At 71.3% G+C, this 111,379-nt stretch carries 112 protein-coding genes and 1 pseudogene (1 of these 113 cut by a window edge); 63 read left to right on the top strand and 50 right to left on the bottom strand.

The window, feature by feature from the left end:
• Nucleotides 1–312 precede the first annotated feature (312 nt).
• From FBZ33_RS12550 to FBZ33_RS12570, 5 genes are all read right to left on the bottom strand, one after another.
• Nucleotides 313–732 (bottom strand): YchJ family protein, encoded by a 420-nt coding sequence (locus FBZ33_RS12550; protein ID WP_141909173.1) that lies wholly within the window; start codon nt 730–732, stop codon nt 313–315.
• Between the two features lie 116 nt (nt 733–848).
• Nucleotides 849–2,018: a magnesium and cobalt transport protein CorA gene (locus tag FBZ33_RS12555; RefSeq protein ID WP_370453005.1), complete on the bottom strand. Its 1,170-nt coding sequence runs from the start codon at nt 2,016–2,018 to the stop codon at nt 849–851.
• A 42-nt stretch (nt 2,019–2,060) separates the two neighbouring features.
• Entirely contained in the window at nt 2,061–2,645 is a 585-nt protein-coding gene (locus tag FBZ33_RS12560) for a class F sortase (RefSeq protein WP_255508835.1), read from the bottom strand.
• Nucleotides 2,646–2,759: 114 nt separating this feature from the next.
• The gene (locus FBZ33_RS12565) at nt 2,760–3,245 is read right to left on the bottom strand and encodes a hypothetical protein (RefSeq protein WP_099852881.1); all 486 of its coding nucleotides are present in this window, start codon (nt 3,243–3,245) and stop codon (nt 2,760–2,762) included.
• Between the two features lie 308 nt (nt 3,246–3,553).
• Entirely contained in the window at nt 3,554–4,366 is an 813-nt protein-coding gene (locus FBZ33_RS12570) for a metalloregulator ArsR/SmtB family transcription factor (protein ID WP_141909176.1), read from the bottom strand.
• 137 nt (nt 4,367–4,503) lie between these two features.
• On the opposite strand from FBZ33_RS12570, the gene FBZ33_RS12575 reads away from it, so the two are divergent.
• The 3 genes from FBZ33_RS12575 to rnhA all read left to right on the top strand — a co-directional run bounded on the left by FBZ33_RS12575 (nt 4,504) and on the right by rnhA (nt 7,770).
• Nucleotides 4,504–5,778, top strand: coding sequence for an MFS transporter (locus FBZ33_RS12575; protein ID WP_255508836.1), 1,275 nt, complete (start codon nt 4,504–4,506; stop codon nt 5,776–5,778).
• Nucleotides 5,779–5,816: 38 nt separating this feature from the next.
• Nucleotides 5,817–7,103, top strand: coding sequence for a lycopene cyclase family protein (locus FBZ33_RS12580; protein WP_370453085.1), 1,287 nt, complete (start codon nt 5,817–5,819; stop codon nt 7,101–7,103).
• Nucleotides 7,104–7,296: 193 nt separating this feature from the next.
• Nucleotides 7,297–7,770, top strand: coding sequence for a ribonuclease HI (gene rnhA / locus FBZ33_RS12585; protein ID WP_088947908.1), 474 nt, complete (start codon nt 7,297–7,299; stop codon nt 7,768–7,770).
• Between the two features lie 7 nt (nt 7,771–7,777).
• On the opposite strand, the gene FBZ33_RS12590 is transcribed toward rnhA, so the two are convergent.
• A complete protein-coding gene (locus tag FBZ33_RS12590) occupies nt 7,778–8,014 on the bottom strand; it encodes a preprotein translocase YidC (RefSeq protein ID WP_141909179.1) in 237 nt (78 codons plus the stop codon).
• Between the two features lie 39 nt (nt 8,015–8,053).
• On the bottom strand, nt 8,054–9,274 hold the full coding sequence (locus tag FBZ33_RS12595; RefSeq protein ID WP_141909180.1) for an MFS transporter: 1,221 nt from the start codon (nt 9,272–9,274) through the stop codon (nt 8,054–8,056).
• Nucleotides 9,275–9,279: 5 nt separating this feature from the next.
• On the opposite strand from FBZ33_RS12595, the gene FBZ33_RS12600 reads away from it, so the two are divergent.
• Nucleotides 9,280–9,801 carry a MarR family winged helix-turn-helix transcriptional regulator gene (locus FBZ33_RS12600; protein ID WP_141909181.1) on the top strand — a complete coding sequence of 174 codons (522 nt, stop codon included), beginning with the start codon at nt 9,280–9,282 and terminating at the stop codon, nt 9,799–9,801.
• Between the two features lie 14 nt (nt 9,802–9,815).
• Here the strand turns inward: FBZ33_RS12600 and FBZ33_RS12605 are convergent, their stop codons facing one another.
• The 3 genes from FBZ33_RS12605 to FBZ33_RS12615 all read right to left on the bottom strand — a co-directional run bounded on the left by FBZ33_RS12605 (nt 9,816) and on the right by FBZ33_RS12615 (nt 12,847).
• Complete coding sequence (locus FBZ33_RS12605) at nt 9,816–10,697, bottom strand: pentapeptide repeat-containing protein (protein WP_141909182.1); 882 nt, start codon at nt 10,695–10,697, stop codon at nt 9,816–9,818.
• A gap of 73 nt (nt 10,698–10,770) precedes the next feature.
• On the bottom strand, nt 10,771–11,865 hold the full coding sequence (locus FBZ33_RS12610) for a DUF5919 domain-containing protein (RefSeq protein WP_141909183.1): 1,095 nt from the start codon (nt 11,863–11,865) through the stop codon (nt 10,771–10,773).
• A gap of 175 nt (nt 11,866–12,040) precedes the next feature.
• Nucleotides 12,041–12,847, bottom strand: coding sequence for an SDR family oxidoreductase (locus FBZ33_RS12615; RefSeq protein WP_141909184.1), 807 nt, complete (start codon nt 12,845–12,847; stop codon nt 12,041–12,043).
• A 72-nt stretch (nt 12,848–12,919) separates the two neighbouring features.
• On the opposite strand from FBZ33_RS12615, the gene FBZ33_RS12620 reads away from it, so the two are divergent.
• Nucleotides 12,920–13,522, top strand: a complete 603-nt coding sequence (locus FBZ33_RS12620; protein WP_141909185.1) for an MBL fold metallo-hydrolase — start codon at nt 12,920–12,922, stop codon at nt 13,520–13,522.
• A 60-nt stretch (nt 13,523–13,582) separates the two neighbouring features.
• Here the strand turns inward: FBZ33_RS12620 and FBZ33_RS12625 are convergent, their stop codons facing one another.
• The 7 genes from FBZ33_RS12625 to FBZ33_RS12655 all read right to left on the bottom strand — a co-directional run bounded on the left by FBZ33_RS12625 (nt 13,583) and on the right by FBZ33_RS12655 (nt 22,786).
• Nucleotides 13,583–15,004: a DUF6297 family protein gene (locus FBZ33_RS12625; protein ID WP_141909186.1), complete on the bottom strand. Its 1,422-nt coding sequence runs from the start codon at nt 15,002–15,004 to the stop codon at nt 13,583–13,585.
• Nucleotides 15,001–15,624: an ABC transporter ATP-binding protein gene (locus tag FBZ33_RS12630; RefSeq protein ID WP_099852915.1), complete on the bottom strand. Its 624-nt coding sequence runs from the start codon at nt 15,622–15,624 to the stop codon at nt 15,001–15,003. The genes FBZ33_RS12625 and FBZ33_RS12630 overlap by 4 nt, the downstream gene beginning before the upstream one ends.
• A 40-nt stretch (nt 15,625–15,664) precedes the next feature.
• A complete protein-coding gene (locus FBZ33_RS12635; protein WP_141909187.1) occupies nt 15,665–17,986 on the bottom strand; it encodes a tetratricopeptide repeat protein in 2,322 nt (773 codons plus the stop codon).
• A 59-nt stretch (nt 17,987–18,045) separates the two neighbouring features.
• Entirely contained in the window at nt 18,046–19,812 is a 1,767-nt protein-coding gene (locus FBZ33_RS12640) for an ABC transporter permease subunit (RefSeq protein WP_141909188.1), read from the bottom strand.
• Nucleotides 19,809–21,086: an extracellular solute-binding protein gene (locus FBZ33_RS12645; protein WP_141909189.1), complete on the bottom strand. Its 1,278-nt coding sequence runs from the start codon at nt 21,084–21,086 to the stop codon at nt 19,809–19,811. The genes FBZ33_RS12640 and FBZ33_RS12645 overlap by 4 nt, the downstream gene beginning before the upstream one ends.
• Nucleotides 21,083–21,715 carry an ATP-binding cassette domain-containing protein gene (locus FBZ33_RS12650; protein WP_185755283.1) on the bottom strand — a complete coding sequence of 211 codons (633 nt, stop codon included), beginning with the start codon at nt 21,713–21,715 and terminating at the stop codon, nt 21,083–21,085. Before FBZ33_RS12650 ends, FBZ33_RS12645 begins: the two co-directional genes overlap by 4 nt.
• A gap of 93 nt (nt 21,716–21,808) precedes the next feature.
• A complete protein-coding gene (locus tag FBZ33_RS12655; RefSeq protein ID WP_141909191.1) occupies nt 21,809–22,786 on the bottom strand; it encodes a YafY family protein in 978 nt (325 codons plus the stop codon).
• A gap of 44 nt (nt 22,787–22,830) precedes the next feature.
• On the opposite strand from FBZ33_RS12655, the gene FBZ33_RS12660 reads away from it, so the two are divergent.
• From FBZ33_RS12660 to FBZ33_RS12675, 4 genes are all read left to right on the top strand, one after another.
• Complete coding sequence (locus FBZ33_RS12660; protein WP_141909192.1) at nt 22,831–23,310, top strand: hypothetical protein; 480 nt, start codon at nt 22,831–22,833, stop codon at nt 23,308–23,310.
• Nucleotides 23,310–23,768: a hypothetical protein gene (locus FBZ33_RS12665; protein ID WP_141909193.1), complete on the top strand. Its 459-nt coding sequence runs from the start codon at nt 23,310–23,312 to the stop codon at nt 23,766–23,768. The genes FBZ33_RS12660 and FBZ33_RS12665 overlap by 1 nt, the downstream gene beginning before the upstream one ends.
• 90 nt (nt 23,769–23,858) lie before the next feature.
• A complete protein-coding gene (locus FBZ33_RS12670; RefSeq protein ID WP_141909194.1) occupies nt 23,859–25,376 on the top strand; it encodes an NAD(P)/FAD-dependent oxidoreductase in 1,518 nt (505 codons plus the stop codon).
• Between the two features lie 23 nt (nt 25,377–25,399).
• Nucleotides 25,400–26,311, top strand: coding sequence for an SDR family oxidoreductase (locus tag FBZ33_RS12675; protein ID WP_141909195.1), 912 nt, complete (start codon nt 25,400–25,402; stop codon nt 26,309–26,311).
• 12 nt (nt 26,312–26,323) lie between these two features.
• Here the strand turns inward: FBZ33_RS12675 and FBZ33_RS12680 are convergent, their stop codons facing one another.
• The 3 genes from FBZ33_RS12680 to FBZ33_RS12690 all read right to left on the bottom strand — a co-directional run bounded on the left by FBZ33_RS12680 (nt 26,324) and on the right by FBZ33_RS12690 (nt 29,490).
• Nucleotides 26,324–27,784: a cryptochrome/photolyase family protein gene (locus tag FBZ33_RS12680; RefSeq protein WP_141909196.1), complete on the bottom strand. Its 1,461-nt coding sequence runs from the start codon at nt 27,782–27,784 to the stop codon at nt 26,324–26,326.
• Between the two features lie 81 nt (nt 27,785–27,865).
• Nucleotides 27,866–29,047 carry a low temperature requirement protein A gene (locus tag FBZ33_RS12685; RefSeq protein ID WP_221629460.1) on the bottom strand — a complete coding sequence of 394 codons (1,182 nt, stop codon included), beginning with the start codon at nt 29,045–29,047 and terminating at the stop codon, nt 27,866–27,868.
• A gap of 20 nt (nt 29,048–29,067) precedes the next feature.
• A complete protein-coding gene (locus tag FBZ33_RS12690; RefSeq protein ID WP_141909197.1) occupies nt 29,068–29,490 on the bottom strand; it encodes a hypothetical protein in 423 nt (140 codons plus the stop codon).
• A 183-nt stretch (nt 29,491–29,673) separates the two neighbouring features.
• Here FBZ33_RS12690 and FBZ33_RS12695 point away from each other — a divergent pair, with 183 nt between their 5' ends.
• Nucleotides 29,674–30,762, top strand: coding sequence for an S-(hydroxymethyl)mycothiol dehydrogenase (locus tag FBZ33_RS12695; RefSeq protein WP_141909198.1), 1,089 nt, complete (start codon nt 29,674–29,676; stop codon nt 30,760–30,762).
• Nucleotides 30,759–31,388: an MBL fold metallo-hydrolase gene (locus tag FBZ33_RS12700; RefSeq protein ID WP_088947929.1), complete on the top strand. Its 630-nt coding sequence runs from the start codon at nt 30,759–30,761 to the stop codon at nt 31,386–31,388. The genes FBZ33_RS12695 and FBZ33_RS12700 overlap by 4 nt, the downstream gene beginning before the upstream one ends.
• Before the next feature lie 37 nt (nt 31,389–31,425).
• Here the strand turns inward: FBZ33_RS12700 and tsaA are convergent, their stop codons facing one another.
• The gene (gene tsaA / locus FBZ33_RS12705) at nt 31,426–31,854 is read right to left on the bottom strand and encodes a tRNA (N6-threonylcarbamoyladenosine(37)-N6)-methyltransferase TrmO (protein WP_141909199.1); all 429 of its coding nucleotides are present in this window, start codon (nt 31,852–31,854) and stop codon (nt 31,426–31,428) included.
• A gap of 58 nt (nt 31,855–31,912) precedes the next feature.
• Between tsaA and FBZ33_RS12710 the strand changes: the two genes are divergently transcribed.
• From FBZ33_RS12710 to FBZ33_RS12720, 3 genes are all read left to right on the top strand, one after another.
• Nucleotides 31,913–32,368, top strand: a complete 456-nt coding sequence (locus tag FBZ33_RS12710; protein WP_088947931.1) for a VOC family protein — start codon at nt 31,913–31,915, stop codon at nt 32,366–32,368.
• Nucleotides 32,352–33,521, top strand: a complete 1,170-nt coding sequence (locus FBZ33_RS12715) for a DUF3626 domain-containing protein (RefSeq protein WP_141909200.1) — start codon at nt 32,352–32,354, stop codon at nt 33,519–33,521. The genes FBZ33_RS12710 and FBZ33_RS12715 overlap by 17 nt, the downstream gene beginning before the upstream one ends.
• A 245-nt stretch (nt 33,522–33,766) precedes the next feature.
• Complete coding sequence (locus tag FBZ33_RS12720; protein ID WP_088947933.1) at nt 33,767–34,480, top strand: hypothetical protein; 714 nt, start codon at nt 33,767–33,769, stop codon at nt 34,478–34,480.
• Nucleotides 34,481–34,587: 107 nt separating this feature from the next.
• On the opposite strand, the gene FBZ33_RS12725 is transcribed toward FBZ33_RS12720, so the two are convergent.
• Entirely contained in the window at nt 34,588–35,958 is a 1,371-nt protein-coding gene (locus tag FBZ33_RS12725; RefSeq protein WP_141909201.1) for a hypothetical protein, read from the bottom strand.
• A 356-nt stretch (nt 35,959–36,314) separates the two neighbouring features.
• Between FBZ33_RS12725 and FBZ33_RS12730 the strand changes: the two genes are divergently transcribed.
• Together FBZ33_RS12730 and FBZ33_RS12735 are read left to right on the top strand one after the other, a co-directional pair.
• Nucleotides 36,315–36,626 (top strand): MazG-like family protein, encoded by a 312-nt coding sequence (locus FBZ33_RS12730; RefSeq protein WP_141909202.1) that lies wholly within the window; start codon nt 36,315–36,317, stop codon nt 36,624–36,626.
• A 771-nt stretch (nt 36,627–37,397) separates the two neighbouring features.
• Nucleotides 37,398–37,964 (top strand): hypothetical protein, encoded by a 567-nt coding sequence (locus FBZ33_RS12735; RefSeq protein ID WP_141909203.1) that lies wholly within the window; start codon nt 37,398–37,400, stop codon nt 37,962–37,964.
• Between the two features lie 138 nt (nt 37,965–38,102).
• Here the strand turns inward: FBZ33_RS12735 and FBZ33_RS12740 are convergent, their stop codons facing one another.
• Entirely contained in the window at nt 38,103–39,146 is a 1,044-nt protein-coding gene (locus FBZ33_RS12740) for an IS30 family transposase (RefSeq protein WP_141909204.1), read from the bottom strand.
• A gap of 161 nt (nt 39,147–39,307) precedes the next feature.
• Here FBZ33_RS12740 and FBZ33_RS12745 point away from each other — a divergent pair, with 161 nt between their 5' ends.
• The 3 genes from FBZ33_RS12745 (at nt 39,308) to FBZ33_RS12755 (ending at nt 42,253) form a co-directional block, all read left to right on the top strand.
• Nucleotides 39,308–40,336: a hypothetical protein gene (locus tag FBZ33_RS12745; RefSeq protein ID WP_141909205.1), complete on the top strand. Its 1,029-nt coding sequence runs from the start codon at nt 39,308–39,310 to the stop codon at nt 40,334–40,336.
• A gap of 166 nt (nt 40,337–40,502) precedes the next feature.
• The gene (locus FBZ33_RS12750; protein WP_141909206.1) at nt 40,503–41,477 is read left to right on the top strand and encodes a pirin family protein; all 975 of its coding nucleotides are present in this window, start codon (nt 40,503–40,505) and stop codon (nt 41,475–41,477) included.
• A 107-nt stretch (nt 41,478–41,584) separates the two neighbouring features.
• Entirely contained in the window at nt 41,585–42,253 is a 669-nt protein-coding gene (locus FBZ33_RS12755) for a hypothetical protein (protein ID WP_141909207.1), read from the top strand.
• A gap of 290 nt (nt 42,254–42,543) precedes the next feature.
• Here FBZ33_RS12755 and FBZ33_RS12760 read toward each other — a convergent pair whose 3' ends face one another.
• Nucleotides 42,544–43,212: a DUF1345 domain-containing protein gene (locus FBZ33_RS12760; RefSeq protein ID WP_088947939.1), complete on the bottom strand. Its 669-nt coding sequence runs from the start codon at nt 43,210–43,212 to the stop codon at nt 42,544–42,546.
• A gap of 42 nt (nt 43,213–43,254) precedes the next feature.
• Nucleotides 43,255–43,527, bottom strand: a complete 273-nt coding sequence (locus FBZ33_RS12765) for a DUF2795 domain-containing protein (protein WP_088947940.1) — start codon at nt 43,525–43,527, stop codon at nt 43,255–43,257.
• Nucleotides 43,528–43,681: 154 nt separating this feature from the next.
• Between FBZ33_RS12765 and FBZ33_RS12770 the strand changes: the two genes are divergently transcribed.
• The 5 genes from FBZ33_RS12770 to FBZ33_RS12790 all read left to right on the top strand — a co-directional run bounded on the left by FBZ33_RS12770 (nt 43,682) and on the right by FBZ33_RS12790 (nt 47,119).
• Nucleotides 43,682–44,092 (top strand): DUF2267 domain-containing protein, encoded by a 411-nt coding sequence (locus FBZ33_RS12770; protein ID WP_099852971.1) that lies wholly within the window; start codon nt 43,682–43,684, stop codon nt 44,090–44,092.
• A 231-nt stretch (nt 44,093–44,323) separates the two neighbouring features.
• On the top strand, nt 44,324–45,349 hold the full coding sequence (locus tag FBZ33_RS12775; RefSeq protein ID WP_141909208.1) for a TerC/Alx family metal homeostasis membrane protein: 1,026 nt from the start codon (nt 44,324–44,326) through the stop codon (nt 45,347–45,349).
• A gap of 76 nt (nt 45,350–45,425) precedes the next feature.
• Complete coding sequence (locus FBZ33_RS12780; RefSeq protein WP_099852975.1) at nt 45,426–46,025, top strand: sulfite oxidase-like oxidoreductase; 600 nt, start codon at nt 45,426–45,428, stop codon at nt 46,023–46,025.
• Between the two features lie 7 nt (nt 46,026–46,032).
• Entirely contained in the window at nt 46,033–46,794 is a 762-nt protein-coding gene (locus tag FBZ33_RS12785) for a ferredoxin reductase (protein ID WP_088951712.1), read from the top strand.
• A 31-nt stretch (nt 46,795–46,825) separates the two neighbouring features.
• Nucleotides 46,826–47,119 carry a DUF6510 family protein gene (locus FBZ33_RS12790; protein ID WP_088947944.1) on the top strand — a complete coding sequence of 98 codons (294 nt, stop codon included), beginning with the start codon at nt 46,826–46,828 and terminating at the stop codon, nt 47,117–47,119.
• Between the two features lie 251 nt (nt 47,120–47,370).
• Here FBZ33_RS12790 and FBZ33_RS12795 read toward each other — a convergent pair whose 3' ends face one another.
• Nucleotides 47,371–47,778, bottom strand: a complete 408-nt coding sequence (locus tag FBZ33_RS12795; RefSeq protein WP_141909209.1) for a pyridoxamine 5'-phosphate oxidase family protein — start codon at nt 47,776–47,778, stop codon at nt 47,371–47,373.
• A gap of 113 nt (nt 47,779–47,891) precedes the next feature.
• Here FBZ33_RS12795 and FBZ33_RS12800 point away from each other — a divergent pair, with 113 nt between their 5' ends.
• Nucleotides 47,892–48,623 carry a VOC family protein gene (locus FBZ33_RS12800; RefSeq protein WP_370453006.1) on the top strand — a complete coding sequence of 244 codons (732 nt, stop codon included), beginning with the start codon at nt 47,892–47,894 and terminating at the stop codon, nt 48,621–48,623.
• A 10-nt stretch (nt 48,624–48,633) separates the two neighbouring features.
• On the opposite strand, the pseudogene FBZ33_RS12805 reads toward FBZ33_RS12800, so the two are convergent.
• Nucleotides 48,634–49,201: pseudogene (locus FBZ33_RS12805) on the bottom strand (helix-turn-helix domain-containing protein).
• 68 nt (nt 49,202–49,269) lie between these two features.
• Here FBZ33_RS12805 and FBZ33_RS12810 point away from each other — a divergent pair.
• On the top strand, nt 49,270–49,659 hold the full coding sequence (locus FBZ33_RS12810; protein WP_141909210.1) for a nuclear transport factor 2 family protein: 390 nt from the start codon (nt 49,270–49,272) through the stop codon (nt 49,657–49,659).
• Here FBZ33_RS12810 and FBZ33_RS12815 read toward each other — a convergent pair.
• Nucleotides 49,656–50,219 (bottom strand): ABATE domain-containing protein, encoded by a 564-nt coding sequence (locus FBZ33_RS12815; protein ID WP_141909211.1) that lies wholly within the window; start codon nt 50,217–50,219, stop codon nt 49,656–49,658. The genes FBZ33_RS12810 and FBZ33_RS12815 overlap by 4 nt on opposite strands.
• Before the next feature lie 122 nt (nt 50,220–50,341).
• Here FBZ33_RS12815 and FBZ33_RS12820 point away from each other — a divergent pair, with 122 nt between their 5' ends.
• From FBZ33_RS12820 to FBZ33_RS12835, 4 genes are all read left to right on the top strand, one after another.
• A complete protein-coding gene (locus tag FBZ33_RS12820) occupies nt 50,342–51,343 on the top strand; it encodes a LacI family DNA-binding transcriptional regulator (RefSeq protein ID WP_141909212.1) in 1,002 nt (333 codons plus the stop codon).
• A 62-nt stretch (nt 51,344–51,405) separates the two neighbouring features.
• Nucleotides 51,406–51,933, top strand: coding sequence for a GNAT family N-acetyltransferase (locus tag FBZ33_RS12825; protein ID WP_255508837.1), 528 nt, complete (start codon nt 51,406–51,408; stop codon nt 51,931–51,933).
• Nucleotides 51,934–52,050: 117 nt separating this feature from the next.
• Nucleotides 52,051–54,204 carry a glycogen debranching N-terminal domain-containing protein gene (locus tag FBZ33_RS12830; protein ID WP_141909213.1) on the top strand — a complete coding sequence of 718 codons (2,154 nt, stop codon included), beginning with the start codon at nt 52,051–52,053 and terminating at the stop codon, nt 54,202–54,204.
• Nucleotides 54,205–54,258: 54 nt separating this feature from the next.
• A complete protein-coding gene (locus FBZ33_RS12835; RefSeq protein ID WP_141909214.1) occupies nt 54,259–55,560 on the top strand; it encodes an NAD(P)/FAD-dependent oxidoreductase in 1,302 nt (433 codons plus the stop codon).
• A gap of 20 nt (nt 55,561–55,580) precedes the next feature.
• Here FBZ33_RS12835 and FBZ33_RS12840 read toward each other — a convergent pair whose 3' ends face one another.
• The 3 genes from FBZ33_RS12840 to FBZ33_RS12850 all read right to left on the bottom strand — a co-directional run bounded on the left by FBZ33_RS12840 (nt 55,581) and on the right by FBZ33_RS12850 (nt 58,652).
• Nucleotides 55,581–56,681, bottom strand: a complete 1,101-nt coding sequence (locus tag FBZ33_RS12840; RefSeq protein ID WP_141909215.1) for an AI-2E family transporter — start codon at nt 56,679–56,681, stop codon at nt 55,581–55,583.
• A gap of 95 nt (nt 56,682–56,776) precedes the next feature.
• A complete protein-coding gene (locus FBZ33_RS12845; RefSeq protein WP_141909216.1) occupies nt 56,777–57,559 on the bottom strand; it encodes a spermidine synthase in 783 nt (260 codons plus the stop codon).
• 115 nt (nt 57,560–57,674) lie between these two features.
• A complete protein-coding gene (locus FBZ33_RS12850) occupies nt 57,675–58,652 on the bottom strand; it encodes a DUF2267 domain-containing protein (protein ID WP_141909217.1) in 978 nt (325 codons plus the stop codon).
• Between the two features lie 200 nt (nt 58,653–58,852).
• Between FBZ33_RS12850 and FBZ33_RS12855 the strand changes: the two genes are divergently transcribed.
• The gene (locus FBZ33_RS12855; protein WP_099852997.1) at nt 58,853–59,167 is read left to right on the top strand and encodes a hypothetical protein; all 315 of its coding nucleotides are present in this window, start codon (nt 58,853–58,855) and stop codon (nt 59,165–59,167) included.
• A 67-nt stretch (nt 59,168–59,234) separates the two neighbouring features.
• Here FBZ33_RS12855 and FBZ33_RS12860 read toward each other — a convergent pair whose 3' ends face one another.
• Nucleotides 59,235–59,564 (bottom strand): STAS domain-containing protein, encoded by a 330-nt coding sequence (locus FBZ33_RS12860; RefSeq protein WP_141909218.1) that lies wholly within the window; start codon nt 59,562–59,564, stop codon nt 59,235–59,237.
• Between the two features lie 221 nt (nt 59,565–59,785).
• On the opposite strand from FBZ33_RS12860, the gene FBZ33_RS12865 reads away from it, so the two are divergent.
• From FBZ33_RS12865 to FBZ33_RS12885, 5 genes are all read left to right on the top strand, one after another.
• The gene (locus FBZ33_RS12865) at nt 59,786–61,552 is read left to right on the top strand and encodes a PP2C family protein-serine/threonine phosphatase (protein WP_141909219.1); all 1,767 of its coding nucleotides are present in this window, start codon (nt 59,786–59,788) and stop codon (nt 61,550–61,552) included.
• Nucleotides 61,549–62,586, top strand: a complete 1,038-nt coding sequence (locus FBZ33_RS12870) for a B12-binding domain-containing protein (RefSeq protein ID WP_141909220.1) — start codon at nt 61,549–61,551, stop codon at nt 62,584–62,586. The genes FBZ33_RS12865 and FBZ33_RS12870 overlap by 4 nt, the downstream gene beginning before the upstream one ends.
• 105 nt (nt 62,587–62,691) lie before the next feature.
• Entirely contained in the window at nt 62,692–63,039 is a 348-nt protein-coding gene (locus tag FBZ33_RS12875) for an STAS domain-containing protein (RefSeq protein WP_141909221.1), read from the top strand.
• A gap of 67 nt (nt 63,040–63,106) precedes the next feature.
• Complete coding sequence (locus FBZ33_RS12880) at nt 63,107–63,553, top strand: response regulator (RefSeq protein ID WP_141909222.1); 447 nt, start codon at nt 63,107–63,109, stop codon at nt 63,551–63,553.
• A 115-nt stretch (nt 63,554–63,668) separates the two neighbouring features.
• Nucleotides 63,669–64,190 (top strand): ATPase, encoded by a 522-nt coding sequence (locus tag FBZ33_RS12885; RefSeq protein ID WP_141909223.1) that lies wholly within the window; start codon nt 63,669–63,671, stop codon nt 64,188–64,190.
• A 30-nt stretch (nt 64,191–64,220) separates the two neighbouring features.
• On the opposite strand, the gene FBZ33_RS12890 is transcribed toward FBZ33_RS12885, so the two are convergent.
• The 3 genes from FBZ33_RS12890 to FBZ33_RS12900 form a co-directional block, all read right to left on the bottom strand.
• Entirely contained in the window at nt 64,221–65,072 is an 852-nt protein-coding gene (locus FBZ33_RS12890; RefSeq protein ID WP_185755284.1) for a hypothetical protein, read from the bottom strand.
• Nucleotides 65,073–65,367: 295 nt separating this feature from the next.
• Entirely contained in the window at nt 65,368–65,793 is a 426-nt protein-coding gene (locus tag FBZ33_RS12895) for an OsmC family protein (protein ID WP_141909224.1), read from the bottom strand.
• Nucleotides 65,794–65,866: 73 nt separating this feature from the next.
• The gene (locus FBZ33_RS12900; RefSeq protein ID WP_141909225.1) at nt 65,867–66,814 is read right to left on the bottom strand and encodes a serine/threonine-protein kinase; all 948 of its coding nucleotides are present in this window, start codon (nt 66,812–66,814) and stop codon (nt 65,867–65,869) included.
• A 198-nt stretch (nt 66,815–67,012) separates the two neighbouring features.
• Between FBZ33_RS12900 and FBZ33_RS12905 the strand changes: the two genes are divergently transcribed.
• The 5 genes from FBZ33_RS12905 to FBZ33_RS12925 all read left to right on the top strand — a co-directional run bounded on the left by FBZ33_RS12905 (nt 67,013) and on the right by FBZ33_RS12925 (nt 73,109).
• Nucleotides 67,013–67,243: a hypothetical protein gene (locus tag FBZ33_RS12905; protein ID WP_141909226.1), complete on the top strand. Its 231-nt coding sequence runs from the start codon at nt 67,013–67,015 to the stop codon at nt 67,241–67,243.
• A 119-nt stretch (nt 67,244–67,362) separates the two neighbouring features.
• Nucleotides 67,363–68,103 (top strand): response regulator transcription factor, encoded by a 741-nt coding sequence (locus FBZ33_RS12910; RefSeq protein ID WP_370453086.1) that lies wholly within the window; start codon nt 67,363–67,365, stop codon nt 68,101–68,103.
• Complete coding sequence (locus tag FBZ33_RS12915) at nt 68,081–69,586, top strand: cell wall metabolism sensor histidine kinase WalK (RefSeq protein WP_141909227.1); 1,506 nt, start codon at nt 68,081–68,083, stop codon at nt 69,584–69,586. The genes FBZ33_RS12910 and FBZ33_RS12915 overlap by 23 nt, the downstream gene beginning before the upstream one ends.
• Nucleotides 69,587–69,630: 44 nt before the next feature.
• Nucleotides 69,631–71,850 carry a glycosyltransferase family 39 protein gene (locus FBZ33_RS12920; protein WP_141909228.1) on the top strand — a complete coding sequence of 740 codons (2,220 nt, stop codon included), beginning with the start codon at nt 69,631–69,633 and terminating at the stop codon, nt 71,848–71,850.
• Nucleotides 71,847–73,109: a dolichyl-phosphate beta-glucosyltransferase gene (locus FBZ33_RS12925; RefSeq protein WP_141909229.1), complete on the top strand. Its 1,263-nt coding sequence runs from the start codon at nt 71,847–71,849 to the stop codon at nt 73,107–73,109. The genes FBZ33_RS12920 and FBZ33_RS12925 overlap by 4 nt, the downstream gene beginning before the upstream one ends.
• A gap of 49 nt (nt 73,110–73,158) precedes the next feature.
• Here FBZ33_RS12925 and FBZ33_RS12930 read toward each other — a convergent pair whose 3' ends face one another.
• Complete coding sequence (locus tag FBZ33_RS12930; protein ID WP_141909230.1) at nt 73,159–74,295, bottom strand: aromatic acid exporter family protein; 1,137 nt, start codon at nt 74,293–74,295, stop codon at nt 73,159–73,161.
• Between the two features lie 87 nt (nt 74,296–74,382).
• A complete protein-coding gene (locus tag FBZ33_RS12935; RefSeq protein WP_185755285.1) occupies nt 74,383–75,249 on the bottom strand; it encodes an arginase family protein in 867 nt (288 codons plus the stop codon).
• 191 nt (nt 75,250–75,440) lie between these two features.
• On the opposite strand from FBZ33_RS12935, the gene FBZ33_RS32745 reads away from it, so the two are divergent.
• The 4 genes from FBZ33_RS32745 to FBZ33_RS12950 all read left to right on the top strand — a co-directional run bounded on the left by FBZ33_RS32745 (nt 75,441) and on the right by FBZ33_RS12950 (nt 80,566).
• On the top strand, nt 75,441–75,590 hold the full coding sequence (locus FBZ33_RS32745) for a hypothetical protein (protein WP_179778832.1): 150 nt from the start codon (nt 75,441–75,443) through the stop codon (nt 75,588–75,590).
• A gap of 17 nt (nt 75,591–75,607) precedes the next feature.
• Nucleotides 75,608–77,038: a bifunctional 2-polyprenyl-6-hydroxyphenol methylase/3-demethylubiquinol 3-O-methyltransferase UbiG gene (locus FBZ33_RS12940; protein ID WP_141912627.1), complete on the top strand. Its 1,431-nt coding sequence runs from the start codon at nt 75,608–75,610 to the stop codon at nt 77,036–77,038.
• Nucleotides 77,031–79,064 (top strand): sulfatase-like hydrolase/transferase, encoded by a 2,034-nt coding sequence (locus FBZ33_RS12945; protein WP_141909232.1) that lies wholly within the window; start codon nt 77,031–77,033, stop codon nt 79,062–79,064. The genes FBZ33_RS12940 and FBZ33_RS12945 overlap by 8 nt, the downstream gene beginning before the upstream one ends.
• Before the next feature lie 218 nt (nt 79,065–79,282).
• Nucleotides 79,283–80,566 (top strand): citrate synthase, encoded by a 1,284-nt coding sequence (locus FBZ33_RS12950; protein WP_088947970.1) that lies wholly within the window; start codon nt 79,283–79,285, stop codon nt 80,564–80,566.
• Between the two features lie 90 nt (nt 80,567–80,656).
• On the opposite strand, the gene FBZ33_RS12955 is transcribed toward FBZ33_RS12950, so the two are convergent.
• Nucleotides 80,657–82,102: a glycosyltransferase family 4 protein gene (locus tag FBZ33_RS12955; RefSeq protein WP_141909233.1), complete on the bottom strand. Its 1,446-nt coding sequence runs from the start codon at nt 82,100–82,102 to the stop codon at nt 80,657–80,659.
• Nucleotides 82,103–82,418: 316 nt separating this feature from the next.
• On the opposite strand from FBZ33_RS12955, the gene glgX reads away from it, so the two are divergent.
• Genes glgX through treZ form a run of 3 tightly spaced genes read left to right on the top strand, consistent with a single transcriptional unit; the run spans nt 82,419 to nt 88,565 of the window.
• Entirely contained in the window at nt 82,419–84,536 is a 2,118-nt protein-coding gene (gene glgX / locus FBZ33_RS12960; protein WP_088947972.1) for a glycogen debranching protein GlgX, read from the top strand.
• 1 nt (nt 84,537) lies between these two features.
• A complete protein-coding gene (gene treY / locus FBZ33_RS12965) occupies nt 84,538–86,844 on the top strand; it encodes a malto-oligosyltrehalose synthase (RefSeq protein ID WP_141909234.1) in 2,307 nt (768 codons plus the stop codon).
• Entirely contained in the window at nt 86,841–88,565 is a 1,725-nt protein-coding gene (gene treZ / locus FBZ33_RS12970) for a malto-oligosyltrehalose trehalohydrolase (RefSeq protein ID WP_141909235.1), read from the top strand. Before treY ends, treZ begins: the two co-directional genes overlap by 4 nt.
• 384 nt (nt 88,566–88,949) lie before the next feature.
• Here the strand turns inward: treZ and FBZ33_RS12975 are convergent, their stop codons facing one another.
• Nucleotides 88,950–91,943 (bottom strand): NACHT domain-containing NTPase, encoded by a 2,994-nt coding sequence (locus tag FBZ33_RS12975; RefSeq protein WP_141909236.1) that lies wholly within the window; start codon nt 91,941–91,943, stop codon nt 88,950–88,952.
• A 416-nt stretch (nt 91,944–92,359) separates the two neighbouring features.
• Between FBZ33_RS12975 and FBZ33_RS12980 the strand changes: the two genes are divergently transcribed.
• From FBZ33_RS12980 to FBZ33_RS12985, 3 genes are all read left to right on the top strand, one after another.
• Nucleotides 92,360–93,502 carry a helix-turn-helix transcriptional regulator gene (locus tag FBZ33_RS12980; RefSeq protein WP_141909237.1) on the top strand — a complete coding sequence of 381 codons (1,143 nt, stop codon included), beginning with the start codon at nt 92,360–92,362 and terminating at the stop codon, nt 93,500–93,502.
• 114 nt (nt 93,503–93,616) lie between these two features.
• Nucleotides 93,617–93,778 (top strand): hypothetical protein, encoded by a 162-nt coding sequence (locus FBZ33_RS32750; RefSeq protein WP_185755286.1) that lies wholly within the window; start codon nt 93,617–93,619, stop codon nt 93,776–93,778.
• A complete protein-coding gene (locus FBZ33_RS12985; protein WP_141909238.1) occupies nt 93,765–95,018 on the top strand; it encodes a helix-turn-helix domain-containing protein in 1,254 nt (417 codons plus the stop codon). The genes FBZ33_RS32750 and FBZ33_RS12985 overlap by 14 nt, the downstream gene beginning before the upstream one ends.
• A 377-nt stretch (nt 95,019–95,395) precedes the next feature.
• Here the strand turns inward: FBZ33_RS12985 and FBZ33_RS12990 are convergent, their stop codons facing one another.
• From FBZ33_RS12990 to FBZ33_RS13000, 3 genes are read right to left on the bottom strand one after another with little or no spacing between them, the layout of a single operon-like run.
• Nucleotides 95,396–95,818 (bottom strand): hypothetical protein, encoded by a 423-nt coding sequence (locus FBZ33_RS12990; RefSeq protein ID WP_141909239.1) that lies wholly within the window; start codon nt 95,816–95,818, stop codon nt 95,396–95,398.
• Nucleotides 95,819–95,829: 11 nt separating this feature from the next.
• The gene (locus FBZ33_RS12995; protein ID WP_099853055.1) at nt 95,830–96,087 is read right to left on the bottom strand and encodes a hypothetical protein; all 258 of its coding nucleotides are present in this window, start codon (nt 96,085–96,087) and stop codon (nt 95,830–95,832) included.
• A complete protein-coding gene (locus FBZ33_RS13000) occupies nt 96,087–96,464 on the bottom strand; it encodes a DUF2089 domain-containing protein (protein WP_197699635.1) in 378 nt (125 codons plus the stop codon). The genes FBZ33_RS12995 and FBZ33_RS13000 overlap by 1 nt, the downstream gene beginning before the upstream one ends.
• 118 nt (nt 96,465–96,582) lie before the next feature.
• Here FBZ33_RS13000 and FBZ33_RS13005 point away from each other — a divergent pair, with 118 nt between their 5' ends.
• The 5 genes from FBZ33_RS13005 (at nt 96,583) to FBZ33_RS13030 (ending at nt 101,657) form a co-directional block, all read left to right on the top strand.
• Complete coding sequence (locus tag FBZ33_RS13005) at nt 96,583–97,062, top strand: hypothetical protein (RefSeq protein ID WP_255508838.1); 480 nt, start codon at nt 96,583–96,585, stop codon at nt 97,060–97,062.
• A gap of 65 nt (nt 97,063–97,127) precedes the next feature.
• Nucleotides 97,128–97,907, top strand: a complete 780-nt coding sequence (locus tag FBZ33_RS13010) for a DUF6518 family protein (protein ID WP_221629462.1) — start codon at nt 97,128–97,130, stop codon at nt 97,905–97,907.
• Between the two features lie 652 nt (nt 97,908–98,559).
• Entirely contained in the window at nt 98,560–99,561 is a 1,002-nt protein-coding gene (locus FBZ33_RS13020) for a hypothetical protein (RefSeq protein WP_141909241.1), read from the top strand.
• Nucleotides 99,562–99,815: 254 nt separating this feature from the next.
• A complete protein-coding gene (locus tag FBZ33_RS13025; RefSeq protein ID WP_141909242.1) occupies nt 99,816–100,400 on the top strand; it encodes a winged helix-turn-helix domain-containing protein in 585 nt (194 codons plus the stop codon).
• Nucleotides 100,401–101,657 (top strand): MFS transporter, encoded by a 1,257-nt coding sequence (locus FBZ33_RS13030; RefSeq protein WP_141909243.1) that lies wholly within the window; start codon nt 100,401–100,403, stop codon nt 101,655–101,657.
• 90 nt (nt 101,658–101,747) lie between these two features.
• On the opposite strand, the gene FBZ33_RS13035 is transcribed toward FBZ33_RS13030, so the two are convergent.
• Complete coding sequence (locus FBZ33_RS13035) at nt 101,748–102,821, bottom strand: glycoside hydrolase family 43 protein (RefSeq protein WP_221629463.1); 1,074 nt, start codon at nt 102,819–102,821, stop codon at nt 101,748–101,750.
• 204 nt (nt 102,822–103,025) lie between these two features.
• On the opposite strand from FBZ33_RS13035, the gene FBZ33_RS13040 reads away from it, so the two are divergent.
• Complete coding sequence (locus tag FBZ33_RS13040) at nt 103,026–103,358, top strand: hypothetical protein (RefSeq protein ID WP_141909245.1); 333 nt, start codon at nt 103,026–103,028, stop codon at nt 103,356–103,358.
• 28 nt (nt 103,359–103,386) lie between these two features.
• Here FBZ33_RS13040 and FBZ33_RS13045 read toward each other — a convergent pair whose 3' ends face one another.
• Entirely contained in the window at nt 103,387–103,575 is a 189-nt protein-coding gene (locus FBZ33_RS13045; protein ID WP_141909246.1) for a hypothetical protein, read from the bottom strand.
• A gap of 79 nt (nt 103,576–103,654) precedes the next feature.
• Nucleotides 103,655–104,374 carry a DsbA family protein gene (locus tag FBZ33_RS13050; RefSeq protein WP_141909247.1) on the bottom strand — a complete coding sequence of 240 codons (720 nt, stop codon included), beginning with the start codon at nt 104,372–104,374 and terminating at the stop codon, nt 103,655–103,657.
• A gap of 116 nt (nt 104,375–104,490) precedes the next feature.
• Here FBZ33_RS13050 and FBZ33_RS13055 point away from each other — a divergent pair, with 116 nt between their 5' ends.
• Complete coding sequence (locus FBZ33_RS13055) at nt 104,491–104,922, top strand: helix-turn-helix domain-containing protein (RefSeq protein ID WP_141909248.1); 432 nt, start codon at nt 104,491–104,493, stop codon at nt 104,920–104,922.
• Between the two features lie 93 nt (nt 104,923–105,015).
• Here FBZ33_RS13055 and FBZ33_RS13060 read toward each other — a convergent pair whose 3' ends face one another.
• Both FBZ33_RS13060 and FBZ33_RS13065 read right to left on the bottom strand, forming a co-directional pair.
• Nucleotides 105,016–105,396: a hypothetical protein gene (locus FBZ33_RS13060; protein ID WP_141909249.1), complete on the bottom strand. Its 381-nt coding sequence runs from the start codon at nt 105,394–105,396 to the stop codon at nt 105,016–105,018.
• Nucleotides 105,397–105,524: 128 nt separating this feature from the next.
• The gene (locus FBZ33_RS13065) at nt 105,525–106,154 is read right to left on the bottom strand and encodes a TetR/AcrR family transcriptional regulator (protein WP_141909250.1); all 630 of its coding nucleotides are present in this window, start codon (nt 106,152–106,154) and stop codon (nt 105,525–105,527) included.
• A gap of 60 nt (nt 106,155–106,214) precedes the next feature.
• On the opposite strand from FBZ33_RS13065, the gene FBZ33_RS13070 reads away from it, so the two are divergent.
• From FBZ33_RS13070 to FBZ33_RS13085, 4 genes are all read left to right on the top strand, one after another.
• Entirely contained in the window at nt 106,215–106,517 is a 303-nt protein-coding gene (locus FBZ33_RS13070; RefSeq protein WP_141909251.1) for an antibiotic biosynthesis monooxygenase, read from the top strand.
• Entirely contained in the window at nt 106,514–107,509 is a 996-nt protein-coding gene (locus FBZ33_RS13075) for an ATP-binding cassette domain-containing protein (RefSeq protein ID WP_141909252.1), read from the top strand. The genes FBZ33_RS13070 and FBZ33_RS13075 overlap by 4 nt, the downstream gene beginning before the upstream one ends.
• Nucleotides 107,506–108,333, top strand: a complete 828-nt coding sequence (locus tag FBZ33_RS13080) for an ABC transporter permease (RefSeq protein WP_141909253.1) — start codon at nt 107,506–107,508, stop codon at nt 108,331–108,333. The genes FBZ33_RS13075 and FBZ33_RS13080 overlap by 4 nt, the downstream gene beginning before the upstream one ends.
• Nucleotides 108,334–108,397: 64 nt before the next feature.
• Nucleotides 108,398–109,081 (top strand): bifunctional 2-polyprenyl-6-hydroxyphenol methylase/3-demethylubiquinol 3-O-methyltransferase UbiG, encoded by a 684-nt coding sequence (locus FBZ33_RS13085; protein ID WP_141909254.1) that lies wholly within the window; start codon nt 108,398–108,400, stop codon nt 109,079–109,081.
• On the opposite strand, the gene FBZ33_RS13090 is transcribed toward FBZ33_RS13085, so the two are convergent.
• A complete protein-coding gene (locus FBZ33_RS13090) occupies nt 109,071–109,673 on the bottom strand; it encodes a TetR/AcrR family transcriptional regulator (protein WP_141909255.1) in 603 nt (200 codons plus the stop codon). The two genes, FBZ33_RS13085 and FBZ33_RS13090, sit on opposite strands and share 11 nt — an antisense overlap.
• Before the next feature lie 134 nt (nt 109,674–109,807).
• Here FBZ33_RS13090 and FBZ33_RS13095 point away from each other — a divergent pair, with 134 nt between their 5' ends.
• A complete protein-coding gene (locus tag FBZ33_RS13095; protein WP_255508840.1) occupies nt 109,808–110,164 on the top strand; it encodes a DUF4267 domain-containing protein in 357 nt (118 codons plus the stop codon).
• A 19-nt stretch (nt 110,165–110,183) separates the two neighbouring features.
• Here FBZ33_RS13095 and bla read toward each other — a convergent pair whose 3' ends face one another.
• Both bla and rph read right to left on the bottom strand, forming a co-directional pair.
• On the bottom strand, nt 110,184–111,116 hold the full coding sequence (gene bla, locus FBZ33_RS13100) for a class A beta-lactamase (RefSeq protein WP_141909257.1): 933 nt from the start codon (nt 111,114–111,116) through the stop codon (nt 110,184–110,186).
• A protein-coding gene (rph, locus tag FBZ33_RS13105; RefSeq protein WP_141909258.1) for a rifamycin-inactivating phosphotransferase crosses the window boundary here: on the bottom strand, nt 111,113–111,379 show its 3' portion. 2,379 nt of this gene lie beyond the right edge of the window; the window shows 267 of its 2,646 coding nt (coding positions 2,380–2,646); its start codon lies off the right edge, out of view; its stop codon occupies nt 111,113–111,115. The genes bla and rph overlap by 4 nt, the downstream gene beginning before the upstream one ends.

The following is a 111,379-nucleotide window of genomic DNA, read 5'->3' on the forward strand; positions in this document are numbered from 1 at the left end:
GGCCGCGGCGTCGAGCAGGGCGAACCACTCGGCCCAGCCACGGCCGGTCCGGGCGCGGATCAGGTCGTCGGCGATCCGCTCGGTCTGCGCCGCGGCGGGCGCGGGAGACGAGGCCGGAGGCGCCTCGGACGCCGGTTCGGTGGCCTTGTTGATCAGGTGTCGGCGGGCGGTGGTGTAGCTCCCAGTGGGGCATGTGGCACCACGTCCCGAGGGCTCAGGGCCCCCTTTGCCTCCGCGTTGCCGGCGGCGTGAGCGCCGGGAGGGAGGTGCGGCGCAGGACTACGCCAAGGAGATCCTACGCCAACTCGACCGTCAGGGCTGGTCACCGTCGAGGTAGACCCACCGGCCGTCCTCGCGGACGAACCGGCTGTGTTCGGTCAGGGTGCCGGGCCGTCCCGCGTCCCGGTAGTGGGCGTGGAACGTCACAGTGCCGGCGGCGTCGAGCAGGCCGCCCCGCTCGGTCTCGACGATCTCCAGTCGGGTCCACCGTTGCCCCGGGTCCAACTCCAGGGAGGCGGGCCGGGTCGAGGAGTGCCAGCTGCGCAGCAGGTAGCCGGTGTCGCCGAGGGCGAAGGCGCTGAACCGGGAGCGCATCAGCGCCTCGGCCGTCCCTGCCGGGCTGTCGCCGCTGTGCGCCGGGGCGCAGCAGTCCGCGTACGCCTGGCCGGAGCCGCACGGGCAGGCCCGTCCCGTCGTCGTGTTCGCCCGTCGGCGTCCCGCACCCTTAGCCACGTCGTCATCCTGCCCCACGGAAATCGGGGTGTCCGGCAGGGTCCAACACCCCGACTTCAAGGAACCCGAGTCGATCAAGCCGGTCGGGCGGGGGTGGTAGGGGCCGGCCGGGGCGATCAGAGCCAGCCGGAGCGGCGGAACAGCCGGTACAGGAAGAGGGCGGCAGCCGCCATCAGGGCGAGGGCACCGGCGTAGCCGTAGCGCCAGGCCAGCTCCGGCATGTGGTCGAAGTTCATGCCGTAGATGCCGGCGATGCCGGTCTGGGTGGCCGCGATGGCCGCCCATGCCGCGATCTTGCGCATGTCGTTGTTCTGCTCCACGGCGAGCTGCGCCAGTCGCGACTGGACGATCGAGGTGAGCAGGTCGTCGTACGCGGCCACCCGGTCCACCGCCCTGCTCAACCGGCCGTCCACGTCCACGAACCAGCGGTGCAGGGCGCGCGGCGGGCCGTCGGGGTCGAGCAGCGTACGCATCGGCGCCTGCAACGGCAGGACCGCCCGCTTGAACTCCACCACCTCCCGTTTGAGCTGGTAGATGTGCTGAATGTCGGCCCTGCGGTCGCGGGCGAACACCGCCTCCTCGACCCGTTCCAGGTCCCGTTCGACGTGCCCGGCCACCTCCAGGTAGGAGTCGACCATCCGGGCGCAGACCGCGTACGCCACCGCCCACGGGCCGGCGGCCAGCAGCGCGGGGCGGCCCTCGATGTCGGCGCGGACGGTGCGCAGCGCCCCGGCGGCGCCGTGCCGCACGGTGATGGCGAACCGGTCCCCGAGCAGCACCATCACGTCCCCGGTGTCGATCACCTCGGAGGTGTCGGTCAGCTCGGCGTGCTCCACGTACCCGGCGGTGCGCAGCACCAGCAGCGTGACCGACCCGTGGCGTTGCACGGTCGGGCGGTGCCCGTCGGCGAGCGCCTGTTCGACGGTCAGCTCGTCCAGGCCGAAGGTGCGGCCCACCGCGGCGAGCACGGCCGGGCCCGGGTCGTGCAGTCCCAGCCACACGAAGGCGTCGCGACCGTGCCGCGCTCGGGCGTACGCGTCGTCGTAGTGCGGTCGACCGGGCTCCCGCCGACCGTTGACGTAGACGGCGCAGTCGACCACGGCGTCCGGGTTGGACCGGCGAGGGCTGGGGGCGACGCCCTCGGGTCGGCCGAGCAGTCGACGGGCCAGCGCGCGTACGCCCTGACCGGCCCGGTCCCGTACCGGTCGCTGATCCACCACGTGCCTCCCCGTCGCCCGCGCACCGCCCCGGTCGCGGTGTGCTCGCAGGGGATGGTGCCACCGCATTCTGCCGAGCAGGGTCCGGCTCCCGACAGCGGGGCGGGTGGCTCAGGCGGTGCGGGTGGCGAAGACGACGATGTTGTCGACGTAGTTGCCGGTCGAGGCGTCGAACCGGCCGCCGCAGGTGATGAGGCGCAGCCCGGCCGCGTCCGCCGGGCCGTAGACCAGCGTGCTGGGAAAGCGGTCCTTGGGGTACGCCTGGACGTCGTCCACTGTGAACGTGGCGACCTGCGCGTCGGCGCGGGTGACCTGGATCTGCTCACCGGCGCGCAGCCGACCGAGGTCGAAGAAGACCGCCGGGCCGGCCGGTGAGTCGACGTGACCCACCAGGACGGCGTTGCCGGTCTCGCCGGGGCTCACCCCGTACCGGTACCAGCCGGCGAGGGTGGGCTTGTCCAGTGGCGGCACCCCCAGCACCCCGGCGGCGTCCGCTCCGATCGGGACGACCTCGGCGCGTACACCGATGGCGGTGATCTGCACCCGGACCGGCGCGGCGCGTGACAGCGGCGCCAGGTCCGGTGCGGGATGGGTGCGTCGCGGCGCGTCGGCCGGCGGTCGTGGTGGCCGCGCCGGGTCGGCGGTGAGGCCGACGGTGATCAGCCCCAGCCCGGTCACGCCGAGCAGGGCCACCACGGCCGGTAGGGTCCGCCGCCACCACACGTGGTTACCTCCGCGCTGGATCGTCCGGGTGCCCGCGCCGGTGTCACCGGTGCGGGCACCCGTCCTCAGGGATGGAGCAGTCGCCGATCAGGCGACAGTGGACACCGGACGTCGCCGGCGGATCAGGATCACCGCGCCGGCCAGGGCGGTGCCGAGCAGCGTGCCGCCGGCGGCCAGGGTGCCGGTGTCGCGGCTGTCGCCGCCGGAACCGGCGGGTGCGCCGCCGATCGGGGTGACGGTGAACGTGGCCGTGCCGGCCGAGCTGCCGTCGCCGCAGGTCGCCGCCACCGTGTACGTGCCCAGGGTGAACCCGGCGGTGAAGAGTTCGGCGCTGAGCCCGCCGCCGGCCGCGGCCGTGGTGGATCGGACGTTCTGATCGCGGTTGGGGCCGGTGACCCGGAAGAGGGCGTCACCCGACTTCGGGTTGCAGGTCGTCGCGGTGAGCACGACGGTCCCACCGACCGGGGTGGTGGCCGGTGACACCGTGGTGTCGGCCAGTGCGGCGCCTGGCAGCAGGAGCGTGCCGAGGCCCACGCCGAGCGCCGCCGAGCAGAGTGCTGTTGAGACCTTCATACGCGTCTTCCCTCACTTTTCGTCCGCTGACTGCGTGGGACGTCGTTCGGGTGGCCAACTCCGTGACTAGCACCGGTGTGCCCAACACTAGGTGGGTTGGACCCACGATCAGGTGAAAATGAGAATTCCTCGTTGCCGTCACGTGTCCACCCGAAGGCGGGGAGAGCTGCGGAAAGGCCCGGACGGCCCGACCGGCACCGGTGCTCCGATCGATGTCCGCTCCGCCCGCGCTGTCGCCGCTGGGTCGATGGCGAGGTATGGCGTCGGCTGTCCAGGACCGGGTGGGCTGAACCCGGTCGGCCGGTGGGTTACGCGGGGATCGGCTCGCCGGTCTCCAGCAGGGTCTTGAGGCTGGCCAGCAGCTCCGGCCAACCGCCGCTGCCATCGAGCTGGCCGCTGATCGCCCGGTGCATCTCGCTCTCGGGGGAGAAGTCGTCGTGGACGACGGTCAGCCGGACGGCCGCGTCACCGTGTGGCTCGATCTCGAAGGTCACCTTCGACCGGCGCTCACCGAGCCGGGCGGCCAGTTGCTCGGGTGACCAGCCGAAGTGCTCGGCGTGCTCCGGCTGGAAGCCGTGCCAGCTGTACGACAGGCGACGGTACGGCTCGGCGACGAGCACCCGCTGACCGAGATCGCGTGGCTCGCCGTCCGGCGTGTCCTGCCACAGCACCGGGGACCCGACCTGCCAGTCGGACGCCAGGGCGACCCCGCCCCAGTAGCGGCGGGTGAAGGCCGGTTCGGTGAGCGCGGCCCAGAGCCGCTGCGGGGTGGTCCTGACGTAGGTGGTGTAGACGAACGCGTGACTCTCCATGGACTGTCGCTCCAATGCGGTGCTCAGGTCGGCGAGCGCGGCGGCTCGCTCGCGGTCGTATCGGCTGAGCCATCTGTCGGCGATGGCGTTGATCGGCGCGGCGTTGAGGTAGTGCACCTTCTCCCGGCCGCGCCGAATGCTCGTGACGAGGTGGGCCGCCTCCAGCACCGCGAGGTGCTTGCTGACCGCCTGCCGACTCGTCGCCAGCCCGTCACAGAGCTCCCGCAGGGTCTGGCCATTGCGGTCGTTGAGCCGGTCGAGCAGCCGACGCCGACTGGGATCGGCCAGCGCCCGGAACGCGTCGTCCATCGGCCCTCCGTAAAAAGCAACCAAGCGGTTGCCTGTCAAAATAGGCAACCATACGGTTGCCTGTCAACACGGTCAGGCGTCTGCCCCTGGGATAAATCCGGGTGGAGGCGGGGGAGGCGCTGATAGGTTCGCTCGCCGTGACACAGGACAACACGACGGCCGGCCTGGGAAAGGTGTTCGCCCGCCTCTGGGCGGCCAGCACCCTCTCGGCCCTGGGCAGTGGGCTGGCCACCGTCGCCGCACCGCTGTTCGTCGCCTCGCGTACCGACGATCCGCTCGTGGTGGCCGCGGCGTCCGCCGTGGCCTGGCTGCCGTGGTTGCTCTTCGCCCTGCCGGGCGGCGTGCTGGTGGACCGGATGGACCGACGCCGCTTGATGATCATCATCGACCTGGTCCGGGTGGTCGCGCTCGCCGTCCTGGCCACGGCGATCATGAGCGATCGGGCCGGGGTGGTGCTGCTGTACGTGGTGCTGTTCGTGGTCAACACCGGTGAGATCGTGTTCCGCTCGGCCAGCCAGGCGATGTTGCCGACCGTGGTGCCCCGGCACCGCCTGGAGCGCGCCAACGGCTGGCTCGGCGGTGGCACCACCCTCATGAACGGGATGCTCGCCGGACCGCTCGGCGGCTTCCTGTTCGCGCTCTCGGCGGGCAGCCCGTTCCTCGTCAACGCCGTCACGTACGCCCTCAGCACGGTGCTGGTGGCGCTGATCGGCGGTGACTTCCGGGCCGCCGCTACCGACTCCCGCGTACGGTCGACCCGATCGATGCGCGCCGAGATCGTCGAAGGGCTGCGCTGGCTGGCCCACCAGCGGTTGTTGCGCACGATGGCCGTGCTGATCGGCCTGCTCAACGTGACCCTCACCGCAGCGCTCGCCGTGCTCGTGCTGCTCGCCGCCGAGCGGCTGCGACTCGGGTCCGTCGGTTACGGGCTGCTGTTCACCTGCATGGCCGTCGGCGGGGTGCTCGGCGCGCTCCTCGGCGACCGGCTCATCGCCTGGATCAGCCCCACCTGGACGATCCGGGTCGGTCTGCTGATCGAGGCGGGGTTGCACCTGGCGCTGGCCGCCTCGCGCAGCACCATCGTGGTCGGGATCGCGCTCTTCGCCTTCGGCGTGCACAGCGCACTGTGGAACATCGTGGCGAACTCCCTGCGCCAACGACTCACCCCACCGACACTGCAGGGACGGGTGGCCAGCACGACCCTCTTCGTGGCGGCGGGGGGCAACTGCGTCGGCGCACTGCTCGGCGGGCTGCTCGCCGCCCGGTTCGGCATCACCGCGCCGTACTGGGTCGGGTTGGTGGTGGCCATCGGCGTCTCCTTGGCCACCTGGCGGGTCTTCGACCGCGCGACGGTGGCACGCGCCTACGCCGATCCGCCCTCGGCCGAGCAGCGGCCCACGCCGGTGCCCTGAGCGCTGTGCCGGGTGGCGGCGCGCGGCCGGCCCCGGCGGTGTGGCAGCGTGGTGCGGTGACCGATTCCGCGCCGCTCGATGTCGACCTCGCGCTGCTCGGCGGTGGCGGCGCGGCGTCGTTGCTGCTCGCCGCACTGGACCGGCACGAGGTGCGGGACCTGCGCATCGCCGTCGTCGATCCGGTCCGCCGGCGCGGTCAGGACCGCACCTGGGCGTTCTGGGGCCACCCGGGCACCGATCTGGACCCGCTGCTCAGCGCGAGCTGGCAGCAGGTCGAGGTGGCGACGACGGCCCGGCGCCGCGTCCTGGACCTGACCCCACTGAGGTACGCCATGCTCCGCTCCGGCCCGGTCTACGACCGGGCTGCCGCGGCCGAACGCCGGCTGGACGCCACCCGGATCGTCGCACCCGCCGAGACCGTGACCGACGACGGCACACGGGTGCAGGTGCGCACCGGCGACGGGCGGACCCTACGTGCCGGCTGGGTGCTCGACTCCCGCCCCCGCCCGCCGGCGCGAGCGGGGCGGACCACCTGGTTGCAGCACTTCCGCGGCTGGTGGTTGGAGGCCGACCGGCCCGTCTTCGACCCGGCGCGCGCGGTGCTGATGGACTTCCGCACCCCGCAGCCGCCCCGGGGCGTCTCCTTCGGCTACGTGCTGCCGGTGAGCGACAGGTACGCCCTGGTCGAGTACACCGAGTTCTCGCCCGACCTGCTCACCGACGCCGGGTACGACGCGGCGCTGGCCGGCTACCGGGACCTGCTCGGCCTGGACCCGGCCGGGCTGCGCGTGCGCGAGGTGGAGAACGGGGTGATCCCGATGACGGACGCGCCGTTCCCGGCCCGGCCCTCACCCCGGGTGGTCCGGCTCGGTACGGCCGGTGGTGCGACCCGCCCCTCCACCGGCTTCACCTTCTCCGCCATGTACCGACAGGCCCACCAGGTGGCCCGTGCCCTCGCGGCGGGACGACCCCCGGTGCCGCAGGCGGCGTACCCGCGCCGGCACCGTTGGATGGACGCGGTGGCCCTGCGGGCGCTGGACCGGGGCGGGGTCGGCGGTCCGGACTTCTTCGACCGGCTCTTCGACCGCAACCCGGCCGAGCGGGTGCTGCGCTTCCTCGACGGCGTCACCACCCCGGCCGAGGAGGTCGCGATCATGAATTCGACCCGGCTGCTGCCGATGATCGCCGCCACCGCTGGCGACGCGGCGCACCGCGTCCGCGACCGGCTGCGCCCGACCCGCCCGGCGCCGGCCGTTCCGCCCGCCGTGGTGGGCGACCCGCTGGGCTCGGAGCCCGGTGCGGGTGGAGCACCCCGTGTGACCTGAGCGGCGTCGTCTCCCAGGCCGCCTGTCGAGCTGCCCCGGGAGTGGGGCACCGTGAGCGGTGCCTCCGCCTCGGAGGCACCGCCTTGTGTGCGGGGCCGACGGCTCGACGCCGGCACTGGTGCGGGGCTGCCGCCTCGGCGCGCCGGCCCCCCGAGAGGGGAGGACGAGGTCACCGCCCGGTAGGTTGCCGGGCATGGTGGACGCGGCGGCCGGCAGGGGCGTGCAGATCTGGACCGACGGGGCGTGCAGTGGCAACCCCGGGCCGGGCGGTTGGGGCGCGCTGTTGCGCTACGGCGACCACGAGCGGGAGTTGTGCGGTGGCGAGGCCACGCCGACCACCAACAACCGGATGGAGCTGATGGCGGCCATCCAGGCGTTGGAGAGCCTGAACCGGCCGGTCACCGTCGAACTGCACACCGACAGCACGTACGTGCGCAACGGCATCACCAGTTGGCTGGCGTCCTGGAAGCGCAACGGTTGGCTGACCGCCGCGAAGCAGCCGGTGAAGAACGCCGACCTGTGGCAGCGGCTGGAGGCGGCCTGCGAGCGGCACCAGGTCACCTGGTTGTGGGTCAAGGGGCACAACGGTCACCCGGAGAACGAGCGGGCCGACGGGCTGGCCAACAAGGGCATGACGGAGGCGCGAGCCGCACTGGCCAGCCGCTGAGCCCGGGTCAGCGCACCGCGTCGGGGTGCCCCGGCATGCTCGACCCGCCGCCGCTGCTGCCGGACGAGCCGCCGGTCATGCCCGCGCTGTTGTCCTCGGTGACGATGTCCGGCCGTACGTCGGTGTCTTCCGGCGCCGGGACCTCGGTGTCCGCCTCCACCTGCACCAACGGCACCTGGCCGGCCTCGTCCTCGCTGTGCTGCGGGTCGCCCGGCAACTCACCGTCGCGCTTTCGGTAGCCCACGCCGTGCCTCCCGTCGATGCCGGTCCGCGTCGGCGCTGGCTACCCGGCGTCGTCACGGCCGAAACCTCGCCCGCCGGCGGTGACCGCCGGTCCGACCGTCTCGGCCTGTGGGGGAGCGGACGGCAGCCGCAGCGTCCGGCGACGGCTGAGCGCGACGGTCAGCGCCACCGCCAGCGCGCCGCAGACCACCAGGAACGCCGGAGTGTTACCGAGGTGGTCGTTGACCGCGCCGCTGGTCGCGGAGCCGGCGGCGATGCCGAGCTGCCCCGCCGTCTGCAACCAGCCGTACGTCTCGGGGAGTTGGGCCGCGGGGGTGGACCGGGCGAGGATCTCGTCGGTGACGGCCAGGAACGGTGCCAGCGCGAGGCCGAACACCGCCAGCGCGACGGCCATCTGCGGCACGCTACGGGGCAGCAGCAGCGCCAGCGAGGTGGCGGCCAACGTGCCGAGCAGCGTCAGGTACGCCCCCGCCGGGCTGCCGGGTCGACCCCGACGGGCCAGCAGCACGCCACCGGCCAGGCTGCCCACCGACCAGATGGTCACCAGCAGCCCGGCCTGGTCCGGGTGCCCGACCGTGGTGGCGAACGCGGGCACCAGCACCCACATGGCGCCGATGCTGACCATGTAGCCGATGTGGGTGCCGACGACGGTGCGGCGGGTGGCCCGACCCGGCAGCGCGGACCGCTTCCCGCCGGGCTGCCGTTCGACGTCGCGTGGCGGCAGCACGGCGACCATGCCGAGCAGCCCGGCGGTGCCGATGACGGCGAACACGAGCAGTGCGGCCGTGGGGCCGCTGATCAGCAGACTCAGCGTCACCGCGAGGGGGCCGCCCACGTACAGCAGCTCCTGCCCGACGGCGTTCACCGCGTACGTGCGGGCCAGCGCCGGGGCGGGGACCATCCGGGCCAGCTGGGAGCGTCCACTGCCGACGGCCGGTGGCGTGCTGAGCCCGGCCACGGTGGCCAGTGCCACGAACGCCGCCGGTTCGGTGGTGACGGCCAGTCCGAGCAGGGCGAGCAGGTGGGCGAGGCCGGTGGCGAGGAGCACCGGCCGGGCACCGAGCCGGCCCAGGAGCCGGCCGACCAGTGGTGCGGTGAGCGCCAACCCGATCCCGCAGCCGGCGCTGGCCACTCCGGCGGTGGCGAAGCTGCCGGTGTTCTGGTGCCCGAGCAGCACGACGAGCAGTTGCCGCAGAGCGACCGGGAGCTGCGCCACGGTCATCAACACGATGAGGAGCATCGCTCGGCGGGGTACATTCATGACTTATGAATCTACCCGAGGACGGCTCGCCCAACCTGCTCGGTGCACTCGCCCTGCTCGTCGGCTCCCGCATGCGCGCGTCGGCCAGCGCGTCCGTCGGGGCCGGCGGTGCGCTCGCCGAGGCGCTCATCGTCCTCAAGGACCAGCCGGGGGTGACCGCCGAGTGGTTGGGTCAGGTGCTGGGGCTGACCCAGCCCGGCGTCGCGCACCTGGTCCGGCGACTGCGGGAGCAGGGCTGGGTGGAGAGGCGTCCCGGCGCCGACGCGCGCAGCCGTGCCCTGCACCTCACCATCGAGGGGACGGCCGTGGCCGCCCGCGTCCTGCACGAGCGGCAGGAGGCGCTGACCGCGCTGCTCGCCCCACTGACCGCTGAGCAGCGCCGCCAACTCGCCGACATCGCCCGCGTCCTGCTGCACGACGAGGTGGCGGACGACCGCAGCCTGGCCCACCTCTGCCGGCTCTGCGACCGCGCCCGCTGCCCGCGGTGCCCGGTCCACGCCGGCTTCCTGGAGCTGACCCAGGACTGACGCTGGTCGGGCCGCTATCGGCGCCGGCCGCGACGGGCCGTGGCCCGGGACGGCTGGCGAACCGGGGTGAGCGGCAGCGCCGTCCAGTGCGGTGGCCGGGTGCGGGTGGCCGGCAGACCGGTGCGTACGTCGCCCCGAGCGGCGTCCAGCTGGGACTGGTGCAGGAAGAGAGTGTTCCGCAGGTCGCTGCCCCGCAGGTCGGCCCCGCGCAGGTCCGCGCCGGTGACGTCGGCGAGGCTCAGGTCGACGCCGCGCAGGTCGGCGCCGATCAACAGCGCCCCGCGCAGGTTGGCCCGGCGCAGGTCGACCCGGCGCAGGTCGGCGCCGGGCAGGCGCGCGCCGCGGTGGTCGACGCCCCCGGGGGAGCGGGCCGTGTCGCTGGCCTGGGAGAGCAGGGGGTTGACCCGGTCCCGGTGCGCGGCGACGTCCACCGTGCGCAGGCGCGTCGGGTCACCCTCGGTGAGTGCCGCAGTCTCGGCGTGGGCGTGGGCCAGCTCGTCGCGCAGGTCGGCCGGCGGGTGCAGCGTCAGCGCCTCGGTGACGTACCAGAGCAGTTCGTGCAGGGGCCGCAGCACGGCGAACGCCTCCGCCATGGCCGGCAGCGTCTCCGGCGCGCCCCGCCAGTCGCGCCCGCCGAAGGTGACCTGGGAGACCTGCTGGCCGGCACCGAAGCAGTCGAACACCGTGCAACCGGGGAACCCGCGTTGCCGCAGCTCGGTGTGGATGCCGCAGCGGTGGTCCGGGCCCAGGTTGGGGCAGGCCTGCCCGGCCGGCTTGTCGATGGCGAAGTCCGCCGATCGGGCGAACGCGGGCACCACGCAGCACAGGCCGAAGCAGCGTCCGCAGTCGGCGCGCAGCTGCGCCGGCCCGGGCGGCGGTGCGGGGCTGGGCGACACGTGGCCGGTCCTCCTGGTGTTCGGGTCGAGGCCACCATTGTTTCGCGCGCCGAGCCGACCGGTCGGGTCGGGGTCACCGTCCGTGCGTGTCGCCGGCCGCCGAGCGGGGAGCCGGGGTACGGGAGTGGCCCGGTGGCGGCACCAACCGGTAGATCGCCCGGTCCCCGTCGTCGTGCCCGTACTTCTGGTCGAAGTGCCGTTTCACTGCGTCGGCCGGCGTGTGGTCGCCGTCGGCGGGCTCGGCCAGCGCGAACACCGCGGGGGACGCCCCGGGCGCGCGGGGCGGCAGCATGGCTCGCACGGTCAGCGGCCCGGTCACCCGGAATGCGCGGCAGTCGACGTAGTGCTGCCCGTCCACCGTCACGTACGGCACACGCACCTCGACCACGTCCGAGTCGTCGTGGCGCAGCGTGACCACGACCGACCAGTACCGCTCCAGGTTCAGGGTGGCCTGCTCGTGCTCCCACAACTCCTCGAAGCGGGCGTGCACGAACCCGCCCCACGGGCTGTCCATGTCCACCTCCAGCTGAGGCACGTTGAACGACAGCTTCCCGATCGGGAAGAACGAGATCAACGCCCGCCCGTCCCACTGGTAGAGCTGGATCGATGGGGACGCGTCGTAGAGCCGGACCTGCAGGCGCTGCCGTAGCCGGGAGTCGAGGGCGTCGCTGAAGGCGGCCAGGTGGCGCAGGTTGGTGCGGATCTGTCGGGGCACGTCCACCCGCTGCCGTTCCAACTCCTCGGAGCGCTGCTGGGCGGCGGTGCAGTCCGGGTCGAGCAGGAGCAACTGCACCTGGGCGCCGTTGCCGAGCGCCGCTCGTATCGCGGTCAGGGTCTCCTCGCGGTGCCGCTGCTCCAGCAGGATCGTCCAGGTGTCGAGGATGCGCACCCGGCGTCCGGAGCGGTTCAGCCGGCTCACGAACGCCTGCTGGTCGAAGCTCAGGTGCTCCTGAACCCGAGCCTTGCGGGCCTCCTCGAACAGCGGGTCGAAGATGACGTACGAGATGGCCGCGAGCACCACGCTGGCACCGAGGTTGAGCAGCAGGTCGCTGAGGAAGCCGGTGCTGCGCCAGGCGCCCACCAGCATGACGACGGCGACTCCGAGCAGTGCCCCACCGACGACGAAGGAGCGTCGTTGCCGCCCGCCCCGACCAGCCCACTCGGGCATCCGGGTCCCCCTCCCTCGTCGGTCGGCCCACCGCCGCCCGCAAATCACCAGGATGCGGAGGATACGTGCCCGGTTTGCTGCTCGCTGTCCCGTTCGGGGCCGGCGGGTTCGTCGACCGGATCGTCGCCACCGCTCCGAGGGTGACGGTAACGGCAGCCGCGACTACGCAGGGTGCTCAGACCGAACGCCAGTCGTCGCTGGTCAACGAGTTGGCCTGGGGGCCCATCAGCAGCATCCCGCCGTCGACCGGCCAGGACGCCCCGGTGACGTAGCTGGCGGCGGGGGAGGCGAGCAACGCGACCACTGCGGCGACCTCGCGAGCGTCGCCCGGTCGCCCCACCGGCACGCCGGGCCGGTCCTGGGTGTACGGGTCGACGTCCTCCATGCCGGTCATCGGTGTGGCGATCTCACCCGGGGCGACCGCGTTGACGGTGATCCCCTCGGCGGCCAGCTCCTGTGCCATCACCCGGGTCAGCAGACCCAACCCGCCCTTGGCGGCGCAGTACGCGGCGGAGCCCACCCGGGGCGCGTGCTCGTGCACGCTGGTGATGTTGATGATCCGCCCGCCGGTGCCGGCGGCCCGCATCCGTCGCGCGGCCCGTTGTGCGCACAGGAACGGCGCGTCCAGGTCGACGGCGAGCACCTCGCGCCACTGCTCCCAAGCGGTGTCGACGAACGGCGTCGAGGCGCCGGTGCCGGCGTTGTTGACGAGCACCCCGATGCCGTCCAGTCGGTCGGCCAGCTCGTCCACGACCGCCGCCGCCTCCGGTAGCCGGGTCAGGTCCACCTCGGCGAACTCGCAGCGACGACCGGTGGCGCGGACCTCGGTCGCGGTCCGTTCGGCGCCGTCGGGGTCGCCGTACCAGGTGATGCCGATGTCGAAGCCGGCCTCGGCCAGCGCGACCGCGCAGGCCTTGCCGATGCCGGAGTCCGCACCGGTGACCACGGCGATCCTCGGGTAGTTCTCGTATCGCTGGGGCATGTGGTTCGCACTACCCCGAGCGGGCCGACCCAATCGCCACGTCCCTGGCCGCCGAGGGCGTACCGTCGCCGGATGCGGATCACCCGATTCACGCACGCCTGTGTCCGGGTCGAGCACGACGGCGGGGTGCTGGTCATCGACCCCGGGACGTGGAGCGAGCCGCGCGCCCTGGTCGGCGCGGACGCCGTCCTGGTCACCCACGAGCACACCGACCACGTGGACGTCCTGCGGCTCGCCGGCCTCGGCGTCCCGGTGTACGCCCCCGAGGGCGCCCGACTGCCGGATCTCGCGCCGCTGCCGGTGACCCGGGTCCGCGCCGGGCAACGCTTCACGGCGGCCGGCATCGAGGTCAGTGCCCACGGCGGCCGGCACGCCGCCATCCACGAGGGTCAACCGGACTGCCCCAACCTCGGCTACCTGGTCGGTGCCGGGCTCTATCACCCCGGCGACTCACTGCACGTGCCGGACGAGCCGGTGCACACACTGCTCGTCCCGGCCCAGGGGTCGTGGCTGCGCCTCGACGAGGCGATCCGATTCGCCGCCGCCGTGGGCGCTGCGGCGGCGTACCCGATCCACGACGCGCAGCTCAACGAGCGCGGCCTGGCCAGCGTCGCCGGCTGGTTCACCGAGACGATCCCCGGCTACCGCCACCTTGTGCCCGGCGACACCGCCTGACTCCTGTCGTTCGGGAGGGCGAGGGTCACGCCGAGCGTCTCAGCGTGGGTCGGCCCGGCCTCAGCCCAGGAACAGTTGGACGAGGACCAGCACGGCGAGCAGCGCCGGCCCGCGTGAACCCTGTCGCATCAGGTCGACCGGGATCATCCCGAACGGGGTGTTGACCGTCGCGCCGCCGTAGTTGATCGGCGGGCGGGTGCCGGCCCGGAACGCGGCGAGCACCACCCCGACCGCCAGAGTCGGCGCGAGCCAGGCCGGCCCCGGGTCGACCGTCGGCAGGGTCAGCAACCACCACAGACCGGCGCCGATCGCTGGCACCACCACGTGGATCCCCCGCAGCAGGGTGTCGCTGCCACCGAGCGCCCGGCGGAGCCCGGGTGAGCGGCTGACCGACCGCAGACCACCCGTCAGCCGGTCGACGGCGAGGTAGGCGAACACCACCTGCGCGGCCCCGGCCAGCCCGGGCAGGGCGAGCGCGGCAGCATACTGCACCCCGATCAGGGCGGCCCAGATCAGCACGGCGCTCGGGTGGCGGCGCAACCGGCGTACGTCGGCCTGAAGCAGCGCCCACCAGCCGGGGCCGGGCAGGAAGCGGCTGCTGCGAACCCGGCCGATCCGACGCCAACGCCGGCTCTCCACCAGGCCGGCGAGCAGGCTCGGGTCCAGCAGGATCATGGCCGTGGAGGCGGCGTTGGCGAACTGGGCGCCGGTGGTCAGCGTGGCCCGGTCGACCCGGGGCAACGCGCGTACCGCGAGGATCGTGCCCACGCCCACGAGGGGCAATGCGGCGGCGAACAGCGCGACCGTCGGCATCGTCGCCGGCCGGGGCAGGCCGTCGCCGAAACGACCGACGAGCACCACCAGGACGGTGATGGCCGCAGCGGCCACCATCGGCACCGCACCGACCACTGTCGGCCACCGCCGACCCGCCCGGCTGCTCTGGGCGACGACGCTGAGCGCCAGCGCGGCCGCACCCCACCCCGCCCCGGCCCCGGCCGCCCAACCCAGCGCCGCCAGGTCGGTGACACCGCCGAGCGCCGCCACGGCCACCCCGAGCGCCGCGGTGCCGGCCGCGGCACCCACCAGCAGCAGGACGAAGCGCGGCGCCAGCCAGGCCCGCCGATCCACCGGCGCACTGGTCGCCCAGCTCTGCGTGGCCGGGGTGACCAGCAGCGGCCCGAGAGCGCGCAGACCACGCCAGGCGAGCCCGGCGCCGGCCAGCAGCGCGGCGACCGCCAACCACCACCGCACGCCCGGCTCGGCCCGCCCCATCGTGGGCGAGTCCAGCAGGTCGCGGCTTGCGCTGATCGCGAACCAGCCGTACATGGCCCCGAACAGGACCATGACGTACGCGTCACCCAGCACGTCGCCGAGGGAGTGGTCGTGGTGTCGGCTGCGCGCCTTGCGCAGGTGTGTCCGCAGCTGCCGGGCGGTGGGCACCTCGGCCGGCGTGTCGGCGATCGTGGCCGGCGGGGCGGTCACCGGCCGATCTCGATGCGCTCGTCGACCACCGCGTCGATCAACTCCGGGTCGTGTGAGGCCAGCAGCACGGCCGTCCCGGCTTCGCGTTCCCGCAGCAGCCGCTCGGCGAGCCACTGCCGCCCGCGCACGTCCAACCGCTGCTCAGGCTCGTCCAGGATCAGCACCCGGCGCGGTCGAACGAAACACGAGGCCAACGCCAACCGGCGGCGCTGACCGCTGGACAGGGTCACCGGCAGCTGGTCGCGGGCCGGCTCCAGACCCAGCTCGGCGAGGACCTCCTCGACCGGCTCGGCGTCACCCCCGTGGGCGTACGCCACCAGCTCCAGGTGCTCGACCACGGACAGGTCGGGGAAGAAGTCGATGTCGTCCAGGGCTGCCGCCACCAGCGCCCGCACCTGCGGGTCGGTCTCGTCGGCCCGGCGGCCCTGCACCCGCACCTCGCCCGCGTCCGGTCGGTCCGCGCCGACGACACAACGCAGCAGGGTGGTCTTGCCGCTGCCGTTGGGGCCCAGCACCACCGCGATCCGGCCCGCCGCGAGCGTGAAGCTCACATCGTCGAGCACGACCAGGTTGCCGAAGTTGCGACTGAGTCCCCGTACCGAGAGCGCGTCCACGATCACAGAGTCTCCCAGAGCCGTGCCACCGACCAACCTGAGCGACCTACGTCACGCGGTCCGTGGCGTCGGCCTCGAGTCGGGCGTCGGCCGCGGCCAGCCCCTGATCGTCGGAGACCTCCTCGGCGACCGCCGCCGCGTCGGCCCAGTGCCGCCGCGCGTCGGCATGGTCGCCCAGCGCGGCGGCAGCGTCACCCAGGTAGAGCAGGGTGCGCGCCAGCCCCGCCGTGGGCCGTGCCTCCTCGCGCAGCCGCCGGCTCTCGGCCAGCAGCTCGTACGCCGTGTGCGCCTGGCCCGGCGTGCTGCTCAGCAGCGTCGCCCCGGCGTTGAGCAGCGCCGTCGCCCGGCTGGTCGGGTCGTTGACCGACTCGTACTCGTGCAGCGCGGCCCGCCACGCCTGCGCGGCGTCCAGGTGCTCGCCGAGCGCCGCGTGCACCAGCACCAGGTTGGTCAGCGCCGCCGCGTATCCGCGCGCGTCACCCACCGACCGGAACGTGTTGGCCGCCCGGACCAGGTGGTGGTGCGCGATGTCCAGCTCACCGCGGGCCAGCTGCGCCGCGCCCAGACCCAGGTCGGTGAGGGCGTGCCCGGCGCGGTCGGCCCCCGAGCGGTGCCGACGCGACATCTCCAGGTGCTCCACCGCGTCGTCGAGCTGCCCCAGGTCCAGCAGCGCCAGGCCCAGGTTCATCCGCGCCTGGGCGGTGCCCCGGCGCCCACGCTCGTTGACCGCGAGGGTCAGCGCGGCCGCCGCGCCGTGCGGGTCGTGGCGGCGACGGCGCAGCACACCCAGCTCGTTGTGCGCCCACCCGGCGATCTCCGGTCGGTCGTCGGCCGTCGGGGTGGCCAGCACGGTGCGGCAGACCTGCTCCCACTCGTCGAGCCGCTCCGCGTACGCCAGCCAGCCGCAGAGCGCCACGGCCAGCCGGAACCACCAGCGGCGCACCCGGCGGGGCAGTGTCTCGGCCGCGCCGGCCGGCACCCGTACCACCGCCAGCAGCAGCTCCTGGTGCAGGTCGAACCAGCCGTACGGGTCGTCGTCCAGCGGCAACGACCACTCCCGGTCCGGTGGGGTGCCGAGCACCGCCAGGTTGGCCGCGTGCCGTTCCGCTCTGCGGGCCAGGTGTCGTGTCAGTCGGGCCTGCGCGGCGACCCGGGCCCGGGCCGGATCCGCGTCGCGCAGGTGCAGCCGGGCGCTGGCGGCCAGCAGCGGGCGGACCTCGTACCGGTCGCCGGGCGCGCCGACCACGAACGCCGCGGCGGCCAACTGGTCGAGCAGCGCGGTCACCCGCTCGGGGTGCCGCCCGGCCAGCGCGGCGATGGTCGGCCGGTCCACCGGGGCGGGGGTCAGCGACATCACCCTGTACAACCGTCGGGCCCCGCGGGTCAACGCCCGGTACGCGGTGTCCCGTTCGGTGATCAGACGTGCGGCCGGCGAGACGGCGAGCCGCTGGTGTGGCGGTGTCTGCACGGCACGACGGAGCGCGTCCAGCAGGTCGGAGTGCCGCCAGCCGTGCTGCGCGGTGCGGTAACCGAGCGCCCGGACGGTGCGCGGCTGACGGCCGCACAGGTCGACGATCTGGCGGACCTCCGGGTCGGTGCGGGGGTCGGCACGGCGGACCCGGGCGGCGGGGGCGGCCCCACCGGCGGCGGCAAACAGTTCGACCGCCTCGGAGGTGCCCGGCTCGGCGATCCAGTGTGCGACCACACCCTTGAGCCCCACCAGCGCCGGACCGCCGGCGAGCAGCAGCCGGCAGGTGCGCGCGGTGGGCGGCAGCAGTGGCCACACCTGCTCGGGCCGGTCGACGTTGTCGAGCACCAGCAGGATCCTGCGGCCGTCGAGCTGGCCGCGCAGGGCGTCGGCGGCGGCGACGAGCGCGTCCGGCCGACCGGAGACCGGCGGGGCGGTGCCCAGGATCCGGGCCAGCGCGGTGAGCACCTGCCGGGCCGAGTGAGCTCGACCTCGCCGCCGCAGGTCGAGGTAGTACTGCCCGTCGGGGAAGTCGTCCCGGCACAGGTTCGCGGCCTGCACGGCGCACGCGGAGGTGCCCACCGCGCGTCGGCCGAGGACGGCCACCGCGTGCTCGCGGGCGAGCAGCCCGAGCACCGCCTCGACATGGTCCTCGCGACCGGTGAACTCGGCCGTGTAGGGCAGGGTGGGCGCGCCGGTGGACGGCGCGGTGAGCACATCCGTCGGTTCGGGGTCGACCTCCCGGTCGGCCCGGCGGCGACGCACCTCGTAGACCAGGAAGCCGACGACGCCCCCGACGGCGAGGGCGATGCTCGTCGGCCCGAGCACGCTGGCCGCCAGCTCGGAGAGCAGGTCGCTGGCGAGGTTGCTGACCACGTTGGCGAGGACACCGCTGACCACCCCGCCGATCGCGATCAGCGCCGGCCAACGGGAGCTGCGACGGCCACCGCCCGGCCGGGTCAGCGGACACCTCCAGAGACGAGCCCAGCGACCAGGTGCCGCCGTGACAGCACCACCAGCACTACCGGCAGCACCGAGGCGAGCACCGAACTGGCCGCCAGCGCGCCGCTGTTGCTCACGAAGCTGCGGGTCTGCTCGGCCAGGAACGGGCCGAGCGGCGACGCCCCCGGCCCGCTGAACAGCCGACCCACCACCAGGTCGTTCCAGACCTGGACGAACTCCAGCACGGAGACCGCCACCACCGCCGACAGGTTGTGCCGGGCCAACCGGCGCAGGGTGTGCCACCACCGACGCCCGCCCAGCCGGGCGTCGCGCACCTGCTCGACCGGCAGGTCCGCGAACGCGTTGCGCAGCACCAGCACCGCGAACGGCACACCCAGCGCGATGTGCACCAGGGCCAGGCCCTGGGCCGTGCCGGAGGAGAGCACCAGGCCCAGCACCTCGTTGACCGGCCCGGCGATGACCTGGATCGGCACGACGCTGGCCGCCAGCAGCACCAGCCCGGTGGCCTGCGCGGCCGGCCCGGTCAACCAGGCCAACGGGTACGCGGCCAACAGCGCGACCACCAGCACCGTTGCGGTCACCGCGGAGGCCAGGAGCAGCGTGAAGCCCAGCGTGTGCCACAGCTCGGTGCCGGTGACCAGGTCGCGGTAGGACTCGCCGTTCGGCGGCGCCGACCACCAGCCCCGCGCGGCGGCGTCCACCCTGCCGTGTGCCGACGTGGCGACCAGCACCCCCAGCGGCACCAGCCAGGCGATCGCCGCGCCCGCCGCGAGTAGCCGGAACACCCGCCGGGGCGGGGCGACGGGGCCCGGCTCCGGGGCCGCCTCGGCGCGCGGCGGGGGCCAGGCCTGTCGGACGAAGAGCGCGGCCACCATGATCCCGCCGACGACAGCCACCAGCCACACCACTCCGAGCGCCGCACCGTCGCCGGTCGTGGTGCCGCCCGACGTCTGCCAGATCCGCAGCGCGAGCACGGAGGCCTCGTCGCGGACCGAGCCGGGGGTCATCACCAGGATCAGGTCGAACGTGCGGCTGGTGCCGACCGCCACCAACGCGAACACCACAGCGGTCGTGCGCAGCAGCAGTGGCCGCCACTGCGCGTCCCACAGGACATGCCGACGCCCCCCGCCGTAGGCGCGGACCGCGTCGGCGAGACTCGACGGCACCGCGTCCAGCGCGGACCGGAAGACCAGCACGGCCAACCCCACCCAGGCCCAGACGAACGCCGACATCAGCGCCACGGTGACCAGCCCCGGCCCGAGCAGCTGCGGCGCGTCGTCGTACGAGCGGCCGGTCAGCCGGGCCGCGACCAGGGTGGCCAGCCCTCGGCGTGGGTCCGGGTCGTACATCAGCCGGAAGGTGACCCCGGTGACGACCAGCGGCAACGCCACCGGCACCAGGAGGATCAACCGGACCAGCCCGCCCTCCTGGGAGCGGCGGGAGGCGGCGGCGAGCAGATAGCCCAGTGCCGTCACGACCGCCGGCACCAGCAGTGCCCAGAGGACCGTCCGGCCGACCACCGCGCCGGTGCCCGGGGCTGCGAGCGCGGTGCGGAAGTGTTCCGCGCCGACCCAGCGACCATCGGTGGTGACGCTGGCGTGCATGGTGCGCAGCACCGGCCAGAGCACGAGCCCACCGAGCAGCACCGCGGCCGGCAGCAGCAGTGCGGAGGTCGCCCCCGCCGCCGGATAGGCCCGGCCGCGCCGGGGCGGCCCGACGTCGTCGAGCACCACCAGCTCGCCGAGCACCCGCACCCGGCTCATCGGCCGCCACCCGCGCTGCGGGCCGCCAGAGCGAGCTGACCGGTGGCGCGGCGGATCGCCTCGTCGGCGCCGACGCCGTCGGTGACGTCGGCGAAGAAGCCCTGCATGATCCGCCAGATGCCGACGCCGTCCGAGCCGGTGAACGCGCCGCGCAGCTGGTCGGAGAGGTCGAAACGCAGCGTGCCGGGCGCCTGCATCTCCCGGGCCAACTGCTGACCGACCGGGTCGGTGTAGTTGCTGATCGGGACGTTGGTGTTGGGCGAGAGATAGCCGCCGGCGCGCAGCCACGGCCCGAACGAGCCGGCCCTGGTGAGCCACTCGACCAGCTCGACCCCGCCCTGGGCGCCGGTGAACGCCACAGCGGCGTCCCCGCCGACGATCAGTGGGCCGCCGCCCGGCCGGGCGCCCGGGAACGGGAACGTGGTCGGTGCCTCCGGGCCCCGCTGGAACGGGCCGACGACGTCGGCGGTGAAGTCGGCTCCGAAGAGCATCACCGCACGCCGGGTGTGCACCACCTGGATCACCGACTCCTCGTACTGGGTGAGCAGGGCCCGACGCCCGCCGCCGAGGAACGCGCCGTCGACGCTCCACAGCTCGGCGAGCCGACCCAGGGCGTCGCGCACCGGCCTGGCCTGCCAGTCGGCGTCCGGCCGGGCGAGGATGTTGTAGCTCTCGGGTGCCACGTCGGCCAGCACGTTCTCGAACCAGTCGGTCAGCACCCACCCGTCCGCCGCGCCGATGGCCAGGGGCGCCGGGCCGCCGTCGCGCCGGGCGGCCGCGCCGAGCCGGCGGGTGAGCGCGACCAGCTCGTCCCAGTTGGCCGGCTGCTCGGACAGCACGGACGGCAGGTGCCAGACGAGTGACTTGTGCGCCGCCTTCACCCAGACGCCGTAGCGCCGGCCCTCGGCGGTCAGCAGCTCGCCCAGCGCGTCGGGCACGGCGTACTCGGTGGACGGGCGCACCGGGCTCAGCCAGCCGCGCTGGGCGTACTCGGTGACCAGGCCGGGGCGCGGCAGGATCGCCACGTCCGGGCTGGTGCCGGCGAGGTGCCGGGCCCGCAGGAACGCGTCGATGTCGTTGCCGGCGCTGACCACCTGCACGTCGCCGGGGTAGTCGGCGACGACCTCGCGGAACCGGTCCAGCTCGCTGGTGCTCCAGACGACCGCGACCTGCACCGACCGGGTCCCGCCGGAGCAGCCTGCGGCCAGAGCCGCGGCACCCGCGGCGGCGGCCCGCAGCAGCGTACGACGACCCAGTCGGACGGTCGGCGTCATGGGGTTGCCTCGCTCGGCTCGGTGACCAGCTCGTGGCGCACCGGGATCTCGGCGAGGGTGGCCGGGTCGGCGGTGCAGACCAGCACCGCCACCCCGGGGGAGGCCGGTGGGGAGAGTCGAGGCATCAGGTCACCGAGGGCGCTGTCGCCCGCAGACCCGGCCGGCAGGTCGATGACGAGCACCTCGGGCAGGCAGGCAGCCGCCCGGGCGAGCGCGACCCGGAACCGCTGGGCGGCGTTGATCTGGTGCGGCAGCAGGGTGAGTGAGAACGCCAGCTCGAGACGGTCGACCACGGTGGCCGTCCAGTCGTCGGCCACCTCGTGCACCCGTTCGCGTTTGCGCTGGCCGTACTCGATGTTGCGGCGCACGGTGAGCTGGGGGAGCAGCGCGCCACCGGCGGGCACGTAGCCGATCTGCCGGCGCGGCGGCGGCAGGGTGGTGACGTCCCGGTCGCCGACCATGATGCGACCGGTCACCGGGGCGGCGAGCCCGGCCAGCACCCGGGCGACCGCCGTGCCGAATCGGGGCGGCGCGACCAGGGCGGCGAGGGTGCCGGCGGGGACGTCGAGGGTCACCGGCCCGGTGCCGGGGACGGCGACCAGTGCACGTAGCCGTAACGTGGCCCTCACCTCCGGTGACCGCTGGGCGAACGTCCCCAGGGTGGCACATCGTGCCGACAATCGATGTCCTCACCACCTCCACTGTGGAGATGGCGGAGCTTCTCAGCCGGGCCGGTAGAGCGCGGCGAGCCCGGCCGCCGTGGCGGCCAGACGCTCGCGGAGCGCCACCGGGGTCAGCACCTCGACGTCGGCGCCCAGGCGCAGCAGGTCACCGTGGGCATGGGTGAGCGACTCGATCGGCAGCACCGCGGTCACCCAGCCACGCGCGTCCGGCGGCCCGGCGCTGGCGTCCACCGCGGTCACCACCGGATCGCTGCCGATCTCCCGCAAGCGCTGGCGACCGGCGGGGGAGAGCCGGACGGTTGCCTCGTCGCGGTGCAGCTGGGCGCGGAACCGCACCACGTGCGCCCGCCACCAGGCCGGCAGGTCGAAGTCGGCGGGTCGGTCGAACTCCTGCGCCAGGGGGGTCAGCGCGAGGATCTGGTTGACCCGGTACGTCGCCGGCGAACCCCGGCCGGGCTGGTCGGCCACCACATACCACCGGCCACCCTTGAGCACCAGGCCGTACGGCTCCAGCACCCGGGTCACCTCACCGTTCCAGCCGCGGTAGCGCACCTCGACGCGGTGCTGCCGCCAGACCGCCTCGGCCGTGCGGGCCAGCTCGGGGGAGGCGTCGCCGTCGGCGTACCAGCCGGGGGTGTCCAGGTGGAAGCGTTGCTGGAGCCGGGCGGCCCGGTCGCGCAGCGGCGCGGGGAGGGCGGCGTGCAGCTTGAGTTGCAGCGCGGCGACCACGTCGCCGTAGCCCAGCTCGTCGGCGGGGCCGGGTAGCCCGGCCAGGAAGAGCCGGTCGGCCTCGTCGGCGGTCAGCCCGGTCAGGCGGGTCCGCCAGCCGTCGACCAGTTGGTAGCCGCCGGCGTGCCCGGCCTCTCCGTAGAGCGGGATGCCGGCGGCGTGCAGCGACTCCACGTCGCGGTAGATGGTGCGGGGGGACACGGCCAACCGGTCGGCGAGCTGCGCGGCGGTCAACCGACCGTGTGACTGCAGCAGCAGCAGGACGGAAAGGAGTCGACTGGCCCGCACTTCACTGACACTAGCTGTCAGGGGAGCGCTCGTACGGTCCCGGCATGGCTTTTCGCGACAAGGATCTGACAACACCGGGACCGATCACGGTGGACGGTCGACAACTCAAGCGCTACCACGTCGACCAGCCGGAGCGACCGATCGAGCCGGAGGTGGAGAAGGCCGCGTACGACCTGCTGCCGGCGCTGTTGGCCGACGTCGTCGACGACGGCACCCCGGCCGCCGGGTGGGTGGTGCTGCACCGGGGCGCGGACACCGGCGCCTACCTGCTGGCGTACACCTGGGTGTGGGACAACGCGGTGGAGGTCCGCGTCGCCGCGGCCGGGCAGCCGGCGCTGGACTGTCCCGACGACGACCCGGCACACTTCGTCCACCTAAGCCGCCCGGCGGTGGGCTGCGTCTGGGAGTTGGCGGTGCTGGAGCACGAGCGGGCCGCCTGGGTCCGGCACATGCTGACGCCGGAGAGCCCGAATCTGATCGGTTATCTGCGTGACACGCGAGCGGAAGGGCCGGTGGGCCGCTGATGGGCGACTTCGACTTCTTTGTGGGCACCTGGAACGTGGTGAACCGGCGGCTGCGCGAGCGCCTGGTCGGCTCCGACGAGTGGGAGGAGTTCCCCGGGGTGTCGGTCGCGCACGGCTTCTTCGCCGGCGGCGGTCACTTCGACGAGATCACCTTCCCGACCAGGGGCTCGGCCGGCGCCACGATCCGGATCTTCGACCCGGTGGGGCAGGAGTGGTCGATCTACTGGATGAGCAGCGACACCGGCGTGCTGGGGCAGCCGCCCATGGTGGGCCGCTTCGTCGACGGAGTCGGCCGCTTCTACGCCGACGACCAGCACGAGGGACGGCCGGTGCGCTGCCGGTTCATCTGGTCGGACATCAGCGCGACCACCGCCCGCTGGGAGCAGGCGTTCTCCACCGACGGTGAGCAGACCTGGGAGACCAACTGGATCATGACCTTCACCAAGGCGTCCTCCTAACTCCGCGAGACGGCGGGCGGTCTCGCGGCAGTTTCCCGCCATCCGGGTGCGGTGTTAGTGTCCGTCCACCGCCCCGGATGGAGGAACGCCTTGGCCTCCGACCACGTCGACGTGCTGATCATCGGTGCCGGCCTGTCCGGCATCGGGGCCGCCTGCCACCTTCGTCGTGACTGCCCCGACAAGACGTACGCGGTCCTGGAGGCGCGCGACGCCGTCGGCGGCACCTGGGACCTGTTCCGCTACCCGGGCATCCGCTCGGACTCGGACATGTTCACCCTCGGCTACTCGTTCAAGCCGTGGACCGCCCCGAAGGCCATCGCCGACGGCACGACCATCCGGGAGTACGTGCGGGAGACCGCCCGGGAGTACGACGTGCAGCGGCACATCCGCTTCCGGCACCGGGTGCTGCGCGCCGACTGGGACAGCGCCGCCGCCCGCTGGACGGTGCACGTCCAGCGCACCGACACCGCCGAAACCGTGGTGCTGACCTGCTCGTTCCTGTTCGCCTGCACCGGCTACTACCGCTACGACGAGGGTTACACCCCGGCGCTGCCCGGTCTCGACGCGTACGCCGGGCAGGTGGTGCACCCACAGCACTGGCCCGACGATCTCGACCACGCCGGCAAGCGGGTGGTGGTGATCGGCAGCGGCGCGACGGCGGTGACCCTGGTGCCGGCCATGGCGGAGCGGGCCGCCCACGTGACGATGCTCCAGCGCTCACCCACGTACGTCATGGCGTTGCCCTCGCGTGACCGGCTGGCCGACGCGCTGCGGCGCCGGCTGCCGGCGAAGGCCGCGTATCCGGTGGTGCGGTGGAAGAACGTGCTGCTGTCCACCGTCAACTTCCAGCTCAGCCGGCGTGCGCCGGGGCTGGTGAAGCGGGTGCTGCGCCGGGCCGCGAGAGGCCGGCTCCCGGTCGGGTACGACGTCGACAGGCACTTCTCGCCCCGTTACGACCCGTGGGACCAGCGGCTCTGCGTGGCACCCGACGGCGACCTGTTCACGGCCGTCGCGCAGGGCAGGGCGTCGGTGGTCACCGACACCATCGACACCTTCACCGCGCACGGCGTGCGGCTGGCCTCCGGCGACGAGCTGCCCGCCGACATCGTGGTCACCGCGACCGGGCTCAACCTGCTCGCCCTCGGTGGTCTGACAGTGCGCGTGGACGGCGTCGACGTCGACCTGGCGAACAGCGTCGCCTACAAGGGCATGATGCTCTCCGGCGTGCCGAACTTCGCCCTGACCATCGGCTACACCAACGCGTCGTGGACGCTCAAGGCCGACCTGGTCGCCGGGTACGTCTGCCGGCTGCTGCGGCACCTGGACCGCACCGGCCAGCAGGTCGTCACCCCGCTCCCGCCGCCCGACGCGCGGCGGGTGCCGCTGATCGACCTGCGCTCCTCCTACGTGCTGCGCTCCGTCGACGCCCTGCCCAAGCAGGGTGCGGCCGCGCCGTGGCGGTTGCACCAGAACTACGCCCGTGACGTGCTGTTGATGCGGCACGGCCGGCTCACCGACGAGGGTGTGCGCTTCACCCGGGCCGGCGAGGTGGCCACACCCGTCGGCGTCCAGCGTCCCGTCCCGACCAGTCCGTCTGCTCGTAGGTAACCGCCCGGAGAGGAGCACCCATCGTGCAGAGGTTCGACTTCGCCGGCGCCACGGCCGTGGTCACCGGCGCGGCCAGCGGCATCGGCGCGGCGCTGGCGCACGCGCTGGCCCGCCGGGGCAGTGATCTGGTCCTGCTGGACCGTGACGCCGAGCGGCTGGAGGCGGTCACCGCCGCGATCCGCCTCGACCACGCGGGCCGCCAGGTGCACACGTACCTGGTGGATCTCGCCGACGTGACGGCCACCGCCCAGGTGGCCGCGGAGATCGGTCAGCGGCACCCGCGCGTCCGACTGCTGGTGAACAATGCCGGCGTCGGCCTCGGCGGCCGGTTCGACCAGGTGACATTCGACGAGTTCAGCTGGGTGATCGACGTCAACTTCCGGGCCGTCGTGCAGCTGACCCACGCGCTGCTGCCCACCCTCAAGGCGGAGCCGGGCGCGCACCTGGTCAACATCTCCAGCCTGTTCGGGCTGATCGCGCCGGCCGGGCAGACCGCATACTCGGCGAGCAAGTTCGCGGTGCGCGGTTTCACCGAGGCGCTGCGCCACGAGCTGGTCGACGACGGCATCGGGGTGACGTCGGTGCACCCCGGCGGGATCCGCACCCGCATCACCGAGAACGCCCGGATCGGCAGCGGCGTCTCACACGAGGAGTACGCGGCCGGTCGGGCGCAGTTCGAGAAGCTGCTCACCATCTCGCCGGAGCGGGCCGCCGAGGTGATCCTGCGCGGCGTCGAGCGGCGTCGGGGCCGGGTGCTGATCGGCTGGTCGGCGAAGCTGCCCGACCTGCTGGCCCGGGTCCTGCCGGCCTCGTACAACCGGCTTCTGGTCACCGGTCTGAACCGGGGCGTCGTCCGTCCGGCGCCGCCGACCCCCGGCGTGCCCGCGCAACGCCCCGGCGACGCCGCTGTCGACCCGGCCCGTGAAGTGGCGTGACCGGCGTCCCGGTCACGGGGGTGTGCTGCCCCGCTTCTCCTCCTGGGCCAGCACCGCCTCGCGGTGCTCCGGCTCGTCGCGGCGGGCCAGCTCGGCGGCGAGCCGCGGGTCGCCCACCAACCGACCCCGGTTGCGGTGCAGGAAACTCTCGAAACCCCCGGTGTACGGGCACGCCAGCTCGCCGAGCGCCTGCTCCGGTGCGTAGCGGCAGCCGGCACAGTAGTCGCTGATCTCGTCGATGTCGGTGCCGTCCACCGCGTACGGGCGGGTGTCCAGCCGGGCGAGGTCGGCGTACTGGCTCATGCCGATCACCGTCGCGTTCATCACCCAGTCGGTGCCGTCCACGAAGCAGCGCTGGAACCAGTCCGCCAACTCGGTCGGCCGCCAACCTCGCTGCAACGCGTAGTTGCCCAGCACCATCAGTCGGGGCGTGTGATGGGTCCACGCCCGGTCCCGGACGCCGCCGAGGACGTCGGCCAGGCAGCGGGCCTCCACGGCGTCGGCGTCCAACTCGGCGAACCACTCCGGCAGGGGCTCGGTCGCGGTCAGCCAGTTCGCCCCCCGGAAGCGCGGCTCGAAGTACCAGTACAGCTGCCAGAGGAACTCCCGCCAGCCGAGCAACCCCCGGACGAAGGTGTCCACCGCCGTCCGCGGGGCCGTCCCGTCCCGCCACGCCTGCTCGGCGGCCCGCACGGCCGGCTCCGGGTGGAGCAACCCGAGGTTGAACGAGGACGACAGCACCGAGTGCGCGAACACCGGGTCGTCGCCGCTCATCACGTCGGCGTAGCGGCTGTACACCGGTAGCCGGTGGGTCAGGAAGTGCGCCAGCCGGGCCTGCGCCTCGGCATGGGTGGCCGGGTGCCGCCGGGGGCCGTCCCGGCCGACGAACCGCACCCCGTCGGCCGCCCAGCGGTCCAGGTCGCGGCGGACCTCGGCGTCGATGTCGTCCTCGACGATCGGTGGGGGCGGCGGCGACACCGCCGACGCGTCCCGCCCCTCGGCGCGGGCTCGACGCCCCGGCCCGGCCGCTGCGGCCGGCGCGGTCAGGATGTCGTGCCGCCGCTTCGCGTACCGGTAGAAGTCGGCCACCCGCAGCGGGCCGCGCCGGGGGCGGTCCGCCCAGCCGGCGAAGTCGGCCCGGCTGGTGATGAACCCACGAGGTGGCAGCACTGTCAGCTCCGGCACCGAACGGGCGAAACGCAGGGCCGCCCGGGAGTGCGGATGACACACCTCCACCGGCTCGGCGACCTGCGCCAGCGCCTCACGGAACGTGCCGGTCCGCAGCAGCAGCGCCCGGTCGCCCAGCTCGGCCGCCCGGTGGCGCAGCGCGGACAGGATCAGATGAGCCTTCTGCCGGTGCATCGGCCGTCGGCGGAACAGCTCTCGGATCTCCACCAGCAGCACCGGCTGATCGGGGTCGTCGAGGAAGTGTGGCCCGAGCTGGTCGGCCAGCAACCATCGGCGGCGATACATGCCGCAATTCTGCCCACTTTCCGGCCGTCGCAACCGACGCCGGTCCGGCAGTTCGGGCACCGGATTCCGCGCGGCGTCGGGTCAGGCCGGGTCGGACACCGTCGCTGCGGGTCCGAGGTCGCGGCCGCGCAGCAGCACGGTCAGCGTCACGAGGGCGACCAGCAGGGCCGCGAGCACGTACACCGGGGCCGGGCCGAGCGGCGCCAGCAGTGCGAGCAGCGCCACCACCGGGAAGGCGACGACCACCGCGCCGTGCTGGTGCCGGCGCACGTGCAGCACCCAGATCGTGAGCAGGAAGACCGCGACCGGGATGGCCACCGCGTACCCGGCGGTGGTCTCGGAGATGTGCGCGAGGTGCCGCTCGACGTCCACCGTCGCGCCCAGGCCGGCGCCGACCGCGGCGACCGCGCCGAAGACCAGGTAGTGGCCATAACCCCAGATCAAGGAGTACGGCAGCCGGTCGGGCGCCTCGATCGGCCGGTCGAAGTAGAGCCACCAGAGCGCGAACACGATGACCGCGCCGGCAGCCGCGAGCGACCACAGGTCGTGCTCGCCGGCGTCGAGCCCGCTCTGGATCGCCATCGAGATGGCCAGGACCGCCTCACCGAGCACGATGAGGGTGAACAACCCGTACCGCTCGGTGATGTGCCGGGGGTGCCACGGGGTCATCCCGGGGCGTTCGGCCACCGCCGGCACCAGCAGGTCGGCCAGCACCAGCAGCACGAACGACGCGATGCCCCACTCGGCGGGCAGCAACAGCCGCAGCAGCCACCCGAGCTGCACCACGCTCACGCCGATCGCGTAGCGACGCGCCGCCGCGCGGTGCCGGGGGTCGCCGGCCGCCGCGCGGCTCCAGTGCACGACGGCGGCCAGCCGCATCACCACGTACCCGTAGGTGATGACGGTGAAGTTGCCGTCGGCGAAGGCGGGCGGCACCCCGGCCGCCAGGATCAGCGCTCCGCAGATCTGCACCAGCGTGGTGATCCGGTAGACGTCGTCGTCGGTGTCGTAGGCCGAGGCGAACCAGGTGAAGTTCACCCACGACCACCAGATCGCGAAGAACACCATGAGGTAGCTGGTCACGGCGTGGCGGAGGTGCCCCTCGGCGACGTCGTGGTGCAGGCTGCTGGCGGCCTGTGCCACCGCCACCACGAAACACAGGTCGAAGAAGAGTTCCAGCGGCGTGGCCGCGCGGTGCGGCTCGTCGCGGCGACGAGGTCGCATCGGCCGGTAGAACGGCCGCACCGAACGGGAGACGGTCAACGCCGCTCCTCAGGCCGGGCTCAGCGGTGCCACCGACGGCGGTGGGTCAGCCCCTCCAGCACCAGGGTCAGCCCCGCGCCGACCAGCCAGATGTCCTTGGCGAGCCCCGAGCCCTGCTGGGTCGGGCGTACGCTCCCGGGCTCCCGCATTCCCGGCGTCTTCAGGTACAGCTGCACCAGGCCCGCGCCGAACGCGGTCAGGCCGAGCCCGGCCAGCGGCGCCGGGACGAACGGCGCGAGCAGCGCGGCCCCCAGCGCGATCTCCGAGTACGCCAGCAGCTTGGCGAAGCGCGCCGGCTCGAACTGGCCGAGCTGGGGCATGGCGGCGACCGCCATCCCGTGCATGCCCTCCGCGGCGGCGCCCTCCAGGTTGCGCTTGCCCAGACCCGAGTTGAGGACGTACGCGCCGATGCTGACCCGCAACGGCAGGTGTGCGAGCTTCATGGTCACTCCCGATGGCCGTGGTCGAATGCGGCCCGCGTACCCGGGACCGCCAGCGATAACCGCCGGGCCGGCTGGGCTGACCGTGGTGGTCGCGGTAGGTTCGCCGGGGGCCCACCGCCGAGCCCGTGGCACACTCGCCCACCCGGCGTCCGGCCCTGCCGCAGACCACCAGCAGGAGGCGAAGTGAGCCAGGAAGTCCGGGGAGTCATCTCCCGCAGCAAGGGAGCACCGGTCGAGGTCACCACCATCGTGGTGCCCGATCCCGGCCCCGGTGAGGCCGTTGTCCGGATCCAGTCCTGCGGCGTCTGCCACACCGACCTGCACTACCGCGAGGGTGGCATCAACGACGACTACCCGTTCCTGCTCGGCCACGAGGCGGCGGGCATCGTCGAGCAGGTGGGCGAGGGCGTCACCGACGTCGCCCCGGGTGACTTCGTGGTCCTCAACTGGCGCGCGGTCTGCGGGGTCTGCCGTGCCTGCCGCCGGGGTCGCCCCTGGTACTGCTTCAACACCCACAACGCCACGCAGCGGATGACCCTCACCGACGGCACCGAACTCGCACCGGCGCTGGGCATCGGGGCGTTCGCCGAGAAGACCCTGGTGCACGCCGGGCAGTGCACGAAGGTCAACCCGGCCGCCCGGCCGGCGGCCGTGGGCCTGCTCGGCTGCGGTGTGATGGCCGGGCTGGGCGCGGCCATGAACACCGGCAACGTCACCCGCGGCGACTCGGTCGCGGTGATCGGCTGCGGCGGTGTCGGAGACGCGGCGGTCGTCGGTGCGGTTCTCGCCGGCGCCACGACGATCGTCGCGGTGGACACCGACAGCCGCAAGCTGGACTGGGCCCGCCAGTTCGGTGCCACGCACACAGTGAACGCCTCGGAGACCGACCCGGTCGAGGCGATCCAGGCCGCCACCGGCGGCTTCGGCGCCGACGTGGTGATCGACGCGGTGGGTCGGCCGGAGACGTGGAAGCAGGCGTTCTACGCCCGGGACCTGGCCGGCACCGTGGTGCTGGTCGGCGTACCGACCCCGCAGATGCAGATCGAGGTGCCGTTGCTGGACGTCTTCGGGCGCGGCGGTGCGCTGAAGTCCAGCTGGTACGGCGACTGCCTGCCCAGTCGGGACTTCCCGATGCTCACCGATCTGTACCTGCAGGGCCGCCTCGACCTGGACGCGTTCGTCACCGAGGAGATCGCGCTCGACCAGGTCGAGAACGCGTTCGAGCGGATGCACCACGGCGACGTCCTGCGCTCGGTGGTGGTGTTCCCGTGACCGCCCGGATCGACCGCGCGGTCACCTCGGGCACCTTCTCCCTGGACGGGCAGACGTTCGACGTCGACAACAACGTCTGGGTGATCGGTGACGACCGCGAGTGCGTCGTCCTGGACGCGCCGCACGACGTGGCCGCGATCCTCGCCCTGGTGGGTGACCGCCAGGTCCGGGCGATCCTGGCGACGCACGCCCACGACGATCACGTCCGGGTGGCACCCGGGTTGGCCGAGGCCACCGGTGCGCCGGTGCTGCTGCACGCCGCCGACCGGGTGCTGTGGGACATGGTCCACCCGCACCTGCCGCCGCACGGCGAGTTGCACGACGGGCAGGACATCGAGGTGGGCGGCACGACGCTGCGGGTGCTGCACACCCCCGGGCACAGCCCCGGCGCATGCAGCTTCCACGCCCCCGACCTGGGCGTGGTGTTCACCGGCGACACGCTCTTCGCCGGAGGGCCGGGTGCGACCGGGCGCTCGTACAGCGACTTCGACACCATCGTCCGGTCGATCCGCACCCGCCTGCTCACCCTTCCGTCGGAGACGGTCGTGCACACCGGTCACGGCGACGACACCACGATCGGCGCGGAGGCGCCGCACCTGCAGGAGTGGCTGGACCGCGGCCACTGAGCCCAGCACACCGGCCTGCTGGCGCGCGGTCGACGGCTCAGCGTTCGTCGACCGCGCCCAGCACCGACTTGACGTCCAGGACCGGGGTCCCGTCGAGGGCCTCCAGATCTGCCACCTGGACACGCAGGCCGTCCACCGTCAGGACCCGCACCCGGTGCAGCCCGATCGGGTTGGGCCGGTGCGGGGAGCGGGTGCTGAACACGCCGGTCTCCGGCCGGCTCTCGTCGCCGCGCGGGTGCACCGCCAGCACGTCGCGCCGGGCGCGATCCAACCAGGTCAGCACCAGCAGCTCTGCGCCGACGTGCAGGTCGCGCAGGGCCCGTTCGACAGGCGCGTCGAAGATCAGCCACGCGTTTGGTGCGCCCTCGTCGCCCTGACGCGGTGCGCTCGCCGCGTCGGTCAGCGGGGAGACGACCCGCCCGACCGGTCGCAGCAGGTACGTGTCATCGTTCGCCGCCTCGACCACTGGTGCTCCCCTCTGGACGGTCCCAACCTAACCTCGCCGCGGCGCTAGGATCTTGAACATGGCCGCCGACTCGCCCGCCCCCGTTGTCCGTCAGCTGCGACTCGTGGTGGAGGCCGCCGACCACGACGCCGCCGTCGCGTTCTTCCGCGACGCACTCGGCATGCCGGAGGAGGCGGCGTTCAGCGGCGACGGCGACGCCCGGGTGGTGATCCTGGACGCCGGCCGCGCCACCCTGGAGATCGCCAACCCGGCGCAGAAGCGCATGATCGACGAGGTTGAGGTGGGTCGGCAGGTCGCGCCCCGCATCCGGGTTGCCTTCGAGGTGGACGACGCCGAGGCGACCACCACCCGGTTGGTGGCCGCCGGGGCCAGCGAGGTCGCCCCGCCCACCCGCACGCCGTGGCAGTCGCTCAACTCCCGCCTCGACGCCCCGGCCGACCTGCACATCACCATCTTCCAGGAGCTGGGCACCGGGGTGGACGACGATGACCCCGGACATGACGGCGACGTCTGAGCGGCGCGGCCCGCGCGCCGCCGCTCTCACCCCGGCGCAGACGGCTGCCGTCGCGTACGTGCGGTCGTTGGCCGTGGTCGAACGTCCTGCCGCGCTGGCCACCATCGCCCGGCAACTCACCACCGCCGACGTCGGCCACCGCCCGGAGCATCTGCTCGGCGCCATCGGGTCCGGGCGGCTGACCGTCAACTTCCACCCCGACCGGTTGTGTGCCGACGGTCGGACCGTCGCCGACGCGCTGGCCGAGGACGGGGTCTACCGCAGCCAGTTCGTCACCGGGATCTCCAACGGTGGGCTCACCGCGTATCCCGGTGGTGACCGGGACCGCTGGGAGCACCGGATGTTCGGCGGCGCGTACCAGCGGCCCGGCGTTACGCCGGCGCAGCGGCCCACGTACGGCGGCCTGAACCTGCTCGACCACGCGGACGGCGCCTGCCCCCGCTTCGGTTCCTGCCACCTGCGGCTTCGCCCGGCGGCGCTGAGCCGGGCGACCTTCTGCCTCGGCGACAGCCACCTCAGGCCGGAGGTGGTGGGCACGGCCGACGCGTTCGAGGCGGTGCTCGCCGGGCTCCTGGCCGGCGTCGCCGCCACCGGCGAATGCCTGGGCCGTGCCGGGACGGGCGTCGCCGCGCTGGTGGGGACGTTGCTGGACCAGCCGAACGCGAGAAGTGAGCCGGGCGTGCGAGCCCCGCAGTCGCGAGCCAAGGGGGTGCCGACCACCCCGGGCGCGGTCGGTCGCGCGCTCGACGACTACGTGGAGGCCCAGGTCCACGGCACGCTCGACCTCGCGTACGACGTCGAGGAGTTGGTGGTCGACCCGTCCTTCGCCGGCACCCCCACCGGCGCGACCCTGGAATCGATCGCGGCGCGGTTCGGTTTCCCGTTGCGATGGCACCCCGGCTTCGTGCTGGCCGTCGACCAGGTCGACGCGGAGTTCCGGGGCCCGGCGATCCCCGTGCTGGCAGCCCGGGTGCACCGGGAGTTCGCCCGGTCGGGTGACCCGGTGGACGCGGCGCTGATCGGTCGGGCGGCGGCCTCGGTGGTCGCCGAACCGCACCGCTGGGCGGATCGCGGCCCGATCGCGGACACCCTTCAGCACCTCAAGCAGCTCTGGCACGTGCTGGTCCGCTTCGGCACGCCGTACGGCACCTGATCTGCCGGCTCGTCACGTCTGCGCCGATCGTCCGTTTCCGGCCGACGTTCGGCCGCTGTCGTCGACCGTCCCATTTCCCCAGGTGACCGGGACCGCACCTCACCCAGGCCCCGGCATTTCCGGAATGACCGACACGTGAACCTGGTTGTGTCCCCCGTACCGCCGGAGCCCAAACCCTTTTCCGCGGTCATCTCCCGAGGAGTGTTCACCCCGGAGCGCTCCGCACGATCGAAAGGGCAACCATCGTGAAGGTCGACTTCACTCGATGGCTCCCCGCCATCGCTAAGGACTCGTACCGCAAGACCGCGCTGAGCGTGGCGGGTGTGGCCGCTCTCGGTGGTCTGGCCCTCGCGCCGACCGCGGTCGCCGCACCGGTCACCTCCGGACCGCACCAGGGCGCCGTCGCCGCCATCGACCGCGCCACCGGCAAGGCAGCCACCCAGGCCCGCCAGGACGACCAGCCCGTCGAGTCGGGCCTCACCACCGGCTCCGCTACCGGCAAGCCGCCGGCGGGCAAGCCCAGCCGCGACCAACTGATCCCGCACGGCATCGAGGGCGCCCAGTCGCGGGTACCGCTCGACGACGCACAACTGGCCAACGCCCGGGCGATCGTCGACGCCGCCAAGAAGACCGGCGTCGGTGACCGGGGCGCGGTGATCGGCGTCGCCACCTCGCTGCAGGAGTCGAAGCTGTACAACCTCGGCCACCTCGGCGCCTACAACGACCACGACTCGCAGGGCCTGTTCCAGCAGCGCCCGTCGTCCGGTTGGGGCACGCCCGACCAGATCACCGACCCGGAGTACTCCGCCACGGCGTTCTTCACCGCGCTCAAGAACGTCGGCGGCTGGCAGGACCTGCCGCTGACCACCGCCGCGCAGACCGTCCAGGTCTCGGCCTTCCCCTACGCGTACGCGCAGTGGGAGGAGCAGGCGGCGGACATCGTCCAGCAGATGTGGTGACACCCGTACACAAGGCCGGCCGGCTCCCCTTCACGGGAGCCGGCCGGTTTTGTGCTGCTCGGTGTCGTGCTGGCTTGTGTCGTGCTGTTTTCGTGCTGGTCGACTGCTCAGCAGGCGGCGTAGAGGCGCCGGGTGCCGACGCCCGCGGCGTACGCGTCCCGGTCGCTGAACCGGCAGCCGTAGTCCGGCCGGGCCACCACCGCCGGGTCGGTCACGGTGTCGCCGGCCGGGCGCTTGCCGGTGCGTACCCAGGACGTCAGGTCGTCCCAGGCGGCGCCGGCCTCCGCCGGGCTGAACTCGCAGTGCTGCGTGGCTCGGATGGCCCGCTGGACCACCAGCTTGCTGCGACCGTTGCGCGCCACGTCACTGGCGTACGCCTGCTCCATGCTGAACGGGACGAACATGTCACCGAGGCCGTGCAGGCTGAGCACCGGCGCGGTGGGCCGACCAGCGATCCGCGGCACCTCGGTCAGCGTCGGCAGGAGCCGCTGCACCACGTTCTCCGGGGCGACCCGCTGCACTGTGGCGTTGACGTTCACCGGGCTGTTCGGGACGTACCGGGTGAGCAGGTTGGTGGACAGCTGACCGGGCCGCTGGGCGGGGGAGTTGCCGCTGCCGGTGGGCACGCTGATCGAGAAGAGGAAGTCCTTCCACACCGCGAACGCGGCGTCGGCTCCCGGACGCGGCCCGCCCGAACGGTTCACCGTGATCGCCCGCAGTTGCCTGCCCCGCTCGGTGGTGGTGTCCGGCCCGGTGGGAGTCAACCCGGCCAGACCGAGTGCCACCTGGATGCGGGGCACCGCGTTGGTCAGGTAGTCGGCCGGGGTGGGATAGGCCGGCACCTCGGCGAGCGCCTGCGCGACCAGGTTGTAGTCCAGGTAGAAGTCCAGCAGCGTCTGATCGCCGAGCACCCCGCACATCGGCAGCGCCCCGTCGTAGTAGCCGGGATACTGCTCCAGGGAACGCCCGATGACGTATCCGCCCATGGACACCCCGGCGATGTAGGTGTGCTGCGGCCTGCGGACCGTCCGCCCGAAGTGGTCGGCGAGATCCTTGGTGCCCAGCACCCCCGACCGGATGTTGAAGCCGTTGCGGTCGTACGACGACGACGCCCACGCGTACCCCTGCTCCAGCAGTCGCTGGCGCAGCCCGAAGCCCGGCTGCTCCGGTGACAGCACCGTGCCCTGGCCCCGGTAGCCGTGCGCCCACAGAACCAGGTCACCGTTCCACCGGGCGGGGACCTCGATGATGTACCCGGCGTGGCGGTGCACGCCCTGACGTACCGTCGTCGGCTTGCCGCCCACGACCAGCGGAGCCAGCGGCGGATTCTCGATGGTGTACCCGGGCAGCGGCTCGCCGCCTTTCGGGTCGCGACCGGTGGCGCTGGCCGGCGCGGCGCCGGCCAGACCGACCGCCAGGGTCAGCGTCGCGGTGGCGGCGAGCAGCCGGCGAAGGGTACGAACGGGTGTGGACAGCATCGATGCTCCCCATCGGACGGACGTCGCCCGGGGGCGACCAGGCGGGACGGTTGCCTACCGGCCGGTAGCGTCCTGAACCTAGGACCGCCGTCGAACAGTGTCAATGGCTACGCTGATTGGCCGGTCAAGCACGGCTGTCCGGCCGATCAGCCCGGGGCGCTCCCCATGCCGGCGCTCTCGTCGGCGGCTGTCCTCGTGTTCCGTCTCGTGGTGCCGGGGCGGCGCTCTCGGCGGCGTCCGCCCTCGTCGGCGTCCGCCCTCGTGTTCCGGGCGGCGTTCCCTTCTTTGGCCAGGCGTCTGTCGTTCGCCGTACCCGGTCGCGCGGGTCGGTGAGTCGGTCAGGTTGACTGGTCGCCGTGGACGAGTCGATCTGGGAGGCGGCCCGCGCGTCGCGTAGCTGGTTGGACGCGGCGAACGGGGCCGGGCAAACCGAACTGACCTGCCGCATCCTCAAGCTGACCGAGGAGGCGGGGGAGGCGTCGGCCGCCTGGATCGGTCTGCTCGGGCAGAATCCGCGCAAAGGTGTCACCCACACGCGCGACGATGTCGCGGCAGAGTTGGCCGACGTCGCCTTCACGGCGTTGGTGGCCATCGAGAGCCTGGGGCTGGACGCGCAGACGGTCCTGGACGCCTGCGCCGCGAAGGTGCGCTCCCGCCTCTCGGGCTGAGTGGCACTCGCTCGTGGTGATCGACTCGGCTTTCACGAAGTCGGGGTGTCATGCCGTCCCGGATGCGCCGATATTCAGAAAGCCGAGTGGATCAAGGTCAATCGGGTGGCCCTGGGGCCCAGTCATGTTCGACGCGTAGGGGCGTCTGCCCGTTATAGGTATTTGTGTCGGGTGCGCCGATGATCGCGGTACGAGGTTCGGGGCCTTCGGGGCGTTTGGCCTGTGACCGGTCGCACCGGTGGGTCGGAATGATGGCCGGGGCGGGGTCGTTACACACTCTGACGATCGCAGGACCATCGGTTAACCGCCCCGCCCACCGGGGTTGGAACAGCTGGTGGCGGGGTTGGAATGCCGCCCCGGTCCGCATCGTTGAAGCCTCCCCAGCACCCGCGCTCCATCGGGTGCGACGGGATGGCCCGGCCTGCGGAATGACCCCGGGCCCCCGGTCGTTGCAGTCCCGACGAGCGACCACCCGACTACCGCATCGCACGAGTGGACGTCGGGGAGCCACCCGGGAATGACCCCCGGACCCCGGTCGTTACAGATGGACCCGGCGCCACAAGCCCGCGCTTGTCACCGCCGACCCCGGCGCCCGAGCCCCCCGGCTCGCAGGTCGCCGACCCGGCCCCCGCAAGCCCCCCGCTTGACGGTGCCGATCTCCCCCAGACTTTTCCCCTTGTTTGATGCAGCGCCGGACGAGGTGCTCACACCCTTGGTCGCCGACCCCCATTGGTGGCCCGGGTGTTTCCTACCCCCGAAGGAGCTACCCCCATGAACACGATCTTCCGTAAGAGCATGTTGTCTGTTGCTGGTCTCGCGTTCGCCGGTGGTGTCTTCGCCGGCCCGATCGCCGCCCACGCTGCCAGCCCGGCCGTGGATGGCAAGCCGGTGGCGGTGGCGGTGCAGTCGGCCGCTCCGAAGCCCCAGGGCGAGCAGTCCCACATCACGTTGAATGATGAGCAGACCGCGAACGTCAAGGCGATCATCGCCGCGACGAAGAAGGCCGGCCTGCCCGAGCGCGCCGCGGTCATCTCCATCGCGACGAGCCTGCAGGAATCCAAGCTGGAGAACCTGGGCCACCTCGGCGACGCCAATGACCATGACTCGCTGGGCCTGTTCCAGCAGCGCCCGACCAGTGGTTGGGGCACGCCGGAGCAGATCACGGACCCGGCCTACTCCACGACTGCGTTCCTCAAGGGCCTCCGCCAGGTCGACGGGTGGCAGGACATGGCGCTGACCGACGCCGCGCAGACCGTCCAGGTCTCCGCCTACCCCGACGCCTACGCCCAGTGGGAACAGCAGGCCACCGACCTCGTCGGCCAGCACTGGAACAGCTGACACCAACACACACCGCACAGCACAGCTGGCCGGCACCCCCACCCCGGGGTGCCGGCCAGCGGCATATCCCGCACAACCACAAGAACACCGACAACCAGGCCCGGCAGATCTTGGACACTTTCCGTTAGCCGGGCGGGCTCAACTGGTGGTTGCAACACCTAGGAGCTGGGTCATTTTCTCACCTGGGGTGGCCCAGCCCAGGGTCATGCGGGGGCGGTCGTTGAGTTCGTCGGCGACGTGGTCGAGGCCGGCCTGGTCGATGGTGGTGAAGTCGAATTGGCCTTTGGGGAAGTACTGGCGCAGCAGTCCGTTGGTGTTCTCGTTGCTGCCGCGTTGCCAGGGGCTGTGGGGGTCGCAGAAGTAGACCGGGCAGTCGGTGGCGATGGTGAAGTCACGGTGCCGGGCCATCTCGACGCCCTGGTCCCAGGTCAGCGAGGCCCTCAACCGCTGCGGTAGCCACCTCATCGCCGCGGCCAACTGGGACACGACGTGTTCGGACACCTTGCCCTCGGGCAGCCCGACCAGGATCACGAACCGGGTAGCGCGTTCCACCAGCGTGGCGATCGCGGAACCACCACGCCCACCCCGACGGACCCCCTCGAGGAGATCACCCTCCCAATGACCCGGCACCGCCCGGTCAGCGACCTCAGCTGGCCGGTCAGCGATACGCAGGTTCACCCAGGGCCTAGCCGAGCGCACCGCCCCGGCCGGCGCGGCCCGACGGCGGCGAGCGGCCCGACCCGACCGCAACGCCACCTGCCGCGTCAACTCCGCGCGCAGGTTGCCCCGCGCCTGCAGGTAGATCGCCTGGTAAATCGTCTCGTGCGACACCCACATCTCCGGCATGTCCGGGAACTGCGCCCGCAGCCGGGCACTGATCTGCTGCGGCGAACGACGTCGACGCAGCATATCCAGCACCACCTGACGCAACGGCCCGTCAACGGCCAACCGCGCCACCCGCCCGCAGCGGTTATGCCGCAGAAACGACGCCCACTGCGCCATCAACGGCTGATACCGCTGCCCATAATGCTCGAACCGACCCACCTCCCGCGAGATCGTCGACACCGACCGCCCCAACCTTCGCGCGATCGACCGCAACGACTCACTCGCAGCCCGACCCAACCCGATCTGCTCCCGCTCAAACGGACTCAACCTCGACGCCATAACCACCCCAACGAACATCACGGAAGGGTGTTGCAACCACCAGTTGAGCCCGCCCCGCTAACGGAAACTGTCCAAGATCTCGCGTTGACGACGCGGCGGAGTGCCGTGATCGGCGCGGAGTGATCCGATCGGCGGACGGGTACGTACCTCCCGACGGGGACCGGCGGAGGGACAGAGGTATGGCCGCGGTGGGGTACGGCACGGATCGCGAACCGGAGTCACCGCCGGAACCTGCCGGCGACGCCACACCAGGGCGCTGGTCCACCGGGGTTCGCCTGTTGGTGGCTGCCGCAGCCGTCGTGCTTGTCCTTGGCGCGGCCGCCGTGGCTGTGATCGTCGCCGACCCTGACCGCCTCGGCGTGACCTACTCCGGCGCACCCGACGGCACCCGAGCAGACGGCACGCGACCGGACGGCACGCGACCGGACGGCACGCGACCGGACGGCACGCGACCGGACGGCACGCGAGTAGATGGCACCCGACCGGACGGCACCTGGCCCGGTGACGCCGGCCGTCCCGGAGGTGCCGACCCGGACTCGGCTGACGGCCGACCGGGTGCCGCTGGCGGGGAGTTGCTGACCGCGCCGCTGGCGGGCCGCCAGAAGGGCACCTTCGTGCTCGCGGACGGGCTGTCCTCGTTCGAGCTGGGGGTGGCTGATCTGGGGGATGACCTGTACCGGATCAGCAGCCCGGCAGGTTCGGGTGTGCTGGGTCGACCGACTGTGGTCGGCGAGACCGTCCGGCTTGAGGTCGTGAAGTCAGGGGCTTCCGAGACGCGCAGCCTGCGGGTGGCGCTCAACGAGCGGGTCGCCTGGCGTCTTCAGCTCGTCGGCGGGGTGAGCAGTCAGGTGCTGGATCTGACCCGAGCCCGGCTGCTGGGGGTGGAACTCGCCGGCGGGTCGTCGCGCACCGAGATCCTGCTGCCACCGATCACCGCCACCAGCACCGGCAACGCGAGCGACCCGAGCATCATGACCGTACGACTCATCGGTGGGACCAGCCAGCTCGACATCCGGGCCGCCGGGGAGACGCCGGTGCGGGTCCGCGTGGGAGCTGGCGCCGGCTCGGTTGCGGTACGCGATGACCGCTGGGATGGGGTGGCGGCGGGTGCGGTGTTGAGTACGCCGGGCTGGGACCGCTCGGCCGCGCGGTTGTTCCTGGATCTGGTCGCGGGCGCCAACACCGTGACCGTGTCCGCCAACCGGTAAGCCAGCAACCGCTGAGCCCAACCCCACCCCGCTGCGCCCAACCCGCTGCACCCAACCCCCTGCGCCCAACCCGCTGTGCAAGAAGCCGCTGAGCCAACCCGGCGGACCCCACCCGCCCTGCTGGAAGCGCCGCGGTCGTGGGCGGGCGTGAGCGTACAGTCGGGCGGTGGAGCGTACTGAATCGATGCTGGCGCAGACCCGACCACCTGGTGTGGCCGACGTTGATCCCGGCAGCGTGCTGCTGCCCGGCCACGACGTGCCGTTGGGTCGGTACACCACGGTGCGGCGACTGCTGCCGCAGCGTCCCCGCCGGATGGTTGGCGCGTGGTGTTTCGTCGACCATTTCGGCCCGGACGATGTGGAGCAGCGGCCTGGCATGGAGGTGCCGCCGCACCCGCACACCGGTCTGCAGACGGTGACCTGGTTGCTGGAAGGGGAGATCCTGCACCGGGACAGCCTCGGCAACGTGCAGCCGATCCGGCCCGGTCAGCTCAACGTGATGACTTCCGGTAACGGGATCGCCCACTCGGAGCGGTCGCCGGCCGTCCACCCGCCGGTGATGCACGGCGTGCAGCTCTGGGTGGCTCTGCCGGACCCCGCGCGGGCCGGGGCAGCGGACTTCGCGCACCACGCGGACCTGCCGCGCTGGCGCGACGGCGATCTGGACTGCACCCTGCTGGTCGGCGAGTTCGGCGGGCATCGGTCACCGGCGGTGGTGCACACCCCGCTGGTGGGTGTGCAGGTCGAGCTGGGTGGCGAGGCGCCGACGACGCTGTCGCTGCGGCCCGATTTCGAGTACGCGTTGCTGGCGATGTCCGGGTCGGCGGAGGCCGCCGGGGTCGGGTTCGAGCCGGGGGCGTTGCTCTATCTGGGCTCGGGCCGCCGCGAGCTGACCGTGCGCGGTGGGGCCGGGGCGCGGTTGTTGCTGCTGGGCGGTACGCCGTTCGAGGAGCCGCTGGTGATGTGGTGGAACTTCGTGGGCCGCTCCCACGAGGAGATCGCCGCCGCACGGGAGGACTGGATGGCGGGGGACCGACGATTCGGGGTGGTCGCCGACGACTCGGCGCCTCCGCTGCCGGCGCCCGCCCTGCCCACGACCCGTCTCAAGGCCCGCGACCGCACCGGCGGCCTGCACGGCTGACACCACGCCAGGGCGCCCACGCCAGGGCCACACGCAGGCCCGAGGCCTGCACGGGCGCCAGCACATCGCGGCCCGTGTGACCCACTGTCGCGCGGGTAGTCGTCGACATGCCGACCACTCTGATCACCCCGGTCGAGGACCGGAAGCGCCTGGCGCGCCGGCTCGCCGGCAGCGGGCGGGGCTTCGCCGAGCAGTACGGCTTTCGGGTGACCAACAACCCGGCGAGCCTGTTCCAGGTGCTCTATCTCGCGGTGCTGCTGGCCCGTCGGGGTGACTTCCGCCGGGCGTTGGACGGGGCCCGGGCGTTGCGTGACGAGGGGTGGGACAGCGCCGCGAGGCTGGCCCGGTCGTTGCACGAGGACCGGGTACGGGTGCTGCGCGCCAGCGGTCAGCGCGGTGACGTGGACGCGTTGGCCAGCGCGCTCGGTGACCTGGGCCGCTCTGTGGTCGAGCGGTACCGGGGCGATCTGCGCCGGTTGCGGGCGGTGGCGCACCACGATCCGGTCCGGGAGCGGGCGCTCCTCGCCGAGCTTCCCGGCGTGGACGATCAAGTCGTCGACCTGTTTCTGCGTGAGGCGCAGGCACTGTGGCGGGAGGTGGCCCCGGTTGCGGACCGGCGGGCGTTGGCCGCGGCCCGTCGCCTCGGGCTGGGCAGGTCGGCGAACGACCTGGCCGGCCTGGCCAGCGGTGAGTCGGAGCAACTGGCCTGGTTGGTGGGGGCGCTGGCCCGGGTCGACCTTGAGCACCGGTACGCGGAGGTCACCGGCAGGCCGTGACGTGCCCTGGCCCACACTTCGCCAAATTCTGACCAAACGGAGGATGTTCTGTCGTATGGTTGGACCCGGCAGTGCTGGCCGCTCGGTTCGAGCGGGCATCCACCGCCTGGTGACCGCGACCGGTTCGGAAGCGGCTCACCGCCTGGGCAGGTTTGCGTGGCGCCCTGGGTCGCGGTTCGTGACCAGGGGCGCCCGCCTGTCCCGGCGATTCAGCGAGCCCCCACCCCGTGACGTCCCCGGGGTCGCCAGGGCGTTCAGCCAGCCGACAGAGCCACTCCAACGGCCCAGCCTCAGCGTGCCAGGCCCGCCAGCAGGTTCACGGTCACGGCGATGATGAACGCGCCGAACAGGTACGACACCATCGAGTGCCGCAGCACCGTACGACGCATCTCGTTGCTGGTGAGGTTGGTGTCGGAGACCTGGAACGTCGCCCCGATGGTGAACGCCACGTACGCGAAGTCGGAGTAGCGCGGCGGGTCGTGCTGGTTGAAGTTCACCCCGCCGTCCGGGCCGGTGTAGTAGATCCGGGCGTAACGGGCGGCGAAGACGGTGTGCACCACGAACCAGGAGAGCACCACGCTCAGGACGCCCAGGCCGCTGTGCAGTTCCCGGGCCATGCCGGGTGGCGCGCTCTGCGCGCTGGCCACGACCAACCCCACGGCCAGCAGGCTGGCCAGGCAGGCGACCAGAAGCAGCGCGTCCCGGATCGCCCGGTTCGGGTCCTCGTGTACGGCCAGTTCGGCGGTGCGCTCGGCGTCCATCGGCCAGATTTTGTGCCAGACCAGCACGAGCCAGCTCAGTGCGCCCACGTCCCAGCCGGCCAGCGCGGCGAGCGGCACTGGCAGCATCAGCGTGAAGACGCCGCCGGCGATGACGCCGACCACCGCCACCACGGCCAGCTGCTTCGCGGCAGCCGGGAAACGTACGTCCGCTGGCCGGTCGGGGCCGGTCTGGGTCATCCGGGACGCTCCCGGGTCGGGGTGGTGGGCGCCACCGCCGGGTCAGATGCCGCGCAGATGCTGCGAGACCCGGTTGTGCTTCTTGTCCCGGGCCTGCTCGGCACGCTGGGCGGGGCTCACCTCGGGCGCGGCCTCGATCCCGGCCGACCGGGCGACCTCGGTCCCGTTGGCGTAGTCCACCGGCGGGAGGGCCCGCAGCGCCTTCAGCACGTCCGGCGGGGCGCCTTCCCGTTCGGCCTCGCGGACCACGTCGTTCTTCTCGGCCGGGTAGTCCAGGCTCGACAGGTACTGCAGGACGTCGGCGTAGCTCGCCATGGCATGGGCTCCCTCGGGCATCGATGTGGTGACGACCGGCGGCGGTTACCCGCCCGCCAGCCGGTCACGCCCACCCGGCGCAGGAAACAGGCGCCGTTTCCGCCGGGCCGTCGCGGGTACCCGCAGGCGCCGACGCGAGCCAAGGGAGTACGCGATGAACTACGACACCTTCATCGACCAGGTTTCCCAGCGCACCGCGACGTCGTCCGAGCGGGCGGTCGAGCTGACCCGGGCCGTGCTGGAGACGTTCGCGGAGCGGTTGACCGGCGGTGAGAACCTGGACCTGGCCGCCCAGCTGCCCCAACCGTTGCAACTGGTGCTCAAGCCGAGCCCGAGCACCGAGCAGGCCGACCGGTTCGGTGCGGCCGAGTTCGTCGCCCGGGTCGCGTTGCGCGCCGGGGTGGAGGAGCCGGCGGCCCGGGACGCCAGCCGGGCGGTCTTCACCACCCTGCGTGAGGCGATCACCGGCGGTGAGTTCGACGACGTGGCGACTCAGCTGCCGCGTGACTACCGGGGTCTGGTCGAGCAGGCGATGGCTCCCGGGGCGACGCTGCGCCGTGGCTGACGGGCACGACGCACAGCGGTCGTTCCGGGCACGCACAGCGGTTTACCAGGGCAACCATCGATGTCCCGCTTGGCATGGCGATTCAGCCTGGCCTAACCTTGTCGTGGCGAGGGGAGTACTTCCCACGAACCATTCCGGTCAGTACGGCGCGCCCGGCGCGCCTCGGGTGGTTGCCCATCAGGTGGTGGGTGAAGGAGACCTCGAACATGACGGTGTTCGAGGAGACCCCACATGAGCGAAGTGTCATATCTGTCCGCCGCCAGTGACCTGTCGTCGGTGGGCACGCCCACGCTGTGGGCGGTCACCATCATCGGCGTGCTCCTGCTGCTGGTGCTTGACTTCCTGGTCACGCGTCGCCCGCACGAGGTGTCGATGCGGGAGGCCATCGGCTGGTCGGCGTTCTACATCGCGCTGCCGCTGGCGTTCGGCGCCTGGATCTGGTCGCGCTACGGCTCCCAGCAGGGCGTGGAATACCTCACCGGTTACCTGGTGGAGAAGTCGCTCTCGGTCGACAACCTGTTCGTCTTCATGCTGCTGCTGGCCGCGTTCGCGGTGCCAGCGGTGCTCGCCCAGCGGGTGCTGCTCTACGGCATCGCTGGCGCGCTGGTGCTGCGGGCCGTCTTCATCGCCCTCGGCGCGGCGGCGCTGCAGACCCTCGACTTCGCCTTCCTGCTCTTCGCGATCATCCTCCTCGCCACCGCGGTGAAGCTGCTGCGCGACGCCATGTCCGGGCATCAGCAGGAAGTCGACATCAACAAGATGCGCTCGGTGAAGCTGCTGCGCAGGTTCATGCCGGTGGTCGACGAATACCACGGCACCAGGATGACCGTCCGGCAGGGCGCGAAGCGGGCACTCACCCCGTTCGCCCTGGTGGTGGTCGCGGTGCTGGCCACCGACATCGTGTTCGCTGTCGACTCGGTGCCGGCGGTCTACGGCATCACCGAGGACCCGTACCTGGTCTTCGCCACCAACGCGTTCGCCCTGCTCGGCCTGCGGGCGCTCTACTTCGTCCTGCACGCGGCGCTGAGCCGGCTGGTGCACCTCAGCTACGGCCTGGCCGTCATCCTGGCGTTCATCGGCCTCAAGCTGGGTCTGCACTGGGCGCACGGCATCTGGGACAGCGTGCCGCAGATCCCCACCCTGGCCTCGCTCGGCGTGATCATCGGTGTGCTGGTGGTGGTCACCGTGACGAGCCTGCGCGCCACCCGCGGCGGCGACCTGCCCGAGGACCGCAAGGTGGTCGCGGAGCGGCACTGACCGCGCCCCGCCGGGGCGACGAGGAGGTACGCGGGAAAGCTCCCGCCCCGGCCGGCGCGGGTGGTACGACTGTGCAATGGGAATCGTGTCACCGGGCTTTCAGGGTCGGCCCCGAACGCAGGAGCCGGCCCTGCCACCCGGTCAGTACCTGACCGAGGACTTCCCGGTGCTCTCGGCCGGCCCGACGCCCCGGGTCTCCCTGGACACCTGGGAGTTCGTCATCGCCGCCGAGAACGGCAGCGAACACCGGTGGTCGTGGCAGGAGTTGATGGCCCTGCCGCAGGAGACGCCGATGGTGGACATCCACTGCGTCACCCGCTGGTCTAAGCTCGGCACCAACTGGCAGGGCGTCTCCCTGGACACGCTCCTCGCCGACGTGGACACGGGGGCGCACTTCGCGCTCGCGCACTCCTACGGCGGGTACACCACCAATCTGCCGCTGGACGACCTGCGCGGCGGCCGTGCCTGGGTGGTGCACACCTTCGACGGCGCGCCACTGCCCGCCGAGCACGGTGGGCCGGCGCGGTTGCTGGTGCCACACCTGTACTTCTGGAAGTCCGCCAAGTGGGTGCGCGGCATCCGGCTCAAGACGATGGACGAGCCGGGGTTCTGGGAGACCGCCGGCTACCACGACTACGGCGACCCGTGGCGCGAACAGCGGTACCAGGGTGACTGAGCGCGCCGTGGCGACGAGCAAACCGCGGACGGCCAACCGGTGGCAGGTGGGCCGGCTGGTGGAGCGCCGGGTGGAGACGCCGACCGCGCAGACCCTGGTGCTGGAGGTCCCGGACTGGCCGGGGCACCTGCCCGGGCAGCACGTCGACCTGCGACTGACCGCTCCGGACGGCTACCAGGCCGCCCGGTCGTACTCCATCGCCGGGCCCGTCGTGGACGGGCCGGGCGGGCCGCGCATCGAGGTGACCGTCCAGCGTGTGCACGACGGCGAGGTGTCCCCGTACCTCATCGATGTCTTTTCCGACGGCGACCCGGTGGAGGTCCGCGGACCGCTCGGTGGATGGTTCATCTGGCGGCCGGAGGAGACCGCGCCGGTGCAGCTCGTCGCCGGCGGCTCGGGCATCGTGCCGTTGATGGCGATGATCCGGGCCCGCCGGGCGGCCGGCAACAAGGCGCCGTTCCGGCTGATCTACTCGGTGCGCACCCCCGGTGACGTGATCTACGCCGACGAACTGCGCCGCCGGGTCCGCGACGACTTCGGCCTGGACATCGCGTACGTCTACACCCGCGAGGCACCCGAGGGTTGGCGCGGCGAACCGCACCGCATCGGGCTGGCCGACGTCAACACACACGGCTGGCCACCGGACCTGCAACCGCTCACCTACGTCTGCGGCCCGACCGCGTTCGTGGAAACCGTGGCCGATCTGCTGGTGGGGCTCGGCCACCCGTCACGGCAGGTCAAGACCGAACGTTTCGGTCCCACCGGCTGACCGCTCGCCCCCGCAACGTCGAGGAGATCCGATGACCGAGATGTCGTACCTGGACGGCAACATGCTCGACGGCCCGATGCGCGAGCTGTTCACCGTGGACCTGAGCAGCGCGACGGGCCGCTGCGAAAGCTGCGGGATGACCGGCTCGATGGCCAGCCTGCACGTCTACTCGCACGCCCCGGGCCTCGTCGCCCGCTGCCCGTCCTGTGAGCAGGTGATGCTGCGGCTGGTCCGAGGGCCCGACCGTGCCTGGCTGGACATGCGCGGCACCACGTTCCTCCAGGTGCCGATGCCGATGGAGCAGCCCTTCCCCGGGCCCCTCTGACCGACCCCGGTCAGCTTTGCCCGGCGGAGGCAGAATGGCCGGATGAGCGCCGGCCGATGGGGTTCCACACCGCAGGCAGCCCTGCCGTGGCGCACGATTCGCACAAGTTCAGGGATGTTGCTGCCTCCAAAGCACCCGAGGCAGCAATTTCGCTGAAGTTGCGCAGATCTCGACCGTGTCCCCGAGGGCGGGTCGGCGTGGCAGAGCGGCGGGCGTCCTCATTCTCGGCCGGCGGCGACGAATGGCACTTCCTACCGTGCCGTTCCGGCGAGCAGCCACCGCCGGACGGGGATCTCCAGCAGCACTCGCTCGCTGCCCGGGCCGACCTGTCGGCTGACGTCCCAACCGTCGTACTTGCTCGCGAACGCCTCGACGACCGTGCTCGGGAACCCGTCGCGGTGTACGCGTGCGGCGCCCTCGGCCACGACCGGGGCGTCGCCCCCCTCCAGGGCCAGGGACACCCGTGGATCGGCCAGGGCGTTGCGGACCTTGACGCTGCGGCCGTCGGTGCCGATCCACCAGGTCCCGGCGATGTGGACGAACCAGACCGGCGTCAGGTGGGGGGAGCCGTCGCGCCGCACCGTGCACAGCCAGACGTTCCGCTCCCGACCGAGTCGCACCTCGACGTCGGCCGGCAGGATTGAGGGGGATGGGCTCACCGGGCCAGTGGATCACAGCGCCGCGCGACCTGCCGAATACTCGGGTGCGGGTGACCCGGCTCGTCCCTAGGCTTGCCGCCGCACGGACTGCTCGGCATGCGGTCGGATCGGAGATGAGCGAAGCGATGACGTCCCACCTGTTCGCGATCAGCTACGACGCAGCCGACCCCCTCCGTCTCGGGCGGTTCTGGGCCGAGCTCCTGGGTCGCGAGATCGTCGATGACCCACGGGACGGCGTCCTGGTCCTGCCTCACGCTGACACCGAGCTTCGACTCCGCTTCGTGCCGAACCAGCAGCCGAAGACCGTGCAGAACCGGATGCACCTGGATCTGACCAGCGGTTCCCTGGAGGAGCAGCAGCGGACGGTGGCCAGGGCGCTGGAGCTCGGCGGACGGCACACCGACGTCGGTCAGCTCCCGGAGGAGAGGCACGTGGTGCTCGCCGACCCCGAGGGCAACGAGTTCTGCGTGATCGAGCCGGGTAACAACTTCCTCGCCGGCTGCGGGTTCACGGGGGCGCTCGCCTGCGACGGTTCGCAGGCGGTCGGATACTTCTGGAGCGAGGCGCTGGGATGGCCGCTGGTCTGGGACCAGGACGAGGAGACCGCGATCCAGTCGCCCCTCGGCGGCACGAAGATCACCTGGGGTGGGCCGCCGATGGCGCCCAACGGCGGCAGGGACCGGCTGCACTTCGACGTGGCACCACCTGCCGACGGTGACCAGCAGGCCGAGGTCGACCGGCTGCTCTCGCTCGGGGCGACGCTCCTGAACGAGGGCCAGAGCGACGCGGGCCGGGTGCTGATGGCCGATCCCGACGGCACCGCGTTCTGCCTGCTCAAGCCCTGACAGTCGGGGTCTACTGCGTGAAGTAGGCGGCGCTCTGCGCGTCTGCCGGGTAGTAGGACTCGATGGCGATCTCGTCGATCGTGACGTCCATCGGGGTGCCGAACGTGGTGATGGTGGAAAACAGGCGCAGCTCCCGTCCGTCGATCCGGAGGATCATCGGGATCACCACGTCGGCGTCGACCCGTTGGCCCACCGTGTCCTCGGGCACCTGGTGCAGCAGTTCTTCGTAGAGCGCGGTGAGTTCCACGTCGGGGGCGATGGCGAGCTGGCGCGAGATCCGGGTGCGGAACACCGCCCGTACGTCTGACAGGTTGACGACCAGGGAAGCGAGCCCGCGCGGGTCCAGGCCCAGCCGCACCAGGTTCACCGGTGGTCGCAGCAGATCGGGCGACGTGGAGCTGGTCGGCGAGCCGGAGGATCATGTCCGCGCTTGGTGTGGACCTTCCGGTCTCGACCAGGCTGACGTGACGAGCCGAGACGTCCGCGGCGATCGCCAGGTCGAGCTGGCTGAGCCCGCGGCGCTGCCGCCACTGCCGCAGGAGTGCCCCGACCGTGTACACGAGCAGAAGCGTACTCATCGTCGCGCCGTACGCCATGAAGTGCGATTTCATCGACAACCGCCGCGGCCGTGGAAACACTGGGGCCCATGACCACTGAGAACAAGGGCATCGTCCAACGGGCGCTGGCGGGGCTGATCGAGACGGGCGACGTGGACACCCTCGCCTCGTTCCTCAGCGACGACTTCCTGCACCACCGGTCGGATTCGACCACCTCGACAAAGGTGGAATGGCTCGCCGCTGTCCAGGCCGCGCTCGGCCCGACCGCCGGCATGCAGGTCGAGATCCTTCACCTGCTGGCCGACACCGATCACGTCGTGGTGCACTCGCGACGCCGGCTACCCGACGCGGGACCGGAGATCGTGGTCGTCGACGTCCTGCGGGTCGCCGACGGGCTGATCGCCGAGGGATGGGAAATCATCGAACCCGTGGCCCAGGTCGCCGCCAACGGGGCGTGGTGGGAACCAGCGCTCCTCTAGACCGGCGGCGTGCGGCCGGTGCGGACGGCGTACGCCCGCTTCATCTTGATGTAGTTGCCGCACCCGGCCATCGAGCACCAGCGGCGGGCCTGGTTTCGGGAGGAGTCGTAGTAGGCCCAGCGGCACGTGTCGCGGGCGCAGACCTTGAGCCGCGCCCAGGTGCCGTCCTCGGCGGCCCGGCGGACGGCGTCGACCAGTCCGGCGACGGCCTGGCCCAGGGGTGTGCCGGCGGCGGTGACCAGGCGGTGGCCGTCGTCCGCGAAGCGCAGCGTGACGGGCAACCCGGCCAGCGTCCGGTTGAGTCGGTCGAGCGCGCCGCCGTCGGCGGCGTGGCCCGCGTGGCCGAGCAGCACCGCGCGCAGGCCCTCCCGGACCGTGACGGCCAGGTCGAGGTCCGCGGGCCCGAGTTGCGTGCCGACCGGCATCAGCTGCCGTTCGACGAACCAGTCGCGAAGGTGGTCGGGGCTGGTCAGCGTCTCGTGGTCGATCTGCGGCTCGACGGTGTTGACGAAGTCCCGGATCAGCCGGGCGGCGGCCGGCACCGCTGCGTCGTCGTCCACCGACCACCTCCCTCTCTTGACACCACCGTATCGCCTTGACAGGTGTCGAATCGCCTGCGAGGGTCGGAACTACACCAGCGAAATGGTTTTGCCGGTGTGATCTCGGTCGGGAAGGGCGGCTCGTGGCCTCCACGCTCAGGGACGTGGCCCGGCTCGCCGGGGTGTCGGTGAAGACCGTCTCCAACGTGGTCAACGGCTATCCCCACGTGAGCCCAGACGTGCGACGTCGGGTCGAGACGGCCGTCGCCGAGCTGCACTACCGGCCGAACGCGTCCGCCCGGACCCTGCGCACCGGGCGCACCGGCATGCTCGCTCTCGTCCTACCGACCACCGACCTGCCGTACGGCGGCGACCTCGCCGGTGCGGTCGTCCACGCGGCGGCACAGCAGGGCTACCGCGTCGTCGTCGCGCACGACAACGACCAGCCCACGTCGTCGGGCCTGCACGACGCCCGCACGATCCCCGTGGACGGGGTCCTGGTCGGTGCCCCCGTCACGCCGGGCGACCTGGGCCGCGCTGTGACCGCCACCGGTCCACCCGTCGTGCTGATCGGCGGCGCACCCCACGATCAGCGGTGCGACCGGGTCGGCATCGACGTCGCCCAGGCCGCCGAGGACGCGACGAACCATCTGCTGCGCGTCGGTCGCCGCCGGATCGCCGCGATCGGTGAACGCCCCGCAGCCAGCCCACACCCGGGTACGCCCGGATACCACCGGGCGCTTCGTCGGGCCGGGCTGGTGCCGGTGTCCGGTCGGCTGCTGCCGGCGCCGCACCACCGCCGGGCCGACGGCTACCGCGCCGCCCGCGAACTGCTCGTCGGCCCGGACCGCCCGGACGCGATCCTCTGCTCCTCCGACCCGCTCGCCATCGGGGCGATGCGGGCCGCCTTCGACGTCGGGCTGTGCGTGCCGGACGACGTCGCGGTGATCGGCATCGGCGACATCGAGGAGGGGCGCTACTCACGGCCCACCCTGAGCACCGTCGCTGTCGACACCGGCTTTCTCGCCCGGGAGGCCGTGGCCCGCCTCGCCGTGCGGATCGGTCAACCCGACGCCGCGGTCGCCGACATCATCGCGCCGCACACAGTGCTCCCCCGGGAGAGCACCGACACCACGCCCCGGTGACCGGGGCGACGGCCGGTAACCGGTTGGACAACGGCGGCGTCGGTCGGTCAGAGTGGTCCGCCGTGAGGTACCTGCGTACCGGTGGTCCCGCCGCGATCCGGCGGCCCCGGCCCACCGACTCCGACGAGTTCATCGCCGCCGTGCGGCGCAGCAACGACCTGCACCACCCGTGGTTGGTCGCGCCCGGCAGCCCCGAGGAGTACGACAGCTACCTGCGCCGGATCCGCCGCCGGGACAGCGCCGGCTACCTGATCTGCGACCGGGCCAGTGGCGAGATCGCCGGCTACGTGAACATCAGCGGGATCGTGCTGGGCGCGCTGCGCGGCGGGTTCCTGGGGTATGCGGCGTTCCGGCCGTACAGCGGGACCGGGCACGCGTCGGCGGGCGTCGCCCTGGTGATCGACCACGCGTTCACCACGGTCGGGTTGCACCGGTTGGAGGCGAACATCCAGCCGGGCAACGAGCCGTCCCGGCGGGTGGCCCGCAAGCTCGGCTTCCGGCTGGAGGGGTTCTCCCCGGACTACCTGTTCATCGACGGCGCCTGGCGCGACCACGAGCGCTGGGCGATCACCGCGCCAACCCCCGCCTGACCGTCGGCCCGGCGGCGGGGTGTCCACTGGCGGAGGGGCGCGGCGAGCGGCGCGGCGACGGCTTTCACCCGGAGCGGGTGATGACTCTTGGTAATCGATACTCCTACGGTGGGTGTCATGGCTGCCGTCCGCGCGACCCCTGCCGATCCCACCCCCGACCTGCTCGTCGCGGACGGGGACAGCGGCGACCAACGAGCGATTCCGCCCGAGCTGGGCCCCAACTCCCTGGCGGTGCTCAGCGGGCCCACCTTCCTGTACTCCAACGCCTGCGGGGATGTGCCGACGGGCAGCATCGGCGGTCTCGTCCACCTGGACACCCGCCTGATCAGCGGCTGGAGCCTGACCGTCAACGGCGGCGAGCTGCTGGTGCTGCGTGCCGAGACGATCGACCACTACTCCGCGCAGTACGTGCTCACCAACCCGGAACTGCCCGGGCTGCCGCCGAACACTCTGGGCCTGCGGCGACTGCGCTACGTCGGCGACGGCTTCCACGAGCGCGTGGAGATGGTCTCGTTCCGGCAGGAGCCGGTGCGGGTGGAGCTGCGGCTGGCCGTCGCCGCCGACTTCGCCGACCTGTTCGAGGTCAAGTCGACGGTCCGGGACCGCTCCGCCGAGATCACCCGTGACCATGCCGCCGACGGGTCCGAGCTGTGCTTCTCCTACCGGCGCGGCGACTTCTCCGCGCAGACCCGGGTGTGCTGCTCGAAGCCGGCGGACCGCATCGAGGGCGACGACCTGATCTGGGAACTGGACCTGGGCCCCCGCATGGAGTGGCAGGTCGACCTGCACGTGCCCCTGCCGCCCGGAATGGGCGTGGTCGAGCCGGTCCGGGGCGACATCGCCGACGTCATCCACGGTCGCGCCGATGACCCGCTGCCTCGCTGGATAGAACAGCGAGCGGTGTTGCGCAGCGACAACTCGACGCTGGAGCACACCGTGCGCCAGTCCCGCGAGGACCTGGCGGCACTGCGGCTCGACCTGGAGGTCAAGGGCCAACGGATCATGTTGCCCGGCGCCGGCCTTCCCTGGTTCCTCACCGTCTTCGGCCGGGACACCCTGATCACCGCCTACCAGACGCTGGTGGCCGGGCCCGCGCTGGCCAAGGGCGCGCTGCTCGCCCTGGCCCGTCTCCAGGGCGACACGTGCGACGACTTCACCGACGAGGAGCCCGGCAAGATCCTGCACGAGGTGCGCAGCGGTGAGCTGACCCGCAGTGGCGAGAAACCGTTCGGGCCGTACTACGGCACCGCCGATGCCACCCAGCTCTGGCTGATCCTGCTCTCCGAGTACTGGCGCTGGACCGGTGACGACGAGACCGTCCGCCAACTGCGGGACAACGCGGTGGCGGCGCTGCGCTGGATCGACGACTACGGCGACCGGGACAGCGACGGCTACGTCGAGTACGCGACCCGCTCACCCGAGGGGCTCGGCAACCAGTGCTGGCGGGACTCCCCGGACGGCGTCTGCTTCGCCGACGGCAGGATCCCCGTACTCCCGCTGGCCATCTCCGACCTGCAGGGCTACACCTACGACGCCAAAGTGCGACTGGCCGAGTTGTTCGACGGGCCGTTGGGCAACCCCACGTTGGCGCGTCGGCTGCGCGACGAGGCCAACACCCTGCACGAGCGGTTCAACCAGGACTTCTGGATCGAGGAGCGGGGCGGCTACTACGCGGTCGCGCTGGACGGCGACAAGAATCGCGTCGACTCCAAGACATCGAACATGGGCCACCTGCTGTGGAGCGGAATCGTGCCGCCGGAGCGGGCCGACGCGGTGGTGCGGCAACTCATGTCACCGGACATGTTCTCCGGTTGGGGCATCCGCACCCTGTCCCGGGAGGAACGGCTCTACAACGCCCTCGGCTACCACCTGGGCACGGTCTGGCCGCACGACAACTCGATCGCCGCGCTCGGCCTGGCCCGGTACGGCTACCGGGCCGAGTCGAACCGGATCAGCCTGGCGATGTTCGAGGTGGCCGAGCAGTTCGGCCACCGGCTGCCGGAGGCGCTCAGCGGGTTCGACCGGGAACGACTGCTGTTCGCCGTGCCGTACCCGACCGCCTGCAGCCCGCAGGCGTGGGCGGCCGGCACGCCGTTGGCCCTGATCCGCGCCATGCTCGGCATCAACCCGGTCGAGGGCCGGTTGGTGCTCGACCCGGACATCCCCGAGGAACTGGGGCGGATCGCCGCCTCACGGGTGCGGGCCTTCGGTGAGCAGTGGGAGGTGGAGGCGGTGGGCCGCAGCGGCCACGTCCGGCTCCAGCCCAGCTGACCGCGGCTGTCGCGTCGGACGTTTGTCGAGGGCTTCGACGGGAAACGGCGCGCAATGACGAAACCTCGTGTGGTGATCGTGGGGGCCGGGTTCGCCGGTTACCACGCGGCGAAGACGTTGAGCCGGATCGCCCGGGACCGGGCCGAGATCGTGCTGCTGAACTCCACCGACTACTTCCTCTACCTGCCGTTGCTGCCCGAGGTGGCGGCCGGGGTGGTCGAGCCCAAGCGGATCGCGGTGCCGCTGACCGGGACACTCAAGGGCGTACGCGTGGTGATCGGCGAGGCGGACCACGTCGACCTGCAGAACCGCTGGGTCGGCTTCACCCAGGCCGAGGGGGAGAAGAACCGGCTGGCGTACGACCGGTTGGTGCTCGCCGTGGGCAGCGTCAACAAGCTGCTGCCCATCCCGGGGGTCACCGAGTACGCGCACGGCTTCCGCGGTCTGCCGGAGGCCGTCTACCTGCATGACCACATCGTTCGTCAGATCGAGCTGGCCGAGCAGGCCGAGGACCCGGCCGAGCAGCGGGCACGCTCCACGTTCGTGGTGGTCGGCGCGGGCTACACCGGCACCGAGGTCGCCGCGCACGGGCAGCTGTTCACCGACGCGCTGCACGCCCAGCGGCCGCGGCTCACCCTTCGCCCCCGCTGGATGCTGCTCGACGTCGCGTCGCGGGTGCTGCCGGAGCTGGACAAGCGGATGTCGGACACCTCGCACAAGGTGCTCAACCGGCGTGGGGTGGACGTGCGGATGGGCACCTCGGTGGCCGAGGCGACCTGCGACGGGGTGAAGCTCACCGACGGCGAGTACGTGCCGACCTGCACGCTGGTGTGGTGTGTGGGGGTGCGCCCCGACCCGTTCGTCAACGAGTTGGGTCTGCGGACCGACCGGGGTCGTCTGGTCACCGACGAGTTCCTCAACGTGCCCGGCTATCCGGAGGTGTACGCCTGCGGCGACGCCGCCGCGGTGCCCGACCTCGTCAACCCGGGCAAGGTCTGCGGGATGACCGCCCAGCACGCGCAGCGGCAGGGCAAGCGCGCGGCGTACAACATCGCCGCGTCCTACGGTTTCGGCAAGCGCAAGCCGTACAAGCACCACGACCTCGGCTGGGTCGTCGACCTGGGTGGCAAAGACGCGGCGGCGAACCCGTTGCAGGTCAACCTGGCCGGGTTGCCGGCCAAGGCGGTCACCCGGGCGTACCACCTGATGGCGATGCCGGGAAACCGTACGCGGGTCACCGCCGACTGGGCGCTGGACGCCGCGTTGACCCGCTCGGCGGTCCAGCTCGGGTTGGTGCCGGCCAACGCGGTGCCGTTGGAGAGCACCTCACCCGAGGTCGCGACGCGGGCCCGCTGAAGCACGCACCACCCGGCCGGTCAGCCCTGCGGGGCGGGACCGGCCGGTCGGCGTGACCGCGTTTCCGGACCGGCCGGTGGGGCGGGCCGGAGTCGGCGTGGCCCGTACTCGCGCAGCAGCGTCTGCACGATGCCCGCGGCGGGGATGGCCAGCAGCGCGCCGAGCAGGCCGGCCAGCTCCGCGGCGAGCAGCACGCTGACCAACACGGTCAGCGGGTTGAGCCGGACCGCCCGGGACAGGATGAGCGGTTGGAGCAGGTGGTTCTCCGCCTGCTGGTAGACCACGAAGAAGACGAGCACGACGATCCCGGCCGTGGGGGAGTGCAGGAAGCCGGCCCCGGCCGCGATCACCGCGCCCAACGTCGCACCAACGAGCGGTATCAGGTCGGTCACCGCCACCAACAGGGCGATCACGGCCGCGAACGGCACCCCGGTGAGGGCCAGCACCACGTAGGTCAACAGCCCGCAGATCACGCTGATCAGCAGGTTGCCGGTGAGGTAACCGGTGACGGTGCGCGACACCTCCCGGCCGACCCGGCGCAGCCGGTCGCCCTGGCCGTCCCCGGCCGCCGCGAGCAGGCGGCGGGTGATCCGCGGCGCCTCCAACACCATGAGGTACGCCAACACGACGACCGTGACCAGCCCGGCGACCGTCTCCACGACGCCGCGCAGCACGCCCACCGCGGGTTGACGCAGTCGGGTGCCCAGGTCGCGGAGCTGGTCGGAGTGTTCGCTGACGTACCGGCGCGCGCCGGTGCGCTCCAGCAGCTGCCCCAGCGGACCCCGGCCGGCGCGGGCGTCGTGCAGCAGCTCGGGCGCCCGGTCGGCGAACCGGCCCAGCTCCCCGAACAACGGCACCAGGATGAGCGCGCCCAGGAGCGCCACCAGCACGAAGGCGGCGAGGAACACCAACAGCGTGGCCAGGGCCCGGCGCCGGACGAGACGCCGTTGCAGCCGGTCCACGAGGGGCTTGAGCGCCACGGCGAAGAACGCGGCGACCACGACCCAGACCAGCACGCGCCGGGTCGCGTACACGAACGCCAGCGCGAACGCGGTCGCCAGGACCAGACCGATCACGATCAGGGTGTGGCGGGCGGTCACCCGATCGTCGGCGTTGCTCATCCGCCGCGCCTTCCCCACGCTCGTCGTCGGAAACCCGGCATTGCGGGCGCGACGGTGTGTTCTGGTCCAGACGCGAGCCGACAGGGCGTAGGTGCTCAGCGGTCGTCGTCGGTGACGGGGTGGGCGCCGGCGACGAAGGTGTCGAGCGCGGTGGCGTGCAGCAGACCGCCGGGCACCGGGTCACGCAGGGCCGCCACCGCCAGCCGCCCGACCGGCAGGCCGCCGGGGCGCGACGTCGCGGCCAGCACCAGGTTTCCGTACCGCCGGCCGCGCAGCATCCGCCGGTCACCGAGGACGCACACGTCGGCGAAGACCGCCCGCAACGTGGCCACCTGCGCCCGGGTGCCGACCAGCGGCGGCAGGTCCGTGACGTTGACCAGGTACGTCCCGTCCGGGCGCAGGGTGCGGGCCACCTCGGCGGCGAACTCCACGGTGCGCACGTGCCGGGGCATCTGGGCCGCCCGGTAGATGTCGGCGATCACCAGGTCGTAGGAACCGGCCGGGGCGGCGGTGAGCGCGTCCCGGGCGTCGGCGACCTCCACCCGCACCTGCGGCGGCAGCGGCGGCAACTCCCGGGCGACCAGCTCCACCACGGCGGGGTCCCGCTCGACGACCCGTTGCGGGGAGCCGGGCCGGGTGGCGGCCAACCACCGGGGCAGCGTCAACGCGCCGCCTCCCAGGTGCAGAACGCTCAACGGGACGCCGGCCGGGGCCGCCACCTCCACCGCCGAGGCGATCCGTCGGACGTACTCGAAGTGCAGGTGCAGGGGATCGGAGACATCCACGTACGACTGCTCGACCCCTGCGGACAGCAGTGTCCGCCCGGTCCGGCGGATCGGGTCGGCGACCAGCTCTAGCCGGTCGGCGGCGCGGTTCATGACCGGCACGCTAGCCGAGAGCGCGGTCCACGACGCCGGTGGCCCGGCACGGCCAACGGGCCGGCGGAACGGGGATGCTCCCCGTCCGCCGGCCCGCCCGGGTCAGGGCTGCCGGTCAGCCGCCGGCCATCCCGGCCCCCACCTCGTCGATCGCGTCGTCGATCTGGTGGGCGAGGTCCACGTCGAGCGCGGTCACCCCGTCGGCCTGGCTGGTCCGTACGGTCAACACGGCGGCGGTGCCGCCGGGGCGTCCGATGCTCGGGCCGCGGCCGTTGTCCTGGCGCAGCCGGTCGAGCCGGGCGAGCACCCGGTCCAGGTTGTCCGGTGGCAGCGCGACCACCCGGTAGAGGCCCTGGCTGTCGCCGGCCCAGTACGGCAGGTCGTCCAGTGCCGCACTGATCTCGGCCGCGTCCAGGGTGGGCGTGGTGGTGGAGGCGCCCACGAGGCCACCACCGGCCTCCGGTGGGTTCAGCAGGTCACGCAGACCGTCGGGTACGTGCAACGACTCGACCAGGTCGCCGTCCTGTTCGGCGAGCGCGGCGATCGTCGCCTCGGCCTGGTAGCGGGCCTGCTCCGGGGTGTTGCCGCTGATCCGGCCCACCTCGGCCAGGAAGCCGGGCAGGTCCTGGTGCCGCTCGATGCCGTCGACCGGCAGCACGTCGTGCAGGGACGCGGGCACGGCCGCGAGCAGGCGCTGCCGCTCGGCCGCCTCCAGCGCGAACGCGAGGACCAGCACTGTCGCCTCGGTGCCCACCTTCGCCGTCTTGAAGTCGACCCCGGCCCGACGCCGGACCTCGTCGACGAGGTCGTGGTAGCCCATGGTGCTCACGCCGGCTGCGCCGCTGGGCGGGGACGGCTGTGGCCTCGGGTTGTCGGCCGTGCCGAGTGGCGGCGGTGCCGGCCCGCCACGCGTGCTGTCCGGTTTGTGCAGCCCGGCGGCCGGTGGGCCGGCCCGCTTGCCCGAATCGAGGCTCTTGAGCTGCTTGGTGGCGCTCAGGCTGGCGCCGATCTCGCTGGGCTGGCGATTCTGTTCCCGGGCCTGCCGGGCCAGTGCCCGGCGCCTCTGGTTGTCGCCTTCCATCTGCTTGCGCATGCTGGCATCCCTTCCGCTGGGGATCGTGGCTGCTCCAGTCGCGTTCCCGCCGTCCCCGAGAAGGAAACGGAGGCCGCCGGCCGGGTCGGACCGGCCTGCGCCACGCTTCATCCGGGCGGGGTGAGGGGTGCTCACCCGCACGGCCCGCACGATCAGCTCAGGACCGGAGTTCTTCCGAGGTACGCGGAAGGAAGGTCGTCATGAAGCAGATCGTCGAGATCGTCCCCGCTCGACCGGGCTGGTACGCGCGCTGGCAACTCACGCCCGATCTCACCAGGTGTTACCCGGTGAGCCTGTGGGCGCTGCTGGAGGAGGCCGACGGGACGGGCCGCGAGGTGGTCGGTATGGACTGCATCGGCCAGTGGCCCGGCGCGGACGACAACGAGGCCGGTGGGCAGTTCGTCCGCTACCTGTACCAGACGCCCGATTCGGGACAGCCCGAGGACGTCGAACCGCCCTCGACCGGCGAGCTGCGCGAGAGCGGCCCCCGGCTCCAGCCGGTGACGGCACCCTAGACATTCCTCCGGCCCCCGACCCCAGGTCCCAGGGTCGGGGGCCACCCCGTCCCGGGGTGGCCCGAGGTCAGCCGGTGGCGCGCAGGCCGTCGACGTGCTCGACGGCCAGCAACTCGGCCAGGCCGGTGCGGTCGAGCATCCGCTGCAACTGCGGGCTGACCCCGGTCAACCGGATCGCCCGGGCGATCCGCTGCACCACCAGCAGCGCGCTGAGCCCGGAGGAGTCGCAGAGACTCACGCGGGTCAGGTCGATCAGCACCTCGTCGTCGCCACTGAGGTCGGCCGCCACGGCGGTCAAATCGGGCGCGGTGTCGTAGTCGAGCTCTCCGATCAGCTGAAGGAGGACGTGCCCGGCGTCGAGCCGGGTCGTCTCGATGGTCAACAGCTGATCGGACATCCCACCATGTTCGCAGCCCTGCGGGAGAACGCAAAGCCGGGGGCGACATCCGCGCGTCCAAATCGACCGTCCGGCACCCTTCAGGCCGTGGTGGCGACGCTCGGCTACGGCTCTGAGGTGCCGGTTTCCGCGTACCGGCGTAGGGTGGTCGGAAGACTTTTGACCATGGACGCCGGTTCCGGCACGGGTTCGGGTGGACGACAAGGAGTGAGGCTCAGCTGGTGACTGCTACCGACGTCAGGGACTGGGACCCGGGCGACGGACGGCTTCCCACGCCGAGTACGACACGGTCCCCGGCGTGGTCCGCCGACGTCACGCCCCGATCCACCGCCGCACTGCCGCCGCTCGCCCCCGACCGGGATCCGGCCGCACCCGACTGGTCCGAGGTCGTCGAGCATTTCCGGGAGGGCCTTGTCGTCTGCGACGCCGACGGCGTCGTACGACATGTCAGTCCGGTGGCCGAACGACTGCTGCCCGAGGTGACGCCCGGCGAGCTGCTCAGCGCGGCGGGTGCGCCCGGGCTGAGCGACGGCGACGCCGGTGGCTTCACCCATCACGGGCGCCGGCTCACCGCCCGCCAGGTGCCGCTCTCCGGTGCCCGCTGCTGCTGGTACGTCGAGGACGTCACCGACAGCGTCAGCCGCGCCGACGCGCTGCTCGCCGAGCGGGCCCGCTCGGCGTTCCTGGCCGTGGTCGGTGACAAGCTCGGCAACCCACTGCACCCCGACCGGGCCGCTGCCGCGGTCGTCCGCCTCGCCGTGCCGACCCTGGCCGAGGTGGCCGTGCTCGTGCTCGCCCCCCGTGGCGGTCGCGCCCGCTGGTGGCGGGCCTCGCGGTCCGACGACGAGGCCCCGACGGTGGACAGCGGCGTGCTGGCCGGCGGGGACCTGCCGACCGCCATCGCCGACGGGCTGACCGGGGTCGAGCCGCACGCGGTCGACTGGCTGGTCGAGCAGGCGGTCGACGCCGGCTGGCTGCCCGGGCTCGCCGGCACCGACAGCGCTGCCCGGGTCGTTCCGTTGCCCGGCCGCGACGCGCCCGTCGGCGTGCTGCTGGTGGCCCGCCGCTCCACCCGCTGGTACGACGAGGCCGACGTCGAGCTGGCTCGCGCATTCGCGGCCCGTGCCGGCGCGGCCCTGACCACCGCCCTGCTCTACCGCGACCAGGCGGAGGTGGCCGACACCCTCCAGGCCAGCCTGCTGCCGGTCGAGCCGGCCGAGGCCGCGGGCGTGCAGTGGGGCACCGCGTACCGGCCGGCCCAGGCGGGGCTGCGCATCGGCGGCGACTTCTACGGCTCGCACCGGCTCGCCGACGGGGGCTCGGTGTTCTTCCTCGGCGACGTTTCGGGCAAGGGCGTCGAGGCTGCCGTCTTCACCGGCCAGTTGCGTCAGTGCCTACAGGCGTTGCACCGGTTGGAGTCGCACCCCGGGCGGTTGCTGCGGCTGCTCAACGACGCGCTGCTGGAAACCACCCAGGCGCACGGCCAGGGCCGCTTCGCCACGATGGTGCTCGGCGTGGCCCGCCCACAGCGCGACGGCGGCCTGACCCTCACCATGGCCGGCGGTGGGCACATGCCGCCGCTGGTGCTGCGCAACTCCGGTGAGGTGGAGTCGGTGCCGCTGAGCGGCATGCTGATCGGTGTGGTGCCCGACCCCCGCGTCGGTGAGGTGACCGTACGGCTCGCGCCGGGGGAGACCTGCCTGCTCTACAGCGACGGGGTGACCGAGGCCCGGGGTGGTCGCCGCAGCGACGAGCAGTTCGGCACGGAACGCCTGGTCGCCGCCGTGACCGGCTGCCAACGGATGCCCGCGCCGGCCCTGGCCGAGCGGGTCGAGCAGGTCACCTGCGACTGGTTGGCGCACGGCGACCACGACGACATCGCGGTGCTGGCGCTGCGGGCGACCGGTCCGGGTGGTCGCGGGTCGCGGCACCTGCACTCGGTGCCCGCGCAGGCCGGCGCCGACCGACAGAGGGAGACCGACGCGTGACCGCTGCCACGACGGCCGCCGATCCGACCGACGCGTACGCGGGCTATCTGGACTGCCTCGCCGACGCCGACGAGTACGCAGCGATCGACATGGCGATCGGCCTGCTCGACGCGGGCGTGCCGGCGGAGCGGGTGCTGCTCGATCTGGTCGCGCCCGCGCAGTCCGAGGTGGGCGAGCGCTGGGCGCGCAACGAGTGGAGCGTCGCCCAGGAGCACGCCGCCACGCACATCAGCGAGCAGGTGGTGGCGGCGGTCGCCGCGCATGCCAACCCGCGCCCGACCGGCGGGCGGGTGGTGGTCGCCTGCATGGACGGCGAGTGGCACGCGCTGCCGCCCCGGCTGGTGGCCGAGGTGCTGCGGTTGCGCGGCTGGCAGGTGACCTTCCTGGGCGCCAGTGTCCCGGCTGCGCACCTCGTGTCGTACCTGCACCGCTACGACGCCCACGCGGTCGCGTTGGCGTGCGCGCTGCCGATGCGGTTGCCGTACGCCCACCGGATGATCGAGGCCTGCCGTCGTTCCGACGTGCCGGTGGTGGTCGGTGGGCGTGGGTTCGGTGCGGACGGTCGGTGGGCGCGCCGGCTCGGTGTGGCCTGGGCGCCGAACGCGCCCGCGGCGGCCGAGCTGATCGCCGACGAGCGGGCGCTGCGCGGGGTGCCGCCGGCGCGGTTGGCCCACCTGGCCGACGACGAGTACGCCAGCCTGGTGCGGCGTCGTGGCGAGCTGATCGACAGCGCGTTGGCCGACCTGCGGGAGCGGGTGCCGGCGACACGGGCCTACAGCCCCACCCAGTTGGACGCGACGGTGAGCGACCTGGGTCACATAGTGGATTTCCTGGCCGCGGCGGTCTACGTCGACGACCCCTCGTTGTTCACCGAGTTCGTGGAGTGGCTGTCGGAGATCCTGCTGAGCCGTGGGGTGCCCGCCGGCGCCGTCGCCCAGCCTCTGGATCATTACGGCGTCGCGTTGCGTGACTTCCCCCGGGCGGTGCGTGTGCTGGCCCTGGGGCGCGCCGTGCTGCCCGCCACCGGCCGCTGACGGACCCGTCGCCGGCTGCCAGGGCCGGTCGGCGGACGAGCCGCCACTGCGTATACTTGCCGCACTGCAAACGTCCCACCCCAGGGTGGAGCGAGGGGGAGAACGGTGACGTTCAGCGTCCGCCACGTCGAGCGCGACGGCGGTGTTGCCTGTCTGCGCCTCACGGGCGAGCTGGACCTGAGCACCGCTCCCGAGCTGAGCGCCGCGATCGACCGGCTCGCCGCCGCAGGCGAGACCCGGGTGCTGCTCGACCTCACCGACCTCACATTCTGCGACTCCACCGGGATGGCCGTGTTCGTCCGCGGTGACAACCGGGCGGCGGCCGAAGGCGGTTGGCTGCGGCTCACCGGCGCCAGTGGCCGGGTCGAGCGGGTGTTGCGGGTCACCGGCCTGGCCGACGTGCTGCGGTACGAACCGGAGGCGGTCGACCCCGCGTCGCGCAGTGCCTCCTGATGGGCTACATTTCCCCGCCAGCGCGGTGACCGTCCGGTCCCGTCCCGCCGACCCGAAGCAGGTAGTGATGGGCGCAGACAGCGCGCAGCCGGTACGCATCCTGGTGGTCGACGACGACCCGGGCGACGTGCTGATGATCGAGGAGGCGTTGGCGGATTCCGACGTCGACAAGGTCATCGACGTGGTCAGCGACGGCGAGGAGGCGATGGAGTTTCTCCGCGCCGAAGGCCGGCACGAGCACGCCCGCCGCCCGGACGTGATCCTGCTCGACCTGAACATGCCGCGGATGGACGGTCGGCAGGTGCTGGGCGCGGTGAAGCAGGACGAGGATCTGCGGACCATCCCGGTCGTCGTGCTGACGACCTCCAACGCCGACACCGACATCGTCGGCAGCTACACGCTGCAGGCCAACGCGTACGTCACCAAGCCGATCGACCTGGACGACTTCAACGACGTGGTCCGCCGCATCGACGAGTTCTTCGGCCGGGTTGTGGTGCTGCCCAAGCGCGTCTGACGCGGGCCCCGCCGCGCACGCATGCTGAACATTTTTCCCGAACCCCCTCGGCCGTCGCCCTCTGGGCCGAGGATCCAGGTGGGGAAGTAACAGCAGCTGCCTGGGGGGCGACAGTATGAGGTTCTCCGTCGTTGAGACCGGCTACGACCAGCGGCAGGTGGATTCCTGCCTGGACGAACTGGGGATCCGGTTGTCCCGGCTGGCGGCGCGGGCGCAGGGTGCCGCCGGATCGACCCGGGAGTGGGACGAGATCCGCGAGGAGGCCACCTGGCTCAGCGGGCTCCTGCAGAGGCTTGACCTCGGTGACACCTCCGCCGGCCGGCACGCCGGTGACGGCGCCCGGCGTGAGGCAGCCGACCTTCGGGCCCAGGCCCGTGCCGAGCTGGCCGAGGCCCGCGAGGAGGCACGGCAGGTGCGGGAGCGGGCGTACGCCGACGCCGTGCAGGCCCGACGGGACTTCGAGGCGGCGCTGTACGTCCGCCGGCGACGTGAGGCTCGGGTGGACGAGATCCTCAGCCAGGTGACGGAGGACCAGGTGCCCGCCGACACCCCTACCGCGGCTGCCGGCGTGCCGGGAAGTCGGGTGGGAGTCGGCGGGCAGGACACGGGCGCGGAGCAGCCGCCCGGCCGTCGCTGACGCCGGAAGGCCGTTGCGTGGGTGCCCGGCTCAGGCGGTGAGCGCCGCCACGACGGTGGTCGCCCGGTCCTCGTGCTGCGCGTACGCGTCGGGGTAGGCGGAGATCTGCACGGACTGGGCGGCGTAGGTGATGCTCATGTCCTGCCAGCCGGGGATCTCGTTGAGCGCGGTGTAGAAGGCCCGTGCGGCGTACGACGGGCGCATCAGTTCGGCCACCGTGCCCCAGCCGCTGCTGGGTCGCTGCTGGAACAGCCCGACCGAGTCGTGGTCGGAGCCACTGCCCTGGTTCGGGTAGTTCGCCGACTCCGGCAGGACGTCGCTGGCCAGGTTGTAGAGGTTGCTCTCCTGCATCGCGGTGGCCAGTGCCACCACCAGGGCGCGGCGCGGCATCTTCATGTCCAGGCCGACGTCCACGATGATCTTCGCGTTGTCCATCTGTGCCTGGTCGAGGCCGGCGACCGGTCGGGGTCGGCGGGGCTTGACCGGCTTCTTGGGCGCCTTGCGGACGACGGTGGGGCGCGGGGTGGGCGACGCCGCCGTCGGGCTGGGCAGGACCCGCGCGGGGGCGAGGTCGCGGTCCAGCGACCGGGAGGCGCGCTCATCGGCGATGGCGGCACGGTCGGCCACGGCCTCGGCGAGCGGCTCCACGGTGCGGGGCGCGTCGTCCCTGCCCCGGGCGGTGGCCACCGCGACGAGGCCGAGACAGCAGGTGACACCGGTGGCCAGGGCCACCCGCACCGGGGTCGAGCCCAGCAGGGTGCGCCGGGGCGGTTCGGGGACGCGGTGACGGCCGATCGTCCGTTCGGTTGATGCGGCGTCGCCCGGTTGGGTGGTCGGGCGCGCGTCGGTCAGCTTCTGGTCGGAGGGGTCGTCGGGATGCACCTGACGAGGCTAAAGACCCAATTGCTCGATATCGCCTGCCCGTACAGTGGCCTGCGCCACAGTTTGCCCCGATCTTGGGGATTTCAGAGGGCGAAGGTGCCGCAAGAACGATCAACCTCGCGGAACGGGCTAGACGGGTATTACCGATTTGCGGGCCGAATGCGACCTTGTCACCGCTCTTGACGTCCTGCATGAGGCCGCGCGACAGGCTCGGCCGAACGGCCGGTGCCAGTTCCCTCGAACGGTCCGCAGCGCCTCGCCCGCCTGCCCATCGGGAGCCGTCGTCACCCGGATCTCAGTGTCGACCGTTCTCCGCCGGCGTGACGGTCAGCCGATGCCTGCTGGTGTCGCCGCTGGAGAATGGCCAGAGCCGGTCGGCGTACTCGACAAGGTCAGCCAGTTGCTCCCGGCTCAGACCGGCGGACGAGATCTCCGCGTGCACGTCGGCCCGGTACCGGCCGTCGTCGTCGCGCCCCAGCTTCGCCTCCGCCCGGACCTGGACGGTGTGCGCCTCGTCGGTGATCTCCCCGGCCACCTCCACCGCCGCGTGGTGCAGGCAGGAGGCGAAGGCCGCGGCCAGCAACTGTTCCGGGGTCAACCCGGTGCAGTGCGGCGCCAGCGGCGAAGCCAGCGCGGTGGAGAGCCCGCCATCGTCGGTGCGTACGTGACCGCCCTCGGCGGTCGCTGTGGCCTCACGCAGCCAGGAACTCTTTTCCGGCATCGCGTTTCTCCCGTCGCTCACCGGCTCGGCTACCCGGCCACCTCCCGGCGAAACGCCGGAGGCCCTACCGGCATCAGCGCCCGGCGCTGCGGTAGGACTCGTCGAACACCGCCACCGCCTCGGTGGGCTCCGCTGCGGCCCGTTCGGTCCACGGTGAGGTCGGAGCCGCGTGGCGGGCCGTCGGGATCATCATCGGCACGTACACCCGGGCGTCCACCGCCTCGGCCAGCAGCAGCGCCGCGACCAGGCTGGTGGGACGCTGCCCGGGCTCGTCGGCAAGACAGGAGTGGCACAACTCCACCACCTCCGGCGGGAGACCGTCGATCTCGGGCAGCGGCTCCGGTGGCTGACGTCGGCGTACGCCGAGCAGTTCGCTGGCGGTGACCGCGTCGTACGGCAGGCGGGCGGTGAGGCTGTAGTAGAGCAGCACTCCGAGGGCGTACATGTCGGCTGCCGGGGTGGCCGGCTGCCCGTCCAGCTGCTCGGGCGCCAGGTACGCCGGGGTGCCCAGCACGACCCCGGTCGGCAGTGGGTCCGGTGCGCCGGCCGGGATGGCGATGCCGAAGTCGAGCACCTTCACCCCCGCCGGGGTGAGCATGACGTTGGCCGGTTTGACGTCGCGGTGCACGATGCCCTCCGCGTGCGCGGCGGCCAGCGCCGCGGCGACCTCCGCGCAGACCCGCACCGAGATCCGCCAGTCCAGTGGCCCGGACCGCAGGTGCGCGGCGAGCGTCTCACCCTCGGCCAGCTCCATCACGATGTAGGGCACCGGCCGGCCGGGCCAGGTCGACGAGGTGCCGAAGTCGTGCACGCTCGCCACGTTCGGGTGCACCAGGCGGGCGGCCGACCGGGCCTCCGCGCGGATCCGTTCCACCGGGCCGTCCTGGTCGCCCGGGCCGGGCAGGATGAGCTTCACCGCGACCGACCGGTCGAGCACCTGGTCGTGTGCCCGCCACACCTCGGACATCCCGCCCACGCCGATGCGCTCCTCGAGCTGATACCGCCCGTCCAGCGTGCGCATCGACCACTCCTCGTCCCCGCCCCGCCGACGACGGGTGCACCGGACGCGGTACCCGGGCTCCGAGCTGGGCAAACCGCAGCGGCATCGGGGCGACCCCCGCGCGCAGCGCGCTGCGCCGACGGCGGCGGGTGCGGTAGCTTGCGAGCCAGAGCCGGTGTCACCGATTGTGCCGGCACGGTCACCCGAGAGGGCGCTGCGATGAGCGAGGTCACCGTACGCTTCGTCGGCGGGCCTGCGGACGGCCTGGTCCGGTTGCTGCCGGCCGGGTCGGACGGCGCCCCACCATCACGTTGGATCATGCGGCACCCGGACGGCACCGGTCCGGTCCAGCCCGGCCCGGATCACCTCTACGAACGCGACAGGCCCGACGACGCGGGTGGCTGGAGCATGCGCTTCGTGCGCACCGACGCGTACGGGGTGTCCGAGTGACCACGAGGCGGGGCTGACCGGTGGCGACGCCGGCGTCCCGTCGGCCCGGCCGCACAGCTGGGGCACAGCCTCCACAGGGGCGCGGCACAGGCGTCGCGGCCACGATGGCGGACATGGTCATGAACGGGCAGGGCGCGCCGAGCCGGATCGAGCTGCGCCGCCCCGACGGTGAACCCGTCCGGGTGCTGGTGGTCGACGACGAACCCACCCTCACCGACCTGCTGTCGATGGCGCTGCGCTACGAGGGCTGGCAGGTCCGCAGCGCTGGCAACGGCATGGCGGCGTTGAGCGCCGCCCGGCAGTTCCAGCCGGACGCCGTGGTGCTCGACGTGATGCTGCCCGACCTGGACGGCTTCCAGGTGCTGCGCCGGCTGCGCGAGCACGCCCCCACAGTGCCGGTGCTCTTCCTGACCGCCCGCGACGCGGTGGAGGAACGCATCGCCGGGTTGACCGTCGGCGGCGACGACTACGTCACCAAGCCGTTCAGCCTGGAGGAGGTGATCGCCCGGCTTCGCGCACTGCTGCGCCGCTCCGGCTTCGCGGTCGCCACCCGCGAGGACGCCGTTCTCACCGTCGGCGACCTCAGCCTCGACGAGGACAGCCACGAGGTGCGCCGGGACGGTCAACTGATCACCCTCACCGCGACGGAGTTCGAGCTGCTGCGCTATCTGATGCGCAACCCCCGTCGGGTGCTCAGCAAGGCGCAGATCCTCGACCGGGTGTGGAACTACGACTTCGGTGGCCAGGCCAACGTGGTGGAGCTGTACATCTCGTACCTCCGCAAGAAGATCGACGCCGGCCGGGCACCGATGATCCACACCCTGCGCGGCGCGGGCTATGTCCTCAAACCCGCCGAGTAGACGCCGCCCGCTGCGCGCCGCCCGCCGCTGGCTGGCCGGCCGCTCCCTGCGTACCCGACTGGTGTTTGCCCTTCTCGCGCTGCTGGCAGTGGTCAGCGTCGCCATCGGTGGGCTCACCACAGTGGCGCTGCGGCACTTCCTGATCGAGCGGCTCGACGCCCAACTGGCCCCCGCGACGGTCATGCGGGGTGACCGTCCGGGGCGGCCGGCGTTTCCGGGCAACGGGCCGGCCATCCCGCCCGGGTTGCCGTCCGGCACTGTGGTCGCCGAGGTCACCGGCGGCCGGGTGACCAGCGCGCGGACCCTGACCAACAGCCCGTCCAGTGACGACCCGTTCCCCGACGAGCAGTCCGTTCCGGTCGACGAGGTCGCCGCCCTGGCCCACGTGCCGGTCGGCGCCGAACCACGCACCGTCGACCTCGGCGCCCGCGGCGACTACCGGGCGGTCGGCCGGCAGTCCTGGGACGGCAGGGTCCGCGTCGTCGCGATCCCCCTCTCCGGCGTCCAGGAGATCGTCTGGCGGATGGTCACCGCGCAGGCCGCGGTCGCGGCCATCGGGCTGGTCATCGCCGGGGCGGCCGGCGCGCTGATCGTCCGGGCCACACTGCGCCCGCTCAACCGGGTCGCCGCCACCGCCACCCGGGTCACCGAGCTGCCCCTGGACCGCGGTGAGGTGGCCCTCGCCGTCCGCGTCCCGGCCGCGGACACCGACCCGCGCACCGAGGTCGGTCAGGTCGGCGCGGCGCTGAACCGGATGCTGGGCCACGTCGCCGACGCGCTCTCCGCCCGGCAGGCCAGCGAGACGCGGGTACGCCAGTTCGTCGCCGACGCCAGCCACGAGTTGCGCACACCCCTGGCCGCGATCCGCGGCTACGCCGAGGTGGCCCGGCGTGGCCGCGACGAGGTTCCTCCCGACGTGGCGCACGCGTTGCGTCGGGTGGAGTCGGAGAGCACCCGGATGACCAGCCTCGTCGACGACCTGCTGCTGCTGGCCCGCCTCGACACCGGCCGGCCGCTCGCGGTCGACCCGGTCGATCTGACCGCCCTGGTGGTGGACGCGGTCAGCGACGCGCACGTCGCCGGCCCCGAGCACCACTGGCAGCTCGGCCTGCCCGAGGTCGCGATCCAGGTTCCCGGTGACGCCGCCCGGCTGCACCAGGTGGTGGCGAACCTGCTGGCCAACGCCCGGGTGCACACCCCACCCGGCAGCACCGTCACCACCACACTGGCCGTCGACGCGGGCAGCGCCGTGCTCACCGTCGCCGACGACGGGCCCGGGATACCGGCGGAGTTGCAACCGGAGATGTTCGAGCGGTTCGCCCGCGGCGACAGCTCCCGGTCCCGGGCGCACGGCAGCACCGGCCTCGGTCTGGCGATCGTGGCGGCCGTCGTGGAGGCCCACCACGGCACGGTCGACGTGGACAGCCGCCCGGGGCGGACCGTGTTCACCGTCCGGTTGCCGAATCCCACAGCTGACGCATAGTCGGCGCACGGCATCGCGCCAGCCCGGCCGTTGAGGCTGACCGCATGGACAGAACCGAGACCCTGCCGACGGCACCCGCCGCACCCGAGCCGCCGACGGCCACGCGCCCCGAGGAGCACCAGCCGCCGGCGCGCCGATCCCCGGCCTGGGCCACGCCCGCGCTGGTGGTCCTTTTGCTCGCCACCGGCCTGCTCTACCTGTGGGGCCTGGGTGCCTCCGGCTGGGCCAACTCGTTCTACGCGGCGGCCGTGCAGGCCGGGTCGGTGAGCTGGAAGGCGTTCCTCTACGGCTCGTCGGACGCCGCCAACTCCATCACCGTCGACAAGACACCCGCGTCGCTGTGGCTGATGGCGCTGTCCGTGCGGATCTTCGGGCTGAACAGTTGGGCGATGCTCGTCCCACAGGCGCTCTGCGGGGTCGCCTCGGTGGGCGTGCTGTACGCGACAGTGAAGCGCTGGTACGGGCCGGGCGCCGCTCTGATCGCCGGAGCGGTCCTCGCGGTCACCCCCGTGGCGACGCTGATGTTCCGGTTCAACAACCCCGACGCGCTGCTGGTCCTGCTGCTGGTCGCCGGGGCGTACGCCGCAGTGCGCGCCCTGGAGACGGCCAGCACCCGGTGGATCGTGCTGGTCGGCGTGCTGGTCGGCTTCGGCTTCCTCACCAAGATGCTCCAGGCGTTCCTGGTGGTGCCGGTCTTCGCCGGGGTGTACCTGCTGGCCGCGCCGACCGGGCTGTGGCGGCGGGTCCGGCAACTGCTGCTGGCGGGCCTGGCGGTGCTGGTCTCCGCCGGCTGGTGGGTGGCGCTCGTCGAGCTGGTCCCGGCCAGCGCCCGTCCGTACATCGGCGGGTCGCAGGGCAACAGCGTCCTGGAGCTCACCCTCGGCTACAACGGCCTCGGCCGGATCACCGGCGACGAGGTGGGCAGCGTCGGCGGCGGTGGCGGGCGGCCGGGAGGCGGCGGTGGCCCGTTCTCCGGTCAGACCGGCGTGCTGCGGATGTTCGGCGGCGAGACCGGCGGGCAGATCTCCTGGCTGCTGCCGGCCGCGTTGATCCTGCTGGTGGCCGGCCTGCTGGTGGCCGGTCGCGCGGCCCGCACCGACCGCACCCGGGCCGGGCTGCTGCTGTGGGGCGGCTGGCTGCTGGTCACCGGCCTGATCTTCAGCTTCATGTCCGGGATCTTCCACGCCTACTACACGGTGGCGCTCGCCCCGGCGATCGGCGCGCTGGTCGGCATCGGCGTGACAGTGCTCTGGCGGCAGCGCCACCCACAGCCCGCACCGGATGACGACGCGCCGACCGGCTCGCGCTGGCAGCGGTGGCGTCCCCTCGCGGCCACGGCGACCCTCGCCGGCACCCTCGCGGTCACCGCCTGGTGGGCGTGGGTGCTGCTCGGACGCAGCCCCGACTGGTACCCGTGGCTGCGCACCACCGTGCTGGTCGCAGGCCTGCTCGGCGCGGCACTGATCCTGCTGGTCACCCGGCTTCCTCGCCGGTTGGTGCCGGTCGTCCTGGGCCTCGGCGCGGCGGCGGCCCTCGCGGGCCCGGTGGCGTACGCGGTCCAGACCGCGGCGACCCCGCACACCGGGTCGATTCCCAGCGCCGGCCCGTCCGTGGCGGGCGGGTTCGGGCGCGGCGGCTTCCCCGGAGGACGACCACCCGGTGGCATGGGACTGCCGAACGGCGGCGGCCAGTTCCCCGGTGGCGCGCCGAACGGCGGCGGCCAGTTCCCCGGTGGCGCGCAGAACGGCGGCGGCCAGTTCCCGGGCGGCGGCCAGTTCCCGGGTGGCGGCCAGTTCCCGGGCGGGGGCCGTGACGGCGGTCAGACGCCCACCGCTCCTGGTGGTGGTCGACAGGCACCCGGTGGGCAGGGACGCCCCGGCGCTGGGGGAATGGGTGGGCTGCTCGACGCCCGCGAGCCCAGTGCGGCCCTGCGTGAGCTGCTGGAGCGCGACAGCGCCGACTACACCTGGGTCGCGGCCACCGTCGGCTCCAACAACGCCTCCGGTTACCAGCTCGCCACCGGTGACCCGGTGATGCCGATCGGCGGGTTCAACGGCAGTGACCCGTCACCGACCCTCGCGCAGTTCCAGCGCCACGTCGCCGCCGGCAAGATCCACTACTTCATCGGTGGTGGCGGCTTCCGGGCCAACGGCGGCAGCTCCGCCTCCCAGGAGATCGCCGCCTGGGTCACGGAGAACTTCACCGCGCAGACCGTCGACGGTGTCACCGTCTACGACCTGAGCACCGGCAGGGACGCGTCGTGACCGCGCTCAGCGGCCCCCGGGCCGCCGTCCAGGCCCGACCCGCCGCCGGTGCGGTGCTGGACGTGGTGATCCCGGTCTACAACGAGGAGACCGACCTCGGGCCGTGCGTACGGCGGTTGCACTCGCACCTGAGCGAGCACTTCCCGTACCCGTTCCGGATCACCATCGCCGACAACGCCAGCGTCGACGACACCCTGACGGTGGCCCACGGCCTCGCCGGCGAGCTGCCCGGCGTCGAGGTGCTGCACCTGGACGCCAAGGGGCGGGGGAGGGCGCTGGCGGCGGCCTGGTCCGCCTCGTCCGCGCCGGTGCTGGCGTACATGGATGTGGACCTGTCCACCGACCTGGCGGCGCTGCTGCCGCTGGTCGCGCCGCTCATCTCCGGGCACTCCGACCTGGCCATCGGCACCCGGCTGGCGCGTACCTCCCGGGTGGTGCGCGGGGCGAAGCGGGAGGTGATCTCCCGGGCCTACAATCTGCTGCTGCGCGGCGCGTTGGCCGCGCGGTTCTCCGACGCGCAGTGCGGGTTCAAGGCGATCCGCGCCGACGTGGCCGTCGAGCTGCTGCCGTTGGTGCGCGACACCGGCTGGTTCTTCGACACCGAGCTGCTGGTGCTCGCCCAGCGGGCCGGGCTGCGCATCCACGAGGTGCCGGTGGACTGGGTCGACGACCCGGACAGCCGGGTCGACATCGTCGCCACAGCCCTGGCCGACCTGCGCGGGATGGGTCGGTTGGGCCGGGCGTTGCTGACCGGCGCGCTGCCGCTCACCGACCTGCGCGCACAACTCGGCCGGGCGCCGCTGACCGCGCGGCCGGAGCAGCTCGACCGGGAGCCGCTGGGGGTGCCGCCGGGGCAGGTGCCGGTCGGGTTGCCCCGGCAACTGGTCCGGTTCGCGGCGGTCGGGGTGGCCAGCACCCTCGCGTACCTGGTGCTCTTCGTGGCCACCCGGGGCGCGCTCGGCGCGCAGCCAGCGAACCTGCTGGCGTTGCTGCTGACCGCGGTGGCCAACACGGCCGCGAACCGGCGGTTGACGTTCGGCATCAGCGGTCGGCGGCACGCCGGCCGGCACCACCTGCAGGGGCTGCTCGCCTTCGGCCTGGGCCTCGCGTTGACCAGCGGGTCGCTGGCCGTGCTGCACGCGGCGCACGCCGCTCCCGCGCGGCCGGTGGAGCTGGCCGTGCTGGTGGCCGCGAACCTGGCCGCCACTGTGCTGCGTTTCGTGTTGCTGCGCCTCGGCATGCACCACCGGCGCGGCTGAGGAGGTCAGCGCCGCCGCCGGCTGGGCCCGCCGCACAGGTCAGGCGGCCTCAGCCTGCGGCGGCCCGGCGCACCAGCCGGCGTGCCTCGTCGCGGGGCACGCCGGTGGCCCGGAGCAGATCGTTGACGGCGGTACGCAGCTGGGAGACGACGATCGTGCCGGAGAAGCCGAGTCCCTGTCGGCACGCCGCGCCCGCCTCGCCGACCGCGTGCAGCGCCCGTTCGCGGGCCTGCACCGGTTCCTGCGCGGCGAGGAACTCCCGATGCAGCAACCGGACGGCCTCTCCCAGGTGCTCCACCGCAGCCGGCAGGTCGGCCGGCACCGGTTCCTCGTCATGCAGTGTGGTGACGATCCGGCGGACCAGACCGCGGCTGTTGCGGAAGGCCCGCTCCATATGCTCCACCCCGCCGCGGTACGCGCCGAGCGTCCTCCGTCGACGCCACCGCACCGGGGAGAGCCGAACGACCTCGTCGGCGGCGGTCACCACCTCGCTCAGCCGGTCCAGTTCGGGTTCCGCGGCCCGCATCCGGGACAGCACCTCCTTCGCCCGCCCGATGTTCCCCTCGGCGAGTGCCTCCGCCGAGGCGGTCATCTCCCGGGCGAAGAGGTCCAGGGCGGGGTCTGCTGCCCGGCGTACGGTCCGCAGCGGGTTGATCGGCAGGAGCACGAGCACCACGAACAGGCCCACCGCCCCGCCGATCAGCGCGTTGATCGTCCGGGGTAGCTCCAGATCCGGCGCGGTCGGGGTGAGGGTGGCGATGAGGACCGCCGTACCGCCGGCCTGGGTCACCAACGCGCCGGTGCCGCGCACCAGCAACGCCGCCGTGATCGCCAGGAAGACGATCACGCCGGTCTGCCACGGCCCGGTGCCGAACAGACGGATCAGCAGGTCCCCCGCACCGATGCCGAGCACCACCCCGGCGACCAGCTCCAATGTGCGGCGAGCACGACTGCCGAGGGACGCCGCGATCACACCGACGGCCGCGGCGGGCGCGAACGTCGGCTCCGCGTTGCCGAGGATCTCGCGGGCCACCAGCCAGGACAACGCGGCGGCCAGGCCCGCCTGGAACCCCACGATCAGGTACGTCTGCAACCGGCGGTAGCTGGCTTGGCGGGCAGCGGAGATCCGGGAACGCAGGCTGCCCGGCGCCGCTCGCTCGCCGGGCGCCCCGGCCGTCGCGTTCATGGTCGCGGTTACCCGGTGCGACCGGCGCCCGAACCTGTCCGCGCGGGCGGGCCGAGCGCACGGCCCGGCCCGGCCACTGACCAGCCGTCAGCGGTCGGCGGAGCCCAGCATCTCGGCGAGGACCTCGACGACGCGTCGCGTGTGACGCCCGGTGGGGTCCTCGTCGGTGTTCAGGTCGGTGACGCTCATCCCGAGCAGCCGGTCGGCGCGGGCCAGTGGCGTGACCAGCGCGATCAGATCCGCCCAGCGGGGGCCGTCCGGCTCGGGGTAGGTCACCGCCGGCAGGTCCCGCGGGTCCACCACGTCGAGGTCGAGGTGCAGCCAGGCCGGGCCGTCCGCGCCGGTGGCCAGGCCCGCCCCGACCGTGCCCGCGCCCCGACGGAGCAGCTCGGCGGCGGGCACCTGGTGGATCGCCGGGTCGATCCGGGCGGCCTCGACGCAGCTGCTGTCGTCGGTTGCCGGGCGGTGCCCGAGCAGGTGGACCCGACCGGGGTCGAGCAGCGGGCCGTCGCAGCCGATGGCGGCGACCGGGCCGTGCCCGGTGACGATCGAGAGGTCCATGTCGGCGGCCTCGCCGGTCGGCGACGTCACGCCGTCGAGAAAGTCCGGGTGGGCGTCCACGAACCACAGCTCGGTCGTCGGCGGCAGGGCACGGCAGATGCCGGGCAGGATGGCGCAGTCGCCGCCGAGCACCAGGGGTCGCCGGCCGTCGGCGATCAGCGCCACGACGCGGGCGGTGATGGCCGCGCCGGCCCGGACCAGGCCGGCGGCACCGATCACCCCGCTCGCCGGGTCGCGGTAAGGGTCGCGCAGGCACGCCTCGTCGACCCGGCCACCGTCGTCGGCGGCCAGGGCGTCAAGCAGGCCGGCGTCGCGCAGCGCGGCGGGGGCCCGTTCCTCACCGCGCCCAGCGCCGGACGAGTCCAGCGGCGCGTCCACGACCGTCCAGCGCACGTCCGCAGCGTACCGGCGAGGTCCGGCCTCCCGGCCACATTCTGTGGCGAGGCTGGGAGTACGCCGATGTGCCAGCGACGGCGATGACCACCGGCGTACGGTGAGGGACAAGTCCGGCTTTCTGGGTCAAAAGCCTCACCGGTGTACGCCCGGGACGCCGGTATCGAGACGGCGAGGGCAAGGAGCGATCGGTGAGACATCTGGCCTACCTGGACGCGGGATCCGGCAGCCTGATCGTGCAGGCGGTCGTCGGCGGGGTGGCCGGCGCCGCGGTCGCCGCCAAGCTCTACTGGCGACGGCTGGTCGACCGGTTCCGCCGGCAACCCACCGACCAGCGGTGAGCGGGCCGGTCCCCGCGATGGCGATCTCACCCACCGAGGTACGGCCCGAACCGGCCTCCTTCCGCGACCCGGCCAACCGGGTCTTCCACGTCGGCGACGAGGTTCTGCGCGGGCTGGACACCCGGGCCGCCGAGCACTGGCGGGCGCTGACCGGCAGCAGGTTCTTCCCGGCGCTCGTCGCCGCGGGCAAGGTCTGCGCCACCGAGGACGCCCCGTCGACACTGGTGCCCGCCGCGACCGGGGCGCCGTGGGCCGCCGTGCTGCGCCACGAGCGCATCCCGTTCGTCTCCCACCCGTACGAGTGGTCGTTCAGCATGCTGCGCGACGCCGCGCTGCTGCACGTGGAGATCCTGCGGGCCGCGCTCGGTGAGGGCTTCACCACCAAGGACGGCTCGGCGTACAACCTCCAGTGGCACGGCACCGAGCCGGTCTTCATCGACATCGGCTCCTTTGAACCGGTCCGCGACGGCGAAGCGTGGGCCGGCTACCGGCAGTTCTGCCAGACCATGCTCTACCCGCTGATGCTCACCGCCCACCTGGGCGTCGACTTCCAACCGTGGCTGCGCGCCCGCGTCGACGGCATCGAGGCCGACGAACTGCGCCCGCTCTTCGGCGGGGCCCGCCGGCTGCGCCCCGGCGTGCTGACCCATCTGCACCTGCACGGCGCCATGCAGCAGCGCAACGCCGCCGCCAGCACCAGCGACGTCCGCGACCAACTGCGGGCCGCCGGCTTCTCCCGGGAGTTGCTGCTGGCCACCGTACGCGGCATCGAGAAACTGGTCCGCAAGCTAGACCACCGCCCGGCCGGCACCCACTGGTCGGACTACCAGCGCACCTGCGGCTACTCGGCACGCGACCGGGTGGCGAAGGAGCAGTTCGTCGCCGCCTCGGTGGCCGCCGGCGCCCGACCCCGCCTGGTGCTCGACCTCGGCGCCAACGACGGCCGGTACTCCCGGCTGGCGGCCGGGCACGCCGACTACGTGGTCGCCGTCGAGCAGGACCCGGCCGTGGTCGACGAGCTGTACCGCAAGCTGCGCTCCGAGGGGCAGCGCCGGATCCTGCCACTGGTGCTGGACCTCGCCGACCCGTCACCGGGTGGCGGCTGGCGGGGCGTCGAGCGGGCCGGCTTCGCCGAACGGGCGTCCGCCGACGTGGTGCTCGCCCTGGCCGTGGTGCACCACCTGGCGATCGGGCGCAACGTGCCGCTGCCGGAGGTCATCGACTGGCTGGCCGGGCTGACCGCGCCGGGTGGCGCAGTGGTGGTGGAGTTCGTCCACCCGGACGACCCGATGGCAAGCCGGCTGCTGGCCAACAAGCCCGCCGGCCTCTTCCCGGACTACCGGCGCGACACCTTCGAGACGCTGCTGGCCGCCCGGGGTCGGATCACCGAGCGCCTGGAACTGCCCTCGGGCACCCGCACGCTCTACCGGACGGTGATGGGTGGCTGAACCCCCCGCCGCCGACCCGCCAGCGGCCTCCACGCGGTGGTACCAGGGCTGGCGCAGCGAGCTGGGCCGGCTGCTGGAGGTGACGGCCCTGGTCGGCCTGGTGGTCACCCAGCCTCTGCTGGACGTGCTCGGCCGCAGCCCCGACTTCTTCCTGTTCCACCGCGCCGACCCGGCCCAGATCCTGCTGCTGGTCGCACTGGTGGCGGTGCTGCCCACGATCGCGGTGGCGCTGCTCGGCGCGCTCAGCCGACTGGCCGGCCGGACCGCCCGCGCGCTCACCCACACCGGGCTGGTCGGCCTGCTGCTCGCCGCCCTCGCCGTGCAGGTGGGCCGACACGTGACGCCGCTTCGGGGCGTACCCCTGCTGCTGGTGGCCGTGCTGGTCGGGGCCGCCGGCGCGGCCGCGCACCGGCGGTGGCGGGCGCCGGGCCGGGTGCTGCGACTGGCCGCCGCCGGGCCGGTGGCCTTCCTGGCGCTCTTCCTGCTCGCCTCGCCCACCTCGGCGGTGGTGCTGCCCCGCGGCGACGGCGGCGCGGCCGGCACCGCGCAGGGCACCGGCGTGCACCCGCCGGTGGTCATGCTGATCCTCGACGAGCTGCCGTTGGTCAGCCTGCTCGGCGCCGACGGGCGGATCGACGCGACCCGCTACCCGCACTTCGCGGAGCTGGCCGGCGGCTCGACCTGGTACCGCAACGCCACCGGCGTCAGCGGGTGGACGCCCAACGCGCTGCCGGCGATGCTCACCGGCCGCTACCCGGCCAAGCCGGTCGCCCCGCACTACTCGCAGTACCCGGACAACATCTTCACCGCCTTCGGCGGCCTGTACGACATCCGCGCCGAGGAGAGCATCACCCGCCTCTGCCCGCCCAGCCGCTGCGAACAACCGGTCACCCCCGAGCAGGGGCTCGGCGTGCTGGTCCGGGAGACCGGCAAGCTGCTCGGCCGCATCGCCGGGCCCACGGAGAGCGCTGTCGACCCGGAGGATTCCTACCGGGAGCAGACCCGCGCCGAGGCCGGCCTGGACGCCGCCGAGCCGGTGCCCGCCGACCCGAAGTTCCGCTGGGACAGCCTCGACGACAACCAGCCGGTCCGCTTCACCAGCTTCCTGGCCGGGCTGAAGCCCACGCCCCGGCCCACCCTGCACTTCCTGCACCTGCTGATGCCGCACTCACCGTGGGCGTACCTGCCGTCCGGGGCGCGCTACGACGCCCCCGAGGACCTGCCCAACGACGGCGCCGGCTGGGTCGACCTGGCCCGGCAACGGCACCTCGCCCAACTCGGCTACACCGACCGGCTCATCGGCGAGACCCTGCGGACGCTGCGCGCCAGCGGCCTCTACGACCAGGCCCTCGTCGTGGTGACCGCCGACCACGGCGTCAGCTTCCGCCCCGGCGCGCAGGGCCGGGGCATGGACGCGATCAAGGCCGCCGCCGGCGAGGTCGCCTGGGTGCCGATGTTCGTCAAGGAACCCCGGCAGCAGACCGGCCGGGTGGACGACCGCAACTGGGAACACGTCGACCTGCTGCCGACAGTGGCCGACGAGGCCAACATCCGGCTGCCCTGGCGCGTCGACGGCCGCTCCGCCCGACAGGCGCCGCGCACGGACGGCACGAAACACTTCTACGACCGCCCAGGCGTTCCGGTCACCTTCCCCGGCGGCGTGCCCACCCCGCCGCCGCTGCCCACACCGCACCCCCTCGTCGGCACCGAGGTGCGCGCCGGCCCGCCCGCCGGCAGCGCCCGGGTCGCCGACCTGGCCGCGTTCACGGCCATGGACCCGGACACCGGCACCCTTCCGGCGCTCGTCTGGGGGGACGTCCCGGACCGGATCCCGAACGGCACCCTGCTCGCGGTGGCCGTCAACGGCCGGATCGGGGCCGTCGTCCCGGTCGCGCCGGCCGACCCCGGCGGACGCCGGTTCGCCGCGCTGCTCACCGACGACAGGCTGTTTCGCGCCGGAACCAACCAGCTCGACGTCTACGAGATCGCGACGGACGGTACGCTGCGACGCCTTGCCCTCTCGTGACCTGCCACCGGGTGTCGTCCACCCCTGTCCCGCCCTCGTCCGGCCGTCGTCCGGCCCGTGTCCCGCCCAACGGGATCCCGGGTTTCCCGGCGGCCCGGTCGGGAATCGGGTGACGCATGCCTCACCGCCGAACCACGGCGGGCGTTGTCCCCCGAACCGCAATTACGGTAGAAGCGAAGGCAATTCAACGTAGATCTGCCGGCGAAGCGAGGAACCACATGACGGAAGTCAAGCTCGATCACCCCGGTGGGCAGCTGTCGATGCCGGTACATCCCGCGGTCGAGGGCCCCGCCGGTATCGGGGTGAGCAAGCTGCTGAAGGAAACCGGGATGACCACGTACGACCCCGGTTTCGTCAACACCGCCGCTGCCTCATCCGCGATCACCTACATCGACGGCGACGCGGGGATCCTGCGTTACCGGGGATACCCGATCGAGCAGCTGGCCGAGAAGTCCTCCTTCCTGGAGGTCTCGTACCTGCTCATCTACGGTGAGCTGCCGAGCGAGCAGCAGCTGACCGAGTTCACCGAGTGGATTCGGCGGCACTCGCTGCTGCACGAGGAGATGCGCCGCTTCTTCGACGGCTTCCCCCGGGACGCCCACCCGATGGCGGTGCTGTCCTCCGCGGTGAGCGCCCTGTCCACCTTCTACCAGGACAGCCTGGACCCGTTCGACTCCGAGCACGTGGAGATCTCGACGGTCCGGCTTATGGCGAAGGTGCCCACCATCGCCTCGTACGCGTACAAGAAGTCCATCGGGCAGCCGCTGCTCTACCCGGACAACTCGCTCGGGTACGTCGACAACCTGCTGCGGATGACGTTCGGCGTGCCGGCGGAGCCGTACGAGGTCGACCCGGTGATGTCGAAGGTGCTGGACATGCTCTTCGTCCTGCACGCCGACCACGAGCAGAACTGCTCCACCTCGACCGTCCGCCTGGTCGGCTCCAGCAACGCCAACCTGTTCGCCTCGGTCTCCGCCGGCGTGAACGCGCTGTTCGGCCCGCTGCACGGCGGTGCCAACCAGGCGGTGCTGGAGATGCTCCAGCAGATCCACGCCGGCGACGACGACGTCCGCTCCTTCGTCCGCAAGGTCAAGGACAAGGAGGACGGCGTCAAGCTGATGGGCTTCGGCCACCGGGTCTACAAGAACTATGACCCGCGGGCGGCGATCGTCAAGAAGGCCGCGCAGGACGTGCTGGGCCGGATGGCCAAGCCCGACCCGCTGCTGGACATCGCCATGGAGCTGGAGGAGATCGCGCTCGCCGACGACTTCTTCGTCTCCCGGCGGCTCTACCCGAACGTGGACTTCTACACCGGCCTGATCTACAAGGCCATGGGCTTCCCGACCAAGATGTTCACCGTGCTCTTCGCGCTCGGCCGGCTCCCCGGCTGGATCGCCCAGTGGCGCGAGATGATCAGCGACCCGGAGACGAAGATCGGCCGTCCGCGGCAGGTCTACGTCGGCTCCGCCGAGCGGGACTACGTCCCCTTCGCCGACCGCTGACGTCCGTCTTTCCCGCTTTCCGCAACACCGGCAGGCCGTCGACCGATCCAGGTCGACGGCCTGCCGCATTCCCGCGCGCGGCGTGGCGGCTTAGCGCAGGCCGGCGGCGGCGAGCAGGTTGCCTTCGGGGAGCGCCGGGAGGGCGCGGCCCTGGGACATGCGCTGCTCGGCGCGTTCGGCCGTGAACGTGGCGTCCGAGGTGATGGCGGCGGCGTAGCTGGCGGCGGTGCGCTGGGCGATGGCCGACCAGCCGTACTGGTCGTGGACCATCCGGCGTGCGCGACGGGCCATGACGCGGGCGCGGTCGGAGTCGGACAGCAGGGCGTCCACGGCGTCGGTGAGACCGTCGGGGTCGTGCGGGCGGAAGGTCATGCCGGTGACGCCGGGCTCGACGATCTCGGCGAGGCCACCGGTGGCGGCGACCGCGAGGGGCGCGCCGGCTGCGGCGCCTTCCAGGGCGACCATGCCGAACGGCTCGTAGATGCTCGGCACGGCGAAGCAGTCGGATGCGGCCATCAGTGCGGGCAGGTCGGTGCCGCCGAGGAAGCCCGGCATGCTGACCATGCCGCCGAGGCCGCGGCGGTGCACCTCGGCCTCCAGTTCGGCGCGGTACGGGCCGTCGCCGGCGATGACGGCGCGCAGCCCGGGGTGGCGTTCGCGCAGTCGGGGCAGCCCGGCGATGAGGTGCTGCACACCCTTTTCGTACACGAGGCGGCCGGCGAAGGTGACCAGCGGGCCGTCTCCGGCGAAGCGGGCGCGGGCGGCGGCCACGGCTCGCGCGGGCACCCGCCAGCGGTGCGGCTCGACGCCGTTGGCGACCACGTCGACCCGTCCGGCCGGTACGCCGAAGAGCGCGTTCACCTCGTCGCGCATGTAGCCGGAGCAGACGATCAGCCGGTTGGACTCACTGGTGAGCCACTGCTCGACGCCGTGGATGGTGCGGTTCATCTCCTCCGGGAGCCAGCCCTGGTGCCGGCCGGCCTCGGTGGCGTGGATGGTGCTGACCAGCGGGATGTCCAGGTGGTCGCGCAACGTCATCGCGGTGTGCGCGACGAGCCAGTCGTGGGCGTGGATGACGTCGTACGAGCCGGCCTGGGTGGCGCGCAGGGCGGTGCGGGTGAGCGTGTGGTTGAAGGCCATGGTCCAGGCCAGCAGGGAGCCGGTGGCGAGGGGGAAGGTCACCGGGTCTTCGGGGGCGCGCAGGATGCGCACGCCGTCGGCGTACTCCTCCAGGGGTGCGCCTTCGCTGTGGCGGGTGACGACGGTGACCTCGTGGCCGGCAGCGGCCAACGCGACCGACAAGGCGTGCACGTGTCGGCCGAGGCCGCCGACGAGCACCGGCGGGTACTCCCAGGACAGCATGAGGATGCGACGGGTCTGCGGGGGCACCCCGGGGCCGGACTGCGTCGGCACGGGCGTGCCGGCCTGCGCGGAGAGGCCGGGCTGCGCCGGAAGCTGGGGCCGGGAGGTCACTGTGGGCCGGTGGGCCCGGTCCTTGGTGGCAGCGAGCTGCTCGTCGACCCGCAGGGTCGTCACATCAATCTCCGTCCATGCATGGTGGTACGCGCCGGCGTCAGTGGCGGCGGAGCAAGAGGTGTAAGGGGTGGCCGAGGGCCTGGCGGGGCGCGCGCGGACGCTTGCCCCCGAACAAGGAAAGTGCATCGGGCCCAAGAACGCACCTCGAAAAGGGTCATCGTGACGGAGGACACCCGATCGGTGTAGCGCGCATCAGACGGGCGGTTTTCGCCCGTCGCCTGAAAGGATGGATTGGCGCGCCCGGGCCGGGGGCACTACCTGCGTGCGCGCGGGCGATCTCGGCCGGTGCGCACATAACCATGGTCTAAGGAGCGACATGCAGGTCTGGCCGGGCGAGAGGTATCCCCTGGGCGCCACCTACGACGGGATGGGCACCAACTTCGCCATCTTCTCCGAGGTGGCCGAGCGGATCGAGCTGTGCCTCTTCGACGAGTGGGACACCGGCGCGGAGCGCCGCGTCGAGCTGCGCGAGGTGGACGCCTACGTGTGGCACGCGTACCTGCCGGGCATCGAGCCGGGCCAGCGCTACGGCTACCGGGTGCACGGCCCGTACGACCCGGCGAACGGGCTGCGCTGCAACCCGCACAAGCTGCTGCTCGACCCGTACGCCAAGGCCATTGACGGTGACATCCAGTGGGACCCGGCGGTCTACGACTACGACATGTCGGAGCCGGAGCGGATGAACGAGGCGGACTCGGCGCCGTTCATGCCGAAGTCGGTGGTGGTCAACCCGTACTTCGACTGGGGCAACGACAAGCCGCCGCGCACCCCTTACCACCACTCCGTGATCTACGAGGCCCACGTACGCGGGCTGACCATGCGCCACCCGGACATCCCGGAGGAGCTGCGCGGCACGTACGCGGGCATCGCCTCCCCGCCGATGATCGACTATCTGACCCGGCTCGGGATCACGGCGATCGAGTTGATGCCGGTGCACGAGTTCGTGCACGACCACCGTCTCGTGGACCTGGGGCTGCGCAACTACTGGGGTTACAACACCATCGGCTTCTTCGCCCCGCACCACGGCTACTCCGCGCTGGGCCGGCTCGGTCAGCAGGTGCAGGAGTTCCGGGGGATGGTCAAGGCGCTGCACGCGGCCGGCATCGAGGTCATCCTCGACGTGGTCTACAACCACACCGCCGAGGGCAACCACCTCGGGCCGACGTTGAGCTTCAAGGGTGTGGACGCGCCGAGCTACTACCGGCTCAGCGAGGAGGACCGCCGCTACTTCGTCGACTACACGGGCACCGGCAACAGCCTCAACGTGCGCAGCCCTCACTCGCTGCAACTGATCATGGATTCGCTGCGGTACTGGGTGACCGAGATGCACGTCGACGGCTTCCGCTTCGACCTGGCCGCCACCCTGGCCCGCGAGTTCTACGAGGTGGATCGGCTGTCCACCTTCTTCGAGGTGGTGCAGCAGGACCCGGTGGTCAGCCAGGTGAAGCTGATCGCCGAACCGTGGGACGTCGGCCCGGGCGGCTACCAGGTGGGCAACTTCCCGCCGTTGTGGACGGAGTGGAACGGAAAATACCGCGACACGGTCCGCGACTTCTGGCGCGGCGAGCCGGCCACCCTCGCCGAGTTCGCGTCGCGGATCTCCGGTTCCGCCGACCTCTACCAGGACGACGGGCGCCGCCCGTTCCACAGCATCAACTTCGTCACCGTCCACGACGGGTTCACGTTGAACGACCTGGTGTCGTACAACGACAAGCACAACGAGGCCAACGGCGAGGAGAACCGGGACGGCGAGAGCCACAACCGTTCCTGGAACTGCGGGGTCGAGGGCGACACCGACGACGAGGCGGTGCTCGCGCTGCGGGCCAAGCAGCGGCGCAACTTCCTGGCCACGCTGATGCTGTCGCAGGGCGTGCCGATGATCGGCCACGGCGACGAGCTGGGTCGCACCCAGCACGGCAACAACAACGTCTACTGCCAGGACAGCGAGCTGGCCTGGGTCGACTGGGACAACGTCGACGAGCAGCTGTTGGAGTTCGTCCAGACGTTGACCGCGTTCCGTAAACGGCACCAGGTGTTCCGCCGCCGCCGGTTCTTCACCGGCCTGCCGGTGGGTGGGCGTGGCAGCGACGAGCCGCTGCCCGACCTGGCCTGGCACACCCCCGACGGGCGGGAGATGACCGGCGACGACTGGGGCAACGACTTCGGCCGCTCGGTGGCGCTGTTCGTCAACGGTGAGGGCATCCGGGAACGCGGCCAGTACGGCCAGAAACACCACGACGCCTCGTTCCTGCTCTGCTTCAACGCCCACGACGCGCCGCTGGACTTCACCATGCCCGGCAGCGAGTACGGCCAGAAGTGGGAACGGGTGATCAGCACTGCCGAACCGGAGCCGGGCGACGCCACGGTGATCAGCGCGGGCGGCACCATCCGGGTGCCGGACCGGTCCCTCGTCGTGCTGGAGAGGACGATCTGACATGCCGGCCACCCCTCCAAAGGCCACCTACCGCGTCCAGGTCCGCCCCGGCTTCGACCTGGACGCCACCGCCGCCATCCTCGACTACCTCGCCGATCTCGGCGTCAGCCACCTCTACAGCGCCCCGCTGCTGGCCGCCACCCCCGGCTCTCAGCACGGCTACGACGTGGTCGACCACCGGGAGGTCAACCCGGAGGTGGGCGGCGAGGCCGGTCGGCAGCGGCTGCTGCGCGCGCTGCGCGACAAGCAGCTCGGGCTGGTCGTCGACATCGTGCCCAACCACGCCGGGGTCGCCGTCCCCGCGGCCAACCCCGCCTGGTGGGACGTGCTGCGCCGGGGGCGCGACTCGGCGTACGCCGACTGGTTCGACATCGACTGGGACCGGGGCCGGCTGCTGCTGCCGGTGCTGGCCGACGACCCGGCCGCCCTGGACGACCTCAAGGTGGTCGACAACGAGCTGCGCTACCACGAGCACCGCTTCCCGATCGCCGACGGCACCGGCGACGGCAGCGCGGGCGAGGTGCACGACCGGCAGAACTACGAGCTGGTCTCCTGGCGTCGGGGCGACGCCGAGCTGACGTACCGCCGATTCTTCGCCATCGCGGGCCTGGCCGGTCTGCGCGTGGAGGACCCGGCGGTGTTCGCCGCCACCCACGAGCTCATCCTGCGCTGGGCCGCCGCCGGGGAGGTCGACGGCATCCGCGTCGACCACCCGGACGGCCTGCGCGACCCCGCCGGCTACCTGGCCCGGTTGCGGGCCGCCGCGCCGCAGGCCTGGCTCGTGGTGGAGAAGATCCTGGAGTACGGCGAGGAGCTGCCGGACTGGCCGGTGGACGGAACGACCGGCTACGACGCCCTGGCAGCGGTCGGCGGGCTCTTCATCGACACCGACGCCGAGGGTGACTTCACCGCCCTGGACACCCGCCTGACCGGGCAGCACACCTCCTGGGAGGACCTGACCCACACCACCAAGCTGGCCGCCGCCACCCGGCTGCTCGCCGCCGAGCTGACCCGGCTGGCCGCCCTCGCCCCCGAGGTGCCCACCGAGCAGGCCCGCGCGGCGCTCGCCGAGCTGGCCGCCGCGTTCCCGGTCTACCGCGGCTACCCGCCGCACGGAGCCCGGCACCTCGCCGCCGCCCGCTCCGAGGCCGGCCGCCGTCGCCCCGACCTGGCCGCCTCCCTGGACGCGATCACCCGCCGGCTGCGCGACCCCGCCGACGAGCTGGGCCAACGGTTCCCGCAGCTCACCGGCGCGGTGATGGCCAAGGGCGTGGAGGACACCGCGTTCTACCGGTGGAGCCGGTTCGTGGCGCTGAACGAGGTCGGCGACAGCCCCGCCTACTTCGGGGTGTCGCCGGCGGAGTTCCACCGCTTCGCCGGCGCCCGCCAGGTCCGCTGGCCCGCCAGCATGACCACCCTCTCCACCCACGACACCAAACGCGGTGAGGACGTCCGCGCCCGCCTCGCCGTGCTCAGCGAGCTGCCGGGCCGCTGGGCCGAGCAGGTCAAGGCCTGGATGGAGTACGCCCCGCTGCCCGACCCGTCGTTCGCCCACCTGCTGTGGCAGACCGCCGTCGGCGCCTGGCCCATCGAGCGGGAGCGACTGCACGCGTACGTCGAGAAGGCCGCCCGGGAGGCCGGGGCCTCGACCAGTTGGGCGGACCCCGACCCGGCGTTCGAGCAGGCCCTGCACGCCGTGGTCGACCTGATGTACGACGACCCGAGCCTGCACGACGAGCTGACCGAACTCGCCGCGGCGATCACCCCGGCCGGCTGGTGCAACTCCCTCGGGCAGAAGCTCGTGCAGCTCACCATGCCCGGTGTGCCGGACACCTACCAGGGCACCGAGTTGTGGGACAACTCCCTCGTCGACCCGGACAACCGCCGCCCGGTCGACTTCGACGTACGCCGGGAGTTGCTGGCACGGATCGACGGCGGCTGGCGTCCCCCGATCGACACCGACGGCGCAGCGAAGCTGCTCGTGGTGTCGCGGACCCTGCGGTTGCGGCGGGCGCACCCGGAGCTGTTCACCGGCTACCGGCCGGTGCCGGCGCACGGGCCGGTGGGCCGGCACGCGGTGGCGTTCGACCGGGGTGGCGTGATCGCCGTGGCGACCCGCCTGCCGCTGGGCCTGGCCCGCGCCGGCGGCTGGTGTGACACGGCCCTGTCGCTTCCCGTTAACGAGGTTAAGGACCTGTTCACTGGCCGGGTCTACAGTGGCGGTGAGACGCCCCTGGACGAAATCCTGGCCGATTATCCCGTCGCACTGCTGGCTCCTCCCACCGCTTCCGTGGAGGCTGCTTCATGACCGAATTCTCCGTGTGGGCACCGGACGCCACCCGCGTCCGGCTGCGCCTGGCCGGCGACTCCGACCACGAGATGCGCGCCGCCGCCGACGGGTGGTGGCGGGTCGACGTCCCGGACGCCGGCCTCGACTACTCCTTTCTGCTGAACGACGACGAAACGGCCCTGCCCGACCCCCGGTCACCGTGGCAGCCTGCGGGGGTGCACGGGCCGAGCCGACGCTACGACCACGCGGCCTTCGCGTGGTCCGACAGCTCGTGGACCGGCCGGCAACTGCCCGGCAGCATCCTCTACGAGCTGCACATCGGCACCTTCACCCCGGACGGCACCTTCGACGCGGCCATCGACCGCCTCGACCACCTGGTGTCGCTGGGTGTCGACCTGATCGAGCTGCTCCCGGTCAACGCCTTCAACGGCGAACACAACTGGGGGTACGACGGCGTCTGCTGGTATGCCCCGCACGAGCCCTACGGCGGCCCCGACGGCCTCAAACGGTTCGTCGACGCCGCCCACGCTCGCGGTTTGGGGGTGATCCTCGACGTCGTCTACAACCATTTCGGGCCCTCCGGGGCCTACGCGCCGCAGTTCGGGCCCTACCTCGCCGAGCAGAGCAACAGTTGGGGCCGCTCGGTCAACCTGGACGGCCCGCACTCCGACGAGGTGCGCCGCTACATCATCGACAGCGTGCTCATGTGGCTGCGCGACTACCACGTCGACGGGCTGCGGTTGGATGCTGTGCACGCCCTGCCGGACACCCGCGCGGTGCCGCTGCTCGAAGAGCTGGCTATCGAGGTCGAGGCTCTGTCGACGCACCTGGGGCGGCCGTTGTCGCTGATCGCCGAATCCGACCTCAACGACCCGCGGCTCATCACCCCTCGCGAGGCGGGCGGGTTCGGGCTGCACGCGCAGTGGAACGACGACGCGCACCACGCGCTGCACACGTTGCTGACGGGGGAGCGGCAGGGCTACTACGGGGACTTCGGGTCCCTGGAGACGCTGTCGGACGTGCTGACCGGCGGGTTCTTCCACGCGGGGACCTGGTCCAGCTTCCGCAACCGGCACCACGGGCGGCCTGTCGATCCTCGGGTGCCGGGGCACCGGTTCGTGGCCTACCTGCAGAACCATGACCAGATCGGGAACCGGGCTACCGGGGATCGGATCTCGGCTTCGTTGTCGCCTTCGCTTCTGCGCGTCGGGGCTACGTTGCTCCTGACGGCGCCGTTCACTCCCATGCTGTTCATGGGGGAGGAGTGGGCTGCCTCAACGCCGTGGCAGTTCTTCACGTCGCACCCGGAGCCGGAGTTGGCGTCTGCGGTGCGGACCGGGCGGCGACGGGAGTTCGCCTCACACGGGTGGCCCGAGGGGGACGTGCCCGATCCGCAGGACCCGCAGACGTTCGTACGGTCGCGGTTGGACTGGGCGGAGCTGGACAAGCCTGAGCATGCTTCGATGCTGTCGTTTTATCAGCGGTTGATCGCTCTGCGTCGGTCCTTGCCTGATCTGTCTGATCCTCGGCTGAACGCTGTTTCTGTGCAGCACGGGGACCAGTTTTTGCTGATGCGGCGGGGGGACACGCTGGTGGTGGCGAACCTGGCTGGGCGGGGGCAGGGGGTGTCGTTGCCTGGGGTGGCTCGGCGGGTGCTGCTGGCTACGGGGGAGGGGGTCACCGTCATGCGGGACCGGATCCAGTTGCCTGCGGAGACTGCGGCGATCGTGGCGCTGTGAGTTCTGTTCCACCGGAGGCAGCGCGCAAAAATGTGCGAGGCAAAGCCATACTGCTGTAACCAGATTCCCTTCAAGCGGGAGTGGCCTGAGCCGCCGTCTTCATCGGACTTCATCGTGGGCAGGGGTGGGTCATCGGCGTTTTGAAGGACGACGAGGGCCTGGATGATCGGTTTGGTGGGGCAGGCCGTCGCGTACTTATTCTGGGCTACTAGGTACTGGCGGTGACCACAGCTCTTTGCCTAGGGGTTGCGAATTTGGTGTGGTGCCGGATGGCGGACTCCGGTCGGCTGGACAGGCGGGTGCAGCGGCATTGAGTCGGGTCCAGATAGAGTTGCGAGAAATCTGATAGCAATTATCGACGAATGTCAACACGTAAGGAGCGAGTCAGATGATCATCTGAGTGGGTTTGCCGTAATCGGCGGGCAGCGCAAGAAGCGCAAGTGTCGAATGTTGTTGCTTTGCCCAGGCATCTATGAATCCAAGGAGGGCTGGGCTGGCGTGTGTTGCTAGTTGAGGCATTTTCGAGATCAGTTGTCTAATTCCGAGTCGGCCGGCGCGTGCCTCATACAACTCCTTGAAAAGAGATCCATCCGTAACGGATTGTACCGCTGCCAGATGGTCACTGCTTTCGCCTTCTGCAAAGTACTGATAGAACTCGATCGCAGGAAGCCAGAGGATCGCCGAATGGAATAAACGCCCAGATCCGAGCGCCTTTTCTGCCGCTAACTCAAGGTCAGCTATGGCAGGGAGTGGCCCTTGCGTTACCGGTCTATCAATGTCATAAACGGGCGCTGGGACCTCTACCCACGGGGTCCGAGTAAAAGCTTCGACATGTCGCTCAATTATCGGAGACAGGTCACGTAATCCCTCACTGCCTAGCTGAATTATAGTGTCACTTGTGGCCATTTGCCAATTTCCGGTAGGAAGTCGTGGCATGGTGTACAATGCCCGAACTCCTATCTCGCCGAGCGCCCTGTCGATCCAAGCAGCTAGCTCGGGGTCGGTGCGCCTCCGCAGCGAGCTGGACATCGGCATCAGCGCGATTGGCTCAAGAAGCGAGACGTGTTTTGCAATCAGGTCCCCGATTGTTGAAGCGACGTCGTCCGCGCCATCACCTTTCGGCAGCTCAGCGACGTTGAAACTTAAGGACAGGAGGTTTAAGGCAGCGCTCGTCGACGTGACCGGATCGACTATTGCCGAGTCGAATACGGTGACGATTGACCTACATATATCCCGTGAGAACTCCGACACGCCTCGATCCAACACTTCGGGAAGGGCCCGCGGAGCAAAATTCAACTTATTGAAGACAAAGTCGAATTGTGTTGGAAATAGATCTGCCGAAGATCTGCCGAGGTCGTTTTTGCCCGCCAATTCGATCAGCCGTCTAACCACGGGAGTTCCTGGCGTCACAAAACCAAGCGACCTTGCAACAAATGAGAGATGTGTGTGCGCGTCGTGGCCGTCGTTTAGAAGCGTGTCAGCGGAATCTAGTACATAGCCGAGGAATCGGTCGGCACCGTCGGCGGCGTTGCGATCAAGGATTTGTATTGCAAGCTGACAAACCACCTCCCACTCGGTCTCCGCGATACGTTGGATGACCGTGTCGAAGACGCGTTGCGGTGAGCTGTCGCTTGACCGCACTAGATGTTCGGCTGAGAAGTACTCAAGAAAGGTTCGATGCGTAAATCCGAATCTCGGCTCGCTTCGAGTCGCTCCAACATCCGTCAGTACCCACGATCGACCGGTGCAAAAATCGATGAAGTCTTCTGCGTCTTGTAAGGCATCTTCCTGATTATCTCGCCGGCTACGGAAATAGTTGTTTGCAAGTTCACGAACAATTCGGTGTCGCGGCAAAGAGCCGCCGTGCTCGGTGACTGTGAGAAGTTCCCAAGCAAGGTGCTGGATTGCTGTCCGTATTTGCACCCCATACTGAATTTCCGATTTCACGCCTCGCATGCGATCCCATCGGTCGAAGAGCATTAGCGTGCATCTCTCGAAGACTTCAGGGCGATTCCGTGGGATGTATCGCTCAGTCGAGTACATACTACATAGGAGCGTAAGGGTAAGTGGATTGCGGCGCAGGTCTAGCACCAACCTACTGTCGGCAAGAAAGGACTTTCGTAATGTAGCAACGTCTGACGCGGCGACAGTCGGGTCTAGATCAAACCACTTACCTGCGAACTCGGAGACCTGGTTTTCATTGAACTGTTGGAGCCGGTAAAGCGTAAACAGCTTATCGCTGAGTGGTGCGGCGTCGTATCCGATCAGCCTTGACGTGGCGACGATCGGGACGAGCGGGTATCTGTGAACGAACCCCTCTATTAGCCGAACGACGCGCGTTCGGAGTGATGTGTCGGTCAGCTCGTCAAGTCCGTCGAAAATCACAATGGCTCGGCCATTTAGCAACAAATATTCAATTGCATGCGGAGGCGGCGTTAGGTTGTACGGATCCCTGCAGACGAATTCCAGGCATTCGGCAATGGTCTTGCCGCCGATCTCAAAATCTCGCACTAAGTCGCGTAGGATCAGTAAGAGTGGAGTTCTAGTATGAAGATCATGAGAATCTTCGGACAATTCCTGGGTGAGTTTTGCTACAATTGTGGACTTCCCGGCACCAGGGTCACCAAGAATTACAATTCTACGTGACGTAAGAATCTTTTCTCGCAGGGTCAGTTTGGGTGATTCAGTTTTCCACTGATCCAACTTCACATGGGCGATCTCTTCTATGGCGTCCAGCGCTGGCTCTACAAAAATGTTCTCTATGGGGACGGATCGGCTTACCCCTGCGTGCGGCAACTTTAACTCGCGATATAGCGCGCTGGATTGACGCCGTAGCTCATTATTGAAGTCCTCGATCGCCTCGATCGACGACAACTTTTTAAGCAAATCGCTATTTCGTATGGCAGCCGCGGTAACGGATCCCATGATTGCAAGATCAGTAATGCTTTGCTCGGTGGCCTCGAAGTTAAGTGTCTTCCATGCTTCGCTGCTAGCGAAGAGTAGCCCGGCTACAACTGCATCGGTCGCCAAGAACAGCTTCTCTTCGTCAATCTTAACGGCATGCTTCAGGCCGAACCTTACCTGTTCACGCAGGCTAGACAGTAGCTCGTCCGAAGGCTTTCCCGCGTGTTCAAGTATTCGTGCAGAATACGTCTGCAGGCCCAAGTCATCTATCGCTGGTGAGAGTAGGTAGTTCTTCAGTCTGGCCTTTTCTCGGCTATCAAGAACTTTTACTACTTCCTGGTAGCTATGATGCACCTGGAGTGCTCTCGCTCGTTCGCGCGCTGACGTGAGGCGATGCTGATGGAAGGACTTCTTGGCCGCATTGCTCATTATCCGGGCAGCGAGTCGAACGATGGTTTGTTCAATGACAGACACTATCAGGGTTCTCCCTTGCTGCCTGGTTATCCATTCGAAGGCGGGCGTGGCTTTTCATTCTTCGGATAAATCTGCCTGTGGCGCAGGTATGCTTGAGAACTTTGCACCCAAATCGGCCGACTGTAGCATGTATCTGATGACTCGACTGTCGTTGATCAGACAGGCGGATTGGCTGAGATGCGCAGAAGTTATCGCGGACTCCGCCCAGTCAGCTCGATGAGACTAGCGGAATTGATGCCACGAGGGACACCTGCCCTGCTGGAAAGGGAACGAGTCACGCGTCGGCTGCCTACATAAGCGTCGTCCACATCGACTCAGCCTTGACCTCACGCTTGAGCTGCGTGACTTGGACTCAGTCGGAGAGTAGGTTCGATGCCGAGGACGCTATCGGTAGTTCGTGAGGTAGGAGTGATGCGATGCCCCCGCGCGCCACCACAATCGTCGACCTGCGATTTGCCGGTGAACTGCGGCGGCTTCGGAAGGCGCGGGGCCTGTCCCTTCGGCAGCTCGCTGCCGCCGTTCAGTACGGCAAGAGTCTGATTTACCAGCTAGAAGCAGGACAGACTAAGCCGACTGTCGACGTCGTCACCCGACTCGACGAGGCTCTCGATGGGCACGGCGCCTTGGCCGGGTTGGTCGTCGATGCTCCTGCTGAGGATGACCCCTTGGCATACGCGGCGGAACACCCCCGCAGAGTCGATCGTGCTGCCGCCGAGGCGCTTGCCGGGCTTTTGGCCGGCTACCGCCGGCTGGAAGATGCTATCGGATCGGGTCCGATTATGGGCCCGGTCCGCGCCCACCTCGACACTGTGACCAGTCTAATGAAGGACGCTCCAGAAGATCTGCGGCCCAGGATCGTTGACGTCGGTGGGCAGTGGGCACAGTTCGCGGGCTGGTTGAGCGTTGCGCGAGGTAAGGAGCGAGCTGCAACGATATGGAACGCGAAGGCCTTGCAATGGGCTATGGAGGCCGGCAACACGGATCTGGTCGCGACCGTTATGTCCTTTCAGGGGCATCAGGCGGAGTTGCGGCACGATCTCCCGAACATGATCGAGCTTTCGCGGGAATCACGGCGGGACCAGTCGGTGAACGCAGCCCTACGCGCCTACTGCGCAGGGCAGGAGGCCAGGGGCCTAGCTATGGCCGGAGCAGCTAGCGCTGACGTACTCGCGCGGCTGTCGGAGGCGTCGGACCTTTCGGCTCAGGCGGCAGAGGAGCCGCTGTCCCCTTGGGGCTACTGGTACACGCCATCGTTTTTCGCTGTCCAGCAGGGCAGTGTCTGGCGTTATCTGGGTGCTGAGGACAGTCGCGCGAACGATCGGGCGCTTGAACTGCTGACGACCGGTGTCGCGGGCGTCAGCGAGGACGCCGGTGGCGCAGAGTGGCACGGCCGCAACCTGGTGCATCTCGCCGTCACTCAGGCGCAGGCCGGGGATGCGACGGCCGCCCGCGAAACCCTGGCGGCGGCAGACGCTATTGCGCTTGCTACGGCATCCCGAGAACTTGCCCGCCAGGTGACCGAGGCTGCTCACCACCTCCGACTGTCCGCTATGCCGTAACGGACGCGTTTCGCCTGGTCTACCACCGATCGTCGCGCAGACGATGACGGTGGGTGACGCCGCTGGTGGCAGTTCCGAAACCTGCGTCGCGCCCACGGTCCGGTGGAGGTGGGCATGCAAAGCGATGAGTTGACGAACGAGGGCGAGCAGTCCGAGGCGGCCGAGCGGGAGGCTGCCAAACAGCGTCTCCTCGCCCAGGCCGAGGCGGAGCGCGTACCCGTGGACGAAACGACCCGCGCGGTCCCGGACCGGCGGTGGCGGCGTGACCAGCGATGACCTCCCGATCGGCCGCCGCGTGGCCCGGTGGCGGGTGCGGCGGTCGATGACGCAGCAGATGCTCGCCGACCGGTTGCGCAGGTCGAAGAGCTGGGTGGACAAGATCGAGCGGGGTGCGCGCAGCCTGGACCGGTACTCGGTGATCCAGGAACTGGCCGACGTCCTGCGGGTCGACCCGGAGGTGCTGCTCGGCCAGCAGCGGTCGACGCCTGCCGGCCCGCCGGACGGGGTGGACGACATCCGGGCCGCGCTCGCCCGCTACGACATCCCGCAGGCCCCGGCCCAGACGATGGAGGACGTCAGGAGGCAGATCGGGTACGCCTGGTTGACCTACCAGCACGCGCACTACGGGCAGTTGGTGCGTGTGTTGCCGGGTCTGCTCGACGTCGCTCAGGGAGCGCGGTCGGCGGAGGTGCTGGTGCAGGCGTACCGGATCACCTCGTCCCTGCTGGTGAAGCTCGGCGAGGCAGACCTCGGGTGGCTGGCCGCCGACCGGGCGATGGCCGCCGCCGGCGACGACCCGATCCTGGCGGCAACGGCGGCCATCTCGGTAGCCCAGGCGCTGCGCGCGTCCAATCGCGACCGCCTGGCCCTGACCGCGACCCTCAGCGCCGCAAACCGCATCCTCCCGCCCACCCCCGACCCGACCCCGTCCCGCTCCGGTGATCATGAGGTTGGCGGGCCGGATGGAGATCGAACCACCCGCCAACCTCATGATCACGGGGGCGAGGGCCGGGGGTGGTCGGCGGGGGAGCGGGCCGTGGGTGGGACGTTGCTGGTGCAGGCCGCTCTGGCCGCCGCTGGCTGCGGCGACGCCCGCCGTGCCGACGAGCTGATCGACCGGGCCGCGGGGGTCGCCGCCAACCTTCGGGGGTACGACGACACGCGCCGCACCAGCTTCGGGCCGATCGTCGTCGACCTGACGCGGGTGTTGTCAGCGGCGCAACGGGGTGACGCCGACGAGGCACTGCAACGGCACGTGACGGTGGTGCGGCGGGAAGCGTGGCGGCGGTTGCCGGCCGAGTATCGGGGCGCGTACCTGGTTGATGTCGCGCGGGCGTACCTGCAGGTGGGTGACCTGCGTGGGGCTGCCCGCGCCCTGGTGGACGCGGACAGTGTCGCGCCGGCTGAGGTTCGGTGCCTGCCGTTGGCGCGTACGGTGATTGCCGAGATTGCCCGCGCGAACCCGGCGCCGGCCGGCGTGGCGCGACTGGCCACGCTCGTCGGCCTCACCCGCTGACCGAACCGTCCCTATCTGGGTGTGAGACCCACATCAGGATGTGGTGGGGCGGCTGTCGCCGAGACGAAACTGGCCGGGAGGTCGCAGCAGCCGTCCGGGACGGGCTCAAGCGAGTACCGACTCACCGCCGGGATAGGCGAACGACGCGCGCGGTGAGTAGAAGCCCCAGACGATCTCCAACGGAGCCGCCCGCCGCGCGGACAACAACGGATTGCCGACATTCAGTGAAGGGACCACCCGTCCGGGTGGTCCCTTCGCTGGTTGCTGCTGAGTGGCTAGACTTCAGGTTGGCAGTTCACCTGTGCTCTGCTGCGGCGGGCGCAGCCTCGGGAGGGTGTTCCAGCACCCTCTCGAGGGGCCGTCCCATCGGACGGCGCCTACTCGCAGAAGACCCGCACTGTGGCATCGGGGGAGTCCACCTCCACGGTCACCTCGTCGAGGTGCTCCACGAGCGCCTCCAACTGCTCGGGCTTGAGCTGCGTCAGGTCGATCGGCACACCCGAGTCGCTGAGTGAGGCGTTGGCCTTGACCAGGGCCTGCGGCGGGACAAGCGCCGCCAGCCGTACGCCAGCCCGCAGCAGTTGCAGTGGCACCCGCACGTTGACCCGCGACGGCTCGCCGTTGTCGGTGGCGTCCACCACCACCCGCAGGTACTTCACCTTGCCCTTCTGTCGGACGTCGTGACTCGTCGTCGCCGGTGCCTGATCCCGTTCGAGGGCGGCGATGAGCTGCTCCGCCTCCTCGGCGGTGATCTTGCCGGCGGCCAGCATGTCGAGGATGTCCTTGCGTTGTTCGGTCATTCGAACCTCTCCTATCGGATAGCCACGAGCACGGCCGTGCGGCCCTGCTCGATGTCGAAGCGGGCGCCGGGCAGCGCGGAGACGACGCGCCAGCCGGCGCCGAGTGCCCGCACCACACCGATGCGGAACACGACGCAGGCCACGATCGCCGCCAGCACGACCAGGACCACGACCGGGAAGAGCACGAGCACCACGGGAAGCACCGGAACCCAGACGCGGATGGGCCGGCGGTCCGGGCGGTTGACCTTCACGGTCACCAACTGCGGCATCACGACCGGCCGTCCAGCTCGGCCAACGCCTGCTGTGCGGTGATCTCACCGCGGCGCAGCCTGTCGATGATGTCGGCCCGCGACGGCGCCGGGTCGGTCTCGACGAAGTCGAGCATCTGCGTGATCCGGTTGAGTCGTGACTTGATCGTCGGGTAGCTCACCCCGAAGATGCGTTCCATCTCCTTGATCGAACCGTGGCAGCGCACGAACGCCGTGACGAAGACCTGATCCTCGATGTTGAGCTGAGCCAGTTGGGGTGGCTCGAACTCGCCCTCGATCGCGACGCCGTTGCTCGCCAGGCGCACCCGCTCGACGACGAACGGCTGCCCTCGCGTCAGGCTGGTGAGTTCCTGCCAGTCCATCGCCTGCTCTGTCATACACAATTTGTAGCTCTGAAATACTTAACTTACAAGAGTTTGATCTTAACTTTCTTAAGGTGGCGCCGCTCAGGGCGGTGGAGGTGAGCAACGGGATGCAACGGGCGGGGAGCGGGCCGTGGGCGGGACGCTGCTGCTCCAGGCCACTCTGGCCGCCGCCAGCTGCGGCGACGCCCGCCGCGCCGACGAGCTGACCGACTGGGCCGCGGGCGTCGCCACCAACCTTCGGGGGTACGACGACACGCACCGCACCAGCTTCGGGCCGATCGTCGTCGACCTGGCGCGGGTGCTGTCAGTGGCGCAACGGGGTGACGCCGACGAGGCGCTGCAACGGCACGTGGCGGTGATTCGGCGGGAGGCGTGGCGGCGGTTGCCGGCCGAGTATCGGGGCGCGTACCTGGTTGATGTCGCGCGGGCGTACCTCCAGATGGGTGACCTGCGCGGGGCCGCACGTGCCCTGGTGGACGCTGACAGTGTCGCGCCGGCCGAGGTCCGGTGCCGGCCGTTGGCGCGTACGGTGATCGCCGAGATCGCCCACGCGAACCCGGCGCCGGCTGGCGTGGCGCGACTGGCCACGCTGGTTGGCCTCGCCCGCTGACTGGCTGCGGCTTCGGGGGAGGGCCGACCAGGTCAGTGAGGGCATACTGCGTATGCTCTGCGGCCATGCGACCTGGCGATCGGGCGGTGGCGCTCGCCTCCGTGGTGGGCGGATTCCTGCTCGGCTTTCTCGACTTCTGCTGGATCAAGTGGCTGCCGTATCCCTTCGCGGAACTCGGCAACTCCACAGCGACCTGGGCGGTCGCTGCCTTCTTCTTCGGCTACTGCGTGCGGTCCGGGTGGCTGCGTTCGGCACTCGGTGCCGCCGTCCTGCTCGTCGTCGCGGTGCCCAGCTACTACCTGGCGGCGGCGCTCCTGCAGGGCGACGACCTCGCTGTGCTCTGGGCACCGTCGTCGCTGGTCTGGATGTTCTTTGGCGTGCTCGCCGGAGTGGTCTTCGGGACCGGCGGGACGTGGGCGCGTGGTGAGGGGTGGCGGCAGGTCGTCGGGGTCGCGCTGCCGGCTGCCGTGTTCTTCGAGGAGGCGGCCCGGTTCGCCGGCAAGGCGACCGACCCCGACCACGGGGCCGCCGTGTGGTGGAACGTGGGCATCGACGTTGCGCTGGGTCTGCTGATCGTGGTGCTGACCGGCGGGTCGCCCCGGCGGCGGGCCCTCGCCGTCGCGGTGGCCGTGCCGCTGGCCGGCGCGATCCTGGTGAGCTTCGCGGTGGTCGGCGGGACCGTCTCGTCCGCTGGTGCCTCAGTGCGGCAGGTTGATGCCCTGGCTGCGGGCGAACTCGCGGTGGGCGGTGACGACCGTGTCGATGAAGTAGGCGGCCATCTCGTCGGCGCGCAGCACCCGGGTCGTCTCGACAGTGAAGTTCTCGTCGCAGTAGTGCTTGGCTGAGCTGACGCCCGGCTGCGCCACGAGAGCGTCCCGGAGGAAGTCCACGGGCTCGTCACCGGGGTCGACGACGAACTTCACGCCGTCGCCGAAGCTCAACTCCCAGTGCAGCCCGTCGTCGGTGCCGACCCAGAGCTGCCGGCAGAGCGCGCCGCGGCTCTGGGCGAAGGCCTCCCGCATCGCGCTGTCGTCCGAGCAGATCGCCGGCAGGACGCTCGGGGTGCGGCCGATGGCGGCGGCGACCGGGGGGAAGCCGGCGAGTCGGTCGACTCGGTAGAAGATGTAGCCCGGGGTGTTGGTGGGGTCCTCGGACTCGACGCCCGGCACCGCGTACGCGGGTGATTCAGAGGTCATGCGTTCATGGTCCATCCTGGATCTCGGCGTCCGCCAGCAGGCGCAACCGCCGCAGGTTCGGCGCCGGCTGGCCTGGCGCGGCTGGCGACCCTCGTCGGGCGCACCCGCTCACGCTCGCCGGCCTCTAACGGGGGTGGCGCAGCCACGGCCGTGCACGACTTCCGTGTTTCGCGCTGCGGTTCCGTGGTGACGACCCGGGACGGAAGTCCGACGCTACGTGTCTGCTCGGTCACGGAGGGTCCAATCTAGAACCCGGCTCGCCGTACGGGCAGTCCGCACACAAAGGACAGTGGAGGTTCGGATGCTGAACATCGCCGAGGAACGGGACACCTATCCACCGGGCGGTCAGATCCCCAACCTGGAAACCGACGAGAATGCGTGCGCCGACATCCTGACCAGGATCGCGCCGCTCCTGCCCCTTGAGCTGCGACAGGAGGTGGTCAGCGCGATGGTGAACTGGTCGGCGAGCGCGCTGCGGCCCTCCCAGAACTTCGGAACGTGGGCCGAAGCCATCACCGCCGCGACGAGCTACGCCCGGCGCGAGATCGCGCGTGCCACCGACACCAGTCAACGGCATCGTGACCAGGCCGTCGGCAACGACGATCTGGCGAAGCTCGGCGCAGCGGTGGCGAGCACGGGACGGACCGACGACCGGCAGATCAAGTTGCGCGACGAGAGCCGCAGGTGGGCCAACTGCGGCATGGCCGCGTTCCAAATTCGGGAGCAGTTGCACAGCAAGGGCGGCGATCCCCAGCGCGTGTCGAACCGGACCTACGGGGCGGGGGAGGGCGACGCGCTCAGGCAGGCGCTGCTCGTCCGGCCGGCCAGCGCGGCAACCGTCCTGCTGCTCGACTGCCAGTTCCCGCAGGTGCACAACTTCGTCATCGAGGTGCACCACGGCGGGGCGCGCTACCTCGCCCAGGGCTACCAGGGCACCTACTTCGCCCACTGGTGGCTCGCGGTGAACGACAGCTACTCCGGAGAGCCCACCGGCCAAATTCTCGCCCTGCGCGAGCGGTACGGGATGGGCCGCGCGATCAGTGCGCAAGACTACGAGCGCATGCTCGACGGTCTGGTCGCGGCCATCTCGTCGGGCTGGCAGGAGACCGCGAACCAGTGGAAGACGTTGCCGTTCAACCCGGACCGGCAGGAGATCGACGGGATCCGCCACCGGTCCGGATCGCCGACGATCCTCGTGGAGGGGTTCGAGCTGCGCAGACCGGCGGTGGCTCGTGCGGCGCTCGGCGGTAACGGCGCAGCGTCGCTCAGCGAGCTGGCGACCCGAGGACTGACGGCCGGCTGACGGGAAGTTCCGGTCGGCGCAACGCCGGCCTGGTCGGGGTGCCGCCTCCCGCCGGGCACGATCCACTCGCCTTATGGAAGTCGGGGTGTTCCGGGTCCTCGGACACCCCGACTTCATGGAACCCGAGTTGATGTCGCCACCGACCCGAGCCGTCCGTTGGCCTCCAGGCGGGGCCACATGATTCCGAAAGGCTTCTTGCGAAAGCATGTCGATGGAGCGTATAAACGAAAGGAGTCTTTCGTTTAGGAGTGCTCATGGAGCTGAACGAGCCGGAACGCCGGCTGCGCGTCCGGGACGCGACCAAGCTGCGTGCACTTGCGCACCCGTTGCGCCTGCGGCTGCTGCGCTATCTGCTGGCCGCCGGCCCGAGGACCGCTGCGCAGTGCGCCGAGGCCCTGAACGACACCGGATCGAACTGCAGCTACCACCTGCATCAACTGGCCCGCCACGGCCTCATCGAGCGGGACCACTCCGACGGGACCAACCGCCGTGACCGGCCGTGGCGTGCCGCCGCCACCGGGCTCGAATTCCTCCCGGATCCCGATGATGCCGAGGGGCGGCAGCTCAACGAGGCGCTGACCGCCCTGGAATTCGACGAGGTGTTCCGATCGCTGCAGCGCTACCAGCATCAGCAGCACAAGCTGACCGACGAGTGGCAGGAGAGCGCCACCTTCCACAGCTACACGCTCTCGCTCAACCCGGAGGAACTACGGCACCTCGCGCTGACCCTGGACGCCGTCATCCGGCCGTACCTGCGTCCGTTGCGCAACGCGCCTCCGAGCGACGCCCGGGCCGTCACCCTCAACCTCCAGGCATACCCAACGCCTGAGTTCATCTAGATGGTGGCGCTGCTGCGACACCGCGGATTCGTCCTGATCTGGGCTGCCGGGCTCTTCTCCAGTGTGGCGAGCTGGCTTCTGCTCACCGGCCTGCCGATCTACGTGTTCGGGGTGACCGGCTCGGCGTTCACCACCTCCGCGGTCTTCTTCGTCGAGCTGCTGTGCGGCGTCACCCTGGGATCGTTCGCCGGTGCTCTCGCCGACCGATTCGACCGCTTCCGGCTCATGAGCTGTGTCGCCGTGCTGCAGACGGCGGTGGTGATTCCCCTGCTCGGTCAACCTGACCACCACCTGTGGGTCATCTCCCTGGTCGCCGGCGCCCAGGCGGTGCTCACCCAGACGTTCGACTCAGCCCGCAACGCCGCGTTGCCACGACTCGTCGAACCCGCGCACCTGGTGCGCGCCAACAGCGTGGTGGCGCTCAACGTCAGTGTGGGACGGCTCATCGGAGGTTCGCTGGGCGGTTTCGCGATCACCCGCGACGGCACCCGCTACCTGGCTGTCGGCAGCGCCGTGGCCTTCGTGATCACGGCAGCTCTGATCGCCGCCGGCCGTCGGGCCGCGCACCACCACGCAGCAGGACAGGCGACCCCGGACCGTACGTCGTCATTCCTCACCGAGTGGCGATCCGGCCTCAAGGCGATGCGACGCAACCGCGTCGTGCGGGTGACGCTTCTGAGCGTGGCAATCGGCGGCATCGCGCAGGGCCTGTTCGTGGTGCTCTTCGTCGTCTTCGTCAGTCGTGCGCTGGAAGCCGACGGCACCCTCACCGGTGTGCTGCGCGGCGTCCAGGCGATCGGTGGGGTGGCGGGCGGGCTCATCGTCGGCATGCTGGGCGCGCGGCTCAGTCCCCGGCTGCTGATGAGCCTCGGCGCGACCACGTTCGCCCTGATCAGCCTGGTCATCTGGAACGGGCCGGCGGTCACCCGTCAACCCGAGTGGTACATCCTGCTGTTCATCCTGGTCGGCGCGCCTGGGATCGCGTACGCCAGCGGAGCCTTCGCGCAGATCCAACAGAGCGTGCCCGACACCGAGCTGGGCCGGGCCTTCGGCGCCTACTTCGCGATCTACAACGCGTCGCAGGGGCTGGGCATGGCCGCCGCCGGCCTGCTCGGAGACGCGCTCAGCGTCGTGCTCGTGCTCAACGTGCAGGCCGTGCTGTATCTGGCGTCCGGTGCCGTCGCCTACGTGGGCCTGCGCTCCGTTCGGCGGCAGCGCCCCGCCGAACGGCAACGCGCCACCGTCGACGTCGGGTAGACCCCGGTCACTGGCCGCAAGCGGGTTCACCCGCAGCATCCACAGTGGGACTCCGGCTGCGGTTTGGTGTCGGCCGCTGGCGCGCCCGGATCACTCGAAGAACTTGATGCTGAACCCGGTGTCGGCTGTCGGGCCGGGCACGTTGGCGCGGCGGTAGGTGGTGTTGCCCCACCAGCAGAAGGTGCCCGTGTACCAGTGCCGGTTCGCCCAGGAGTACGCGGTGCCCTTGGGTACGCCGTGGTACATCAGCGGGAACCTCGGCCCGGCGGGCGGGCTCGTGGCGATGTCGCCGTTGAGCAGCACGAAGCTGTGGTGACCGGGCCCGTTGACGTACAGGGTGGGATCCCAGCCGGCCATCATGGTGGCCCGGTTCGAGCCGAACAGGCAGCCGTTCGACTTGTACCAGTCCCACACGTACGTGGGGTCGCCTCCGGCGCGCAGTCGCAGGTCGGCGAGGCAGTACTGGTCACTCCAGCTGCCGTTGGCGGAGTAGACGATGTGCAGCTGCCCGTTGGGGTCCCGGATCGCCTCGGGGGACTCGTTGATGAACGGGTTGCCGACGACGCGCTCCCAGCTCTCGCGTGGCTGGGAGATGACGTACCGGCTGCCGGTCGGCGTGAGCGGGTCACTCATCCGGCTGAGGTAGATGTTCTGCTCGATGTTGGTGTCGCCGGCCCAACCCGACCACACGAACCACCGCTGCCCGTTGAAGGTGAACAGGCTACCGTCGATGGCCCACTTGCCGCCGGGCAGCGCGAGCTGCCGCTCGGCCGTGTAGCCGCTGGCCGGCGATGCCGAGTGGATCGCGTACATGCGGTGGGCGGTGCCGCGCCCGGCCGAGAAGTAGATGTAGTAGCGGCCACCATCGGTGACGATCTCCGGGGCCCAGACCTCACCGAGGTTGCGGCTGTCCGTCCAGACCTGCCGCGCGGGTGCGGCGGCCAGCGCGTCGGGGGAGGCCGCCTGCCGGACGGCGATCCCGCCGTTGAGCGACTGGACGGAGATGTAGGTGGCACCGACGCGGATCACGCTCGGGTCGGCGGCTCGCAGGCTGGTCTGCCCGGCCGCCGCCGGCCCGGCACCGACCAGGGACAGGCCGGTGGCGAGCGCGGCGGCCAACAGGATGGAGAGGAGTCGCGGAAGGGTTCGGTTACCGACGTTCACGATCGGGATTCCTCTCCTCGAACTGAGCTGGCCGGGGGTTGGCCCCGGTCAGGTCGGATCCGGTCGTGCAGCCAGGGGGCGACAACGATCGATGCTCATAGATTAGGCCAGGAGTCGACGAGCCACAGCGTTGGTTGCCAGACCTGGCCGCTGCCGAGGCTGTGGGTCCCTGCCGCGAGCATCCCTGCGTTACCGTCTGGCCCCATGGACTCCGTGGACGTGGCCTTGGCCGTCGTATGCGCCGCCGCCAACCTAGCCATGGCCGCCGTTCTGCTCGTCAAAAGCCGTGGCGGCACGACTGTGCCCCGGATCTTCGGCCGCCCGCAGCACCTTCCACGCCTGCGGGCCGCCATGTACGCCTGCATCGGGCTGGGGTTGGGCGTGGGCTGGCTCGTCAAGGACGTCTTCCCGCCGCACTCCACGGGCGACACGGTGGTGTACAACGTGGTGAGGGTCCTGCTGGCGGCTGGTGTCATCACCGCACTGCTGAGCGCCTTCCGGTACCCGCGGTCCCTCAGTGACAAGGCCGCTCGCTAGGCGTTGGCCCGCTGTGGGCGTCAGCCACTCATCGCTGCGACGAATCGCGTTGAGCGTCGCGCGTCCATTCGGCGAAAGTCGAGAGGGAATGCCGAGGGCTCGCGCGTACTCCGGGCGGGCCGGCTGCCCGACCGTTCATCTGTTCGTGGGAGAGGCCGGCCCGCTCCGGCATCCCTGCGGCGACCGCCTCCTCCTCGGTCATGTCCGGGTCGATCATGGAGTTATGGTGCCCGTTTGCAGACGGGTCGCGGCTCTTGTCGCCCACCACAAGTCCATGATCGACGGGCGCGGGCGGCTCAGCTGGTGCGGTCGGGTACGGCACAGCCGTCCGGGGTGCACACGTCACCGGTGCCGGCAAGGGTCGGCAGTGGTTGCGGCGTGGGATGGCTCTCGGCCCACGCCTTGGCGATGACCGCGAGCAGGTCGTCGATGCCGATCGCTCCGGGAACGGCGAAGCGGCCGTCGAACACGAGGAAGGGCGCGCCTCGCGCCCCGAGGCGTTCTGCCTCGCGCTGGTCGGTCGCCACCCGGGCCTGGTAGCGGCGGCTGCGCAGGGCCTCAGCGGCGTCGGCGCGGTCCAGGCCCACCTCGGCGGCGAAGTCGAGGACCTCCTCGGCGGTCCACAGCTTGCGGGCCTGCCCGAAGTGCGCGCGGAACATCGCCGTCCAGATCTCGGCGCCGCGGCTCTGGTCGGTCGCGTACGCGAGCAGTTCGTGGGCCAGGTCAGTCGGCCCGAGCGTGCGATCCACCGCGTGGTAGGGAGTCAGGCCCTCTGCCTCGGCGGCCCGTTCGATGGGCCGCAGGACCCGGTCGACGGTCGTCGCGGGGGCCCCGGCCATCGTGATCAACTCTCGTTGACTGACGCCCTCGCGGGGCAGGTCGGGGTGGAGCTGGAAGGACCGGTGGACCACCTGCACCTGATCGCCGTACGGGAACCGGTCCAGGGCCTGGTGGAGCCGGTGGTCCATCAGCCCGCAGTACGGGCAGACGATGTCCGACCAGAACTCGATCTTCATGGCACTCCTCCTCTATTCTCACTTCTTGTTCGTAACGCCATCATGCATGAGAATTGGAAGGCCACAAAAGGTACATTCATGTTCGTGGCAAGGGGCTGACGGAGAGGTGGCAGGGGATGAGCGCAGGGGATCTTCGGCGCAGGCGCACCAACGTCCGGGCTAACGTCCGGGCGGCTCCGGGGCCCTGTGCGCACTGGAACGACGAGGATGCCGACTTCATTCGCGAGGTCCTGGACCTCGTCGGCGACAAATGGAGTGTGCTGATCATCGGCACGCTCGCCGACGGGCCGGTCCGCTACTCGGATCTGGGTGACGCGATCCCCGGCATCTCGCAGCGCATGCTGACGCTGACCTTGAAGCACCTCCAGCGCACCGGCCTCGTCACCCGGACCTCGTACCCCGAGGTTCCGCCCCGCGTCGAGTACGCCCTCACCGAGCTGGGCAGGTCACTGCTCTCCACCGTCCTGGCCCTGGCCGCCTGGTCGGCCGACCATCATGCCGAGATCCGCCGCCACCAGACGACGTACGACAACGGCAACACGGACTGACGCTGGTCGATCATGGAGTTGTGGCGCCCGTCCGGGGATGAATTGTGGCTTTTGCGGACCACCACATCTCCATGATCGACCGGGCTCGGGGCCTCATTGAGCCGCCCGACGCCGGGTGAGCGCGTCGCGTACGGCGAAGACGACCAGTGCGAGCGGCACGAAGACCCACAGTTGAAGAACGGTGTAGCGGCGCAGGTCCCGGTCGATGTCGACGCCGGTCAGTTCGGCGTCGAGGGCGCCGGGCCTCGTCAGTGCGATCGCGTGGATGGACAGCGGCGCGTAGTTGAGCCCCGCGCCGGTCAACCACAGGCCGATCGCCCGGCTGCCGAGGCTGCTCGACGACGCCAGCAACCAGATGCCCAGCGCCACCATGGCAACCACGCCGACCAGGAACTCGGTCAGGATGATGCGCTGTCGGCGGGCGGTGCCTCGGGTGCCGTGCATGTCGACGGCCGCCAGGCGACGAACGTTCATCGAACGATGATGCCACCGGCGGGCAGATCACCGGGCCTCGCTCGCGCGCCCGCCTGTACGTCAGAGCACGGGTTGGTGGCAGGACGCGGTTCGGCCGGTCTTGAGTTCGCGGTAGCCGAAAGCTCGTCCTAGGCGCAGAGCTGCGCGTGGAGCGTGTCGTAGACCCACTGTTCCCAGCGATCTTGGGTCCAGGCTCGTTCGCGGACGAACAGCAGGTACAACTGCGGGCTCAGTAGGCCGAAGAGCAGGTCGGCAGCGTGCTCGACGGACAGGTCGGCCTTGGCGCCGGGCTTGGCCACGAGGCTGCGCGCCGCGACGGTCTGGACTTCGAGTCGCGGATCGGCGTCCTGCGGCCACATGCTGGCCAGACTCGGATCCTGCGCGCCGGCGGCGCTTAGTACGTCCATGATCGGCGCGACCCGCTGGAGCACCTCGCAGGTGCCTCGCACGTGTGCCCGCAAATGCGCCTCGGCAGTGTCGGTCGCGAGGGCGTCGAGGAACCAGGTCCGCTGCATCGTGGAGATCGGCTCGTCGTCGCCGGCGATGGTGACGTCAACCAGCTCCTTGAGCAGCGAGGGCTTGTTGCCGAAGGCGAAGTAGATGGTCTGTACGGCGACGTCGCCGCGCTCGGCGATGCCTTGCAGCGTCGTGGCTCCGTAGCCCTGAGCGACGAACAGTTCGTAGGCGGCCTGGAGGATCCGTCGCCGGGTCTGCCGGGACTTCTCGCCTTTCTTGCCGGTGCTCTTGACCCGTTGCATACCTGTACCTTAACACTAGAGTTAAGCTCTAGAGAACGACTCTAAAGAAGAGGTGCGGAGATGGCTCTCATCCGGACGACACGATTCACGGCCGACCCCGCTGACGCCGACGCGGTGCTGGAGCGGCGCACGAAGCTCATCGAAGCGATCCGGGCGGCATTCGCCGGTCCGACCGAGACCCGACTGATCCGCGTCGACGAGCGGACCTGGGTGGACATGTGGCGGTGGGACTCGCCCGAGGCCCTGCAAGCGGCCCTCACCGGAGCGCCGAGCCTGCCCGAGGCCGCCGCGGCGTTCGCCGTCGCCCGTGATGTCAGCGCGGAGCAGGGCGAGCTGGTCGACGAGGACGGCTGGACCCGATGACGAACTCCAGCGACCTGGCCGTCGAAGCTACGGGCCTGGTAAAGACGTTCGGCGCGACCCGAGCCGTGGACGGTATCGACCTGAGCATCCCCGCGGGCTCGGTGTACGGGTTTCTCGGTCCCAACGGCGCCGGCAAGACGACCACGATCCGCATGCTGGCCACGCTGTTGCGCCCCGACGCGGGTAGCGCGCGGGTGTTCGGCCACGACGTGGTCAGCCACGCCGCTGCGGTACGTGACCGGATCAGCCTGACCGGCCAGTACGCCTCGCTCGACCATGGGCTCACCGCACGGGAAAACCTCGTCCTCCTCGGTCGGCTGCACGGCCACTCCCGTGCTGGTACGGCAGCCCGGGCCGAGGAGCTGCTGAACGCCTTCTCTCTGACCGAGGTGGCCGACCGTCTGGTCGAGACGTACTCCGGCGGCATTCGGCGCCGGTTGGACATCGCCGCCGGGCTCATCGTGACCCCCGACCTGCTGTTCTTGGACGAGCCCACCACCGGGCTGGACCCGCGCAGCCGCAACGACGTGTGGAACGTGATCCGGGTCCTCGTCGCCGAGGGCGCCACGGTCCTGTTGACCACCCAGTACCTCGACGAGGCGGACCAACTCGCCGACCGCATCGCCGTCATCGACCACGGCACCCTCATCGCCCAGGGCACCAGCAGCCAACTCAAGGCATCGGTCGGAGGTGGCACCCTGCACGTCCGTCTGGCCGAACCTGACGACTGGGCCGCCGCCGAACGGTTGCTGACCCAGGCGTTGCACGGGCCTGTGGCGCTCGGCTCCGATCCAGCCGCCGTGACCGCACAGGTGCCGGAAAGCGGGCCGGCCGCCGCCGCGGCAGCGGTGCACGCGCTGGCCGAGCTGTCGCGAGCCCGGGTCGAGGTCACCGAATTCACCCTCGGACAGCCCAGTCTGGACGAGGTGTTCCTCGCCCTGACCGGCCGTCCGGTCACTGTGGACGCTGCCCGGAAGGAGAAGACCGCATGACCACGGTCGACAGTGTCACCGGCGCCCGACGGTCCGGGGCGGTGCTCGCCACCCGCCCGCGACCGTCCCGGCCCAGCACCCTGACCGCCAGCCTGGCGTTCACCCGACGCGCTCTGCTGAAGATCAGGCGCACCCCCGTCCAGATCTTCGACATCGCCGTCCACCCGGTCGTGTTCACCCTGATGTTCACGTACCTGTTCGGCGGCGCGGTCGGCGGATCGACCGGCGCGTACGTCGGCTACCTGGTCCCGGGGATCCTCGTGATGACACTGCTGGTGACCACCGGCACCACCGGCGCCGCGCTCAGTATCGACCTCGCCAGCGGCGCGTTCGACCGGTACCGCACGCTGTCGATCCGACCCGCCGCACCACTCATCGGGGCAATGCTCAGCGACACCGTACGGTACGCGCTCGCCTCGGCGGTGGTCGTTGGGCTCGGTCTCGCACTGGGGTTCCGCCCACACGGCAACGTCCTCGGTGTGGTGGCCGCGGTGCTGCTTGTCGTCACCTTCAGCGTCAGCCTGTCCTGGGTGTGGACAACGCTGGCGCTGCTCATGAAGTCACCCGGCGCCGCGCTCGGCGTGACCCAGGCGCTGCTGTACCCGCTGTCGCTGTTCAGTAACATCTTCGTCGACCCGGCCACGCTGCCTGGATGGCTGCAAGCCTTTGTCGATGTCAACCCGGTCACCCACCTGGTGACCGCCGCCCGAGAGCTGATGGCCGGCGGCACACCCGGCCCCCAGCTCGCCTGGATCCTGATCGCCTGCACGGTGCTGACGGCGGTCTTCGCGCCGCTGTCGGTGCGCCTGCTCCGCAGCAGCTGACGACACATCACGGCACCGAGGGGTGCTGGCCGCACCCCTCGGCCGCCGACTCGAAGGAGGCAAGATGATCGACACGACAGCCGCTGAGCAGCGCTGGCTGAGCACCCTCTGGCCCTTCGTGCAAGCTCACCTGCCACCGGCACCATCCCATGTGGTGGAGATCGGATGCGGCCCGACCGGCGGCTTCGTCCCGGCCATGCGGGAGCACGGCTATGACGCCGTGGGCGTGGATCCAGCCGCACCGCCCGAGCCTGGCTTCCATCAGACGGAGTTCGAAAACCACGAGGGGACCCGCCCGGCCGACGCGATCGTGGCCTGTGCCTCGCTGCACCACGTCAGTGACCTCGACCGGGCACTCGACCGAGCCGCGGCGGCCCTCGCGCCGGGCGGCGTGCTCATCATCATCGAGTGGTCGTACGAGAAGTTCGACGAGGCAACCGCACGATGGAGCTTCGACCGGTTGCCCGACAACGGCGAGCACGGCTGGCTGCACCACCACCGGGAGCTGTGGCTCGCGTCTGGGCAACCCTGGCATACCTACCTCGATGACTGGGCCGAACGCGAGGGCCTGCACAACGGCCACGCCATCGTCCAAGCGCTCCAGGCCCGGTTTCACACCCGGCTGCTCACCGAGGCCCCCTATCTCTTCCCCGACTTGTACCCCAGTTCGGTAACCCACGAGCGGGCAGCCGCACACCGCGGCGAGATCCAAGCCACCGGCATCCGTTACATCGGAGTCAAGCCGTGACGGTCGCCGCGCCGCCCGCATTCGGCGCAGTGAACTGGGTGACGAGGAAGTCGAGCCGCACGTCCTGGCCCTCTGGGGGGATGCGGCCGGTCTCCGACAGGACGGCCATGCCGTGCAACGCGCTCCAGGTGACCTCGGCGATCAGTTCGCGGCGCTCGTCGTCCGGGTCGAAGCACCTGACGAACTCGTCGAAGCCCGCCCGCAGGGGAGCCGGTGTCTCGGGGCTGGCGAACCTCAGGTCGGTGGGCAGGACGAACATGGCCTGGTAGAGGGCGGGTCGTTCGGTGGCGAAATCCAGGTAGGCGCGGCAGACGGCACGCAGGGCCTGCCCCGGCTCAGGGGCGGCCAGTCGCGCGCGGCGCAGGTGGGCGGCGAGTTCGCCGAAGCCGTCGATGGCGACGGCGCTCACGATCGCTTCCTTGCCGTTGAAGTGGCTGTAGAGCACCGGCTGGCTGTATTCGACGCGTTCGGCCAGGCGTCGCGTCGTCACCGCCTCCCAGCCCTCGGTCTCCGCGAGTTCGCGCGCGGCCGTGACGATCAGTTGGTGACGGTGGGCGCGTTCGCGTTCGCGGCGCTCGTTGATGCCGGACATGACTGCATCCTAGCAACGCTTGACTTCCTGTCGAAGCTAGATCTAGCGTTGCTAGCACAACTAGCGCCGGCAACAATCGCTGCGGGCGCTGCCGTCAACAGGGGAGACAACCCATGCTCACCACCGTCGCCACCGTGCTCGCCGCACTGATCGGCGTAGGCATCATCGTCATCGGCGCGCGCGTCTTCTGGGCGCCGCAGGCCGCAACCGGCTTCGGCATCCCCGGCACGCCGACCGACGACCGGGCGTTTCAGGCCTGGCTGACCGTCAAGGGCGTGCGCGACATCGCGTCGGGGCTCTTCATCTTCGTCCTGATCATCGGAGCGACGTCGGACCTGTTGGGTTGGTTCATGCTGGCCGCCACCCTCATACCCACCGGCGACGCGCTGATCGTGCTGCGCAGCAAGGGCCCAAAGGCGATCGCGTACGGCGTCCACGCGAGCACCGCCCTGGTGATGCTGGCGATCAGCGTGCTCCTGCTCGTCGGCTGAGCGCGAGCCGGCCGAGCGGTCACAACTGGGCGACGACCACAGTGGTGGCCTGGGCGATGAGCGCGTCGTCGGGGGTGGCGTCCAACTTGTCGCGGCTGGACAGCACGGCGACGACGATCGGGGCACGATCGGGCGGCCAGATCACCGCGATGTCGTTGCGGGTGCCGTACCCTCCGGTCCCGGTCTTGTCCCCGACCACCCAGCCGGCGGGCACCCCGGCGCGGACCAGCGCCGCGCCGGTGGTGTTGCCCTTCAGCCAGCCGAGCAGCACGTCGCGGTCCGCGGGCGTCAGGGCATCCCCCACTGTGTACGCCCGGAGGTCGCCCGCCAGAGCCCGCGCCGTGCTGGTGTCCCGCCGGTCGCCCGGCGTCGCCTCGTTGAGGGCGGTCTCATAGCGGGCCGGGTCGGTGACCGTGTCGCCGATCCCGCGCAGCTTCTTCTCGAACCCCTGCGGGCCACCGAGGTGACGCAGCAGCAGGTTGCCGGCCGTGTTGTCGCTGTAGCGCACGGCGGCGTCGGCGAGAGCACGCAGGCTCATGCCCTCGGCGACGTGCTTCTCGGTGATCGGTGCGTGCGACACCAGGTCCTGCGCCGAATAGCGCACCACCCGGTCCAGCTCGGGGTCGGTGGTGCCGTCCAGCACCTCGGCGGCGGCCAACGCCTTCCACGTCGAGGCGTACGCGAACCGCTCGTCGGGTCGGTGTTCCACAGTGCGGCCGGTGCCCGTGTCGACGGCGTAGATCCCCAGTCGCGCCTGGAACGTCTTCTCCAGCCGCTGGAACTCCTGCTCGGCGGCCGGCGACGGGGAGGCCGTCACCTCGGGGCTGGCCGTCACCTCGGGGCTCGGCGTCGTGCGCGCCTCGGGTGCGTCGCCGGTGCCGCACCCCGCCAGCGACACCACCGTCGACGCCGTCGCCACGACGGCCGCCAGACGTCGGACAGACATCGTCATCGTCGTTCCTCCTCCTGCGCCGCCGACCCGGGCAGAATCTCGACGTACCCGTCGCTGCCGTGCACCCGGATCCGCTGCCCGTCGCGGATCAGCCGGGTGGCGTCGAGCACGCTCACGACAGCCGGCAGACCATACTCCCGTGCGATCACCGCGCCGTGCGTCATCAACCCGCCGACCTCCGTCACCAGGCCGGCGATGCCGACGAACAGCGGCGTCCAGCTGGGGTCCGTGTGTGTCGTGACGAGGATGTCACCCGCTTCGAG

Source organism: Micromonospora sp. A202, assembly GCF_006715105.1.
Classification (GTDB): domain Bacteria; phylum Actinomycetota; class Actinomycetes; order Mycobacteriales; family Micromonosporaceae; genus Micromonospora; species Micromonospora zamorensis.

Excerpts from the sequence above, each read along its gene's own strand:
- FBZ33_RS12555 (WP_370453005.1), bottom strand. The coding sequence starts at position 2,018 with ATGCGGTGGCACCATCCCCTGCGAGCACACCGCGACCGGGGCGGTGCG.
- FBZ33_RS13070 (WP_141909251.1), top strand. The coding sequence starts at position 106,215 with ATGGCTCTCATCCGGACGACACGATTCACGGCCGACCCCGCTGACGCC.
- FBZ33_RS13065 (WP_141909250.1), bottom strand. The coding sequence starts at position 106,154 with ATGCAACGGGTCAAGAGCACCGGCAAGAAAGGCGAGAAGTCCCGGCAG.
- FBZ33_RS12765 (WP_088947940.1), bottom strand. The coding sequence starts at position 43,527 with ATGGCGAGCTACGCCGACGTCCTGCAGTACCTGTCGAGCCTGGACTAC.
- FBZ33_RS12770 (WP_099852971.1), top strand. The coding sequence starts at position 43,682 with ATGAACTACGACACCTTCATCGACCAGGTTTCCCAGCGCACCGCGACG.
- FBZ33_RS13010 (WP_221629462.1), top strand. The coding sequence starts at position 97,128 with ATGCGACCTGGCGATCGGGCGGTGGCGCTCGCCTCCGTGGTGGGCGGA.
- FBZ33_RS12570 (WP_141909176.1), bottom strand. The coding sequence starts at position 4,366 with ATGGACGACGCGTTCCGGGCGCTGGCCGATCCCAGTCGGCGTCGGCTG.
- FBZ33_RS12885 (WP_141909223.1), top strand. The coding sequence starts at position 63,669 with ATGAGGTTCTCCGTCGTTGAGACCGGCTACGACCAGCGGCAGGTGGAT.
- FBZ33_RS12855 (WP_099852997.1), top strand. The coding sequence starts at position 58,853 with ATGAAGCAGATCGTCGAGATCGTCCCCGCTCGACCGGGCTGGTACGCG.
- FBZ33_RS12735 (WP_141909203.1), top strand. The coding sequence starts at position 37,398 with ATGAACACGATCTTCCGTAAGAGCATGTTGTCTGTTGCTGGTCTCGCG.
- FBZ33_RS12950 (WP_088947970.1), top strand. The coding sequence starts at position 79,283 with ATGACGGAAGTCAAGCTCGATCACCCCGGTGGGCAGCTGTCGATGCCG.
- FBZ33_RS13060 (WP_141909249.1), bottom strand. The coding sequence starts at position 105,396 with ATGAACGTTCGTCGCCTGGCGGCCGTCGACATGCACGGCACCCGAGGC.
- FBZ33_RS12910 (WP_370453086.1), top strand. The coding sequence starts at position 67,363 with ATGAACGGGCAGGGCGCGCCGAGCCGGATCGAGCTGCGCCGCCCCGAC.
- FBZ33_RS12615 (WP_141909184.1), bottom strand. The coding sequence starts at position 12,847 with ATGCCCCAGCGATACGAGAACTACCCGAGGATCGCCGTGGTCACCGGT.
- FBZ33_RS12780 (WP_099852975.1), top strand. The coding sequence starts at position 45,426 with ATGGGAATCGTGTCACCGGGCTTTCAGGGTCGGCCCCGAACGCAGGAG.
- FBZ33_RS12755 (WP_141909207.1), top strand. The coding sequence starts at position 41,585 with ATGCCGACCACTCTGATCACCCCGGTCGAGGACCGGAAGCGCCTGGCG.
- FBZ33_RS13090 (WP_141909255.1), bottom strand. The coding sequence starts at position 109,673 with ATGTCCGGCATCAACGAGCGCCGCGAACGCGAACGCGCCCACCGTCAC.
- FBZ33_RS13075 (WP_141909252.1), top strand. The coding sequence starts at position 106,514 with ATGACGAACTCCAGCGACCTGGCCGTCGAAGCTACGGGCCTGGTAAAG.
- FBZ33_RS12645 (WP_141909189.1), bottom strand. The coding sequence starts at position 21,086 with ATGACGCCGACCGTCCGACTGGGTCGTCGTACGCTGCTGCGGGCCGCC.
- FBZ33_RS13040 (WP_141909245.1), top strand. The coding sequence starts at position 103,026 with ATGGACTCCGTGGACGTGGCCTTGGCCGTCGTATGCGCCGCCGCCAAC.
- FBZ33_RS12640 (WP_141909188.1), bottom strand. The coding sequence starts at position 19,812 with ATGAGCCGGGTGCGGGTGCTCGGCGAGCTGGTGGTGCTCGACGACGTC.
- FBZ33_RS12740 (WP_141909204.1), bottom strand. The coding sequence starts at position 39,146 with ATGTTCGTTGGGGTGGTTATGGCGTCGAGGTTGAGTCCGTTTGAGCGG.
- FBZ33_RS12600 (WP_141909181.1), top strand. The coding sequence starts at position 9,280 with ATGAATCTACCCGAGGACGGCTCGCCCAACCTGCTCGGTGCACTCGCC.
- FBZ33_RS12715 (WP_141909200.1), top strand. The coding sequence starts at position 32,352 with ATGACGGCGACGTCTGAGCGGCGCGGCCCGCGCGCCGCCGCTCTCACC.
- FBZ33_RS12835 (WP_141909214.1), top strand. The coding sequence starts at position 54,259 with ATGACGAAACCTCGTGTGGTGATCGTGGGGGCCGGGTTCGCCGGTTAC.
- bla (WP_141909257.1), bottom strand. The coding sequence starts at position 111,116 with ATGACGATGTCTGTCCGACGTCTGGCGGCCGTCGTGGCGACGGCGTCG.
- FBZ33_RS13030 (WP_141909243.1), top strand. The coding sequence starts at position 100,401 with ATGGTGGCGCTGCTGCGACACCGCGGATTCGTCCTGATCTGGGCTGCC.
- FBZ33_RS13085 (WP_141909254.1), top strand. The coding sequence starts at position 108,398 with ATGATCGACACGACAGCCGCTGAGCAGCGCTGGCTGAGCACCCTCTGG.
- FBZ33_RS12830 (WP_141909213.1), top strand. The coding sequence starts at position 52,051 with ATGGCTGCCGTCCGCGCGACCCCTGCCGATCCCACCCCCGACCTGCTC.
- FBZ33_RS12920 (WP_141909228.1), top strand. The coding sequence starts at position 69,631 with ATGGACAGAACCGAGACCCTGCCGACGGCACCCGCCGCACCCGAGCCG.
- FBZ33_RS12905 (WP_141909226.1), top strand. The coding sequence starts at position 67,013 with ATGAGCGAGGTCACCGTACGCTTCGTCGGCGGGCCTGCGGACGGCCTG.
- FBZ33_RS12760 (WP_088947939.1), bottom strand. The coding sequence starts at position 43,212 with ATGACCCAGACCGGCCCCGACCGGCCAGCGGACGTACGTTTCCCGGCT.
- FBZ33_RS12880 (WP_141909222.1), top strand. The coding sequence starts at position 63,107 with ATGGGCGCAGACAGCGCGCAGCCGGTACGCATCCTGGTGGTCGACGAC.
- FBZ33_RS12850 (WP_141909217.1), bottom strand. The coding sequence starts at position 58,652 with ATGCGCAAGCAGATGGAAGGCGACAACCAGAGGCGCCGGGCACTGGCC.
- FBZ33_RS12940 (WP_141912627.1), top strand. The coding sequence starts at position 75,608 with ATGGCGATCTCACCCACCGAGGTACGGCCCGAACCGGCCTCCTTCCGC.
- FBZ33_RS12710 (WP_088947931.1), top strand. The coding sequence starts at position 31,913 with ATGGCCGCCGACTCGCCCGCCCCCGTTGTCCGTCAGCTGCGACTCGTG.
- FBZ33_RS12620 (WP_141909185.1), top strand. The coding sequence starts at position 12,920 with ATGCGGATCACCCGATTCACGCACGCCTGTGTCCGGGTCGAGCACGAC.
- FBZ33_RS12845 (WP_141909216.1), bottom strand. The coding sequence starts at position 57,559 with ATGAACCGCGCCGCCGACCGGCTAGAGCTGGTCGCCGACCCGATCCGC.
- FBZ33_RS12790 (WP_088947944.1), top strand. The coding sequence starts at position 46,826 with ATGACCGAGATGTCGTACCTGGACGGCAACATGCTCGACGGCCCGATG.
- FBZ33_RS12860 (WP_141909218.1), bottom strand. The coding sequence starts at position 59,564 with ATGTCCGATCAGCTGTTGACCATCGAGACGACCCGGCTCGACGCCGGG.
- FBZ33_RS12995 (WP_099853055.1), bottom strand. The coding sequence starts at position 96,087 with ATGCCGCAGTTGGTGACCGTGAAGGTCAACCGCCCGGACCGCCGGCCC.
- FBZ33_RS12745 (WP_141909205.1), top strand. The coding sequence starts at position 39,308 with ATGGCCGCGGTGGGGTACGGCACGGATCGCGAACCGGAGTCACCGCCG.
- FBZ33_RS12665 (WP_141909193.1), top strand. The coding sequence starts at position 23,310 with ATGGGCGACTTCGACTTCTTTGTGGGCACCTGGAACGTGGTGAACCGG.
- FBZ33_RS12930 (WP_141909230.1), bottom strand. The coding sequence starts at position 74,295 with ATGAACGCGACGGCCGGGGCGCCCGGCGAGCGAGCGGCGCCGGGCAGC.
- FBZ33_RS13050 (WP_141909247.1), bottom strand. The coding sequence starts at position 104,374 with ATGAAGATCGAGTTCTGGTCGGACATCGTCTGCCCGTACTGCGGGCTG.
- glgX (WP_088947972.1), top strand. The coding sequence starts at position 82,419 with ATGCAGGTCTGGCCGGGCGAGAGGTATCCCCTGGGCGCCACCTACGAC.
- FBZ33_RS13080 (WP_141909253.1), top strand. The coding sequence starts at position 107,506 with ATGACCACGGTCGACAGTGTCACCGGCGCCCGACGGTCCGGGGCGGTG.
- FBZ33_RS12895 (WP_141909224.1), bottom strand. The coding sequence starts at position 65,793 with ATGCCGGAAAAGAGTTCCTGGCTGCGTGAGGCCACAGCGACCGCCGAG.
- FBZ33_RS13000 (WP_197699635.1), bottom strand. The coding sequence starts at position 96,464 with ATGACAGAGCAGGCGATGGACTGGCAGGAACTCACCAGCCTGACGCGA.
- FBZ33_RS12680 (WP_141909196.1), bottom strand. The coding sequence starts at position 27,784 with ATGTATCGCCGCCGATGGTTGCTGGCCGACCAGCTCGGGCCACACTTC.
- treY (WP_141909234.1), top strand. The coding sequence starts at position 84,538 with ATGCCGGCCACCCCTCCAAAGGCCACCTACCGCGTCCAGGTCCGCCCC.
- rnhA (WP_088947908.1), top strand. The coding sequence starts at position 7,297 with ATGGTGGACGCGGCGGCCGGCAGGGGCGTGCAGATCTGGACCGACGGG.
- FBZ33_RS12690 (WP_141909197.1), bottom strand. The coding sequence starts at position 29,490 with ATGAAGCTCGCACACCTGCCGTTGCGGGTCAGCATCGGCGCGTACGTC.
- FBZ33_RS12725 (WP_141909201.1), bottom strand. The coding sequence starts at position 35,958 with ATGCTGTCCACACCCGTTCGTACCCTTCGCCGGCTGCTCGCCGCCACC.
- FBZ33_RS12775 (WP_141909208.1), top strand. The coding sequence starts at position 44,324 with ATGAGCGAAGTGTCATATCTGTCCGCCGCCAGTGACCTGTCGTCGGTG.
- FBZ33_RS13020 (WP_141909241.1), top strand. The coding sequence starts at position 98,560 with ATGCTGAACATCGCCGAGGAACGGGACACCTATCCACCGGGCGGTCAG.
- FBZ33_RS12595 (WP_141909180.1), bottom strand. The coding sequence starts at position 9,274 with ATGAATGTACCCCGCCGAGCGATGCTCCTCATCGTGTTGATGACCGTG.
- FBZ33_RS32750 (WP_185755286.1), top strand. The coding sequence starts at position 93,617 with ATGCAAAGCGATGAGTTGACGAACGAGGGCGAGCAGTCCGAGGCGGCC.
- FBZ33_RS12610 (WP_141909183.1), bottom strand. The coding sequence starts at position 11,865 with ATGCCCGAGTGGGCTGGTCGGGGCGGGCGGCAACGACGCTCCTTCGTC.
- FBZ33_RS12660 (WP_141909192.1), top strand. The coding sequence starts at position 22,831 with ATGGCTTTTCGCGACAAGGATCTGACAACACCGGGACCGATCACGGTG.
- FBZ33_RS12915 (WP_141909227.1), top strand. The coding sequence starts at position 68,081 with ATGTCCTCAAACCCGCCGAGTAGACGCCGCCCGCTGCGCGCCGCCCGC.
- treZ (WP_141909235.1), top strand. The coding sequence starts at position 86,841 with ATGACCGAATTCTCCGTGTGGGCACCGGACGCCACCCGCGTCCGGCTG.
- FBZ33_RS12810 (WP_141909210.1), top strand. The coding sequence starts at position 49,270 with ATGACCACTGAGAACAAGGGCATCGTCCAACGGGCGCTGGCGGGGCTG.
- FBZ33_RS12980 (WP_141909237.1), top strand. The coding sequence starts at position 92,360 with ATGCCCCCGCGCGCCACCACAATCGTCGACCTGCGATTTGCCGGTGAA.
- FBZ33_RS13055 (WP_141909248.1), top strand. The coding sequence starts at position 104,491 with ATGAGCGCAGGGGATCTTCGGCGCAGGCGCACCAACGTCCGGGCTAAC.
- FBZ33_RS12800 (WP_370453006.1), top strand. The coding sequence starts at position 47,892 with ATGAGCGAAGCGATGACGTCCCACCTGTTCGCGATCAGCTACGACGCA.
- FBZ33_RS12565 (WP_099852881.1), bottom strand. The coding sequence starts at position 3,245 with ATGAAGGTCTCAACAGCACTCTGCTCGGCGGCGCTCGGCGTGGGCCTC.
- FBZ33_RS13045 (WP_141909246.1), bottom strand. The coding sequence starts at position 103,575 with ATGATCGACCCGGACATGACCGAGGAGGAGGCGGTCGCCGCAGGGATG.
- FBZ33_RS13025 (WP_141909242.1), top strand. The coding sequence starts at position 99,816 with ATGGAGCTGAACGAGCCGGAACGCCGGCTGCGCGTCCGGGACGCGACC.
- FBZ33_RS12900 (WP_141909225.1), bottom strand. The coding sequence starts at position 66,814 with ATGCGCACGCTGGACGGGCGGTATCAGCTCGAGGAGCGCATCGGCGTG.
- FBZ33_RS12990 (WP_141909239.1), bottom strand. The coding sequence starts at position 95,818 with ATGACCGAACAACGCAAGGACATCCTCGACATGCTGGCCGCCGGCAAG.
- FBZ33_RS12840 (WP_141909215.1), bottom strand. The coding sequence starts at position 56,681 with ATGAGCAACGCCGACGATCGGGTGACCGCCCGCCACACCCTGATCGTG.